Origin of the sequence: Streptomyces zagrosensis (genome assembly GCF_014203645.1) — a bacterium.
In the GTDB taxonomy this organism is placed as follows: Bacteria; Actinomycetota; Actinomycetes; order Streptomycetales; family Streptomycetaceae; genus Streptomyces; species Streptomyces zagrosensis.
The window spans coordinates 633,106-748,448 of the sequence record NZ_JACHJL010000001.1 but is presented as its reverse complement, the minus strand read 5'-3'; the positions used below and the strand labels follow the sequence as shown (position 1 = coordinate 748,448).

Here is a 115,343-nt window from a genome sequence, read left to right as displayed (position 1 = left end):
ACTCGCCGACGAGGTCGCCATCATCGACGGCGGCAAGGTGATCGCCGCCGGCAGCCCGGAAGCCCTGTGCCGGGGCGGCGCGGAGAACTCACTGCGCTTCTCGGGCCGCCCGGCGCTCGATGTGGTCTCGCTGCTCAAGGCCCTACCCGTGGAGTGCACGGCGATCGAGCTCACCCCCGGCTCGTACCGCATCACCGGCAACATCACGCCCCAGTTGCTGGCCACCGTGACCTCCTGGTGCGCACAGCACGGCGTACTGCCCGACCGACTGTCGGTGGAGCGGCACACCCTGGAGGACGTATTCCTGGAGCTGACCGGCAAGGAGCTGCGCGCGTGATCGCTGACCCCACTGACACTGCTGACACTGCTGACACTGCTGACACCACAGGGCCCGCCGACACCACAGGACCCGCCGCTGCGTCGGAGCCCGCTGGGACGTTCACACCCCGACCCGGCGCCGCCCCGCTCGGGCGGATGATTCGGGCCCAGGCCGCCTTGGAGACCCGGCTGCTACTGCGTAACGGCGAACAGCTGCTGCTCGTCATCATCATTCCGACGCTGCTGCTCGCCCTGTTCAGCGCCGTGGACATCGTGGACACCGGCGACGGTGACGCGGTGGACTTCCTTGCGCCCGGCGTACTGGCGCTGGCCGTGCTGTCCACCGCGTTCACCGGGCAGGCCATCGCCACCGGCTTCGAACGGCGGTACGGGGTGCTCAAGCGGCTCGGCGCCTCGCCCTTGCCGCGCTGGGGGCTGCTGACGGCCAAGACGTGCGCGGTGCTGGTGACCGAGGTGCTCCAGGTCGCGCTGCTCACGGCGGTCGCCCTCGCCCTTGGTTGGTCACCGCACGGCAACCCGGCCACGGTCGCCCTGCTGCTCCTGCTCGGCACCGCCGCGTTCTCCGGCCTCGGACTGCTGATGGCCGGCACGCTTCGGGCGGAGGCCACGCTGGCCGCGGCCAACCTGGTCTTCTTGCTGCTGCTCTTTGGCGGCGGGGTGGTCGTGCCGCTGGACAACTTCCCCGGCGGCGTGGAGTCGGTGCTGAGTTTCCTGCCCGTCTCCGCGCTCTCCGATGGGCTACGCGACGTGCTACGGGACGGCGCCGGAGTTCCCTGGGCCAACCTCGGCGTATTGGCCGCGTGGGCCGTGCTCGGCCTCGGCGCGGCGGGGCGCTTCTTCCGCTGGGAATGACACCCACGCTGCACTGCCAGACAGCCGCCGATCCCCCGTGAGACAGCCGTCAGCCCATCGTCGGGCAGCCGGCAGCCCGACGTCGGACAGCACAGTCCTTGGCCGCGGGGCCGGGCGCGCGGGCTCCGTGTCCACCCCCCTCGTGAATGCATGCACAAGGTGCGCCCTACCATGAACCCGTGCCGAATTCGTGGAATCCTTTTGAGCTGATCGCCCGCCGCTGGACGCCGTCAGCGCGGGTCGTACGGCTGACTGCGCTGATCACCGTGGTGATGGCCGTGGTCATCGTCGTGACCGGTGGCGCCGTGCGGCTGACCCAGTCCGGGCTTGGCTGTGAGACCTGGCCCAAGTGCACGGACAACAGCCTCACGCCCACCTCTGACATGGGCATTCACGGGGTTATCGAGTTCGGCAACCGCATGCTGACGTACGTGTTGTGTGGCGTGATCGGGCTGTTCATCATTGCCGCCCGCTCCTATAAGCCGACGCGGCGCTCCCTGACTCGGCTGGGCTGGGTTCAGTTCTGGATCGTGATGGGCAACGCCGTGGTCGGCGGCATCACGGTGCTGACCGGGCTCAACCCGTACATCGTCAGCTCGCACTTCCTGATCTCCATGGCACTGCTCACGGTGGCGATGGTCACCTGGCAGCGCACCCGCGAGGGTGACGCGGCTCCCCGCGGGCTGGTGGCGACCCCCGTACGGCAGCTCTCCTGGCTTCTGGTGGGAGCCGCCGGCGTACTGATCGTCATCGGCGCGGTGGTCACCGGCTCAGGCCCACATGCGGGCGACGCCACAAAGGTGCACCGCATTCCGCTGGACTGGCAGGAAATCACCCAGTTGCATGTGGACTTCGTCTACATCGTGTTCGGTCTGACCGTCGCGCTGTGGTTCACGCTGCGCGCGGTCGCAGCCCCCAAGGTCATCTCGCGCACGGTGGTCGAACTTTTCGCTGTGCTGCTCTCGCAGGGCTTGATCGGCTACATCCAGTATTTCACCCATTTGCCGGAGTTCGTCGTCGGGATGCACATGCTCGGCTCCTGCCTGGTGTGGATCGCGGTGCTGCGAGTCTTCCTCGCGCTACGGGAGCGGGGCGAGGCACCGGCCGCCGTCCCCGCGCCCACCGGTGAGCACGAGGCGCTTCAGCCCGCCGAAGAAGACCCGGCCCCCGCCGCCAGCCGATAGACCCGGCGCGCGGTACCCGCCGCCACCAGCGAGGCGATCCGCCACGCCTCGGGCTCCGTGCACACCCCCTCGGCGGCCCACTCCCGAGCCAGCTGCGCCATGCGTTCCGCGAAGAGACACGCGGCCACCACGTACAACTCCGGCAGCGCCCGCGCGCCAGTTGAAAACAGCAACTTTCCAAACGGTGCCTGCCGCAGCGTCTCCTGCGGCGCGGGCCCCACGTCCGCGTAGACATGCGGAAAGACGGCCGCAAACCGCGCCGCACGCTCATGCCCGCCGTGGCCTGGCAGCAGCACCAGGTCAGTACCGAGCCCTGCCGTCGCGGCGAGGAAGGTGGCGATCTGCTCCGGTTGCGGGCAGTGCAGTTGGACGGGCAGGCCGGTAGCGACGGCGTTCCACATCAGATGGCGCAGCAGCACCGGGTCGTCCAACCCCGCCCCACGGGTGCGCGTGCCCAGCCAGCGATCGGCGGCCCGCCGCACGGTGGGGGCATCCGGTGGCTGCGCATCGCCAAGGCCCGGTGCGCAGGCGAAGGCCACGGCGTACCGCGCTGCGGTGTACAGCGCCTCCGCCGTGTTGCCAAGGAAGTCGCCGACAGTGCCCGAGGTGTCGGCGACCTGTTCCGCGAGGGGTTCGAGCCGGACGATCTCGTGGGCGGGCGCGTCCGCGGCCGAGGCCAGCTCGTGGGCTGAGGTCAGCTCGGCGGCCGTGCCGGTCTCCAGTAGGTACGCACCGATGCCGCAGCCGCGCAGCAGCAGTCGGGTGGCGCGGTAGGCGCCCAGCTCACGTCGTGCGGCGAGATAGCGCACGGGCGTGCAGTGCGCTTCGAGGCCAAGCAGTGGCGGGCACCAGCGGCGTACGGCGAGCCCGGTCCAGGTGTCGAAGAAGGTGGTGCCGGGCGGGGCGGCGCCGTGGGAGCCGCCCGCGGTGGCCAAAAGTGACTCAAAGGAGCCGAGTCCGAGTTCACCATGCGAGACGCCGAGGCCGTGCTGGTCCACCAGTGGGGGAAGCGCGAAGCCTCGGTCCTCGGCCGCGATGGGGCCGGGCTCACAGCCAGGCTCACCCCACGGTGCTTCACCGGCCCCGCCACCTTGGGCCCAGCCCGCTGGCCGAGGGCCTGGCGGGCTGGGTCGCCGCCGCTCGGGGCCGTCCAGCAGCATCCGCGTCTCCCTGCCCGTGCGGGTCCCCCGGCGGTCTAACGCGTGCGGACACGTGAGGTGTCGGTGCGGGGAAGGCTACGGGTTGCTGGGGCCGCCGAGCTGGATACCGGCCATCCGAGACCACTCGTAGGGACCGGTGCGGACCTTGGCTGCGAACTCGCCCGAAAAGTCCTCGTGCACGGTCAGCCCGGACAGCTCGACGGCGCGCTGAGCGCTCTCATGCGAGGGGGCCACCAGGGTGCCCCACTCGCCGTTGGCGCCTACCAAGGCGATGCGTACGGAGCCGCGTCCAATATGGGCGAGTTGGCCCTCGGCGCTGCCGCCGTGGCTGCGGGCGAAGGCGTTGATCTGCTTGGCCAGCCGGGCTGCGCGGCGCTCCGCCCTGGCGTCGCGGACGGCCTCGGTGGCCGGGGGCGGCGTGCTCTCTTCGGCCTGCTCGGTGTCTGCCATGGGCACGATGCTACCGAGCGGTAAATGACCTTGGCGACGGGCCGTGCGCGTGGCCTGCGCCACCCACGCGGGGTGGGCGGGCGCCGGATCAGCACGAGCCGGCGCCGCACAAACCGCCCAAACGAGCTAAGGAGAGTGGCGCGCTGCGCGTTCAGCGCAGGAACGGGTCCACGGCCACCGCCACGAAGAGCAGCGAGACATAGGTGATGGACCAGTGGAAGAGCCGCATCTCGTTGAGCTTGGCGCCCGTTACTCCGGCCTTGGCGCGCGAGTAGAGCCCGTGCGCTTCCTTGAGCCAGAGCGCGCCAAGCGCGGCGGCGACCACCGGGTAGAACCAACCGGTGAAGCCGAGCGGCCACAGCGCCAGCGACACCAGCACCATCATCCAGCTGTAGAGCACGATCTGCCGGGCCACGGCCTTGTTGCCGGCGACGACCGGCAGCATGGGCACGCCCGCGCGCTCGTAGTCGTCCTTGACCTTCATCGACAGCGGCCAGTAGTGCGGCGGCGTCCAGAAGAACATGACCGCGAAGAGGACTACCGAGGCCCAGGAGACGGAGTTGGTGACGGCCGACCAGCCGACGAAGACCGGCATGCAGCCAGCGATGCCGCCCCAGACGATGTTCTGCGCGGTGCGCCGCTTGAGCAGCATCGTGTAGCCGATGACGTAGAACAGCAGCGCGCCCAGTGCGAGCATCGACGACAGCGGGTTGACCAGGAACCACAACCAGGCCGTGGAGACCACGGTGAGGGCGTAAGCGAAGATCAGGCACTCGCGTGGCGAGACCATGCCGGTCACCAGGGGCCGCTGAGAAGTGCGGTCCATCAGGGCGTCGATGTCCCGATCGATATACATGTTGAATGCACCGGCGCCACCGGCGGACATGAATCCGCCTAGGCAGGTAGCAAGCACAAGCCATAGGTCGGGAACACCCTCGGCGGCCAAGAACATCACCGGAACGGTCGTCATCAGCAACAGCTCGATGACGCGCGGCTTCGTCAATGCGAGAAACGCCTTGGCACGGGCCCCGAACGGCCGGTGACTGTGGCTCTGGGTAGAGAGCGACCCCGCAGGACGGGATTCGACGGCCGTCACGCACACCCCTGGTTTAGTGACATCAGCGGCAGGAAGCCGCAGGCAGACCAGCAAGCACCGGATATGAAGCCCCGGTTAAGACTTGCGCGTACCACGCCACTCTAGACGTTGCCGCTACGCCGCCCGTCGCCGGGGTGGGGTCGTGTTGGGGGTCGGTCCGCACCGTGATGGGCATCGACAACCCATCGAAAACTCATCGAAAATCGACCGACAACCCATCGGCGAGCCATCGATAAACCACCGCATCCCGCGGTTCCGACGCGCGCGCTCATGCCCGTGCGGGCAAGGTGGAAAGGTGCCACGACAACGGCCGATGACTCAGCCGATGACTAAGGGACGACACCCCGGGGAACCCGCGTGGCCAGCAGGTCATGGCGGTGTCCACAGGGCGCAGCGGTCGAAAGAATGAGCGCTGTCGCGGGGGTAGGCTCGGCCCTGCCCGGCGTGAAGAACCCGCACCGGATTCGACCTTGTGGAGAGGAGCCCTGACTCAGGGTGAGCACCAAGCCGACCACCACAGATCTTCAGTGGACCGAACTGGACCAGCGGGCCGTGGACACCGTCCGCGTCCTGGCCATGGATGCCGTGCAGAAGGTCGGTAACGGCCACCCTGGCACGGCCATGAGCCTGGCTCCGGCCGCGTACCTTCTCTTTCAGAAGTTGATGCGGCACGATCCCACGGACGCGAACTGGACCGGCCGTGACCGGTTCGTTCTCTCCCCCGGACATACCAGCCTCACGCTCTACATTCAGCTCTTCCTTTCCGGTTACGGACTGGAGCTGGAGGATCTCAAGGCGTTCCGCACCTGGGGCAGCAAGACCCCCGGACACCCCGAGGTCGGTCACACCACCGGTGTGGAGACCACCACGGGACCGCTCGGTCAGGGCATCGCGAACGCGGTGGGCATGGCCATGGCCGCCCGCTACGAGCGCGGGCTGTTCGACCCTGACGCGCCCAAGGGCAGCTCCCCCTTCGACCACACCATCTGGGCGATCGTCTCCGATGGTGACCTGGAAGAGGGCATCTCCGCCGAGGCGTCGTCGCTGGCCGGGCACCAAAAGCTGGGCAACCTGGTCGCGCTCTACGACGACAACCACATCTCCATCGAGGGCGACACAGCCACCGCCCTTTCGGAGGACGTGCTCAAGCGGTACGAGGCGTACGGCTGGCACGTCCAGCGCATTGACCAGGCGGCCAGCGGCGACTTCGACATCGAGGCGCTGCACGCGGCGTTGCAGGCCGCGCAGGCCGAGACGGAGCGGCCGTCGATCATCGCGGCCCGCACGATCATCGCCTGGCCCGCGCCGAACGCGCAGAACACCGAGGCCTCACACGGCTCCGCGCTTGGCGCCGACGAGGTCGCGGCCACCAAGGAGGTGCTCGGCTTCGACCCGGAGCAGCACTTCGACGTAGAAGAGGCGGTGCTCGCGCACGCCCGTAAGGTCATTGACCGCGGCCGACAGGTCCACAGCGACTGGGACAAGCAGTTGCTGGCCTGGCGCGAGGCCAACCCGGAGCGGGCCGCCGAGTTCGACCGGATCAGCTCGGGCGAGCTGCCCGCGGGCTGGGAGAAGTCCCTGCCGTCCTTCCCCGTGGGCAAGGACGTGGCCACCCGCAAGGCATCCGGCGAGGCCCTCAAGGCGCTCGGCGCGGTCATTCCCGAGCTGTGGGGCGGCTCCGCCGACCTCGCGGGCTCGAACAACACCACGATCGACGCGTCGTCGTCCTTCCTCCCGGCGGACAACCCGCTGCCAGAGGCGAGCCCCTACGGCCGCACGGTGCACTTCGGCATCCGCGAGCACGCCATGGGCTCGACCATGAACGGCATCGCGCTGCACGGCAACACCCGCGTCTACGGCGGCACCTTCTTGGTGTTCTCCGACTACATGCGCCCGGCGGTGCGGCTCGCCGCTTTGATGAAGCTGCCGGTCACCTATGTGTGGACGCACGACTCCATCGGCCTCGGTGAGGACGGGCCGACCCACCAGCCGGTCGAGCACATGGCCGCGCTGCGCGCGATCCCCGGCCTGAACATGGTGCGCCCGGCCGACGCCAACGAGACGGCGATCGCCTGGCGCGAGATCCTGCGCCGGCACCGGGACAAGCCCGCCCCGCACGGCCTGGCCCTGACCCGGCAGAACGTGCCCACCTACGAGGCCAACGAGAACACGGCCAAGGGTGGCTACGTACTGCGCGACGCCGAGGGCGGCCAGGCGAAGGTGATCCTGATCGCCACCGGTTCCGAGGTGCACCTCGCTGTCGAGGCGCGCGAGCAGCTTCAGGCTGCCGGGGTGCCCACTCGCGTGGTGTCGATGCCCTCGGTCGAGTGGTTCGAGGAGCAGGACCAGGCTTACCGGGACAGCGTGCTGACCCCGACCGTGAAGGCGCGCGTCGCGGTCGAGGCGGGCATCGGCCTGACCTGGTACCGCTTCGTTGGTGACCACGGCCGAATCGTCTCGCTTGAGCACTACGGCGCGTCCGCGGACTACAAGGTGCTGTTCCACGAGTTCGGCATCACCGCCGACGCGGTGGTCCAGGCCGCGCGGGAATCGATCGACGCCGCCGGGCGCTGACGCTCGTATACGACTAGTAGGAGTTGCAATTCCCATGACAGACGCACTCAAGCGCCTCTCGGACGAAGGCGTCGCGATCTGGCTGGACGACCTGTCCCGTAAGCGGATCACCTCCGGCAACCTCGCCGAGCTGATCGACCAGCAGCACGTCGTCGGCGTCACGACCAACCCGTCGATCTTCCAGAAGGCCATCTCCCAGGGTGACGGCTACGACCAGCAGCTCGCGGACCTCGCGGTGCGCGGGGTGACCGTCGAAGAGGCCGTTCGCATGATCACCACAGCGGACGTCCGCGACGCCGCCGACATCCTGCGCCCGGTCTTCGACGCGACCGATGGCCAGGACGGCCGGGTCTCCATCGAGGTTGACCCGCGCCTTGCGCACCGTACGGATGCCACCGTGGCCGAGGCCAAGCAACTGGCCTGGCTGGTGGACCGGCCGAACACGCTGATCAAGATCCCGGCCACCGAGGCGGGACTGCCGGCGATCACCGAGACCATCGGCCGCGGCATCAGCGTCAACGTCACGTTGATCTTCTCGCTTGAGCGCTACCGCAAGGTGATGGAGGCTTACGTGGCGGGCCTGGAGAAGGCCAAGGCCGCCGGAATCGACCTCTCCACGATCTACTCGGTGGCGTCGTTCTTCGTCTCCCGAGTGGACACCGAGATCGACAAGCGCCTTGACGGCCTGGGCACTGACGAGGCCAAGCAGCTCAAGGGCAAGGCCGCGCTCGCCAACGCCAGGCTCGCCTACCAGGCGTACGAAGAGGTCTTCGGCTCCGCTGACGGCTCGGTCGCCCCCTCCGAGCGGTTCGCCGCACTGGACAAGGCGCAGGCCAACCGGCAGCGCCCGCTGTGGGCATCGACCGGTGTGAAGGACCCCGCGTACAAGGACACGCTGTACGTGGACGACCTGGTCGCGCCCGGCACGGTCAACACGATGCCGGAGGCCACGCTGGAGGCCACCGCCGCGCGCGGTCAGATCACCGGTGACACCGTGCGAGCCACTTACGCCCAGGCCCAGGCCGACCTCGATGCCCTCGCCGCTATCGGCATCAGCTATGACGATGTCGTACGGCTGCTCGAAGAGGAGGGCGTGAGTAAGTTCGAGGCGTCCTGGACCGATCTGCTGAAGTCCACCGAGGCCGAGCTCAAGCGCCTCACTCCGGCAAAGGACTGACCTTGTCTGAACCCGCACGCGGCGACAATCCGCTGCGTGACGCTCAGGACCGACGGCTCCCGCGTATCGCGGGACCGTCGGGCCTGGTGATCTTCGGCGTCACGGGCGATTTGTCACGTAAAAAGCTGATGCCAGCCGTTTATGACCTGGCTAACCGTGGGCTGCTGCCTCCGGGCTTCTCCCTCATCGGATTCGCCCGCCGCGACTGGGAAGACGAGGACTTCTCCCAGGTCGTGCACGACGCAGTCAAGGAACACGCCAGGACCCCCTTTCGCGAGGAGGTCTGGCAACAACTCGCCGAGGGATTTCGCTTCGTTCCCGGCGAGTTCTCCGACGACGAGGCGTTCAAGCTACTCAAAAGCACCATAGAGGAGCTGGACGGGACCCGCGGCACGGGCGGCAACTTCGCCTTCTATCTGTCCGTACCGCCGAAGTTCTTCCCCACCGTCGTCCAGCAGCTCAAGCGACACGGCCTGTCCGAGGGCCAGGGCGACTCCTGGCGACGGGCCGTCATCGAAAAGCCCTTCGGTCACGACCTGGCCAGCGCGCAAGAGCTCAACCAGGTCGTCCACCAGGTCTTCAGGCCCAGCGATGTCTTCCGCATCGATCACTACCTGGGCAAGGAGACGGTCCAAAACATCCTGGCGCTGCGCTTCGCCAACACCATGTTCGAGCCGCTGTGGAACCGCTCGTACGTGGACCACGTGCAGATCACCATGGCCGAGGACATCGGCATCGGCGGCCGGGCAGGCTACTACGACGGCATCGGCTCCGCCCGTGACGTCATCCAAAACCACCTGCTCCAACTCCTCGCGCTGACCGCCATGGAGGAGCCCGCCTCCTTCGACGCCAAGGCCCTGGTCACCGAGAAGCTGAAGGCGCTCACCGCCGTCAAGCTCCCCAACGACCTGGGCAGGCACACCGTGCGCGGCCAGTACACGCACGGCTGGCAGGGCGGTACCGAGGTCTGCGGCTACCTCGAAGAAGAGGGCATCGATCCGGCGTCGAAGACCGACACCTACGCCGCCATCAAGCTGGAGATCGACAACCGCCGCTGGGCGGGCGTCCCCTTCTATCTGCGCACCGGCAAGCGGCTCGGGCGCCGGGTGACGGAGATCGCCGTGGTCTTCCAGCGCGCCCCGTACTCCCCGTTCGACACCACCGACACCCAGGAACTGGGGCAAAACGCCCTGGTGATCCGGGTACAGCCGGACGAGGGCGTGACCATCAGGTTCGGCTCCAAGGTGCCCGGCACCTCGATGGAGATCCGGGACGTGACCATGGACTTCGCGTACGGCGAGTCCTTCACCGAGTCCAGCCCAGAGGCGTACGAGCGGCTGCTCCTTGACGTGCTGCTCGGCGACGCGAACCTCTTCCCGCGACACCAGGAAGTCGAAGAGTCCTGGCGCATCCTCGACCCGATCGAGACGTACTGGGACAAGCACGGCAAGCCCGAGGAGTACACCGCCGGGACCTGGGGTCCCAAGGCTGCGGACCAGATGCTTGCACGAGACGGACGGAGTTGGCGGCGGCCATGAACATCGATCTCACGGACACCACGTCCAGCCGGATCAACTCCGCCTTGGTTCAGGCGCGCCGGGCAACCGGCACGCCTGCCGTCGGGATGGTCCTCACCTTGGTCATCGTGACCGACGAGGGCAACCACTACGACGCGCTCAAGGCCGCGAGCGAGGCATCGAAGGAACATCCCTCGCGGACGCTGGTCGTCATCCGACGCCCAGGGCGATCACCTCGCGACCGTAAGATCGCCCGACTCGACGCCGAGGTGCGGGTCGGTGGGGACAGCGGGACCGGCGAGACGGTGCTGCTGCGGCTGCATGGCGAGTTGTCCAGTCACGCGCACTCGGTGGTGTTGCCGCTGCTGCTGCCGGACGCCCCCGTCGTGGTGTGGTGGCCGGAGGACGCGCCGGATCACCCGGGGGACGATCTGCTCGGTCAGCTCGCCGCGCGCCGTATCACCGACGCCCAGGCCACCGAGGACCCGGTCGCCACGCTCGGGCTGCGGGCCGACACCTACACCCCGGGCGACACCGACCTGGCCTGGACCCGGATCACCCCGTGGCGCAGCGTGCTGGCCGCGGCCCTGGACCAAAAGCACGCGACGGTCACCTCGGCCTCGGTCGAAGGGGAGGCGTACAACCCCAGCAGCGAGTTGCTGGGACTGTGGCTCGCCGAGCGGCTGGGCGTACCGGTCGAGCGGCAGGTCTCGGAGGGCCCCGGGCTCACTGCGGTGCGTCTGGAGACCGCCGATGGCACGATCTGCTTGGACCGGGCGGACGGCTCGCTGGCGGAGTTGGCCATGCCGGGCCAGCCCGACCGGCACGTTGCGCTGCATCGGCGGGAGACCTCCGAGCTGATCGCCGAGGAGCTGCGCCGCCTCGACCCGGACGAGACGTACGCCTCCGCGGTGAAGTACGGCGTGGCACGACTGGGCAGCAAGGCTCCGGCAGCGAGGACTAAGGCCCCGGCAACAGGAGGCAAGGCCCCGGCCGCAGGAAATAAGGCCAAGGCCGACAGCGTACGGATCGACCAGGCCGGCACCGCCGCCCCAGCCGCGGGAACGGAGCCCGCGCCGGACGGCAACAGCGGTGCGGATGGCGGCAGCGGTGGCGGGAGTGGCAAGAAGAAGTCCGCCCCGCAGGCGGTCAAGAGGGCGGCGTCGAAGTGACCGCGCCGCAGGTCGTCGTCCACCGCGACAAGGAGCTGATGGCCCGGGCCGCCGCCGCCCGGCTGATCACGCGCATCGTCGATGCGCAGGCCGCCCGCGGCTCTGCGTCGGTCGTCCTCACCGGGGGCCGCAACGGCAACGGGCTGCTGGCGGCGCTCGCCGAGTCCCCTGCGCGGGACGCGGTGGACTGGTCGCGGCTGGATCTGTGGTGGGGCGACGAGCGGTTCTTGCCGACCGGCGACCCGGAGCGCAACGCCACCCAGGCCCGGGAGGCGTTGCTCGACGCGGTGCCGCTGGACCCGGCTCGGGTGCACCCGATGCCCGCGTCGGACGGCACGTACACCGGCGATGCCGACGCGGCGGCTGCCGCCTACGCCACGGAGTTGGCCACCGCAGCCGCCCAGGAGACCGCCTCGCCGCCGGCCGGTGCCGGCGGCGGTGGCGTGCCCGCGTTCGACGTGCTTCTCCTTGGGGTCGGCCCGGACACGCATGTGGCCTCGCTCTTTCCGGAGCTGCCCGCGGTACGCGAGACGGAGCGAACCGTGGTCGGCGTGCACGGCGCGCCCAAGCCGCCGCCCACGCGTATCTCGCTGACCCTGCCCGCGATTCGCGCGGCCCGCGAGGTGTGGCTGCTCGCGGCGGGCGAGGACAAGGCCAGGGCCGTGGCCATCGCACTCTCGGGCGCCGGTGAGGTGCAGACCCCGGCCGCCGGTGCCCGCGGCCAAAGCCGCACCCTGTGGCTCCTGGACCGGGCAGCCGCCGCCGAACTCCCGCGCGACCTGTATCCGCCGTCGTCGCCCTGACGATGCCAGGCCCGCGCTGACGGCGCCGTACGGTCGCCTTGGGGGTGGCGGTCGCCTAGGCCGGCAGCGGCTACCCGGGTCGGTGCCGGTCACCTTCGGCCGGTGCAGGTCACTTCGGCCGGTGCTGGTCGCCTGCTCGGGCCGGGTGCGGCGCGGTGGACTTCCGCCGCGCCGCGCCCGGCGAGCGCAGGGGCTGTGTCAACTGTGTCAACGCCCCCGCAGCGTGCGGTACCGCTCCACCAGGGCCGCCGTGGAGCTGTCCAGCCCCGGCACCTCCTCGTCGGCGAGCAGCGCGGGCTCCACCTCCTTGGCGAGCACCTTGCCCAGTTCCACACCCCACTGGTCGAAGGAGTCGATGTTCCAGATCGCGCCCTGCACAAACACCTTGTGCTCGTAGAGCGCGATCAACTGGCCGAGCACCGAAGGCGTCAACTCGTTGGCGAGGATGGTGCTGGTCGGCCGGTTGCCGGGGAACGTCTTGTGCGGCACCAACTCCTCCGCCACGCCCTCCGCCCTGACCTCGTCCGCCGTCTTACCGAACGCGAGCGCCTGGCCCTGCGCGAACAGGTTGGCCATCAACAGGTCGTGCTGCCGGGCGAGTCCAGGCGACAGGTCGTTCACCGGCTTGGCAAATCCGATCAGATCGGCCGGGATGAGCTTCGTCCCCTGATGCAGCAACTGATAGTAGGCGTGCTGGCCGTTGGTGCCGGGCGTGCCCCACACCACGGGGCCGGTCTGCCACGTGACGGGCCTGCCCTGGCGGTCCACCGACTTGCCGTTGGACTCCATGTCGAGCTGTTGGAGGTACGCGGTGAACTTGGCCAGGTAGTGGCTGTAAGGCAGTACGGCATGGGCCTGGGCGTCGTGGAAGTCGCCGTACCAGACGCCGAGTAGGCCAAGGAGCAGCGGCACGTTCTCCTCGGGCGGGGCGCTGAGGAAATGCTCATCGATCAGGTGGAAGCCCGCGAGCATCTCTCGAAAGCGGTCATGGCCGATGGCGATCATGAGCGAGAGCCCGATCGCGGAGTCGTACGAGTAACGACCGCCGACCCAGTCCCAGAACTCGAACATATTGGTCGGATCGATGCCGAACTCGGCGACCTTCTCCGCATTGGTGGACAGCGCCACGAAGTGCTTGGCGACCGCGTCCTGATCCGCCCTCAGCTCGGACAGCAGCCAGTCGCGGGCCGACTTCGCATTGGTGATGGTCTCGATGGTGGTAAAGGTCTTGGAGGCCACGATGAACAGCGTCTCGGCCGCGTCGAGATCGCGGATCGCCTCGTGCAGGTCGGCGCCGTCCACATTGGATACGAAGCGAAAATCCAGGTGGCGTGCGCTGTAGGCGCGTAGCGCCTCATAGGCCATGGCAGGGCCCAGGTCGGAGCCGCCAATACCAATATTGACGACCGTCTTGATCGGCTTACCGGTGTGCCCGGTCCAGTGGCCCGACCTGATGCGGTCGGCGAAAGTGGCCATCTTGGTGAGTACCGCGTGCACGGCGGGCATCACGTTCTCGCCGTTGGCCTCGATGACCTTTGACAGCGGGGCCCGCAGCGCCGTGTGCAGTACGGAGCGCCCCTCGGTGGTGTTGATTGCGTCGCCGCGGAACATGGCGTCCCGCAACTCGGCGACGCCGCTCGCCGCTGCCAGGTTTCGCAGCAGTCGCAGCGTCTCGTCGGTGACCAGGTGCTTGGAATAGTCCAGATAAAGATCGCCGACCCGCAGGGTGTAGCGCTTACCGCGCTCCGGGTCGGCCGCAAACACCTCACGCAGTCGCACCTGCCCCAGTTGCTCGCGGTGCTCTTCCAGCGCGATCCACTCCGGCATCTGGTCGAGCCGGGTTCGGCCTTCAGCGTTCATCTCGGACATCAGCCCTATTCTTCTCGTCAGTGCGCCAGCGCCGCCCAACCTAGTTGATCAGGGCCGCAGCTACGCCGCAATCGCGGGCTGGGGCGCCGCCCACGAAAAGAGCCCGGCAGCCTTCCGTAACGGAAGCGCTAGCCGGGCCCTGCCCGTGTCGGAAAGGCGCGACGCGGGCCGCGTGGCCCGCTGCCGGTCGGTGCCTGCGGTGGTGTCGGCCCCGCAGGCAATCGCGGTCGTGCGTCAGATTTCGCCGCGGAGCTTGGCGAGCGCCTCGGCCAAAATTGCCTCGCCGTCCGCGTCACTGCGCCGCTCCCGTACGTACGCGAGGTGCGTCTTGTACGGCTCGGTACGCGGCGCGGCCGGCGGGCTCTCCCGGTCTTTTCCAGCGGGGAGGCCGCAGCGCGGACAGTCCCATGTGTCGGGAATCTGCGCGTCGCTGGCGAAACTCGGCTGTGTCTCGTGCCTGTTCGAGCACCAGAAGGAGATACGCAGGCGGGGCGCTGACTCGCCTCGCTCGGCCTCTCCCATCGGCCCCGCTCCGACCCGACTTCCTCGGATCGCGTTGCCACTTGCCACGGTTGTAACTCCCTGCGTGATGGTGCCGCGAAGCATCCGATAGGCGGCTCCGCTGCCGGGCGCCCCAGTCTATGTAGGCCCAACGCGCGTCCAGTGACAGGAGTTACACCCGTCCCCGGGGACGCAAGCCCAATAATAGGCTGCGTTTACGACGGTACGTCAGTTAATCCAGCTTCATCATCACGCCCAGCACGACAATGCATACGAACCACAGCACACCGACCACAACGGTGATCCGGTCAAGGTTACGCTCGGCGACAGAAGACCCGCCGACTGAGGACTGCATTCCGCCACCGAACATGTCGGACAGGCCGCCACCCTTTCCCTTGTGCATGAGCACGAGCATCATCATCAGCGCGCTGAAGACGATGAGGGCGATTGAGAACCCAGTTTCCACGGCTGGACCAACTCTCTCGGACGCAAGAATTCTGAAAACGATCTGATGAAACGCATGTAACCGTTGAACGTTGTCGGGGCCGGACAGCGCGTTAGCGCCCGTCCCGGCCCCGACAGGGTACGACGGGGTAGCCCCGTCGTCATAGCTGCTACTGGTCGCGGAAACGGACGATCTTGACGAACTCGTCCGCATCGAGCGCCGCCCCGCCGATCAGCGCGCCGTCTACGTCCGGCTTGGCCATGATCGCCGCGATGTTGGCCGCCTTGACGGAGCCGCCGTACTGGATGCGCACCGCGTCGGCCAGCTCCCTGCTGTACAGCGCGACCAGGCGCTTACGGATCGCCCCGCAGACCTCCTGCGCGTCCTCGGGCGTGGCAACCTCGCCGGTGCCGATCGCCCAGACCGGCTCGTAGGCGATGACGATCGACGCGGCCTGCTCGGCCGGGAGGTCCTGTAGCCCGCCGTCCACCTGGGCGAGGGTATGCGCCACGTGGTTGCCTGCCTTGCGGACCTTCAGACCCTCGCCGACACACAGGATGGGCGTGATGCCGTGCTGGTAGGCGGCCTTGACCTTGGCGTTGCAGGTCTCGTCCGTCTCTGCGTGGTACTGGCGGCGCTCGGAGTGCCCGACTGTCACATAGCTGCACTTGAGCTTGGACAGCATGGGTCCGGAGATCTCACCGGTGTACGCACCGGAGCTGTGCACCGAGATGTCCTGAGCGCCGTACTTGATCTTCAGTTTGTCGCCGTCCACCAGCGTCTGCACCGACCGCAGGTCGGTGAACGGCGGCAGGACTGCGACCTCGACGGTTTCGTAGTCCTTGTCGGCGAGCGCGAAGGCGAGCTTCTGGACGTGCGCGATGGCCTCAAGGTGGTTGAGGTTCATCTTCCAGTTGCCCGCCATCAGCGGGGTGCGGTCACTCACGGTGTTCAGTCCTCCAGTGCGGCGAGGCCGGGGAGCGTCTTGCCTTCGAGATATTCGAGGCTGGCGCCGCCACCGGTCGAGATGTGGCCGAAAGCGTTTTCGTCGAAGCCCAGGATGCGTACGGCCGCGGCCGAGTCCCCGCCACCGACCACCGAAAAGGCGGGGCTGTCGAGAAGTGCCTGGGCGACGGCCCTGGTGCCATCGGCGTAGTCGGGGTGTTCGAAGACGCCCATCGGCCCGTTCCAAAAGACGGTGGCCGCGTCGGCGAGCTTCGATGCGTACAGCTTGCAGGTCTTGGGACCGATATCCAGCCCCCCCTGGTCGGCCGGCATGGCGTCCGCAGCGACGGTCTGCGGATGGGTGGGGGCCTTGGCCTCAAGGTCGGGGAACCCGGTCGAGACCAGCACATCCACCGGCAGCACGAACTCCACGCCGCGCTCCTCTCCGCGCGCCAGGTACTCGCGGACCGCGGGCAACTGGTCCTCCTGGAGCAGCGACGTGCCGACCTCGTGGCCCTGTGCCTTGAGGAAGGTGTACGCCATGCCGCCGCCGATCAGGATGCGGTCGGCCTTCTCCATCAGGTGGTCGATGACGGCGAGCTTGTCGGAGACCTTGGCGCCGCCGAGCACCACGGCGTACGGCCGCTTGACGTCCTCGGTGAGCTTCTTCAACACGGCGACCTCAGCGGCGATCAGATCGCCGGCGGCGTGCGGCAGCCGCGCCGGAAGGTCGTAGACGGAGGCGTGCTTGCGGTGCACGGCACCAAAGCCGTCACCGACGTAGACGTCCGCGAGCGTGGCGAGCTGGTCGGCGAAGGCGGCTCGCTCGGCATCGTCCTTGCTGGTCTCGCCTGCGTTGAACCGGAGGTTTTCCAGCAGCGTGACCTCGCCATCGCCCAAAGCGGCGACGGTGGCCTTCGCGCTGTCCCCCACGGTGTCGTTTGCGAACGCGACATTTTTGCCGAGTAGTTCACCGAGCCGGCTCGCGACGGGGGCGAGCGAGTACCGCTCCTCCGGCGCGCCCTTGGGGCGGCCGAGATGGGAGGCGACGACCACCTTGGCGCCGGCTTCGGCGAGCCGTGCGATGGTCGGCACGACGGCCCGGATGCGACCGTCGTCGGTGATGGTGGCGCCCTCAAGCGGCACATTGAGGTCGGCACGGACGAACACGCGCTTGCCCGCCAGACCGTCCTTGCTGAGGTCGTCGATCGTCTTCATGCTTCCTGGACTCCTTGAGTCTCCACGGTGGGCCTGCACGGAACGGGGCCCGGACGACGCACCGTCGCGTCACCCGGGCCCCGTCCGCTACACATCTGGGTGACCCGGTGGCTGGGGACACCACCCCGGACTACGCGCCCGGGGCCACTCCCGGCCGCAGCCGGAAGGAAGCGAGCCGGGCGATGCGGCTGCGGAATGTTAGAGCTGGCCGCCAACGAACGTGGTCAGGTCCACCAGGCGGTTGGAGTAGCCCCACTCGTTGTCGTACCAGCCGATGACCTTGACCTGCTTGCCCTGGGCCATGGTCAGAGAGGAGTCGAAGGTGCAGGAGGCGGGCCAGTTGACGATGTCCGAGGAGACGATCGGGTCCTCGGTGTAGTCCAAGATGCCCTTGAGCTCGCCCTCGGCGGCCTTCAGGAACGCGGCGTTGACCTCTTCCTTGGTGACCTCGCGGTCCAGCTCAAGAACGAGGTCGGTCACCGAGCCGGTGGGCACCGGCACGCGCATGGCGATGCCGTCCAGCTTGCCCTTGAGCTGCGGAAGGACCAGGGCGGTGGCCTTGGCGGCGCCCGTGGAGGTCGGGATGATGTTCTCGGCTGCGGCGCGGGCGCGGCGCAGGTCCTTGTGCGGGAAGTCCAGGATGCGCTGATCGTTGGTGTACGCGTGCACCGTGGTCATCATGCCCTTGACGATGCCGAAGCTCTCGTCGAGGACCTTCGCCATCGGCGCCACACAGTTGGTGGTACAGGAGGCGTTGGAAACGACGTGGTGGTTGGCCGCGTCGTACTTGTTCTCGTTGACGCCCATCACGATCGTGATGTCCTCGTCCTTGGCGGGCGCGGAGATCAGGACCTTCTTGGCGCCTGCCGTGAGGTGCTTGGCAGCCTCGTCACGCTTGGTGAAGATGCCGGTGGACTCGATGACGATGTCGGCGCCGAGCTCGCCCCAGGGAAGGGCGGCCGGGTCACGCTCAGCCATCGTCTTGAAGGTCTGGTTGCCCACCGTGATGGTGTCCTCGGTGTGGCTGACGTCCTGCTTGAGACGGCCCAGGATGGAGTCGTACTTCAGCAGATGAACCAGGGTGGCGTTGTCGGTCAGGTCGTTGACACCGACGATCTCGATGTCCGCACCCTGCTCAAGGAGCGCGCGGAAGTAATTGCGACCGATACGGCCAAAGCCGTTGATGCCTACGCGGATCGTCACGAACCGATCTCCTCGTTGGTGTGCCGGTCTGGACGCCGGCGAGCTGTATGGGATGTCCCCGACCGCCTTTGACCCTACCTCGTACGCGAGACGTACGTGACATTGACAGAAGGCCGGGAAAGCGCTGGGCGAGGGCGATCGACGGGGCCTGTGCCCAGGGCAACGCGGCCGGGCCGTCCCGTCGTACGACACCGGGAGAACGAACCTCGGGGCTCGTCGATACGCGAGCGGGACCACCGAGTCACCACCGGTTCGGGACCGCTTTGGCGCCAGTCGTGGGCTGTTTCAGCAGGGTTCAGCAAGGTTCAGCAGGGTTCGGCGAAGTTCAGCAGGGTGGTGACGGTCCGCCTCGACCGATCCGCGCCTGGTCAGCCCCCGCTCCGCCTTGGTCAGCCTCTGACCCAGCCAGGCCCACCTCAGCCCGTCCCGACCCTGCCCCAGTCCGTCCCGGTCTGCTCGCAATCCGGTCACGGTCCGGTCAGCCCGCCTGCTCTCGCACGGCTCAGCCGGCCAGTCAGCCGACGACGCCCTCGGCCATCTCCTCGCCGAGGTCGGCCAGGTTACATTCGGTTCCCGGGATGCCCAGGTCCTGGGCGCGCTTGTCGGCCATGGCGAGGAGTCGTCTGATCCGGCCGGCCACGGCGTCCTTGGTCAGCGGCGGATCGGCCAGCGCGCCCAATTCCTCAAGGGACGCCTGCTTGTGCTCCATGCGCAGCCGGCCCGCGGCGGCCAGGTGCTCGGGCACCTCTTCGGCCAAGATCTCCAGCGCGCGCTGCACCCTCGCGCCCGCCGCGACGGCAGCTCGGGCGGAGCGGCGCAGGTTGGCGTCGTCGAAGTTGGCCAGCCGGTTGGCGGTGGCCCGCACCTCGCGCCGCATCCGGCGCTCCTCCCAGGCAAGCACCGACTCATGGGCGCCCAGCCGCGTCAACAGCGCGCCGATCGCGTCCCCGTCCCGGACGACGACCCGGTCAACACCGCGCACCTCCCGGGCCTTCGCCGCGATCTGCAACCTGCGGGCCGCACCGACGAGCGCGAGGGCCGCCTCTGGCCCGGGGCATGTCACCTCAAGGGATGACGAGCGGCCGGGCTCGGTGAGTGACCCGTGTGCGAGGAATGCGCCACGCCAGGCCGCCTCCGCGTCGCAGGTCGCCCCGGAGACCACCTGCGGGGGCAGGCCACGGATCGGCCGGCCGCGGCCATCGACCAGGCCGGTCTGCCGCGCGAGCTGATCGCCGCCGGCCACCACCCGCACCACATACCTGCTGCCTCTGCGCAGCCCGCCGGGGGCCATCACCACCAGGTCGGAGGCGTGCCCGAAGATCTCCAGGATGTCCTTGCGCAGCCGCCGCGCGGCGATGCCGGTGTCGAGCTCGGCCTCGATCACGATGCGCCCGCTGACCAGGTGCAGCCCGCCCGCGAACCGCAGGATCGCCGAGACCTCCGCTTTCCGGCAGCAGGTCCGGGTGACGGGAAGCCGGGAAATTTCGTCCTTCACCGCAGCCGTCATCGCCATGGGCCGATCCTTCCATGCATACGAAAAATACGGTCATACGCGGCGGCCAACAGCTCGGGGTCGTGCCTGGCAGAAGCCCCCCCGTCAGCCGGCTGGGAGCTGCTGTCAGGCGCAGCCACCGGCGCCAGCTCGACCGTGCCGCCGAGCCGCGCTGCGGCCTCCCGGAGGATGTCTCGATCGGGCACGGCGGCCTCGTCGGCCAGCACCACGTCCAGGGTGAGTTTAGGGGCGTGTCGGGCCAAAACCTCCAAATGACGCTGCGGAGAGAAGCCGTCTGTTTCACCGGGTTGCGGAGCGAGGTTCAGCGCGAGCACCCGCCGGGCCTTCGTCTCGATCAGCGCCTCAAGCAACTCGGGGACCAAAAGATGCGGTATTACCGAGGAGAACCACGAGCCGGGACCGAGGACCACCCAGTCCGCGTCGAGCACCGCGGCGACCGCCTCCGGCACGGCGGGCGGGTCGTGCGGCACCAGGTGCACCGACTGCACCTCGCCGGGCGTGAGCGCTACCGTGGCCTGCCCTCGTACGGTGCTGATCTCCTCCGGCAGCGCCGGATCATGGCCGCGTACCAGCGCTTGGAGCTCCAGCGGGACGGCCGACATGGGCAGCACCCGGCCGTGCGCGCCGAGCAGCCTGCCGACCCACTCCAGGGCCTTGACATGATCGCCGAGCTGCTCCCACAGGGCGACGATCAGCAAATTGCCCACGGCGTGGCCGTGCAGCTCGCCCTCGCTGGCGAAGCGGTGCTGGATCACCCGGGCCCAGGTCTGCCCCCAGTCGTCGTCGCCGCACAGCGCCGCCAGCGCCTTGCGGAGATCGCCGGGGGGCAACACGCCGAGCTCGTCGCGCAGCCGACCGCTGGAGCCGCCGTCGTCGGCGACGGTGACGACGGCGGTGAGGTCCCCAGTGATGCGACGCAGCGCCGCGAGCGAGGCCGAAAGACCCCGGCCGCCGCCGAGCGCGACGACCTTGGGCTGGGCACCTCGGTTGGTACGGGCTCCGACCAGCCGCCGGAACCGTCGCGAGCGGATGGTCACTCGCGCCCCATGTCCCGGTGCACGATCACGGTCTCCACTCCCTCGGCGGCCAGCCTGGCCGCCAGCTTCTCCGACATGGCCACGCTGCGATGCTTGCCGCCCGTGCAGCCCACCGCGATGGTCACATAGCGCTTGCCCTCGCGCCGGTACCCGGCGGCGATCAACTGGAGCAGCTCCGTGTACCGGTCAAGGAACTCCTTGGCGCCCGGCTGATGGAAGACGTAGCTGGAGACCTCGTCGTTGAGGCCCGTGAAGGGCCGCAGCTCGGGAACCCAGTGCGGGTTGGGCAGGAAGCGGCAGTCCACCACCAGATCGGCATCGACCGGCAGACCGTACTTGTAGCCGAAGGACATCACCGTGGCCCGCAGCTCCGGCTCCTCGTCGCCAGCGAACTGGGCGTCCATCTTGGCGCGCAACTCGTGCACGTTGAGGCTGGAGGTGTCGATCACCAGGTCGGCGTCACCGCGCAGCTCACGCAGCAGGTCGCGCTCGGCCGCGATGCCGTCCACGATCCGGCCGTCGCCCTGGAGCGGGTGCGGGCGGCGGACCGATTCGAAGCGCCGCACCAAAGCGTCGTCGGATGACTCCAGGAACAGCACGCGGCGCTTGACGTGCTTCGCTTCCAGGTCGGCCAGCGACTCGCGGAGGTTGTCGAAGAAGCGCCGGCCACGAACGTCAACGACCACGGCGATCCGGGCGACATTGCCCTGCGAGCGCGCCCCGAGATCCACCATGGTGGGGATCAGGGCGGGCGGCAGGTTGTCCACCACAAACCAGCCGAGGTCCTCCAGACACTTGGCTGCGGTGCTGCGGCCCGCGCCCGACATGCCGGAGATGATCACCAGTTCGGGAATGGCTACCGCGTCGGTGGCCTCGCCCGTCGTGCCCGTACTCACCTGTGTTTCGTCTCCATCGATCTCGTTCACGGTGTCTGCCCCCGTTCCGATGATGGCGCCGTGGTCGCGACGTCATCCTCAATAATCTCTCCTGTGGCGGTATTCACCGCCGGAGCGGCCGGAGCCGCCTGTGCCAGGGCCACGGCGACGGTTTCAGCCGTCTTACGGCCGATGCCGGGGACCTCGCAGAGCTGGTCGATCGTCGCGGCGCGCAGCCGCTTGAGTGAACCGAAGTGCTTGAGCAGGGCCCGCTTACGGGTGTCCCCCAGCCCGGCCACCGAGTCCAGCGGCCCGGCCTTGAAGCTCGATGCACGCTTGGTGCGCTGGTACGCGATGGCGAACCGGTGCGCCTCATCGCGCACCCGCTGCAACAAGTACAGCCCCTCACTGCTGCGGGGCAGCACGACCGGATCGTCCTCGCCGGGCAGCCAGACCTCTTCCAGCCGCTTGGCGAGCCCGCAGACGGCGACGTCGTCTATGCCCAACTCCTCCAGGGCCCGCTGAGCCGCGGCGACCTGCGGCTGCCCACCGTCCACCACCACGAGCTGCGGCGGATAGGCGAAGCGGCGGGGCCTGCCGTCCTCATCACGGATGGAATCGCCGGGGCCGCCCGCGGGATCGCCACCCGAGCTTCCCGAGCTGCCGGGCTGGCCAGCGCCCTCGGGACGGTCTGGGCTGCCGGGACTGTCTGGGCTGTCTGGACTGCCGGGGCCGCTAGGGCTCGCAGAGCCGGTCGTGACGCTTGCGCCAATGGAGCTGCCGAGCCCATCAGGGCCGCTACCGGAAGCGTCACTGCTGCCAGTGCCGTCTGCGTCGTTGTTGCTGCCAGTGTCGTCTGCGTCCCCAGTGGTGCCGGTGCCGTAAGAGCCGTCAGGGTCGCTGGTGAGGCCATCGAGGTCGCTGGTGTCATCAGGGTCGCTGGGGCCGTCGATGGAGCGCACCGACCGCTCGACGCCCGCACCCTCGGCGACGTCCCACTCGCCGGTCTGCTGTTTCTCCTGGACATAACGCCGAAAGCGGCGGCCGATTACCTCGTGCATCGAACGGACATCGTCCTGTCCGGCGAAGGACTTGATCTGGAAGCGGCGGTACTCGCTCTTGCGCGGCAGGCCGTCCTCGAAGACCACCATCGAGGCGACCACATCGTCGCCCTGGAGGTGGGAGATGTCGAAGCACTCGACTCGCAGCGGCGCGGTTTCCAGGCCGAGCGCCTCGGCGATCTCCTCCAGGGCCCGGGAGCGCGTGGTCAGATCCGAGGCCCGCTTGGTCTTGTGCAGCACCAGCGCCTGCTGGGCATTTCTGGCGACGGTCGCCATCAGGTCCTTTTTGTCGCCGCGCTGGGGTATCCGCAAGGACACGTTCGAGCCGCGGCGATCGGTAAGCCACTGATTGACGGTGGCAGGGTCCTCGGGCAGGACCGGGACCAGCACCTCCTTGGGAACGGCGTCGCCCTTCTCCTCGCCGTACAACTGCTGGAGCGCGTGCTCGACCAGCCCGGCGGTGTCCACGGCCTCGACCTTGTCGGTGACCCAGCCGCGCTGGCCGCGCACGCGCCCACCGCGCACGTGGAAGATCTGCACGGCGGCTTCCAACTCGTCCTCCGCGACCGCGATCAGATCGGCGTCGGTAGCGTCGTTGAAGACGACGGCGTTCTTCTCCATGGCGCGCTTGAGCGCCTCGATGTCGTCCCGCAGCCGGGCCGCCTTCTCGTACTCCAGCTCCGTCGCCGCCTCCCGCATCTGCCTCTCAAGGCGGCGGATGTACGCGCCGGTGCGGCCGGCCATGAAGTCGCAGAACTCCTCGGCCAGTGCCCGGTGTTCATCGGGGCTCACGCGGCCGACGCAGGGCGCGGAGCACTTGCCGATATAACCGAGCAAGCAGGGGCGGCCAATCTGGGCGGAGCGCTTGAACACCCCGGCAGAGCAGGTCCGTACGGGAAAGACGCGCAACATCAGGTCAACGGTCTCGCGGATCGCCCACGCGTGTCCGTACGGGCCGAAGTAGCGAACGCCCTTGCGCTTGGGCCCGCGCATCACCTGAACCCGAGGGAACTCCTCGTTCAGCGTGACGGCCAGGGAGGGGTAGCTCTTGTCATCGCGGTACTTGACGTTGAACCGGGGATCGAATTCCTTGATCCACGCGTACTCCAGTTGGAGCGCCTCGACCTCGGTGGACACGACAGTCCACTCGACGGAGGCAGCCGTGGTGACCATGGTCCGGGTACGCGGGTGGAGATGTGCGAGATCCTGGAAGTACGAGGAGAGCCGCGGGCGCAGACTCTTCGCCTTGCCGACGTAGATCACGCGCGCGTGTTGATCCCGGAACTTGTAGACCCCGGGCGAGTCGGGGATCTGTCCCGGCTTGGGTCGGTAACTGCTGGGGTCGGCCATGCTCACCACCCTACTGGCGGGCAGTGACAGTCCGGCCGTGGTGCGACGCCACGGCCGCTGCCACATATGGCGCGCCCCGGCCATAGGTCCACGCCCGCCGGGCGACCCCGGCCAGCCGTCGCGCATCGCTGGCCCATGCCGATGGCGGTCGGCCCCGCCGCCGCGGGGCCGACCGCCATTTTCGGCTCCGTACCCCACCGGTCACACTCGACAGGTGAGGCACGGTCCGTGTTGTTCGCTGCACGCTTCGCGTGCTTTTACGTGCTTTTACATGCTCTTGCGTGCTCTCGTGTGCTCTTGCGTGCTCTCGTGTGCTAGCGACGCCGTAGCCGCAGCGCCACCGCGCCGGACAGACCGAGCGCCACGAGCGCCGCCAGCGCGGTGAGTGCGGACGTCGCGGTCAGCAGGTCCTCGCCGCCCGTAGCCGCGGAAGCGTTCTGCCGCACCGTGCTCTTCGCGTCGCTCCCCCGGTGGGAGTTGTCCGCGCCGTTCGGGCTCTTGGCGTCACGCGCCTCGCCCATGGCTTCCGTAGCACCGGATGCGGCCGGAGCGGAGCCCGGGCCCTGCTCGTAGCCGCCCGCCTTGCCCTTGTCCGCGTACGCGGAGCCGGGGAGCTTGTCCGCGTACGCCGTGTGGACTCGCTTCCGATACGCGTCCACGGTCATTCCGCCCGCGCCGATGGCCTGCACGGCATCGGTGTCCAGCGGGAGCACCTGGGCGCCACGCTGTACGTACCAGGCATCGATCTGCGGCTCGCGGAAGACGGTGCCGCCGCCGAGCTTCTTGGCGCCCTTGGCGGCGTAATACGTCTCATCGCCGCCGGTGGCGATGTTGACGACCTTCCAGGAACCGCCGGTGTGCGCGGTCCACACGGATGCGACCTGCCCATCCGCGGAAACGGCCTTGCTGGCCAGGAAGTCCATCGTGGCGATGGGCTGGTGGCCCGCACCGGATGCGTCGGCGACGAAGCCCGGCGAAAGGGTGTAGACGGGCACCGTCGCGCCCTCGACGCGCGGCTGTGCCTTCGCCTTGGCGACGGCTCCGTCACGAGCGAAGAAACGCGCGAGGCTGTCGAGGGTGCCAGGCGCGGTGACCGCGTCGTGCGCCGCGCTGACGGTGCTGGCGGCCGGGGCCTTGGGCGAGGCGGGGGCCTCGGTGGCCGCGGCCTGCGGGGCACCGGCGAGCAGCGCGGCGAGAACGGTCGCGAGGGTGGCCGCGCCCGCCGCGGACCGCGCGATGACCGGCTTGGACGGCTGGGGAGTGTGCTCGGCGCTCATGACCTCACGCTCCGATCCGGTAGAGCGAGTGGGTCCAGGAGAACTCGTTGTTGTTCACGTACCAGTTGTGCGAGGCCCAGTTGTAGCGGTTGTTGGAGCGCCACGGGTCGCCCCAGTAGACGAAGCTGTTGGAGTTGTCGTAGCCGTAGATCACGTGCATGTGGCCTCCGCCAGAGGACCACTGGATGCGGGTCTCAACGGGGCGCTTTGCGTTGATCTCGGTCTGTATCGCGCCGTACTGCAACCAGTCATCGATGTACGAGCCGGGCCTGATGCCCGTCCAACGCAGCGCTGTCTGCACGTTACCGAGGGTAGCCTGGTTGTTGGGGCACTCGGTGTTCTGTTGCCGGTTGAAGGCAGCGTTGCAGAACTGGTTTTGGCTGTAGTTCTTGCCCATCCAGGTGGCGATGGTGTTACCAGCAGCGGACCAGCACCAGTTGGTCTTCTCCTGCGCCTGCATGGTGATGTCCAACCGGTTCGCGGCGCGGGTGCTCGGCGCGTCGTCCGGCGCGGCGGTGGCCGAAGCCGTGGGGACGGCGAACAGGGCGGCCAAGGCGAACGCGACAACGGACAGCTGTCTGGTGCCAGACCGGCTTGGACGCCGTGTACGGCGTAGTCGAGAGGTGAGGGGCATGGCGTTCCTCCCAAGAAAGGGGGGTGGGGTGGAGGAGCGCGTCCGGACGCTGCCTGGAGCATCGGGTGTTGTCTGGTCACGGTCAACACGCTTCAATGCGAGGTGAAAACCGACGTGAACAGTCAGCGCATCATGTGAACGCCCGGTGCCCCGCTAGCTGGATCACGGCGTACGAGGCGCCGAAGTGGCGAATTCCGGTCGTGAACATTCACTTACGGCACCGGTGTGTGAATATCCGTTCCTGACCTGCTCACGAGAGGCATGCGATGCGACAGACCGCCGCGCAGTCGGACGTGGCCGAGGCGGAGCTGGCCCAGGCACTGCGGGCTGGGCCGTTCCACCTCGCCCTACGCGCCGCACTCGCCGCGCGCGGCCTGGCCCTGCACCGGGTGCAGCACCGGCTGGCGCAGCGCGGTGTCAAGGTCGGCATCACCAGCCTCAGCTACTGGCAGCAGGGCGCGAGAACCCCGCGCCGGGCCGAATCGCTGAGAGCGGTCCGAGCGCTTGAGGACGTCCTCGAACTGCCCGTCCACGCCCTGACCCGGCTCCTTGAACCTGCCCTACGCCCCGGGACCGACCGCCCCGCCGCCCGCTCCTACCGCACGCTGCACGAGCAGTCCACATCGTTGGCCCGGCTGATCGCCGACCTCGGCTCGCCGATCGACGGCGGATTGCACACCGTCTGCCATCTGGAGCGCATCCAGATCGGCGCACGACAGGAGCTGTACGCACGCGAGTCGCAGCACGTGGTGCGCGCCCACCGGGACGGCGTGGACCGCTATCTCGCCATCCACCAGGGCGATCACGGCTGCGACCCCAGCCAGATACGGGTGCGCGCCACGGACAACTGCCGGGTGGGCCGCATCCGTTGGCAGGCGAGCACCGGCGTCCTGGTCGCCGAACTGCTCTTCGACACCCGGCTGAGCGCCGGGGATACGCATGTGTTCAGCTACGTCGTCGAAGACGGCACGGGAGGGCAGAGCACGGAGTATTTCCGCGTCATCCCGTTCGCGGGTGGTCAGTATGTGCTGCAAGTACGTTTCGACCCCACCGCACTGCCCGTACGCTGCCACCGCTTCACGCAGGGCTCCGCCGGTGCGGCCCGCAGCGGTCAAAAGGAACTCACCCTGAGCGGCCACCGCACCGTCCACCTGGCCGAACAGGGCGTCCGCCCCGGCATCCTGGGCGTCGCCTGGGACTGGTCCTAGCGTGTCGGGTCCAGCGGGACGCCGGGCCGCACACATCACCCAGACCCGTCGGATCTCCCGACCTGCTGGCCTGGCGCACTACGCGAAACCGGCGACGAAGCGGCGCTGCCAAGGCGTCTCCACGGCCCGCGGCGCGTAGTGCTCCCGTACGTATGTCACGGCCTCGCCCTTGGGCACCCCGTCCAGCACGGCGAGGCAGGCCAACGCGGTACCCGTACGCCCGACCCCACCACCGCAGGCGATTTCGACGCGTTCGGTCTCGGCCCGCGTCCACGCCTCACGCATCGCTGCGCTGGCGGCGGTACGGTCGGACGGCAGCCAAAAGTCCGGCCAGCGAAGCCAACGAGCCTCCCAGGCGACGGGCGGTGGCGTGCGGCCACGCAGATACAGCGCGAAGTCAGGTACCGGCCCAACTGGCAGGGCACGCCGCAGCCCTCGCCCCCGGATCAGTCGCCCCGATGGCAGTCGTAACACGCCCGGCGCCGCGGGCTCCCAGGTAGCGATCACTCGGTGAGCGTAACTCGCTTGTTATCCCCAGTGGCGCATCGGACCAGCGGCGTTCAGCTACGCCGATGGTCCCGCCACCAACTTGCCGCCCTCAAGTCGCACCGGTACGGACAGCAACGGCTCTCCAGCCGGTCCATCCAAAACCTCGCCCGTGGCCGGGTCGAACATGCTGCCATGGCAAGCGCACTTGGCCTCGCCGTCCTCGATCTTGCGAAGGACGCACCCCTTGTGCGTACACACCGCGCTGTACGCCTTGAACTCCCCCTTCACGGGCTGCGCGACCAGCAACCTGTCGTTGCGGTAGAGCTTCGCCTCCCCCACAGGAACCTCGTCCGCAGAGCCCAAGTGCACCGGCGCGGTCGGGGTCACCGGTCCGCGGGCGGACTCGCCGGGCGAGCAGGCGGCCACGCCGAGCCCCGCAGCGCCGGCCAGCGCCGCCCCTCGCAGCACGGTCCGACGGCTGGCGGGCTGGCAACTCATGGCGAACTCCACGGGGGCACTGTGAAACTGGTTCAGGGAAAGAGCGTTCCGACAATACCTGGCCAATTGAGCACGCCATCGTTTGCACAAGCGTTTACGCCGTGTGATCACATGCGATAGCTTCCTGCCCGTCCGCCAAGCCCATCGGCCTCCTCATCAGCAAAGCAACGGCCCACGGCGACCCGGGCCGCTGCCGGCAGCGGCAGCCGAGAACTAGCGCGGCTGGGAGGCGGTAGCGGGTGGCCATGCAGCGAGGGGCACGAACCAGGCCGGCTGCCCGGCCAGCTGCCCGCCCGCACCAAGGAGAGGATTTCCGCTCGTGATCGTCGTCGCCGGAGAAGCCCTGATCGACCTCGTCCCCAGCGCGTCGGCGACGCCCGAGGCAGCCGGCGGACTCCTTCCGCTGATCCCCCGCCGCGGCGGGGGCCCCTACAACACCGCCCTGGCCCTCGGACGGCTCGGCTCCCCCACCGCGTTTTGCTCACGGGTCTCCGAGGACAGCTACGGTGCGGCCCTCCTCGATGGGCTGCACGCCGCCGGCGTGGATACCACCCCGGTGCAGCGCGGCCCGGAGCCGACCACCCTGGCCGTGGCCGAGGTCAGCATCAACGGATCGGCCGGCTATGTCTTCTACGTCGAGGGCACCGCGGACCGGTTCTTCCAGCTCCCGGCCGCGCTACCTGCCGGGACCACCGCGCTGTCCCTGGGGACGTGCTCGCTCGTCCTGGAGCCGGGCGCCACGGCATATGAGGAGCTGTTGCGGCGGGAGGCTCAGCGTGGGGTCTTCACCACGCTCGACCCCAACATCCGGTCAGGTCTGATCCCGGACCCCGCCGCGTACCGGGCCCGCTTCCTCAACTGGCTGCCACACATCAACCTCCTGAAACTGTCGGTCGAGGACGCGACGTGGCTGGCCGATTCCTCCGACATCACCGACACCGTGCAGACGTGGCTGGCGGCAGGCCCATCGGCCGTCGTCCTCACGCACGGCGCGGACGGTCTCAGCGTCCACTTGGGCAACGGCGCTGAACTGCGGGTGCCGAGCGTGGAGGTCGCTGTCGTGGACACCATCGGAGCCGGTGACACCGTCAACGCCGCACTGCTGCACCGGCTCGCCTCGCACGGTGCACTGTCCGGAGCGGCCCTCACCGAACTGGCCCCCGACATCTGGCGTGACACGTTGACCTTCGCTGCTCGTGCGTCGGCCCTCACCTGCTCCCGCCCCGGCGCGGAGCCCCCTTTCGCTGCGGAACTCGCCTGACTTCTCCCCGCCTATCCCGCCTATCCAACCGGCCTCCCCGGCCGTGAACGATCGGCCGTGAACGATCGGCCGGGCATTGCGGTGAGACATGAAGACCTCCGGCGCAGTGGGGCCCTGGACAGCTCCACCACACCGGAGGTCTCCGCCATGAACCGGCCCAGCCAGTAGCAACAGCGCACGCGATCAGCGCACCTAGCGTGCGGCCCGCTTCGCAACGGTCTTCTTAGGCGCGCTCTGAGTGGTGCTCTTCGCCGTACTCTTCTTCGCCACGCTCTTCTTCGCCGTACCTGCCTTGGTGGCTGCGGCGGAGGCCGCTGCGACCGTGGCGGCCGTCTTCTTGACCGTTGCAGCCTTTTTTGCGGCTCGCTTACGGGTGGGAGGCAACCCGACGTCGCTCACCCGGTCACCCAACAGGTCCCGGAGGAACTTTCCGGTGTGACTGGTCGAGACGGAGGCCACCTGCTCCGGGGTGCCCTCGGCGACGACGAGGCCACCGCCACTGCCGCCTTCGGGCCCCATGTCCACAACCCAGTCCGCCGTCTTGATCACATCGAGATTGTGCTCGATGACGATCACCGTATTGCCCTTGTCCACCAGCCCCGACAGCACCTTGATCAGCTTGCTGATGTCTTCGAAGTGCAGACCGGTGGTCGGCTCGTCAAGGACGTAGACCGTGCGTCCCGTTGACCGCTTCTGCAGCTCGCTGGAGAGCTTGACGCGCTGGGCCTCGCCGCCGGACAGCGTCGGCGCGGACTGGCCGAGCCGCACATACCCGAGGCCGACCTCGTTGAGCGTCCGCAGGTGCCGGGAGATGGCAGGCACCGCCTCGAAGAAGTCCAGAGCCTCCTCGATCGGCATGTCCAAGACCTCGGCGATGGACTTGCCCTTGAAGTGCACTTCCAGCGTCTCGCGGTTGTACCGCGCGCCGTGGCAGACCTCGCACGGCACGTACACGTCCGGCAGGAAGTTCATCTCGATCTTGATCGTTCCGTCGCCGGAGCAGTTCTCGCACCGGCCGCCCTTGACGTTGAACGAGAACCGGCCCGGCAGATACCCGCGGACCTTGGCCTCCATGGTCTCCGCGAACAGCCTGCGAACGTGGTCGAAGACGCCGGTGTAGGTCGCCGGGTTGGAGCGCGGGGTCCGGCCGATCGGGGACTGATCCACGTGTACGACCTTGTCAACCAGGTCGTCACCCTCCACCCGGGTGTGCCGACCCGGCACCGAACGCGCCCCGTTCAGCTCCCGCGCCAGGTGGGTGTACAGGATGTCGTTGACCAGGGTTGACTTCCCCGATCCCGAGACGCCGGTGACCGCTGTGAGAACGCCCAGCGGGAACGACACGTCGATGTCTTGCAGGTTGTTCTCCCGCGCACCGTGCACGGTCAACTGGCGTTCTCGATCCACCGGGCGGCGCTGCTCCGGGGTCGCGATGACCCTCTTGCCCGCAAGATACTGGCCGGTCACCGATGCCTCGTTGCTCAGCATTTCCGCCAGTGGGCCGCTGTGCACCACGTTGCCACCGTGTTCCCCCGCACCCGGGCCGATATCCACCACCCAGTCCGAGGCATTGATGGTGTCCTCATCGTGCTCCACGACGATCAGCGTGTTACCGAGGTCGCGCAGTCGCACCAGGGTCTCGATGAGCCGGTGGTTGTCGCGCTGGTGCAGACCGATGGACGGCTCATCGAGCACGTAGAGCACGCCGACCAGGCCCGAGCCGATCTGGGTGGCCAGCCGGATGCGCTGGGCCTCGCCACCGGAGAGGGTGCCAGCCGCCCGGTTCAGCGAGAGGTAGTCGAGGCCCACATCCACGAGGAAGCGCAGGCGCTCGTTCACCTCCTTGAGGACCCGCTCCGCGATGGCCTTGTCGCGCGCGGTCAGCTTGAGCGCCCGCAGGAATTCGGCGCACTCGCTGATCGACATCGCCGCGATATCGGCGATCGACCGGTCTTGCACCGTGACCGCCAGCACGATGGGCTTGAGCCGCGTACCGTCACACGTCGGGCAGGGCACCTCACGCATATAGCCCTCGAAGCGCTCACGGCTTGAGTCGCTCTCCGCTTCGGAATGCCGCCGCTTGACGAACGGCACCACGCCCTCGAAAGCGGTGGTGTAGGCGCGCTCGCGCCCGTACCGGTTGCGGTAGCGCACCTCGATCTGCGTCTTGTGCCCGTTGAGCAGAGCCTTCTTTGCCCGCTGCGGCAGCCCTGCCCACGGGAGATCGGTGCGAAAGCCCAGCGCATCCGACAGCGCGCCCACGAGTCGCGCGAAGTAGTCCTTGGTGTGGCCGTGCGACCAGGGGTGAATGGCCCCTTCGTCCAGCGACTTGTCCTCATCCGGGATGATGAGCTCCGGATCGACCTCCATGCGAGTGCCGATGCCGGAGCAGTCCGGGCAGGCGCCGAAGGGCGAGTTGAAGGAGAAGGAGCGCGGCTCAAGCTCCTCGAAGGACAGGTCGTCGTACGGGCAGTACAGGTGCTCGGAGAACATCCGCTCGCGCTGCGGGTCGTCCTCGTCAAGGTCCACGAAGTCGAGGATGACCATGCCACCGGAGAGCCCGAGCGCGGTCTCCACCGAGTCGGTCAGCCGCCGCTTGGCGCTGTTCTTGACGGTGAGGCGGTCCACGACCACCTCGATGGTGTGCTTCTCCTGCTTCTTGAGCGTGGGTGGCTCAGCGAGCTGGATCGTGTCCCCGTCCACGCGGGCCCTGCTGTAGCCCTTGGTCTGGAGATCGGCGAAGAGATCGACGAACTCACCCTTGCGTTCGCGCGCCAGCGGTGACAGGACCTGAAAGCGGCTGCCCTCCGGTAGCTCCAGGACTCGGTCCACGATCGCCTGCGGCGACTGGCGGGCGATGGGACGGCTGCACTCCGGGCAGTGCGGCTTGCCGATCCTGGCGAAGAGCAGTCGAAGGTAGTCGTAGACCTCGGTGATCGTGCCGACCGTCGAGCGCGGGTTGCGCGAGGTGGACTTCTGGTCGATGGAGACAGCCGGCGAGAGACCTTCGATGAAGTCCACATCCGGCTTGTCCATCTGGCCAAGGAACTGTCGTGCGTAAGAGGAGAGCGACTCGACGTACCGGCGCTGCCCCTCGGCGAAGATCGTGTCGAACGCGAGAGACGACTTGCCCGACCCCGAGAGCCCGGTGAAAACGATGAGGGAGTCACGCGGGAGGTCGAGCGAGACATTCTTGAGATTGTGCTCGCGAGCGCCACGGACGATGAGACGGTCGGCCACGCCGGTCGGCACCTTTCTTGAGGAAGGCGGAGGAAGCGATGCCCCGAAACCCAGGGTATGGGGGCGCCCCTATGAGGTCGTTATTCGATGCCACAGACGAGCTTATAGCACGCACATTCGAATTACGGAGGAAGGCAGCGACCTTCACCCGATCGAGTGGCGAGCACTACCTTTGGATCATGACTGACTTCGCGCACGACGCGGCTGCCGTACAAGCGGCCACCGACCGTCTGCTTACCGCGGTGACCTCGCTGGACGACGCGGCGGCCACCCGCCCGTCGCTGCTGCCGGGCTGGACGCGCGGCCATATCCTGGCCCACCTCGCCCGCAATGCCGACGCCATCGTGAACCTCCTCACCTGGGCGCGCACCGGCGAGGAGACGCCGATGTACGCCAACGACGATGCGCGCAACGCCGACATCGCCCGCGACGCCGACCGCCCACTGCCCGTCCACCTGGACGACCTTCGCACCAGCGCGTTCCGCTTCAATTCGGCAGCCGCCGCCCTCACCCATGATCGGTGGGAGTTCGTGGTCGCCATGCGCAACGGTGTGACCGAACGCGCCGCCCGGCTGCCCTTCCGCCGTCTGATCGAGGTCGAGTTGCACCACGTCGATCTGGACATCGGCTACCAGCTCACCGACCTCCCCGACGACTTCGTCGAACGGGAGGTGGAATTCCTCACGAGCGGCAAGTTCGCCGGGCATGCCGACGTGCCTGCGCTGACACTCACGACCCCCGCGGGTCGCGCCTGGCACACGGGACGATCCGAGGGGAAGCCCATCACCATAGAGGGTACGCCCGTCGCGCTGCTTGGTTGGCTCACCGGCCGCGCAGACGGCTCCGAGCTGGTCTCACCGGTCGCCCCGCTGCCGACCCTGCCGCCGCTAGGCTGAGGCCATGACGTACAGCGGAGCGGTGGAGGTCGGCGGTCCCGCCGACGTGCACGAACTAAGCGACCTCGTGATCTCGAAGATCGCCGTGGGCCCGATGAACAACAACGCCTACCTGCTGCGCTGCCGGGCCACGGACGAGCAACTACTCATCGACGCGGCCAATGACTCTGCTCGCTTGCTCAGCCTCATCGGCGACGACAGCATCGCCTCGGTCGTGACGACGCACCAACACGGCGACCACTGGCAGGCTCTCGACGAGGTAGTCCGGGTGACCGGAGCGCGCACCTACGCCGGACGGCATGACGCCGAGGGCATCCCGGTCCCGACCGACGTGCTGGTGGACGACGGCGACACGATTCGAGTAGGGCGTGTGGAGATGACCGCGCGCCACCTCGTCGGCCACACGCCCGGCAGTATTGCCCTGATCTACGACGACCCGCATGGCCATCCCCATGTCTTCACCGGCGACTGCCTCTTCCCCGGCGGCGTCGGCAACACCTGGGGCGAGGAACGGTCATTCGCCAGCCTCATCAACGACGTCGAGACCAAGTTCTTTCACGCCCTGCCGGACGAGACCTGGGTTTACCCGGGCCACGGCACCGACACCACGCTGGGCGCTGAGCGCCCCCACCTGGCCGAATGGCGAGAGCGCGGCTGGTAGCGGGGCCGCGGCCCCACGCACGGCAAGCCCAAGTGCCCCCGGCGTCACTCGACGCTGGGGGCACCGTACGTGGTGGGGCCATGCCACGGAGTTGCACGCCCGACAAGCTGTGGCGCACCGGAGGGGCGCTACCGGGGACCTCACACCCCGGCGCGCCCCTCCGGACCAACCCATCAGACGTCGAGGCTGTCCTTGGTCTCGGCGTCCGCCTGGGCCTGCTTCTTCGTCGCGCGCAGGCTTGTGATGGTGGTGATGACGAGCACTGCGCAGATCACGCCGAGCGAGACCGGAATGCTGATCTCGGGAACATGCACGCCGGACTCGTGCAGCGCGTGCAGCACCAGCTTCACGCCGATGAAGCCGAGGATGACCGACAGCCCGTAGGAGAGGTGGACCAGCTTCTTCAGCAGCCCACCGATCAGGAAGTAGAGCTGCCGCAGTCCCATCAGGGCGAAGGCGTTCGCAGTGAACACGATGTACGGGTCCTGCGTGAGGCCGAAGATCGCGGGAATGGAGTCCAGCGCGAACAGGATGTCCGTAGTACCGATCGCCAGCATGACGACGAGCATCGGCGTCATCAACCGCTTGCCGTTCTCCATGACGAACAGCTTGGTGCCGTGGTACTTGTCGGTTGAGGGAATGCGTCGCTCCACCAGCTTCAGGAAGCGATTCTCCTCGAATTCCTCGTCCTCATCGTCGGCCCGTGCCTCCTGGATGAGCTTCCAGGCGGTCCAGATGAGGAAGGCGCCGAAGATGTAGAAGACCCAGGCGAAGTTGGCGATGATCGCCGCGCCCGCGCCGATGAACCCGGCCCGCAGCACCAGCGCGATGAGTACGCCCACCAGCAGCACACGCTGCTGGTAGATGGACGGCACCGCGAACTTCGACATGATCAAGACGAAGACGAAGAGGTTATCGACGCTCAGGGACTTCTCGGTGATGAAGCCCGCGAAGAACTCACCGGACGGCTGGCCGCCCCCGAATATCAGCAAGCCGAGCCCGAATAGCACGGCGAGGGCGATCCATACCACGGTCCATATTCCGGCCTCCTTGATGGAGACGTCGTGCGGTTTGCGGCCGCCGATAAAGAAGTCGATGGCGATTAGGGCACACAGACCAACGATGGTCAGCACCCACATGGTCAAGGAAACGTCCACTGCTCCTCCGGCAGATTGCGTACGGCAACTATCAGCGTCGTCGCTGCCGGAGGTCTCTTCCGCCCAAGACGGCCATACGTGTCAGCCGTCCAGGCCGACGCCCCGGGACCCTAGGGTCCGTGTTGACGGGAACGCCGCAGCAGGAGTACTCCCCTCCGTGTAAAGAAGAGTACAGGGGAGACCAAGGAATAGTAAAGAGGGTAAAGAGCGAGCTAAAAGCGCAGAACGAACGTGCCCCGCAGGCCGCCGAGAGGCAACCGCGCCAACCGGGCACCCGCCCGTCAGCCGGCCACGTCGTGCCCTCCGTAGGACTCCCGGGCCCGGGCCACCTGACGGAGCACCCGCAACACGACGTCACTGCCGGGGGGCGCCAGCGATGGTTCAAACGTCCAGGCGTGCCCGACCCAGGGATCGGCCAAGTGGTCATCGGGGACGGGGGTGACACGCAGCAGCGCACGCCACAGCGGGTCGAGCACCGGCCCGTAGGCCCGCGCGTCCTCCCGGTCGGCCACCATCATCAGATGTACGCCGACGGAGGGGCCCTCATCCGCCAGGTAACGCAACTGGGTGACCGCCCGGTCATCGAACCCGTGCGGGAAGTCGTTCACGATCAGCAGTTGTTGAGCGGTGTCCAGGTCAGGCGGCAGCGCATCGACGGCATCGCTACGGATGGCCATCTGCACCAGATCAACCCGCTGAGTCAACTTCGCCAGCACCGCCGACACGCCCTGCGCCCCGGCCGCTGGCGGCGCAGGCAGCGCCCCGGTGCTGGTCAACGGGGTGAGCGCAGACGCGCCCGCCCCCGCCGGGTCGATCACATGGACGGTGAACTCACCCACCGGGTAGACCGCGATCAACCGGGCCGCGTGCGCGACGGCGCTCTCCATCGCCAGCCGCCGCAGTTCGGTGGAGTCCACCAGGGCCGCGTCCGGGGAACCGCCCCGACCGCTGTCCACCCATAGCCCGCGCTCCAAAGGCAACCGGACCATCATGGGGATGCGCAGATCCGTGCGCTCGGGCAGGTGCAGGTCACCGACGCGCAACGCCATCGGCAACTCCATCGGCACCTCGTACGCCTGCCAAGCAGAGCTCTCCCAGCGGGCGTAAGCGGGCGGCAGCGCGGGCTCGACCACCTGTGCCTCGGCAACGAGTTGAGCCAGGTCGCGATCGAGTACGGCGCGGGCCTGCTCCACGAGCTGGGTGTGCCGGGTCCGCGCCTCGGTGCGCGCGGCATCGGCGAGCGGCCCCACCCGCGTACGCGGGTCGGAGAGGACCGAGTCGAGCTCCTTCTCCATCCGCGAGTCCGCGAAATCGACGGCACTGCGGTAAGCCGCCGTCGTCCTGGCCAGGTCCTCGAACATGCCCCAGACCTGGTTGTACAGCCGCTCCTCCATCGTCCAGCCGGAGGCATCACCCGCAATCGGCTGCGGCGGCTGCCCCGGCGGGCCGGGCTGTGAAGCCGCCGGAGGCGGGGTCGGCGTGGCGGTGTGACGGCCGGGGTGCCGGTAGTTCACTGGGCTGCCCGACGGCGAGGCCGAGGCGTCCGCACCCCCGGAGGCCGGCGTTCCGATCGGGGCGGTTGCCGCCCCCGCGCCGGTTGTGCCACTGCCACCCGTAGGGCCGTGTTGCACCGGGGCCGTGTCGCCGCCTGCCGCGGCCGTACGCACCCGTCCCCCGCCCTCGCTCGCCCGCACCGCCGGTGGCTTGAGTGATGTGGCCATGCCGCGCACCACCGCGTCATTGATCTCCCCGGCCAGCGTGACCGCCTCGGGCAGCCCCTGGTCCTGGAGCATGGCCGCGAGCCCGCCCGCGTACCCCTGGCCGACAGCTCGCACCTTCCACACACCGACCCTGCGGTATAGCTCCAGGGCCGTCACCGCCGACTCCGCGTCCAGGTCGGTGATCGTGTACGTGGCGATCTCGACCCCGTCGAGATCCGTCACCGCTATGAACGGGGCCGCCAGGCCACCGAATCGCACTGGCCCGCCCACTCCGGTCGGCAGGGCGAGCAGCACCGTGACCCGATGTACCGCCTCCGGCAACGCACTGAGATCAACCGCGAGGCGGTGGTTGACCGCGGCCTGCCGGGACACCTCAAGTCCGGAAATCTGCGGGGCAGCGGGATGCGCGACCCAGTCGGCGCCCCGCACCTTCCCCTGGTCGTCTCCGAGTGTCGCTCCGGCGACGACGGGCTTGCCCGCCGAAATCCGGACCTCCAAACGGGTCTCAGGCAGCGGGTGGTTCTGCCCCCGGACCAGCTCGGCCGTCATCACTGCGCCCTCTCGTCGTGGTGTGCGTGGTGTGCGTGCGTACTGCGGCGGAGGCGGTGATCTGAGTTGGCAGCGGACAACCGGTGGCCCCGTCAGCCGCCCCGAGCGGGCCGGCACGCACGCCCCACGCGACCTGGCCACAGACGCCCGCCATGACGGGCCAAGCGACGTTCCGCTTTGGGGCGGTCTGGCGGTGTGTTCGGCCCTGCTCCGCGGCCAAAGGTGCGGCATCGGCACCGCGGTGCCGAGCGGGGGTACACCGACCACTGTCCGTTCGACCACAGCGCCGGCTCCAGGGCGGGTCAGACCAGGTGACAGCTGGCGCCCGCCTGGTGCCAGAGGTGCTTAAAGGTGCGGGACGATCGACGGCATCAGGTCCTGGAAGGTGCGGCCATTGGCTGGGCTGCCGAGGGCCGTCATCTGCCAGCCGTTGCCCGCACGGTGCACCTTCGCCATGATCTGGGCCGTGTACTGCCCGCCGCCCGTGAGCGTGTAGCGCGCCATCTCCTCACCGTTGGTCTCATCCACCAAGCGGCAGAAGGCGTTGGTGACCTCGGCGAAGGTCTGCCCGGTGAAGGAGTTGACGGTGAACACGATCTGGTCCACGTGCACCGGGACCCGCTGTAGGTCAACGAGGATCGCCTCGTCGTCACCACCCTGCCCCGCACCTCCGACGAGGTTGTCACCGGTGTGCCGGACCGAGCCGTCGTCGCTCGTCAGGTGGCGGAAGAACACGACATCCACCGGCTGGTTGTCCGCGAACAAAACGGCCGACGCGTCGAGATCGACCTCCTTGGTCCGCTTTCCGAACAGGCCGCGGCGGGGCGCGGACTGCCAGCCCAGACCCATCCGCACGGCAGTCAGGGTGCCACCATCCGCCTTTTGAAGGCTGATGGCCTGTCCCTTGGACATATTGACCGTCACGCGCTGTCCCTCTCTCGAATTTTCCCCGGTCGCCCGTCTGTACGACCTGCTTAAACCCTATGCACTGCCCCCGCCGGTGCGGCTACCCGCATCGGGCTTTGTGTCGCTCTTGCAACACACCAGGCGGCATGCCAGGCCCCAGCACTCCGAACAACGCGTGGCCCACCCTTCCGTCAGGACTGTCCCGCTTCGCGCATCTGCCGCAGTTCCTTCTTCAACTCACCCACCTCATCGCGCAACCGCGCCGCGATCTCGAACTGCAAGTCTGCCGCCGCGCCCCGCATCCGCTCGGTCATCTCCTCGATCAGAGCGGCGAGTTCGGCGGCCGGACGGTCCGTGAGCGCTCCGTCCTTGGCTCCCACCGCGCCCTTACCTCCGCCCTTCTGCTTCGCCAGCGCGGGCACCGGGGCCTTGCCCTTGGTCTTGTCCGTTTGCCGGTATCCGCTGCCGAGCAGTTGCTGGGTATCGACTTCCTCGCGGGCGATGGTCGCAACGATGTCGTTGATCTTCTTACGAAGCGGCTGGGGGTCGATGCCGCGCTCGGTGTTGTAGGCAACCTGCTTTTCCCGGCGTCGGTTCGTCTCGTCGATCGCCGTCGCCATCGCTGGTGTGATCCTGTCGGCGTACATGTGTACCTGGCCCGATACGTTGCGCGCCGCGCGGCCGATGGTCTGGATCAGCGACGTCCCGGAGCGGAGGAAGCCCTCCTTGTCGGCGTCGAGGATGGCCACCAGCGACACCTCCGGCAGGTCGAGCCCCTCGCGGAGGAGGTTGATGCCGACCAGCACGTCGTACTCACCGGCGCGCAGCTCACGCAGCAGTTCGACGCGCCGCAGCGTATCGACGTCGCTGTGCAGGTATCGGACTTGGATGCCCAGCTCGACCATGTAGTCGGTGAGGTCCTCGGACATCTTCTTGGTGAGCGTGGTGACCAGGACGCGCTCGTCCTTCTCAGTGCGGGTGCGGATTTCGTGGATCAGGTCGTCGATCTGCCCATCGGTGGGCTTGACGATGACCTCGGGGTCCACCAAGCCGGTGGGCCGGATGATCTGCTCCACATAGCCGTCGCCGCGCGCGAGTTCGTATTTTCCGGGGGTCGCGGAGAGGTAGACGGTCTGTCCGATGCGCTGTTGGAACTCCTCCCACTTCAGTGGGCGGTTGTCCATCGCGGACGGCAGCCGGAAACCGTGCTCGACCAGAGTGCGCTTGCGGGACGCGTCGCCCTCGTACATGGCGCCGATCTGCGGAACGGTGACATGCGACTCGTCGATGACCAGGAGGAAGTCCTCCGGGAAGTAGTCAAGGAGCGTGTGCGGGGCGGTGCCGGGGTCACGACCGTCGATGTGCAGCGAGTAGTTCTCGATGCCCGAGCAGGTGCCGATCTGCCGCATCATCTCGATGTCATAGGTGGTGCGCATCCGCAGCCGCTGGGCCTCCAGCAGCTTGCCCTGCGTCTCCATCCGGGCCAACGTGTCGGTGAGCTCCGCCTCGATGCGGGCGACGGCCTTCTCCATGCGCTCGGGACCTGCCACATAGTGGCTGGCGGGGAAGACGTACAGCTCCTGGTCGTCGGAGATCACCTCACCGGTCAGCGGGTGCAGCGTGGACAGCGCCTCGACCTCGTCGCCGAACATCTCGATCCGGACGGCGAGCTCCTCGTAGACCGGGAAGATCTCGATGGTGTCACCCCGCACCCGGAAGGTGCCGCGTGTGAACGCCACGTCGTTGCGCGTGTACTGGATGTCCACGAAGCGCCGCAGAAGCTGGTCACGATCGATTTCGTCGCCGAGCTTGAGGTGCACCATGCGATCGACGTATTCCTGCGGCGTGCCCAGGCCATAGATGCAGGAAACGGAGGCGACGACCACCACGTCCCGCCGGGTGAGCAGCGAGTTGGTTGCCGAGTGGCGCAGCCGCTCAACCTCCTCGTTGATCGAGGAGTCCTTTTCGATGTACGTGTCCGACTGCGGCACGTACGCCTCGGGCTGGAAGTAGTCGTAGTACGAGACGAAATACTCGACGGCATTGTTCGGCAGCAGTTCGCGGAACTCGTTGGCGAGCTGGGCCGCCAGGGTCTTGTTCGGCGCCATGACCAAAGTCGGCCGCTGCAACTTCTCGATCATCCACGCGGTGGTGGCGGACTTGCCCGTACCGGTCGCACCGAGCAGGACGACGTGCTCCTCACCTGCTCGGACGCGCCGTTCGAGCTCGATGATCGCCGCTGGCTGGTCACCGCTCGGCTGGTAGGGGCTGACGACCTCGAAAGGCGCCACAGTGCGTTGGATGTGAGATACGGGCCGCATGGAACCACCGTACGACTCGCCACTGACAACGGCCGGCCGCTCGACCCGTAGCCTGACCCCCACCGATCCAAGATTGACAGCGAAACGCTACCGATCGATCACGCTTCGAAACCATACGCTCCCATACGAACAGATCCATCGTCTCAGTCCACCCATACGCTGCACGGGCGCAACGAAAGGTCATCGGCCATGTACGAATACAAGGTGATCCAAATTCGCGAAAAGCTGATCGGCGGAAAGATGTCGCCGGACAAGGTCGAAGATGTGCTGAACAAGTACGCGGCCGAGGGCTGGCAGGTCAAGGCCATAACCGCCGCCGATGTGAAGGGGCGCGTGGGCCCCGGCGGCGTGGAAGGGCTGCTGGTCACCTTCGAGCGCCCGCGCCGCTGACCCACCACCCACGGTCGGCCCGAGCCCTGGCGGGCAGGTCGCAAGCGTGTACGCCGCTGTGCCATCGGGTGCCAGCGCCCGGTTGCTGACCCGACTGTCATTCGGTCCGATGCTGATCCCGCACGGCGCGCGTGTAGCGGCACCGCTCGCATCCCGCACGGCGCGCGCGTGAGCGGCACCGCTCGTATCGTTCGCGTGGGAGGCGGCCAACTCCGCACTGCGGTGTAACCGGAGCGCGCCGTCGCCCCCGCACATCCCCCGCAATCGCCCCCAGCCGTAGGACGACTACTCGAAGCTCATCCGGAAGCGGAGCCTCGAAGAACAGCGCGGAACGCCTCTCGTTCAATTTCTGTCCATCCCACACCTGTCTTCCGGTACGGAATGACTGGGACTCTCTGCCCGTCGTGTCCATCCCTGAGTCTCTTGACGCGAGGAGCCCGTATGCACATCCGCCCTGTCGCCGCAGCCACCGGCGTGTTGCTGGGAATGTCCGCGCTCTTCCTCCCCGCAACGTCGGCCCAAGCCGCCGACCCCTCCCCCGCACCTGTGACCGTCGCCCATCGGGGAGCGTCCGCGTACGCCCCGGAAAACACGCTCGCCGCCATCGACGCAGCGGCCGAGCTGGACATCGACTGGGTGGAGAACGATGTCCAGCGCACGAAGGACGGCAAGCTGGTCATCGTCCACGACACCACGCTGAACCGGACCACCGACGTCGAGCAGGTCTTTCCCCACCGCGCGCCGTGGAACGTCGCCGACTTCACGCTCAAGGAGATCAAGCGCCTGGATGCGGGAAGCTGGTTCGGCCCCAAGTTCGCCGGTGAGCGGGTGCCGACGCTGGAGCAGTACATGAACCAGGTCAGCAGCAACCGGCAGAGCCTGCTGATGGAGATCAAGGCGCCCGAGCTCTACCCCGGCATCGAGCGGCAGACGCTGGACGTGCTGCGCCGCCAGGGCTGGCTCGACGGTCATCATGTGAAGCGCCGGCTGATCATCCAGAGCTTCAGCGCCGACTCCGTCAAGATCACACACGAGCTACGGCCGGAGGTGAAGACGGGCTTCCTCGGCACCCCCGCGGTGGCCGACCTGCCGAAGTACGCGAAGTTTTCGGACCAGATCAACCCGAGCTACAAGACTGTCAACGCCGACTACGTCGCCGCGATCCAGGCAGTACGGGGCGCGCACGGCAGGCCGTTGGAGGTCTACACCTGGACGGTGAACGACGCCCCGAACGCGGTCAAGGTGGCCGACATGGGAGTGGACGGCATCATCACGAACACCCCTGACGTCGTGCGCGACGCGGTGGAGCCTGCAACGAAGTCCGACGACGGCGACGCGGCTCGGACAGCGGCTGCGGTGGCGTAACACCACTCGCCGTACGCGGCCAGCCCGCCCGGCGTGGGGTGGCGCCTGCGACGCCGGTTCGGGCCTCAAGTCTCGCGCCCCGCACCACGGCGCCACAGCATGGGGCCCGTACGGCCCCATGCCCCGTGTGGCAGGCATCCAGCGGGTATTCATGCTGTTGGACGCCTGCCGCACAGCCGGCCCTCTGCCCTGGTCTCCGCGTCCGCCACCGCCGGGCGCCCTCCCGCCCCTCGCCACCGTACGGCCCGCGTTCACGCAGGTCAGCGATGATTGTCAGAGGGTGGTTCTACGCTGAAGGCGTGAACATCTCAGAGCAGGTGGATCAGGGGGCGTACGCGGGGGAGCAGCGCCCGACGCGTGAGCAGAGCTCGGCGCATGAGCGGGGCCAGCGGCGGGGCTCGGCGCACCGGGAAAGGCCAGCAGTCCAGCTTGCCAGTCGGTCCTGGGCATGGCAGGTGACCGACTCGACCATAGGTCCCCTCCTTCTCGTCGCGACGGACCAGGGGTTGGTCCAAGTCGTCTTTCACGCCGACGAGAAGAGGGTTGCCAATTCCCTCGACGGTCTGGGCCGCCGTCTTGGGGCCGCCGGATCTCCCTCCTGCGACCACCCGGTGATCGCGGAGGCGGTCCGTCAGCTCGACGCGTATTTCGCCGGTGAGTTGCGCGACTTCACCCTGCCGCTGGACTGGTGCCTGACATCTGGCTTCAACCGCCAGGTACTGCGGGAACTGGTGGCCCACGTTTCCTATGGCGCCGTCGTCGGCTATCAGGACCTCGCGATCCGCGTGGGTGAGCCGGGGGCTGCTCGCGCAGTCGGCGTGGCCATGGGGGCGAATCCCCTTCCGGTCGTTGTCCCCTGCCATCGCGTCGTCGAGAGCGACGGAGGGATAGGCGGCTTCGGGGGCGGATTGGAGACCAAGCGCAGTCTGCTCGCGCTGGAGGGCGTTTTGCCGCAGCCGTTGTTCTAGGTCGCTTCTCGTTCTTCCGGCTCCGCGAGGCGGGCGCTTATCGCTCCGCGCGCCCGTCTGCCACGCAAGCCTGATCACGCACTGTCGGCGCCGTTCCACGCCGGGTGGCGAAGGTCGTCCACGCGCACGACAACGTCCGCATGGTCGGCGGGGTGCACCTCTGCCTCGTACCGGGCGAAGGCGGGCAGTGTCCACCGCTCGCTTTCCTGCGCACGCCGTGCGAGGGCAGCTGGTGACAGCCGCAGATGGACGCAGACATCGAAGGGAAACCCATGGCCAAGCAGCAACGGCCCGTGCAGCACCAGCACGCCGCCGGGCGGCAGCCGCACATAGGGCGATCGTGTCGCACGGTCGGTGGCGGGGTCCCAGAGGTCAGGCAGTACGTGCCCGCCGCCGCCGGGGTCGAGAGGGTTGAACACCTCACGCCACAGGGCGCCCGTATCGGTCCATCCGTCGTAGTACGCCTCGACGTCCTGCCGGCCGTACTCGTAGCGCAGCGACGCGGGGCGCAGGAATCCTTCCGTGCTCACCACCAGCACCGACCGCCCACGCAGGCGCAGGCCATCGGCGAGCCGCTCCGCGAGTTGTCCGGCCTGGGCGGCCGGCGCGCCGTCGATCCCCACCCGCAGCCAGGTGCCGTCGTCCGCAGCCCGCGTACGCGTCACGCGGTCGGCAAGCGCATCGGTCAGCCGTTCCCAGGAGATCGCTTCGAGCCGCACTCCCCCATCATGCCCCGCGGGTTCGACACCCTCATCGAGGCCCCCGTTCCCGAGCGCCGACGCAGCACCGACGCAGCACCGAGGCAACACCGACCGAGCAGACGTCCTGGCGGCAGCCATCCCTACGCTGCGGAACCGAGCCAGGGCGGTCCCTTGCCTACGCCCATGCGCCTCTTGCGCTCGCACGGTACTGCTGGGCTGCAGCGACGTCCGCCATCGCGTGCGGCGACGCTGCCGCCCGGGCCGTCAGGTCCAGCCGTATCGCTGCCGCAGCCGGGCCACGACACGATCGAAGCACGGGCGATCGAGCGCGCACGCCTCCCGGCGCATGCCGCGAGGGTGCACGCGCAGCACCCGATCCAGGTCCACCCACGACTCCCGCCCAGCGGCGTCCCATGGGCCCGACCCGATGGGCACCCACTCTCGGTCCGCGTCGTGCCGCTTGCTCGTCAGTTGCACCGCAAGCAGGGTCCCGGCCGCCTGCCGCGCGACGACCAACACCGGCCGGTCCTTGCCCCGGCCATCGTTCTCCTCATAGGGCACCCAGGTCCAGACGATCTCGCCGGGGTCGGGCTCTCCGTCCGGGTCGGGCGCGTACTCGGTCCGCACGGGGCCGACCTGCCGAGGATGGGCCTGTGCGGTGGCTGAAGGACCGCTGCGGCCCGGGACCACAGGGGCGTCCTGCGGGTCGTTGATCGCTGACGTCATGCGAACACGCTAGCTCGCGCGCCACCGGCCGATGGCCGCGGGCGCGGGCACACGGTGCAGCGTGCCAGAGCACGGCAAGACGACGAGAACGGAGAGGCCGATCATGCCCACCGCAGGCTCAGCGCAGCGTCAGCCCGTATGCGGCCAGCACCGGCACGATCGGCTGGTAGTACGTGGTGCCGCCACTCGCGCAGCCCTGTGCCGCAACGATGAACCCGAGCGCGGTTCCCCCGGAGAACGCGGGACCACCGGCGTCCCTCGGCTCCGCACACGCGCTGGAGGTGAACAGCCCGAAGACCGTGCCGCCGGGGAAGGCCACCGAGACGTTCACGGCGCGAACGGTGCCGCAGTGGTAGCCGGTCACCCAGCCGAGATGGCACAGCGGCTGTCCGACCCGCGGGCTTGCGGCGCCGGTGATGTCGATCGTGCCACCGGTGCCGAGCCTGACCTCACCGGGATAGGACACGGCCGTGTTGGTGTAGCGGATCACGCCGTAGTCGGCGCTGGGAAAGCTGGCTCCCGCGGTCGTGCCGATGGGGATCTTCCTCGCCTGATCCGCATACCAGGTGGTGCCCGCCTGTGAGCAGTGCCCCGGCATGATGCCGTAGGCGTCGCCGCCCTTTTCGGCGTTGAAGCCCACGGTGCAGGGGCCGCCGACGCTGTAGACCACATCACCGCCCATGACGACCGTCTGCTGACCAGCGGATGCGGCGGACGGCTGGGCTCCGGCGATGAGTATGGCGAACACCGTGGGCAGCACACCGGCCCACATCTGGCGCAAGGTACGAGCGGTGAAGCGGCAACGTCTCATGGTTCCTCCCAGGTCGGGCGAGCAGGCCAGGTCGGGCGAGCAGGGACGATCTTCGGCCGCGCTGAACTGGTGGAGGTTCGCCACCGAGGTGGCGCCGACAGCGGACAGTATGGTGCGGCGCACGGCCAACGAGGCACCCTTGTGCGCCGAGTCCGCTCTATGACCACCGCGCCGAGTCCGCTCGTGTGGTCACCGGCCGCCGCACCAGCAGCGCGGCAGGCCCGCCACCGAAGACGGTCACCCTGGCATGGCCGCTGCCCGCACCGCGCGCCACTCGCTCGCCCCGGGTATGCGGGCAGGCGGGCAGAAAACCACCGCTGTCGAGCGGCATTTCCGCGCGGGCCGCGAGGCGGGCTCACCTAGATGCAGGAGTACGTTGGAACTGGGAGATGCGTTGCGATGCTACGTACCGGAGATGAGCCACTGCACGCGCGCAGCCCACTGCGGTTGCGCCTGGGCCTGGCCCTGTGGGGCCTGGCCTGGTCTATCGCGGGCGCGGTGGCCTTTGCCGTTGTCAGCAGACCCGGCTGGGCAGCGGCCTGTGCGGTGATCGTCGTGGTGACAGCCACCGACCTGGTGTTCGTCATACGGCGGCTACGCCAGGGAGCCCACTACCAGCCCGGTAGAGAGGTGCCTCCATACGAGCCCAGCAACGGCGATGCCTCCGGGCCCGCACCCGTGCACGGGAACGGCGGCGGTCGCCAGGACCGCCGCCGTTCGAGAGCGCCCTAAGGTCCCCAGCTGAGCGCATGTGCTGAGCCCAGCGCTACGCGGTGACCTACGGGTTCCGCTGGAGGCATCGCCACCGGAACTCCGCACCTGACCACCCGGGGCCGCGGCGTCCCGCGGAAAGCCCATCGGCCACGCAACGCGGTTGCGCTCCGTGGTCCTAGCCTTCGTCGCCGAACCGGGCCGCTGCCATGAAGTCCGGGCGGGGGTCGAGGGCCGCGGCCAGCCGGAAGTGGCGCTTGGCCTCGTCGGGACGGCTGGCGCGCTCCAGGGTGCGTCCCAACGCAAAGTGAGCGAAGGCGTTGTCGGGCTCGCGCTCCAGGACGAGTTGAAACTCCAGTTCCGCGGCGCGAAGCTGGGCGCCCAAGAAGAACGCACGGGCACGCAGCAGGCGAACAGCGGTGTTGTCCGGGTGCGCGGATATGACGGAATCCAGCAGTTTGACGGCGCCGCGCGGGTCACGCGCTGCGAGCAACTGCTCCGCCGCGCGGTAGTCGATCACATGCGTCTCGGGCGTGTGCTGCCTGGTCACTGCCGTCTCCTCTCCCGGTTTCCCGGTCACTGGTCGCCGGCTCAGGGGCAGTTGAGCCGCGCTGATGTCCCCGTACCACCAGCCGTGCGCCCCCACCGCCGGCGGCGCGCGTCGCGCCACGGGGATCGCCACTAGCTCGACCGTACGGTGTGACGCCAGTGAGCAGCACAACGATCGGTCCCGCATCGGTATTCCCATGGCGCCGGTCGCTCACTCGCCCATCGGCCTCTCGTGACCACTTCGTTGGTCACCTCGCTCGCGTCACGCTGGTCGCGAGGCGAATGCGTCACGTTGGCCGTCGCGAGCGCATGCGGGACATCCGAGTAGCTACGAGGTAGTCGCCACCCGCTCCTTGAGCTGCGCCCAGGCTGCCCTGACTTGCGGCTCCAGCGCTTCCAACGGGCCGTCGTTGTCGATGACCAGATCGGCTACCGCCAGCCGTTGTTCCCGCGTCGCCTGCGCCGCCATACGTGAGCGCGCGTCCTCCTCGGACATGCCACGCAGCCGCACTAGTCGCTCAAGCTGCGTCTGCGGAGCAGCATCCACGACCAACACCAGGTCGAAGAGCGGGGCGAGTCCGTTCTCGGTGAGCAGCGGTACGTCGTGTACGACGATCGCTTCGGCTCCTGCCGCGCGTTCCAGTTCGGCGGAGCGCTCCCCTACCAACGGATGGACGATCGCATTCAGGGCTGCCAGCCGCTGCGGATCGGCGAACACGATAGAGCCCAGCCGCGGCCGGTCGAGCCGCCCCTCCCCATCCAGCATCTGTGGTCCGAACTCGGCCACCACGGCAGCGAGGCCGGGAGTTCCCGGCTCCACCACCTCGCGCGCGATCTTGTCGGCGTCGATCACCACTGCCCCGTACGAGGCGAGCAGCCGCGACACCTCGCTCTTGCCCGCACCGATTCCGCCCGTGAGCCCAAGCTTCAGCATGAACTCACCCTATGCGGCCGTGTGTCGATGGCCGGGCATGCCCCGAGGCACTCCCGCCGGGAGCCTGCCCCGTCCCGTACGCCTGCGCCCTACCACAGCCCCGTTGCTTCTGCCCCCACCACTCGCAGGGCGACGGGCACGGGCACTCGCCTCGCCATGCGAGACGGTGGTGCTCTCAGACGTCACCGTCGCGCTCTGCTCGTTCGGCGAGGAACTGCTCCAGCTCCGCACCGAGTTCCTCCGCCGAGGGCAACTCCGTAGGCTCGGCCACCAGGCTGCCGCGCGTTTCGGCGCCAGCTATGGCGTCGTACTGGTGCTCAAGGCCTCGAACCAAAGACACCAACTCCTCATCCCCTTCGGAGATCTGCCGCTCGATCTCCTCCTGGGTCCGCAGCGCGGCCGTGCGCAGCGTGTGCGCGACGCCGGGGAGAACCAGTCCTGTGGCGGCGGTGACCGCCTCAAGCGCCGTCAGCGCTGCGTCCGGATACGCCGACCTGGCCACATAGTGCGGCACATGGGCGGCCACCCCGAGCACATCGTGTCCGGCTTCGCTGAGCCGGAACTCGATCAGCGCCTCGGCGCTGCCCGGCACCTGTGCCTCGTCAAACAGGCCATGGTGGCCCGGCGACAGGTCGATGCGGTTGCCATGCGGGGTCAAGCCCACCGGCCGGGTATGCGGCACGCCCATGGGGATGCCGTGGAAGTTCACCGTGAGTCGCACGCCAAGCCGCTCCACGAGCTGTCGCACCGCCGCCGAGAAGCGTTCCCACTCCACATCCGGCTCCGGCCCCGCGAGCAACAAGAAGGGCGCGCCGGTGGCATCGCGCACGAGATGGAGCTCGATCACGGGCGTGTCGTAGGCCGTCCAGTGATCGCGCTCGAACGTCAGCAACGGGCGCCTGGCCCGATAGTCCACGAGTCGATCGTGGTCAAAGCGGGCGACCACCTGATGGGGCAGGCCAGTCAGCAGCCTGTCCACAATCTGCGCGCCCGTCTCGCCCGCGTCGATGTAGCCGTCGAAGTGGTAGAGCAGCACCAACCCGGCCGAATCGCGAGACGTTATCGCGTCCACCGCCGCAAGTCCGCTCGGCTCCCATGCGTACAAGTCCTGGGGTTCCAACACCGTTAGCGCTCCTCCTCATTCTCGTTGAGGCCAACGCCGATGCCCACCCGAGCATTCCCGATGATCGATCTTCGTTGCGCAGCGGGAGGGCGCCGGCGCTTCGATGCGCTCCACCGGGCATCGATACGCGGCTTGCACACCAGGATTCGCGCGGTCCTGTGACGCCTCTAGCTTCCGCACTCCGTGTTCACGCGGCAACCCCTCGTCATCGATGAGAACGGGAGTACCCCAAGAGCCACACCGCTGCCCGGTCACGGTGACGAGCGGCAGCACCGAATCAGGCGGAAAGGGCTTGACCAACCCCGACGTCGCCGTAAGCAACGGACTATATTCCGCTTTTCTCGTGGCGGCTCCCGCGGGCAGCAATACGGCGAAGGCCCACCCCCCGCCAGGGGGTGGGCCTTCGCCGTCAGCTAACGCCTAGCAGTGAGGCAGAGCTCAGCTCTGTCCACCCGCCAGCTTCTCGCGGAGCGCGGCCAGCGCCTCATCCGACGCCAGGGCGCCGGAGGTGTCGTCCGACTCCGAGGAGTACGAGCCGCCGGAGACATTGCCTCCGCCGCCTCCGCCGCCCGTGCCGCCACCACCGGCCGCCGGGGCAGCAGTGCCCTCGGCAGCGGCCTGCTCGTCGGCCTCGCGGGACTTGATGACCTGCGCCTGGTGCTGCTCGAAGCGGGTCTGGGCCGTGGCGTACTGGCCCTCCCACTCCTCGCGCTGCTTCTCGTAGCCCGGGAGCCAGTCGTTGGCCTCGGGGTCGAAGCCCTCGGGGTAGATGTAGTTCCCCTGGTCGTCGTACGACGCGGCCATGCCGTACAGCGTCGGGTCGAACTCGACCGAGGCCGGGTCGGCGCCGAAGGACTCGTTGGCCTGCTTCAGCGAGAGGCTGATGCGACGGCGCTCCAGGTCGATGTCGATGACCTTGACGAAGATCTCGTCGTTGACCTGGACGACCTGCTCCGGGATCTCCACGTGGCGCTCGGCCAGCTCGGAGATGTGCACCAGGCCCTCGATGCCCTCATCGACGCGGACGAACGCGCCGAACGGGACGAGCTTGGTGACCTTACCGGGGACAACCTGCCCGATCTGGTGGGTCCGGGCGAACTGCTGCCACGGGTCTTCCTGCGTCGCCTTGAGCGACAGGGAGACGCGCTCGCGGTCCATGTCCACGTCGAGGACCTCGACCGTGACCTCCTGGCCAACCTCGACAACCTCGGAGGGGTGGTCGATGTGCTTCCAGGAGAGCTCGGAGACGTGCACGAGGCCGTCCACGCCACCCAGGTCCACGAAGGCACCGAAGTTGACGATGGAGGAGACGACGCCCGAGCGCACCTGACCCTTTTGCAGGGTGGTGAGGAAGGTCTGGCGGACCTCGCTCTGGGTCTGCTCCAGCCAGGCACGGCGGGACAGGACCACGTTGTTGCGGTTCTTGTCCAGCTCGATGATCTTGGCCTCAAGCTCCTTGCCCACGTAGGGCTGGAGGTCGCGGACACGACGCATCTCGACCAAGGAGGCCGGCAGGAAGCCACGGAGGCCGATGTCAAGGATGAGACCACCCTTGACGACCTCGATGACGGTACCGGTGACGATGCCGTCCTCTTCCTTGATCTTCTCGATGGTGCCCCAAGCACGCTCGTACTGGGCGCGCTTCTTCGAGAGGATCAGGCGGCCTTCTTTGTCCTCCTTCTGGAGGACCAGGGCCTCAATCTCGTCACCAACGGCGACAACCTCGTTGGGGTCAACGTCGTGCTTGATCGAGAGCTCTCGGCTCGGGATAACACCTTCGGTCTTATAACCGATGTCGAGCAGGACCTCGTCCCGGTCGACCTTCACGATGACGCCGTCGACGATGTCGCCGTCGTTGAAGTACTTGATCGTCTCGTCGATCGCGGCGAGGAAGGCTTCCTCGTTACCGATGTCGTTGACCGCTACCTGCGGGGTGGTGGCGGTGGTCTCGGTGCTGCTCGTCATGTGGGAAAGGGCTCCGGTACGGACAGTGAGTCGTAGGTACTGCTACGCCGAGAGCCCGTATCGCACTGCCGAAGCCGGCCAGCCTTGAGGCGTGAACTTGACGGACTTTCCGCAAGGAAAGCCGCAAGCGCCTCGACGACCGAGGGGACATACAACAGATGCAAGCGCAACCTGCTCCGTCTGAGGTACGCAGGCTCGCAGCGCAACTTGTAGCATACGGGGGCAGCCGGGCAGGGTCAATGCGCGAAGGGCGCACGGGGAAACAAGCGCCATACACCCGGCACACGCGTGGTCCGGGCCGCTATCGGGGGGTCACTCACGGTGTTCGCGGCCGCAGGTCGATTCAGAGAGTACGACGACACCGACGATGAGCCAAGACCGCCAGCCAGCCGACGCGCCCGACTCTCTCGCGGCGCTCCGCAGCAGCCTCCTCTCCTCCTCTCACGCCCCGGCGCACGCCCCTGGCGCGACGGGGGACGGCGCCGGCACCCATGCGCTGGCCGACAGCGATGAAGATGACGCCACGGCGACCCGGCGCCTTGCCGGGGAGGAAGAAAGCAGCCGGGCCAGCCGGGGCTGGTGGGACTGCAATGCCGATGAGTACCAGGACGAACACGGCGCGTTTCTTGGCGACGACCGGTTCATCTGGGGGCCTGAGGGCCTTGACGAGGTAGAGGCCGGGCTGCTTGGGCCGGTAGAAGACCTCAAGGGGTTGCGCGTGCTGGAGATCGGGGCGGGTGCCGCACAGTGCTCGCGCTGGCTGGCGGCGCAGGGCGCCCATCCTGTCGCGCTGGACCTCTCCCACCGGCAATTGCAGCACGCGCTGCGGATCGGCGGTGAGCTCCCCACGGCCGCCGCGGTGCCGCTGGTGCAGGCCGAGGCGGGCGCACTGCCCTTCGCTGACGGCAGCTTCGACCTGGCATGTTCGGCCTATGGAGCAGTCCCCTTCGTGGCCGACCCAACACGGGTGATGCGCGAGGTGCGGCGCGTGCTGCGACCCGGCGGTCGTTGGGTGTTCTCGGTGACCCACCCCATTCGCTGGGCGTTCCCCGATGAGCCGGGCCCGCAGGGGCTCTCGGTTGCCGCCTCGTACTTCGACCGCACGCCCTACGTCGAGCAGGACGCGGCCGGCCACGCCAGCTACGTCGAACACCACAGGACGCTCGGCGACCGGGTCAGGGACGTGGTGGGCGGCGGCTTCCGGCTGGTCAATCTCGTCGAGCCCGAGTGGCCGCACTGGAACACCCAGGAATGGGGCGGCTGGTCTCCGCTGCGCGGGCGGCTGATACCGGGCACGGCGATCTTCGTGTGCGAACGGGACTGAACTGCTGCGACAAGGCGTCCACGCAGCGCCGCGTGGACGCCCGCTGCTACGGAAGGGTCAACGAGGGGTCGGCGGGCCCGCGCACCACGCCGTCACGGTGCGTCACCCACACCGGCGGCATGGTGATGACGCCGGGCGCCACGCCCCGAAAGCACTCGGCGGGCTCGTGAGCTGGGCTCATGGGTGGGCCGTGCGGCGATGTCAGTGGTCGCTGCGAGGATAGGCACCGTGACGATCCGTACTGATGCGCTCGACCAATTGCCCGTGCGTACCGCCGTGCCCGAACTCCGGCGCGCGCTGGAGACGCACGGGGCAGCCGTGCTGTGCGCGCCGCCCGGCACGGGGAAGACGACGCTCGTTCCGCTGGCGCTGGCCGGGCTGCTGCGCGCCGGCGACCGCCCACGCAGGGTGCTCGTGGCCGAGCCGCGGCGGATCGCGGCGCGGGCGGCGGCTCGTCGGATGGCCTGGCTGCTGGGTGAGGAGGCCGGCGATCGGGTCGGGTTTACGGTGCGCGGCGAACGACGAGTCGGACGGCAGACCCTGATCGAGGTCGTCACCACTGGCGTGCTGTTGCAAAGACTGCAACGAGATCAGGAATTGGCGGAGGTCGATGCCGTCATGCTCGACGAGTGCCACGAACGGCACCTCGACGCGGACACCGCCGCCGCGTTCCTCCTTGACATACGGGCGACACTGCGGCCCGAGCTGTGGCTGCTGGCGGCGTCGGCCACCACGGACGCCGCAGGCTGGGCGAAGCTGCTCGGCAGGGCCGGCACCACTGACACTCCGCACGCCGAACGCCCCGCTGATACGCGGGGCGGGCCGGGCAGTGGACGCATGGCGGCGGACGATTCCATGGCCGACGAGCCAGCCAAAGCAAGGGGCAGGGGCGCGGTGGCCGGCGTTGCCATGGGGAACGACGACTCCCCCGGCGATGCCTCCTCGGCGGCGGCACCGGGCACCATCGACACCAGCCCGCCCTCGGCGGATGGTGCGGCGCCCATCGTGACGGCAGCCGGCATCTCGTACACCGTGGACGTCGTGTGGGCGCCGCCGGCGCGGGCGGTGCGGCCGGCCCACGGCATGCGGGTCGACCCGGTGCTCCTCGACCATGTTGCGGCAGTCGTCCGGCGCGCCCTGCGAGAGCGAGACGGCGATGTGCTGTGTTTCCTCCCGGGTGTCGGGGAGATCGGCCGGGTGGCCGGGCAGCTGGGGGATGCGCAGGCGCTGGGGGCCGAGGTGCTGCGGGTGCACGGGCGGGCGCCCGCCGCCGTACAAGATGCGGTCCTGGCGGGCGGGGCCGGCCAGCGCCGGGTGGTGCTGGCCACGTCCGTCGCCGAGTCGAGCCTGACGGTGCCGGGGGTGCGGGTGGTCGTGGACGCGGGGCTGGCACGCGAGCCGCGTACCGATCACGCGCGAGGTCTCAGCGCGCTCGCGACAGTGCGGGCCTCGCGGGCTGCGACTCGGCAGCGGGCCGGGCGCGCGGGCCGCGAGGCGCCCGGCACCGTCTACCGCTGCTGGTCCGAGGCGGATGACGCACGGTTGCCGCGCTGGCCTTCGCCGGAGATCACCGTGGCCGATCTAGCCGCATTCGCCTTGCAGTGCGCGTGTTGGGGCGATCCGGACGCAACGGGTCTCGCGCTCCTCGATCCGCCGCCGAGCGGTGCGATGGCCGCGGCGCGGGAGGTGCTGACGGCGATCGGCGCGGTCGGCGAGGAGGGCAGAGTGACGGGCCGCGGCACACGCATGGCCCGGCTCGGCCTGCATCCCCGCTTGGCGCGGGCACTCATCGACGGAGCACGCGAGTTCGGCCCGCGCCGGGCGGCGGAGGTGGTGGCCCTGCTGAGCGAGGAACCGCCTCGGGAGTACGGGGACGATCTCGCCGCGGCCTGGCGGGCCGTGCGGCGGGGCGGTGACGCGTACGCCGGGCGCTGGCGCCAGGAAGCGCGCCGGTTGGCGGGGGCCTTGCAGTCCGTGGAAGCGTCCGCCCCGGACGCAGACGATAGGAGGCCGTCGCCCCCGCCGCTGGCGGCGCCAGCAGGCAGCGGCATGGTGGGCGCGGCCGTTGCCAAGAGGCACGCACAGCGTGCCGCCGATTCCAGCGCACCACGGGAGGCAGGCTCCGATGACGCGGTCGTCGGTCTGATCGCCGCGCTGGCCTTCCCCGAGCGGGTGGCGCGGGCGCGTGGTGGCAACACGTTGCTGATGGCGTCGGGCACAGGAGCAGAGTTGGCTGCCGGGTCCACGTTGGGCGAGGCGGCATGGCTGGCGATCGCCGTCGCCGATCGGCCGGTCACCGCGGCATCGGCGCGCGTGCGGCTCGCCGCCGTGATCGACGAGGACACCGCGCGCACCGCGGCGTCCGCGCTCCACTCCACCACCGATGAGATCGGCTGGGCCGCCGAGCGTCGCGACGTGGTGGCCCGCAGGGTGGAGCGACTCGGGCGCATCGAGCTGCGGGCCACACCACTGACTGCACCCGATCCAGCGCGGATACGGGCGGGACTGCTGGAGGGGCTGCGGCGGGAAGGGCTTGAGCTGCTGCGCTGGTCGGCGGATGCCCGGACGCTACGGCAGCGGATGGCGTTCGCGCACCGCGCGCTGGGCGAACCGTGGCCCGATGTCTCGAACACCGGGTTGCTGGAGCGTGCGGAGGAGTGGCTGGCCGGTGCGCTGGGGCGAGCCCGCGGCAGGACGGATTTGGAGCGGGTCGATGCGGGGCAGGCGCTGGCCAGGCTGCTGCCGTGGGCTTCGGGGGATGCCGCGCGCTTTGACGAGCTGGTGCCGGAGCGGATCGAAGTGCCGAGCGGCTCGCGCATACGCGTGGACTATGCACAGCAGGAGCCGGTGCTCGCCGTGAAGCTGCAAGAGCTGTTCGGCTGGCAGGAGACACCGCGCATTGCGGGCGGCCGGGTGCCGGTGGTCGTTCATCTGCTGTCGCCCGCCGGGCGCCCGGCGGCCGTCACAGCGGACCTGGCGTCGTTCTGGCGCGAGGGCTACCGCTCCGTACGGGCCGAGTTGCGTGGCCGCTATCCCAAGCACCCTTGGCCGGAGGACCCCACGGCTGCTGCACCGACCCGGCATACCTCAGCGCGTTCACGGCGGAGTTGATGACCAGCGCGGGCGACGACGCGGCGTGGTGCACGGCGCACCAGAGGTGAGCGAGGCCCATGTCCGCTCTCGTCCGGTGCGCCCGACCGAGTTCGCGCTGGGCCCTGTCCCCGGAGCGGACCGGTATGGCCGCGGGGGCAGCACGGGCGATATGCCGCCTGGACCTGGCTGGCGTCTGGCCGGACCTAGCCAGGGCCTGGCCTGCGGTCGGAGCGCAGTTGGTGCCTGGCTGGGGCCGGGGCCTAGTTGGTGCCTGGCCGGGGCCGGGGCCCAGGGCTCTGACCAGCGACGATCACCGGATTCGTGCCGACTGACCTTGCACCGATCGAGTGTGAAGACACATCCGAGGGGTGCGTGGAGGCGGAATGGCAGAGACGGTCAGGGTTCGGAGAGTGACTGAGCAGGAGGGGCGGCAGGTGCAGCGGATCGTGCGGTGGGGTACCGCTAGTACGGTGGCGCTTCCGCCGGACGATGATGCTGCTGGCCTCGGCGGGTGGAGACACCGTGCCGGTGATCGCGAACCTGGTGCAGGCGGACGAGGGCACCGTCCGTGAAGTGATCCCGCTTCCACCAGATCGGGCTGACCTGCTTGGACCTTGGTAGGTGGGAGGCCGTACCCGCCTGCTTAGCGATGACGACGAGGAGTGGTCATCCAGACGGCCACCACCCACCCCGCCAAGCTCGGCCGGCCCTTCACGCGCTGGTCGATCCGCAGGCTCGCCGACTACCTGTGGTGCAACGCCGCCCGCCCGATACGCATCGGCCGCGAGGCACTGCGCTGCTTGCTTCGCCGTCGCGGCGTAACGTTCCCGCGGACCAAGACGTGGAAGAAATCCAGCGACCCGGACTTCGACGGGAAGCTGGACCGGACCGAGTACGCGATCAACGAGCGGCCCGATCACCCCTTCGCGTTCGGCGGGTTCGACGGGTTCGGGCCACTGGGCATCCGCCCGATCGGCGGAGCCTGCTGGGCGAAGGAGCGTAGCCCCGACCGGTTGCCGACGACCTTTCACCGCACCCACGAAATCACGTACTTCCATGGCTGTCATTCGGTCGGCGCCGACACGCTCTGGGGTGTCAACCGGCGCCGCAAGGGGATCAATCCGATCTGCGCGGCACTCAGGAGCGTTCGGTCAGCGCATCCCGACTGCGCCCCGAGCTACGTGGTCCTAGACAACCTGACGCCCGCAAGAACGCGCGCATCCTGCGCTGGGCAGCCAGGAGCAGGGTCGAGCCGCGTTTCACACCGAACGCGTCCTGGGCGAACCTGATCGAGGCGCGCTTCGAGCCGCTGCGGAATCCACCCTCGCCAACTGCCACCACCGCAACCACACCATCCGCACTCGCGTTCTGCACGCCTACTTGCGCTGGCGCAACCAGAACGCCCGGCCATCCCGGCGTCCTGGCCGTGCAACGTTGCGAACGCGCCCGCGTCCGCAACCACAAGGGCATCCGCTGGAGAGGCTGCCCCGTCGCTACAGCGGCCTGATCAGCACTGGATCGCTAGGGGATCTCCTTATGGGCGGCTTCAATGTTGTTGCCGTCCAGGTCGCTATGACGACCGAGCCCACGGAACGAATCGACCGACACACTCCGACGTGTGACGCCATCCCGGCGAGCGTTCCCGGTCACAGCACTAGCTGGCTTGGCCCTGGCCGGAAGCTGCCCCGGCGCGTGCTGGGCTTAGCCGACCGTCAGCGTGAGAGTGGAGGTCAGGCCGTTGGCAGTGGTGAGGCGGAGGAGGAAGGTGCCGGTGTTGCCGTCGGTGTAGATCTTCGGGAGGGTGAGCCGACCGTTGGCGTCCGTCGTGAGGTCGCTCAGGAGGCGCAGCGGCTTGCCCTTCGCGTCCTTGAAGTACGGGCCCTTGTCGTTCTGGGTCGCGTTGTCCGCAGCTGAGGTGATCATGGTCGCGGTGATCTTGACGTTCGCCGCGGGCTTGCCCTGGCGGGTGGCCTGGACCACGATCGGCTCCGCGTAGGAGGCGGAGGGTTTGGCGGTGAGCGGCTTCGTCTGCGTAGGGGCCAGGGCATCGGGTGTCGGCGTGGGCACGGGGCGCGCCTTGACGGTCGCGGTGAAGTCGATCGCGCTCTTGCTCTCGCCCACGATCGTGGCCCGCACGGTGAACGCGCCCGCCTGCTTGCCCGCGATCAGCTTCGGGGCCTGGGCCGTGCCGTCCTGCCGCGAGAACACCGTGACCGTGTCGGTGAGGCCGTAGAAACGCGCCTCGGTCTCGCCGTGTATCTCGAAGCGCACCCGCACCCCGGAGAGCGGCTTGCCCTTGGTGTCCTCCACTCGGGCCTGGGGTGACTCCGCGAACGCTTCACCCTCGGTGGCCGTGAGCTGCCGGGCGCCGATGTGCGTGAGGCGCTTGTCCGGTGTGGGCGTGGGCTTGGGGGGCGTCGTCGTCGGGGGAGGCGTCGTCGGAGGGTGCGTGGGAACCTGGGTCGGTGGCGGGGTCCCGGGACCTGGCGTGTCCGGCGTGTGAGGCGGTTTCGGCTGCTGGGGCTGGTTCGGCGGCGCGGGCCGCTGCGTGTGACCGCCCGGCTGCTGCTGGCCGCCCGTGGTCTTGCCCGGCTTGCCCTTGCCGTGCTCCTTGAACGCGTCCGCGCCGTTGTCACGACTCTTGTCACGGTTGCCGCCCGTGCCGGAGCCGCCACCCACTGGCAGCACTCCGGTGCCATCGGGCACCTCGTGCGTGCCGTTCCGATAGAACTCGAACCAGGACAGGACCGTCCGCAGGTACTCCTGGGAGCGGTTATAACCGAGGATCGCCCGGTCCAGGTCGGCCTTGACCGATAGATCGCGGTCGTTGGCGCACAGGTAGTTGGCCGCAGCGAGCGCCGCGTCGTAGATGTTGTTGGGGTTGCGCTCGCCATCCCCGTTGCCGTCCTGGCCGTAGATCGCCCAGGTGGACGGGATGAACTGCATGGGCCCAACGGCCCGGTCGTGCGTTACGTCGTCGTCGTAGGCGCCGCCGTCGGTGTCGGTGATCTTGGCGAAGCCGTTGCCGTTGAGGACCGGGCCAAGGATCGGGCTGAGGGTGGTGCCTTCGCGGTCCACGGCGCCACCGCGGGCCTGCCCTGACTCGACACGGCCGATGGAGGCCAGGAGTTCCCAGGGGAGTTGGCAACCGGGGGTGCTGCCCTCCACGGCCGACTCCGCACGCTGGTAGGCGTCGAGCACCGTGGCGGGGATGCCGGAGTTGGCGTCGCCGCCCATCGCGCCCGGCTTGTTGGCGCCGGGTGGGGCGCTGGGATTCGCCGACTTCGCCGGGTTCTTCAAGGGGGGGAGGTCGGTGTGGTAGGAGGAGTCACCGCTGATCGGACCGCCTGAGGGCGAGAGCGTCTCGCTCGCGGCGTCTGTGTCCTTCTCCTGGTGGCCTCCGGCGAATCCCGGGGCCTGAGAGGCAGTGAGCGCGGCCATCGCAACCGCTGCCACCGCAGTGGTGGTCGCTCCCTGGCGCAGTCGCCGACTGATGTGCGCTGCCATCCGTCCATCCCTCCCATCGACAGTGACGCGCTCCCCCGCGCGACAACGATCGCGACACTACGGCAACTTATGGCCCGCAGCTACCGACGTAAGGCGTTCCTTTTTGAGCGAAAACGACGGGCAGCGCGTCGGTGCTGATCGGGACGGGTCTGGCGGGGTCCGTCTCCTGCAAGGACGTCGCTGACCGGGGCTCCGTTCCCTGCGCCAAGCAATCTTTCGCACAGCGACGGCGGGTTGAGACACCCCGGTGGAGGCCGCATCACGGGGCCGCTGCCCACTGCGATCCCCCACCGCGGGCTGCCCTCACCGCTACCGGCCGCTGCCCCTTCGTACCGCAGTGATGCCCCGACGACCACCAGGCGCAGGGAGCTCCAGGGCTCGCTTCCCGCGGACCATCGCGGGGTGGTCGCCAGGCGCAGGCGGGCGTACCGGGCGTACGACCCGTACCGGGCGTGCGGGGCGTGCGGGGCGTGCGGGGCGTGCGGGGCGTGCGGGGCGTGCGGGGCGTGCGGGGCGTGCGGGGCGTGCGAAGGAAAGCGCCCCGCAGCGCGGGCTCGACGGCCGAGTGCCGGGCCAGCGGGTAACCGGCCCGGCACTCGGGGGCGCACATGAGGGCAGGAGGACGAAGGCGGATAGGTCCGTGGAGGCGCTACGCGAGGCAGCACCTCCACGCCCATGGGCCGCACCCCCATGGGCCGCACGACTCAGCCGGGGCGCTCAGTGCGCCGCCGACTCCCAGTCGTCGCCCGAGCCGACCGAGACATCCAAAGGCGCGCTCAACTCGACCGCGCCGGACATCTCGCGACGGACCAGCGTCTCCACGCGCTCCCGTTCCCCCGCCGCGATCTCCAGGACGATTTCGTCGTGGACCTGAAGGAGCATCCGCGACGCCAACCGCTCCGCGCGCAAGGCACGATCCACCCCCAGCATGGCGACCTTGACGATGTCGGCGGCGGTGCCCTGGATCGGGGCGTTGAGCGCCATCCGCTCCGCCATCTCGCGACGCTGCCGGTTGTCGCTGTTGAGATCCGGGAGATAGCGGCGGCGGCCCAGCATGGTCTGGGTGTAGCCGGTGGCGCGAGCCTCCTCCACCACGCGCTGGAGGTAGTCGCGCACCCCACCGAACCGCTCGAAGAACGTGTCCATCAACTTCCGCGCCTCGTCCGGCGCGATGGACAACTGCTGAGAGAGCCCGAAGGCGGACAGACCATAGGCCAGGCCGTACGACATTGCCTTGATCTTGCGGCGCATCTCCGGATCGACCTCGGACTTGGCTACGCCAAAGACCTGCGAGGCAACCGTGGTGTGCAGGTCCTCACCGGAGGTGAACGCCTCCAGCAGGCCCTCGTCCTCGGAGAGGTGGGCCATGACCCGCAGTTCAATCTGGCTGTAGTCGGCCGTCATCAACGACTCGTACCCCTCGCCGACGATGAAGCCGCGGCGGATGGCACGGCCCTCGTCCGTGCGCACCGGGATGTTCTGTAGGTTCGGATCGGTGGACGACAGCCGCCCGGTGGCCGCCACCGTCTGGTTGAAGGTGGTGTGAATGCGGCCTTCTGGGGCGATCGTCTTGATCAGGCCCTCGACAGTGGAGCGCAGCCGGGCCTGCTCACGGTGGCGCAACATGATCACCGGCAGCTCGTGGTCGGTCTGCGCGGCGAGCCAGGCCAGGGCGTCGGCGTCCGTCGTATAGCCCGTCTTGGTCTTCTTCGTCTTCGGCAGACCCAGCTCGCCGAAAAGCACCTCCTGGAGCTGCTTGGGCGAGCCGAGGTTGAACTCATGGCCAACCGCGGCGTGCGCCTCCTGCACCGCCTGCTGCACGGCAGCGGCGAACTGCTGCTCCATGCGCTCCAGCCAGCCACGGTCAGCGGCGATCCCGGCCCGCTCAAGCCGGGCCAGCAGCTCGGAGGTCGGCAGCTCCACCTCGCGCAGCAAATCGGCGGAGCCGACCTCGGCCAGCCGCCCGCCAAACGCCTCGCCAAGATCGACAATGGCCCGCGCCTGCGTCATGAGCGCATCCTGCTCGGCCTGGTCATCGGCGCCGAAGGCGAGCTGTCCGCTATCGGCCGCCGCTGGGGCCAGCTCACGGCCCAGGTACTCCACGGACAGCGCATCCAACGCGAAGGAGCGCCGCCCCGGCTTGACCAGGTACGCGGCGAGCGCGGTGTCCATGCCCACCCCGGCGACGGTCCAGCCGTGTTCGGCGAAGACCCGCATCACGCCCTTCGCGTCGTGCGTCACCTTCGGCCGCTCAGGATCGGCGATCCACTCGGCGAAGGCCCGCTCGTCCGCCTCGTCCACCTGGGACGGGTCGAACCACACCGCGGGCCCGGCCGCTGTCGCCAGCGCGACCTCGCTGACGCTGCCGCTGCCCAACGCCCAGGCATCGACGGTCGCCAAGCCAAGGAGCGCCCCCGCGTGCTCGGCGAGCCACGGCGCCAGCTCGCCGGCGCCCAGCGCCACCCCGTCCACCTCGACACCGGCCGCCGGCACCACCGTCTCCTCGACCGCGCCCGGGTCGGCGGCCAGCAGCCGCTCGCGGAAGTTCTGGTGCCGAAACTCCAGCGCGTCGAGCACCACCGTCAGCGCCTGCCGGTCGTATGGCGCCCGCAGCAACTCCGCCGGGCCACAGGACAGCTCGACGTCCCGCACCATCTCGGTCAGCCGGCGATTGAGCTTGACGGACTCCAGATGGTCGCGGAAGCTCTGCCCGACCTTGCCCTTGACCTCATCGGCCCGCTCGACCAATGCGTCGAAGGAACCGAACTGGTTGATCCACTTCGCGGCGGTCTTCTCGCCGACGCCCGGAATGCCCGGAAGGTTGTCCGATGGGTCACCGCGCAGCGCCGCGAAGTCCGGATACTGCCGCGGCGAAAGACCGTACTTCTCCTGCACCTTCTCCGGAGTGAACCGCGTCAGCTCAGAGACGCCCTTCGTCGGATACAGCACCGTCACCTGGTCGCTGACCAACTGGAAGGAGTCCCGGTCACCGGTGACGATCGACACCTGGAAACCGTCCGCCTCCGCGCGGGTCGCCAGCGTGGCGATCACATCGTCCGCCTCGAAGCCCTCGATCGCGAAGCGCCGCACGCTCATCGCGTCCAGCATTTCCCCGATCAGTTCCACCTGCCCCTTGAACTCATCCGGGGTCTGCGAACGCGTCGCCTTGTACTCAGGGAACTCCTCGGAGCGCCAGGTCTTACGGGACACATCGAAGGCGACCGCCAAATGCGTCGGCTGCTCGTCACGCAACGTGTTCGCGAGCATCGAGGCGAAGCCGTAGATGGCATTGGTCGTCTGGCCCGTGCTCGTGCTGAAGTTCTCCGCGGGCAGGGCGAAGAACGCCCGATAGGCCAGGGAATGCCCATCCAGCAGGAGCAGACGGGGATGCTCGCCTGACTCGCCGGAGGGCTGCGCTGCTGTCGTCTTCGATGCTTTCTCTGCCACGCCCCCGATCCTGCCACGGCCCACTGACAATCCAGCGCCACCGGTGGTACGGCCCGGCCGCCGACCCCAAACAGCCCGGCCGGGCCGTACCAGAAGCCAGCGGCACAGCCCCGGCCCGGCGGCAGCCACCTCAGCCCGCCAGCAGCCACCCCAACCCCGGCGGCAGCCACCCAACCCCGGCGGCAGCCACCTCGATCCGCCAGCAGCCACCCCGACCCGGCAGGCGGGCGGGCGGGCGCCCAGTCCGGCGAGAAAGGCACGGCCCCAGCCGGCAGCGGGGGCCCCAGCCACTGTCAGTGCCTCGTGACAGGATTTACCTGTACCGGTCTTGGTACCGGGACAGCCGGCCCAATCACGTACGGGCCGGGCACCGACGGCCACCGTCGGCGACGGACCGCACACCATCGGCCCGCCCCGCGGCGACCCGCAGACATGTCAGCGACGACCGATCGATCAAAGGGGAGCGCCATGGCAGCCAAGCCGCCCACAGGTGACCCGGTGCAGGACGCGCCCGAGGTGAGCCCGCCACAGCAGTCCGCGGCCGGACTGCCCGGCGTCGCCCACTCCCTGCTCGCCGCGCAGCGCCAGATGGGTGTGCGCCGCACCGCGCTCACCCTCCTCAAGGTCAACCAAAAGGACGGCTTCGACTGCCCCGGTTGCGCCTGGCCCGAGCCGGACAAGCGGCATGCGGCGGAATTCTGCGAGAACGGCGCGAAGGCCGTCGCGGAGGAAGCCACGCTGCGCCGCGTCACACCCGACTTCTTCACCGCGCACCCGATCGCCGACCTCGCCACCCGCAGCGGGTACTGGCTCGGTCAACAGGGCCGTCTCACCCAGCCGATGTTCCTCGACGAGGGCGCCGAGCGGTACGAACCGATTGCTTGGGACCGCGCGTTCGCCCTGATCGCCGAAGAGCTTCAGGCCCTCGGCTCACCAGATGAGGCGGTGTTCTACACCTCGGGCCGTACGAGCAACGAGGCCGCCTTCCTCTACCAGCTCTTCGCCCGCGAGTTCGGCACCAACAACCTGCCCGACTGCTCCAACATGTGCCACGAGTCATCCGGTTCCGCGCTGACCGAGACGCTCGGCATCGGCAAGGGCAGCGTGCTGCTCGACGACCTCTACCAGGCCGATCTGATCATCGTCGCCGGTCAGAACCCGGGCACCAACCATCCCCGCATGCTCACCGCACTGGAGAAGGCCAAGGCCAACGGGGCGCGCATCATCACCGTCAACCCGCTGCCCGAGGCGGGCATGGAGCGGTTCAAGAACCCACAGACCGCGCGCGGCCTCACCCGCGGCGGCACCCCGCTCACCGATCTGTTCCTCCAGGTCAGACTAGGCGGTGACCAGGCCCTCTTCCGGGTACTGAACCGGCTGATCCTGGAGAACGACGGGGCCGTTGACGAAGAGTTCGTCCGCGAACACACGCACGGCTTCGAAGAGTTCGCTGCCACCGCCCGCGCGGCCGACTGGGACGAGACGCTGCGCGCCACCGGGCTCGCACGGGCCGACATCGAACGAGCGCTGGAGATGGTCCTCGCCTCCCGCCGCACCATCGTGTGCTGGGCCATGGGGCTCACCCAGCACAAGCACTCGGTGCCCACCATCAGGGAGGTCGTCAACTTCCTGTTGCTGCGCGGCAATGTCGGCCGCCCCGGGGCCGGCGTGTGCCCCGTGCGTGGCCACAGCAACGTGCAGGGCGACCGCACGATGGGCATCTTCGAGCGACCCGCACCCGAGTTCTTGGACGCGCTGGAAAAGGAGTTCGGCTTCGCACCGCCGCGCGCGCACGGCCTCGACGTCGTACGGGCCATCCGCGCCCTACGAGACGGGCACGTCAAGGTCTTCTTCGCGATGGGCGGCAACTTCGTGGCCGCTTCGCCGGACACCGACGTCACCGAGGCCGCCATGCGCCGCGCCCGGCTCACCGTCCATGTGTCCACCAAGCTCAACCGCTCGCACACGGTCACCGGCGCGCGGGCATTGATCCTGCCCACCCTCGGCCGCACCGAGCGCGACACCCAAGCCGGCGGCGACCAGTTCGTCACCGTCGAGGACTCGATGGGCATGGTGCACGCCTCGCGAGGCCGACTAGAGCCAGCCCACGCCGAGCTGCTCTCCGAGCCCGCCATCGTCTGCCGGCTGGCCCGACACGTACTCGGCGAGCAAAGCCGCACCCCCTGGGAGGAGTTCGAAGGGGACTACGGGCACGTCCGGGACCGGATCGCACGCGTCATCCCCGGTTTTGAGGATTTCGACGCACGGGTACGCAAGTCCGGCGGATTCGCGCTACCGCACGCCCCACGCGATGAGCGCCGCTTCCCCACCGCCACCGGGAAGGCCAACTTCACCGCCGCCCCCGTCGAGTACCCCAAGGTTCCCGAGGGGCGACTGCTCTTGCAGACGCTGCGCTCGCACGACCAGTACAACACCACGATCTACGGCCTAGACGACCGCTACCGAGGCATCAAAAACGGCCGCCGAGTAGTCCTCATCCACCCCGAGGACGCACGCGAACGAGGCCTTGCAGACGGTGCGTACGCCGACTTGGTCAGCGAATGGCGAGACGGCATCGAGCGGCGCGCACCCGGCTTCCGCGTCGTGCACTACCCGACAGCACGCGGCTGCGCCGCCGCGTACTACCCGGAGACCAATGTCCTGGTCCCGCTGGATGCGACGGCGGACACCAGCAACACGCCTGCCAGCAAGTCCGTGGTGATCCGGTTGGAACAGACAGCCCCCGTATAAGCGCTCGCTCAGGGAGCTGATAGGTAAGACGGTGCACACACCACTGAACGAGAGCCGCTGATCGGAGCCGGACGCCATGGGCGAGCAGAGCACCACCACGTTCCCGCAGGAGATCATCGACCAGTACGCGGGACGCGGGATCGACCTCCCCGCCCTCTTCTCCGCCGGGCACCTCGGTGAACGCATGGGGCTACGCGTTCTGGAGGCCGCACCCGACCGCGTGGTGGGCACCCTCCCGGTGGAGGGCAACACGCAGCCGTACGGGCTCCTGCACGGCGGGGCTTCGGCGGTCCTCGCCGAAACGCTGGGCTCGGTGGGCTCGATGCTGCACGGCGGACCACACAAGATCGCCGTTGGCGTTGACCTCAACTGCACCCACCACCGGGGCGCCCGATCCGGTCTGGTCACCGGCGTCGCCACTCCCATCCACCGAGGTCGCACCACCGCCACTTACGAGATCGTCATCACCGACGAACAGGACAAGCGCCTGTGCACCGCCCGGCTGACCTGCCTGTTGCGCGCGGTCGATGACATCGCCAGCACGGGGGCTCCGACCGCAAACTAAGCACCCGGACCGCCTGACCACCATCGAAGGGGCGCGACCCAGTGTCGCGCCCCTTCGGCGTGCCCGAGCTGTCATGAGTACGGGGCGAACACGCGGGAATGCGCCACCGCCCACTGAGCACACCGGCGGCCCAGCAACCCAGCAACTCGACGCCCCAGTGATCTAGCGGCCCGGCACTCGGCAGCCCGGTCCGATCAAGCTCACCGCCATATGACTCATCGACACATCACCCACACACCCATACCACCCGCGTCACATCTGCCTGCCCCGCCCGGGCCACCCCCTCCCGCCTGCGGCAAGGCCCTCACGCGACAGCAGCGACCCCGAGCGAATCGCCCCTACTCAGGCCGCACCAGACCCCGGAGGCGACAGCGTTGCCGTAACACAAAGTAGCGAGCGTACACCTCTCGCTGTGACTGCCGTCACCATGCCATCAGCGGGCTTGTGACCCAAAGCACAAACTTTTTAGTGATCTAAACCATGGCTCAACCGAGCCGCACCTCAACCCCTTAGCGGAACTGCGAGTTCTCACTATCCGGACGACAGTTTCGGGGCGATATGCGGCATTTATATGATCCACAGCGCTACATAATCGAGCACGTCATAACAAGAGCGTCACATCCTGCCCAGGACCTCTGCCCCAGGCACGCACACCGGCTTAGAGTCACCGCCAGTCACCGCGCTGCCGGGCGCCCGACTCAGCACGGACTCGGTACGGCCCCCGTACGGCCCGGCGCGCGACACGGCCACTTACGCCAAAGAGGCCGCGCCAGGGAAAGGACTGATTGTGCGTCACCGTTCCTTGCTTGTACTCACCGCCGCTCTCACCACCGGGGCCCTGACCCTGAGCGCATGCGGCTCTCGCGACGACGACAAGGAGAAGAGCGACGGCGGCAAGACCACCGTCGTCATCGGCCTCGACGCGCCCATCACCGGAGACCTATCCGCCCTCGGCCAAGGACTGAAAAACTCCGGCGACCTCGCCGTCAAAACCGCCAACAAGGTCGGCGAGGTCTCGGGGGTGAAGTTCGAACTCAAGGCCCTGGACGACCAAGCCCAGCCCTCCGCCGGGCAACAGAACATCACCAAGCTCGGCGGCGACGACGACGTCATCGGCGTCGTCGGACCGCTCAACTCCGGTGTCGCCCAATCGATGCAGACCGTCGCCGAGAGCAACGGGCTGGCCCTGATATCCCCGGCCAACACCACCCCCGACCTCTCCCAGGGCAAGGACTGGAAGAAGGACGTACGCAAACGCCAGTTCAGCACCTACTTCCGCACCGCCACCACCGACGAGGTGCAGGGCGCGTTCGGCGGCGCGTACGCCTGGGAGAAGATCAAAGCCAAGCGGGTATACGTCATCGACGACCAGAAGACCTACGGCATCGGGCTCGCCTCGGCCTTCCAGGACAAGTTCACCGCTCTCGGCGGCAAGGTCGTCGGCACCGAACACGTGAACCCCGAAGACCGAGACTTCAAGGCCATCGTCTCCAAGGCCCGCCAAGCCAAGCCGGACCTGATCTTCTACGGCGGCGAATACCCGGTCTCCGCGCCCCTGAGCCAACAACTCAAGGACGGCGGCGTCCGCGTCCCCCTGATGGGCGGAGACGGCATGTACAGCGCCGACTTCATCAACCTCAACAAAAAGGCCGAAGGCGACTTCGCCACCGCCGTCGGCAAGCCCGTCGAAGAGCTGGAATCCGCCAAGAAGTTCATCGCCGACTACAAGGCCGCCGGCTACAAAGACGCCTACGAGGCCTACGGCGGCTCCGCCTACGACGCCACCTGGGCCATCATCCAAGCCGTCAAGGCCATCGTCGCCGAAAACGACGGCAAGCTCCCCGACAAACCCCGCGAAAAGGTCATCAAGGCACTCAGTTCCGTCAAATTCGAAGGCGTCACAGGACCCGTCTCCTTCGATGAATACGGCGACACCACCAACACGATGATCACCGCATACAAGGTCGAAAACAAAGCCTGGAAATCCCAGTACAGCGCGATCTACAAGGACTGACCCGCGCTCCCCGAACGCACCACCGGCCGGCCGCGCGGACGTCACCACCCACGCCGCCGCGCGGCCCAACGGCAGCCCTTGCACGCCCTTCCCACCTCACGGAGGCCCTGCGGTGCACGAACTGCCGCAACAGCTGGCCAACGGACTCATCCTCGGCGCGATGTACGGCCTCATCGCGATCGGCTACACGATGGTCTATGGCATCGTCCAGCTCATCAACTTCGCCCACGGCGAAATCTTCATGGTCGGCGGCTTCGGCGCACTGACCGTCTACCTGGCCCTCCCCGGGGGCACCGCGCTCATGCTCGCGCTGCCCCTGATGCTCATCGGCGGAATCGCCACCTCCGTCCTCGTCGGCGTCGCCGCCGAACGCTTCGCCTACCGCCCACTGCGCGAAGCACCCCGCCTCGCCCCACTCATCACCGCCATCGGCCTCTCCATCGCGCTCCAACAAGCGGTGTGGAAGTGGTACCCCGACGCCAAAAAAGCCCGCACCTTCCCCCAATTCAAGAGCGACGCCTACGAGTTCTGGAACATGACCATCCAGCGCGGCGACCTCTTCGTCCTCATCGCAGCCCCGCTGTGCATGCTCGGCCTCGGCCTGTTCGTCTCCAAAACCCGCACCGGACGCGGCATGCAAGCCACCGCCCAAGACCCCGACACCGCCAAACTCATGGGCATCAACACCGACCGCATCATCGTCATGGCCTTCGCCATCGGCGCCGCCTTCGCCGGCGTCGCCGCCGTCGCCTACGGGCTACGTACCGGCGAAGTCCAGTTCCGCATGGGCTTCATCCTCGGCCTCAAAGCCTTCACCGCGGCAGTCCTCGGCGGCATCGGCAACATCTACGGCGCCATGCTCGGCGGCGTCGTACTCGGCCTCGCCGAAGCCCTAGCCACCGGATACATCGAGGAGATACCCGGCATGACCCAGTTCGGCGGCGGCTCCTGGAAGGACGTCTGGGCCTTCGTCCTCCTCATCCTCGTTCTGCTGCTGCGCCCCCAAGGGCTGCTGGGCGAACGCGTCGCGGATCGGGCGTGATTGCCATGACCATCCACACCACGACACTGGACGGCACCAGCCCGCCCCTGCCGCTCTCCCCCACCCTCGCCCGCGCCCTCACCGCCATCGGCACCATCGGCGCCCTCATCTCTACCTTCGTCGCCTGGACCTGGACCACATCCTTCCCCGGCAACCTCACCGTCACCGGATACCCCGGCGGTCTCCAACTCATCACCCTCACCGGCGCCGTCCTCACCACCGTGTACCTCATCGTCGGCTACGGCATCCGCGGCCTACGCTGGCTCGCCCCCGCCGGAACCAGCGGCCCCGTGCTCTACCTAGCACTCGGCACCCTCGGCACCACCTGGTACACCCTGCTCGCCATCACCGTTGACCTCGGCGGGCTCGCCAACCTGGAACCCGGCGGCTACATCGCCGCCGCCACCACACTCATCGCCGTCATCGGCGCCCTCGGCCTCCCCACCGACAGCGCCACCGACCCCAGGCCAAGCCCCAACGCCCCAGGCCCACCCAGCTGGTACCGACTACGGCGCGCACTCGCCTCCGTACCGCCCCAGCGCGCCAAACCACTGCCCGTCTGGGCCGAAATCCTCGCCATAGCCATCGCCTTCGGCATCGGGCTCTACCTGTTCACGTACGGCATCGACACCGAGTACGCCGAACTCTTCCTCGGCTACCTCATCCTCACCAGCTTCGGCTTCGCCGCACTCAACAGCGCCGGACTGATCGCCCGGCTCACCGCCCTCACCACCAAGCACCACAACATCGCCCTCGCCGCCGCCTTCGTCGCCGCCGCCTGCTTCCCCTTCACCCAAGACAACGACACCTACACCTCGGTCGGCGCCTACATCCTGATCTTCGCCACCGTCGCCCTCGGCCTCAACGTCGTCGTCGGCCTCGCCGGACTACTCGACCTCGGATACGTCGCCTTCCTCGGCGTCGGCGCCTACGCAGCAGCCCTCGTCTCCGGATCACCCGAATCATCCATCGGCGTGCACTTCCCCTTCTGGGCCGCCATGCTCACCGGGGCCGCCGCCTCGCTCGTCTTCGGCGTCCTCATCGGCGCTCCCACCCTGCGGCTACGCGGCGACTACCTGGCCATCGTCACCCTCGGCTTCGGCGAGATCTTCCGCATCAGCATGCTCAACCTCAACGGCACCACAGGCCCCGACGTCACCAACGGCTCCATGGGCATCCCCAACGTGCCCAGCCTCAAAATCTTCGGCTTCGACTTCGGCGAAAACCACAACATCCTCGGTTACCCCATCGGCCCCTTCGGCAACTACTACCTCCTCATGCTCCTCGTCACCGCCTTCGTCGTCCTCGTCTTCCGCCGCGCCGCCGAATCCCGCATCGGCCGCGCCTGGGTCGCCATCCGCGAAGACGAAACCGCCGCCACCGCCATGGGCATCAACGGCTTCCGCCTCAAACTGCTCGCCTTCGCCCTCGGCGCCACCCTGGCCGGCCTCGCCGGAACCGTACAAGCCCACGTCACCACCACCGTCACACCCGAGCAATACCAGTTCGCCGGGCCCGTACCACCCAACTCCGCATTCCTCCTCGCCGCCGTCATCCTCGGCGGCATGGGCACCCTCAGCGGACCCATCATCGGCGCCGCTCTGCTCTACCTCATCCCAGCCAAACTGGACTTCATGGCCGACTACCAACTCCTCCTCTTCGGCCTCGCACTCATCCTCCTCATGCGCTTCCGCCCCGAAGGACTGGTCGCCGACCGCAGAAAACAACTCGAATTCCATGAGACCGGACAACTCGACGTACCGGACCAGGACCGCCTGCCAGGCCAAGGCATCGGCATCACCAAGGCGGAGGCGTAACCGATGACGACCACCAGCCTCACCAAGACCGACGACCACAGCACCCCCATCCTCGCCGCGACCGGAGTCACCATGCGGTTCGGCGGCCTCACCGCCGTACGCGCCGTAGACCTCACCGTGCGCCCGGGAGAAATCGTCGGCCTCATCGGCCCCAACGGCGCGGGCAAAACCACCTTCTTCAACTGCCTCACCGGCCTCTACGTCCCCACCGAAGGCCGCGTCGCCTACCAAGGCACCGTCCTGCCACCCAAACCACACCTCGTCACCCAAGCCGGCATCGCCCGCACCTTCCAAAACATCCGGCTCTTCGCCAACATGACCGTCCTGGAAAACGTGCTCGTCGGCCGACACACCCGCACCAAAGAAGGACTCGCGTCGGCGCTCCTACGCCTCCCCTCCTTCCGCCGCGCCGAACAAGCCTCCAAAGAACGCTCCATGGAACTCCTGGAGTTCACCGGCCTCGCCACCAAGTGCGACCACCTCGCACGCAACCTCCCCTACGGCGAACAACGCAAGCTAGAAATCGCCCGCGCCCTAGCCAGCGAACCAGGTCTTCTCCTCCTCGACGAACCCACCGCAGGCATGAACCCGCAAGAGACCCGCGCCACCGAAGAACTGGTCCTGGCCGTACGCGACCAAGGCACCGCCGTCCTGGTCATCGAGCACGACATGCGGTTCATCTTCCGTCTGTGCGACCGCGTCGCCGTCCTCGTCCAAGGCGAAAAACTCATCGAAGGCACATCAGAGACCGTCCAGGCAGACGAACGCGTCATCGCCGCCTACCTCGGCACCCCCTTCGAAGGCGCACCGGGCAGCGACGAAGTCGCCGAGGTCGAAGCCGCCGAAGCGCACCAGCACACCGCACAGACGGAGGACGGACAGTGACGGCACTCCTTGAAGTCGAGGACCTACGCGTCGCCTACGGCAAGATCGAGGCCGTCAAAGGCATCTCATTCAGCGTGGAAGCGGGCCAGGTCGTCACGCTCATCGGCACCAACGGCGCAGGCAAAACGACCACCCTACGCACCCTGTCCGGACTGCTCAAGCCGCTGGCCGGCACCGTACGGTTCGAGGGCGAAACACTGACCGGCACCCCAGCACACAAGATCGTCAAACTCGGCCTGGCGCACTCCCCCGAGGGCCGACACATCTTCCCCCGACTGACGATCACGGAGAACCTCCAGCTCGGAGCCTTCCTCCGAAAAGACGCCGCAGGCATCGACAAGGACATCCAGCGGGCCTACGACCTGTTCCCCATCCTCGGCGAGCGCCGCGGCCAAGCCGCGGGCACGCTCTCCGGCGGCGAACAACAGATGCTGGCCATGGGCAGGGCGCTGATGTCCCGACCCAAACTGCTGATGCTGGACGAGCCGTCCATGGGCCTCTCGCCGATCATGATGCAAAAGATCATGCACACGATCCGCGAGCTGAAGTCCAACGGCACCACGATCCTGCTGGTCGAGCAGAACGCACAGGCAGCCCTGTCCCTCGCGGATTGCGGCCACGTGATGGAGATCGGCAAGATCGTCCTATCCGGCACCGGACAGGACCTGCTCCACGACGAGTCGGTACGCAAGGCCTACCTGGGCGAGGACTGACCGAGGGCAAAAAGGGGGGCCGGACCGGGCACGCACAAGGACATCCGGCGGCGAAAGAAAGCGGGGCCCGTCCAACCGGACGGGCCCAGAACTCGTGCCGATCGGACGCCACCGGCCAAGCCCGAGCCTCCTGCTCACACCGGGACTCCACCCAAGCCACGGTTCCCAGCAGACCAAGGCTCGCGACAGGTCAGGACTCCTTGACGCCCCTAGCCGCCTTCTTCTCCGCCGCGTCCTCGATGACCGCCTCGGCCACCTGCTGCATGGACATCCGCCGGTCCATCGACGTCTTTTGAATCCACCGGAACGCGGCTGGCTCGGTCAGCCCGTACTGCGTCTGTAGCGCGCTCTTCGCTCGGTCCACCAGCTTGCGCGTCTCCAGCCGCTGCGAGAGGTCAGCGACCTCAGTCTCCAGCGCCTTCAGCTCGGCGAAACGAGAGACAGCCATCTCAATGGCGGGCACCACATCGCTCTTGCTGAACGGCTTGACGAGGTACGCCATCGCCCCCGCGTCCCGGGCCCGCTCCACCAAATCCCGCTGCGAAAAGGCGGTCAGCATCAACACCGGCGCGATACTGTCCGCCGCGATCTGCTCAGCGGCGGAGATACCGTCCAAGACCGGCATTTTCACATCGAGGATGACGAGGTCGGGCCGGTGCTCCCGGGCCAACTCGACGGCCCGCTGCCCATCCCCGGCCTCACCGACGACGGAGTACCCCTCTTCTTCGAGCATCTCCTTCAGATCGAGGCGGATCAGCGCCTCATCCTCGGCGATGACGACGCGTGTGGTCAGCGGGGGGACGTGCGACTGCTGCGCATCGACGGACTCAGGCTCGACGTCGCTCACGGGACTCCTCGGATCAGGCAGGTGGTGCTCCATGAGCCTACCGGTGGGACCTCCGCGCGCCAGAGAGGGTAAGCTGTGGGCGTCCCACCTAGCCGGGTTGGCGGAATAGGCATACGCGAATGTCTCAAACACATTTGTCCGAAAGGGCGTGCGGGTTCGAGTCCCGCACCCGGCACCCAAAATAAGCGGAAGCGCTCCTTCTCGTGAAGCTTTCGCCTTCATAACACCGTGTCGTCATGTATCACGCACAGTGGAAACATGAATGCGCATGGTACGCACGTACGACACTCAGCTCTTGTTCGACTCCGCGCCGGCATGAAGAACGCGGATGTCGCACGAGAGCTGAATGTCCCCGTAGGCACCGTTGGCTACTGGCTCCACGTCGAACGGGCGAAGCACGACGCTCTCCCGGGTCGGCCGAAGCGGCCGTGTCCTCGCTGCGACAACGCACCTTTGGACGAGTCGGCATACGCCTATCTCTTAGGTCTCTACCTAGGGGACGGGCACATCATCCGTTATTCGCGACATCGCGCCCCAAGCCTCATGGTCACGTGTGCCGAAGCCTGGCCCGGCCTCATGACGGAATGCGAGGAAGCCATGGCGGCGGTTTTCCCGCACAACTCTGTCTCCCGGATGCGGAGGACAGGGTGCAGCAACGTGAAGGTCTATTCCAACCATCTATGGTGCCTCTTCCCCCAGCACGGCCGAGGTAAGAAGCACGAGCGGTTGATCGAGCTGAGCGACTGGCAGCAACGCATCGTGGACGCATACCCGTGGCGGTTCCTGCGCGGACTCTTCCACTCCGACGGGTGCCGCGTCACCAATTGGACAACGCGGCTCGTGGGTGGCGAACGTAAGCGATACGAGTATCCCCGCTACCTCTTCACCAACAAGTCCGACGACATCCGCAAGCTGTGCTCGGACACCTTGACGCAGGTCGGAGTGGCATGGACGACGTTGGCACGCGGTAGCGATCCTTTCCATATCTCCGTCGCCCGCCGCGCGTCCGTCGCGCTCATGGATGCGCACATCGGGCCGAAGTGCTGACGTGTCGCGCCCGGCCCGCTGTGCGCGTGGTGCTCTGCGGTGTGGGTCACTGCCCCGGGTCGTCGCCGATGTGGTGGACGCGGACCAGGTTGGTGGAGCCGGCTACGCCGGGGGGCGAGCCGGCGGTGATGACGACAATGTCGCCCTTTTGACAGCGGCCGATGCGCAGCAGTTCCTCGTCTACCTGGGCGACCATCGCGTCCGTGGACTCGACGTGTGGGCCGAGGAAGGTTTCCACGCCCCAGGTGAGGTTGAGCTGGGAGTAGGTGTCGGGGTCGGGGGTGAAGGCGAGGACCGGGATTGGGGAGCGGTAGCGGGAGAGGCGGCGGACGGTGTCGCCGGACTGGGTGAAGGCGACGAGGAACTTGGCGCCGAGGAAGTCGCCCATTTCTGCTGCCGCTCGGGCGACCGCGCCGGCCTGGGTGCGCGGCTTGCTGCGTTCGGTCAGCGTCGGCAGGCCCTTGGCCAGCATGTCTTCCTCGGCTGCTGTGACGATGCGGCCCATGGTTTTGACGGTCTCGATGGGGTATTTGCCGACGCTGGTCTCGCCGGAGAGCATCACGGCGTCGGTGCCGTCCATGACGGCGTTGGCGACGTCGGATGCCTCGGCGCGGGTGGGGCGGGAGGCGTCGATCATCGAGTCGAGCATCTGGGTCGCGACGATCACTGGTTTGGCGTTGCGCTTGGAGAGTTTGATGGCGCGTTTTTGTACCATCGGCACGGCTTCCAGGGGCATTTCGACGCCGAGGTCGCCGCGGGCGACCATGATTCCGTCGAAGGCGTCCACGATGGCTTCGAGGTTGTCTACTGCCTGTGGTTTCTCGACCTTGGCGATGACCGGGAGGCGGCGGCCTTCCTCGGTCATGATGCGGTGTACGTCGATGACGTCTTCGGCGTTGCGGACGAAGGACAGGGCGATGATGTCGGCGCCGATGCGCAGGGCCCAGCGCAGGTCTTCGATGTCCTTGACGGAGAGGGCGGGGACCGAGACGGCGACGCCGGGGAGGTTGAGGCCCTTGTTGTCGGAGACCATGCCTCCCTCGATGACCGTGGTGTGGACGCGTGGGCCGTCTACGGAGGTGACCTCTAGGGTGACGCGGCCGTCGTCGATGAGGATGCGCTCACCGCGCGTGACGTCGGCGGCCAGACCTTCGTAGGTGGTGCCGCAGCAGTGGCGGTCGCCTTCCATCTCCTCGACGGTGATGGTGAACTCGTCTCCGCGTTCAAGGAGTACAGGCCCTTCGCGGAATCGGCCGAGGCGAATCTTCGGGCCTTGAAGGTCGGCGAGGATGCCGACGCTGCGGCCGGTGTCCTTGGAAGCTTGGCGCACCCTTTGGTACCGCTCCTCGTGTTCCACGTACGTGCCGTGGCTGAGGTTGAAGCGGGCGACGTCCATGCCGGCCTCGACAAGCCTCTTGATCTGCTCATACGAGTCGGTGGCGGGGCCCAGGGTGCAGACGATTTTTGCTCGGCGCATGCGTCGAGCCTACGACTTACCAGCGGGTAGAGGACTGTGGACTGTCTACAGCCCAACGACCTTTACATGAAAGGCTCTTGACATCTAATGAAACGTGCGCGGGGGCGCTCCGATGAGCGCTTTCGGCGCCCTGCGCACGTTCTTCTCATAGTGCGGGGCGCGTCATCGTAAAGCGGGCGTTGACGTGCGCGTATACGGTCTGTTGCTGTGGTTCGAGGTCGAGGGCGGGGGCCGATTCGGCGGAGCCGCCGTATCCGGCGGCTGCGGCTCGGTGCATGCCGGGGGCGGGTAGGGGGGCGTTTTCGGCGCCGATGTCGGCGAGTTCGACGATGGCGGAGAGTTGTGCGCCTAGTGCCTCGGCGTATTCCCGGGCGCGTTTGACCGCTTCGCGTACGGCTTGTTGGCGGGCTTCGCGGTGGGCGGGCGAGTCGGGGCGTAGGCCCCACCAGGGGCCGTCCACGCTGGTGAGTTCGAGGTCGGCGAGGCGGGTGGTGAGTTCGCCGAGTGCGCTGAAGTCGGCGAGGGTGGCGGTGAGGTAGACCCGGCCGTGGTAGGCGCGGATGCGTTCGTGGCGGCCTTTGTCGGTGAGTTGGGGGGTGATGCTGAAGGCGCCGGTCTCCAGTTTTTCTACGGCTTCGCCGTAGGTCTTGACGAGGTCGAGGACGTGGTTGTTGCGGCGGGTGAGGTGGTCGATGGCGCCGCGGCGGTCGGTGCCTCGGGCGCTGACGGCGATGCCGATACGGGCGATCTCGGGATCGACCTGGAGGTTGGCTTCGCCGCGTACCGCGACGCGTGGGGTGTCGGGGGTTCCGTAGGACAGTGGTGTCGGTGTGGTCATGGGCTCACTCTCGCAGTCGGTCCGCGCATCAGGTAGTCATGTGATCGAAACCTGTGCTGGGTGTCGTTTGGGCCTGCATGGGTGGAGAATCCTCGCGCGTTACGCGGTGTGCGTGCGCGCTACGTATCGCTGTTGGGAGAGATGGCATGCCGTTGGATCGCAGGAAGTTTGTGGGACGTGTCGCTGGGACGGGCGCTGTGGTGGCTCTTGCGGGGACGACGGTCGGTGCGGCGGCTGAGGGGCGTGCTGTGGGCGGGCGGGGTCGGCGGTATGCGTTTACCGTCATGGGGACGACGGATCTGCATGGCAATGTGTTCAATTGGGATTATTTCACTGGTGCGGAGTTTGACGATAAGGATCACAACGACGTTGGCCTCGCGAAGATTTCGACGTTGGTGCGTCAGGTGCGTGCGGACAGGGGGCGCGGGAACACGCTGTTGATTGATGCGGGTGACACTATTCAGGGCACTCAGCTGTCGTATTACTACGCGAAGGTCGATCCGATAACGGGGCCTCGGGGTCCAGTGCATCCGATGGCGCGGGCGATGAATGCGATCGGGTATGACGCGGCGGCGCTCGGTAACCATGAGTTCGACTATGGCATTCCGTTGTTGCGGAAGTTTGCGGAGCAGTGTGATTTCCCGCTGTTGGCGGCGAATGCGTTGGATGCGAAAACGGCGCGGCCGGCGTTTGCGCCGTACTGGATGACGCAGTTGCGCACGCCGTTCGGCCGTCCGGTGCGGGTGGCGGTGTTGGGGCTGACCAATCCGGGGATCGCGATCTGGGATAAGGTGCATGTGCGGGGGAAGATGACATTTCCTGGCTTGGTGGAGCAGGCGGCGAAGTATGTGCCGCGGTTGCGGTCGATGGGTGCGGATGTGGTGCTTGTTTCGGCGCATTCGGGGACCAGTGGTACGTCCTCTTATGGTGATCAGTTGCCGCATGTGGAGAATGCGGCGGCGTTGGTGGCGCGGCAGGTGCCGGGGATTGATGCGATTTTGGTGGGGCATGCGCACGCCGAGATTGCCGAGTATCGGGTGAAGAATGAGAAGACGGGGCGGGAGGTTGTGTTGTCGGAGCCGCTGAAGTGGGGGCAGCGGTTGACGTTGTTCGACTTTGATCTGGTGTGGGAGCGGGGGCGTTGGCAGGTGGAGTCGGTGGGGGCGAAGGTGTTGAACTCAAATGTGGCTGCGGAGGATCGGGAGATTGTTGCGTTGCTCGGGGGTGAGCACCGGAAGGTTATGGCGTATGTGGGTGAGGTGATCGGTACTTCGGTGCGGCGGATGATGGCGGACGAGGCGCCGTACAAGGATGTGCCAATTATTGATTTCATTAATCATGTGCAGGCGCAGACGGTGCGTGCGGGGTTGGTGGGGACGGAGTACGCGGGGTTGCCGGTGTTGTCGCAGGCGTCGTGTTTTTCGCGTACGGCGGTGGTGCCGGTGGGTGACGTCACGATCCGCGAGGTGGCTGGTCTGTATCCGTTTGATAATACGTTGGAGGCGCGGGTGTTGACTGGCGCGCAGTTGCGGGCCTATTTGGAGTTTTCGGCGCGTTATTACGTGCGGACGGCGCCGGGTGGTGGGGTTGAGTTGGCGAAGTTGACGAATGCGGATGGCACGCCGGATTACAACTATGACGCGGTCAGTGGTGTGACGTACGAGATTGACATAGCTAAGGCGCCGGGTGGGCGGATTACGAAGCTGTGTTGGGAGGGGAAGCCGGTGGTGGACGATGCGCGTTTTGTGTTGGCGGTGAATAATTATCGGGCGAGTGGCGGCGGTAATTTTCCGCATGTTGCGTCGGCACCGCAGGTGTGGTCGGCCTCGGAGGAGATCCGGAACACGATTATTGCGTGGGTGCGGGAGAAGGGCACGATTGATCCGGCGCAGTTTGCTTCGGAGGGTTGGATTTTGACGCGGGAGGGCGCTCCCGTGTTTTATTCGCCGCTTGAGCACCGGCCGTATAAGCAGTGCTTCTGCTGTCGTTGATGCGGGCTCGCCGGGCTCGGGGCGGTTTTGGGGTGCTGGACGCGGTTGGGGTGGGGATGGCTGTGGGGCGGGGGTGACTGGTGTGTGCAGTGTGGTTTGGATGTTGAGTTGGGGCGAGTGTTACGGGAGTGCTGTGGGGTGCGGCTATATGTGGGGTGGCAGTGCGGGGGCGCGGAGGTGGTGCGGGAATGCGCCATGGCGCGATGTTGTGGTGTAGCGGGGCGTTGGCGTGCTCCGGCGTGCGGCGAGGTCGTTCAGGACGCGTTAAAGGGCGTCAATAACCGTTAAAGGGTGCCCACTAAACGGTCACTAAAGGGCCGTTCCTCAGCACAATGAAAGGATGGATGAGGAGTTCGCCGTTGCGTTCGAAGCCGTACGCCGGGATCTATCTGCTTCGTGCGCCGTACGGGCACATTTTGCCGAAGATGCTTGGGCGCGGGAACTCGCCGGCGTGGGCGGTATCGCCGGGGTGATGCTGTACGAGCCGGACGGCTCCGGGATGGGCATCTCCACGATGCTCGGGCAACCGCGGGCGCAGCAGGTCGCGGAGCTTGCCGATCAGGTGCAGGAGTGGGCCGTGGAGGCGCTGTGCGCGGCGATGAGGCCTGCGGTGTGGCCCGAGTGTCCGCTCCATCCGAATGCGCATCCGCTGGCACCGGTGGTACGCCATGGTCAGGCGGTGTGGTCATGTCCGCGCAGCGGTGTGACGATCGCGCTGATCGGGGAGCTTGCCGTCACGGTGGCCGGTGTTTCGGGGGGCGGGGGTTGTGTCGAGGCCGAAGGTGGTGAACGCGGTTCGGCGCGGAAGCGGAAACGCCGTGCGGCCCGTGACTGAGTTGAGGATGACCGCGCCGCGCCAGGCTGCGAGTCCGAGGTCGGGTGCGCCGACGCCGTGGGTGTGGCGTTCGGCGTTTTGGACGTAGACGGAGCCTTCGATGGCGGGGTCGAAGACGAGGCGTTGGTGTTCATCGACCACAGGGCGGTCCGCGCTGTCGCGGCAGAGTTGCGGGTGCAGGTCTGCGAGGAGGGTTTCGATGCGGCGTTCTCGGTAGCCGGTGGCCAGGACCACGGCGTTGGTGGTCAGGCGTTGGCGGGCGTGTTGGTGTTCGTGCTCGACGTGCAGTTCGATGTGGGTGGTGCCGACGCGGCCGGCGGTGCGGACGCGGACGCCGGGGCTGAGGATGGCGTCGGGCCAACCGCCGTTGAGGGTGCGGTCGTACAGCTCGTCGTGGATGGCCGCGATGGTGGCCTGGTCGATGCCCTTGTAGAGCTGCCATTGGCCGGGGATGAGCGCGTCGCGGGTGTTTTCGGTCAGCGCGTGGAAGTAGCGGGTGTAGTCGGGGGTGAACTGTTCGAGGCCGAGCTTGCTGTATTCCATGGGGGCGAAGGCGGGGCTGCGGGTCAGCCAGTGCAGGCCCTCGCGGCCGGGTGGGCGGCGGCGTAGTAGGTCGAGGAAGACTTCGGCGCCGGATTGGCCGGAGCCGACGACGGTGATGTGGTCGGCGGCCAGGAGTTTGGCCCGGTGGTCGAGGTAGTCGGCGGAGTGCAGGACGGGCACGCTGGGTGCGGCGGTGAGCGGGCGCAGTGGTTCGGGCACGTGAGGTGCGGTGCCGACGCCGAGGGCGAGGTGGCGGGCGTAGGTGCGGCCGAGTGCTGTTGCTTCGCCTTCGGTGTCGAGTCGGGCGAAGTCCACTTCGAACAGTGCGCGTTCGGGGTTCCAGCGGACGGCGTCGATGTGGTGGCGAAAGTGCAGGCCGGGGAGGCGTTCGCTGACCCAGCGGCAGTACGCGTCGTATTCGGCGCGTTGGATGTGGAAGCGCTCGGCGAAGTAGAAGGGGAAGAGCCGTTCGCTGTAGTGGAGGTAGTTGAGGAATGTCCAGGGGCTGGTGGGGTCGGCGAGGGTGACGAGGTCGGCGAGGAAGGGGACTTGGAGGGTGGTGCCCTCGATGAGGAGGCCGGGGTGCCAGCGGAAGGTGGGGCGTTGTTCGTAGAAGGCGGTGCGGATGCCGGGTACGCCGTGGGCGAGGGCGGCGAGGGAGAGGTTGAACGGGCCGATGCCGATGCCCAGGAGGTCGTATGGCTGCTCCGGGCTGGTGGTGGGGTTGTGGTGGTCGGTGGCTGGCTGCGGTCTTGGGGTGTTGGTGCTCATCCGGTGCGGTGGCCTTCCACGAGTTTCACCAGCGTTTGTAGGTCGCTGGGTTGGATGTGCGGGTGCAGCAGGGTGGCCTTGAGCCATAGGCCGTCGGGGCGGGTGGCACGGCCGAGGACGGCGCGCCCTTCGGTGAGGAGTTGGCGGCGGATGTGGGCGATGGTGGATGCGTCTGTTTCGGTGGGTCGGAAGAGGACCGTGCTGATGGTGGGCCGGGAGTGGAGTTCGAGTCCGGGGGTTTCCTCGATGAGGTCGGCGAGGTGTTGGGCGGCTGCGCAGGTGCGGTTGATGAGGTCGGCGAGTCCGTTGCGACCGAGCGCGCGCAGGGTGACGGCGATTTTGAGGATGTCGGGGCGGCGGGTGGTGCGGGGGGAGCGGCCGAGGAGGTCGGGGAATCCGGCTTCGGTGTCGTCGTCGGCGCTCAGGTACTCGGCGCGGTGGCCAAGTGGTGCGAGGTCGGTCGTGTGGGGGACGGCCAACAGGCCGGCTGCGACGGGTTGCCAGCCTAGTTTGTGCAGGTCGAGGGTGACGGTGTGGGCGCGCTCGATGCCGCGGAGCTTGTGTCGGTGGATGTCGCTGAACAGGAGCGGTCCGCCGTACGCGGCGTCGATGTGCAGCCGGGCGCCGTGGGCTGCGGCGACGTCGGCGAGTTGGGGCAGTGGGTCGATGGCGCCGCAGTCGGTGGTTCCCGCGGTGGCCACGACCAGCCGCGGCCCGGTGTCGGGGAGTTCGGCCAGGTGGGTGGCGACGGCGGCGGGGTCGAGGATGCCGCGCGGGGCGGGGATCACGATCGGTGTGGGCAGTCCCAGCAGCCAGGCGGCGCGGAGCACGCTGTGATGTGCGTTGTCTCCGCAGATGACCCGTAGGGCCGGTGCCCCGTGCGGTTGCCGGTGGGGCGGCCGGTGCAGGTGGGTGCAGGTGTGGTGGGACGGTGCGTACGGGAGCGGGGGGTGGTGGCCCGGTCCTGGTGGCGGTGCTGCGGGGTGGCCGATGGTGGATGTGAGGGGTGCGTGCGGTGCCAGTTGCGCGGGGATGGGCGTGCGCATGGCCGGCTGGTCTGCTAGGTGGGCTGCGGGGATCGCCGCTGGTTTGGCGGGCCGTGCGGGGGTGGCTTCGCGGGCGAGTAGCAGGGCGAGTTGGTTGGATTCGGTGCCGCCGGTGGTGACCAGGGCTTCGGGGGTGCGGGCCGTCGCGTACACCAAGGCGGCGAGTTCTCGGGTGGTGAGGGCCTCCATCTCGGAGGCGGCGGGTGCCTGGTCCCAGGAGTCGAGCGAGGGGTTGAGTGCGCTGGCGGCGAGGTCGGCCGCGACGGCGACGGCCAGCGGCGGGCAGTGCAGATGGGCGACGCAGTGGGGGTGGGCGGGGTCGGCGGCACCGGTGGTGACGGCGTGCACCAGGGCGCGTAGGGCCTCGTGAGCGCCGGTGCCTTCCATGGGGATGGCGCGGCCGACCGTTTCTCGTACGGCCCGTGCGACGGCCTCGGGTCCGCCGGGCGGAAGGGGTCCGGCCCGGTCGCGGGCGCCGGTGGCGAGTGCGTCAAGGACGGTGTCGAGCAGCGGGCGCAGCGCGCGGGGACCTGCGGCTTCGCCTGCGAGGTGCGGGAGGAGTGGTTCGGCGGCGGCAACGGGCACAGGCACGGATGTGCCCTCCATACGGAGTCGCGGGGATGAGGTCGGCCTAAGCTACTTGTGGCACTACCGGCGGCGACGGCGCTTGGAAGGACACCACCCTTACGAGGGAGGGACGTGCCCTTACGAGGGGGGACTGGGCCTACGTCGGAGGCAGATCTGGTAGGGCCGCCGGCGGCTGCGGGGTGCGGGGCCGTGCTGAGGTTGCAACGCTGCGGGGCCAGGCGGGGCCACGAGGCCGGGCGGGGCCGCGGGCGGCTGGGCAACCCGCTCAGCGGAGCGCGGGCCAAACCGGGCGCCAGCCGGGCGCAGTGGCCTCGTGCCGGGCCGGTCGGGGAGGCCGCGAGCGGGCCGGGGCCAGGGCCAGGGCCCGCTTGGGGGTCAGGCGGTGGGGCGTTGGAAGTCGGCGACGTGGTCCGCTGCCCAGTGGGCGAAGGTCAGGGCGGGGCGGCCGGTGACCTGGCCCACCGTGGTGGTGACCTCCGTCTCGGCGGTGACCGCCGCGGCGAACGCGTCCAAGATCGTCTCCAGCATCTGCGGCGGGACGTGCGGGAAGAGGTCTGCCCCGACGTCTTCGCGTGGGACCTCGTCGAAGCGCAGTTCGCGGCCGAGTGCGGTGCCGATGGCCTGTATTTGTTCGGCCGTGGTGAGGATGTCGGGGCCGGTGAGTCGGTAGATCGCCGTGTGGTGTCCGTCGTCCACGAGGGCGCGTGCGGCGACGGCGGCGATGTCGGCCTCGTGGATCGGCGCGGTACGGGCCCCGGCGAACGGGCCGCGTACGACGTCTCCGCTGCGGATTTGCGGCGCCCACTGGAGGGAGTTGGTGGCGAACGCGTTGGGCCTCAGCAGGGTCCACTGGGCGCCGCTCGCTTGGACCGCGCGCTCTGGCGCGAGGTGGTGGGCGACGATCGGGCTGTTTTCGTCAGCGCCGTCCTCGACTGCGCCGCTGGAGAGCAGCACTACGCGCCGTACGCCTGCGGGGATGGCCGCGGCGAGCAGGGCGGGGGTGTGGTCGCCGACCGCGCTGAGGTTGATGAACAGGCTGGTGGCGCCGGTGAAGAGGGCGGGTAGGCCGGTGGTGTCGGCGAGGTCGGCCCGTACCGCTTCGGCGCCTGCTGGCAGCGCGGCCCGGCTCGGGTCACGGGTGAGGGCTCGTAGGGGATGGCCATCGGCGACGAGTTGGGACACGAGCGCGCGTCCTACGTTTCCGGTGGCGCCGGTCACGACGATCACGTTTTTCTCTTTCTGTTGGCCGCACGCCCCGGCGGACCAGCAGAGGTTGCCCAACCAGGGCGAACTACGAGGGTGGAGCGAGGTGTTCGGGGCGGGTCCGGCGGGTTGTGGGGCTTGGCTTGGGGTTTGACGATGCCAGCCTAACTAACCGGACCCTGCCTCCGAATCGCCTTCTTGACCCAGTGCGCATACGACCGCAGACCTACGACGGCGGCCCCACCTGCGCCATCGTCGGCCCGCACCACGGCCCCCTATCCGCGAGGTCCGGGCCCTTCCGCGGGCACCACGGGCTCCGCGGGACCGCAGGTGGGCCCCACGGCCCTAACCCTGGGCTCCCCCGTGCCCGGCGGTGGCGCCCTCCCGTACGCGCAGCGCGCGGCGCAGGTCGTCCAGTTCGTCCGCAAAACGGCGCCGCAGCGCGGGGATGGGGTTGGCGTCGCGCAGGCACTCCTCGCCGAGCCGCAGCGTTGACGCGTCTACCGCGTACTGCGGGAAGCCGAAGCGACCCACGGCCTGGGCAATGGCGGGGCCGCGTCGGGCGGCCACCTCGGCGACGGCGGGGAAGTAGCGCGGCAGGTAGGCACGGAGGAGTTCGTGCTGCTCGGGCTGCCAAAAGCCCTCGGCGGTGGCGGTGGCCAGGTAGGTGGAGAGGTCGTCCTTGTCGAACAGTTCCGTCCAGGCGGCTTCCTTGGCTGCCGGGTCGGGCAGCGCGGCCCGGCAGCGGGCAGCGCCCTCCTGGCCGGTGGCGCTGGAGTCGCGGGCGAGTTCCGCTTCGATGTCGGCAGGCGTGGCGGCGCCGAGGACGGCGCGCCGCAACAGCAGTCGCCAGCGCAGTTCCGGGTCGAGCACGGGGCCACCGGGCACGGTGCCTGCGGCGAGCCACTCGTCCAGTTCGGCCGGGTTGGTGGCGCTGTCGGCGAGGGTGCGTACGGCCGCGAGCCGCAGCCCGGGCGCCGAGCCGTCGTGGGTGCGGCGGAGCAGGTCACGGCAGGTGTCGGTGAGGGTGGCCAGGGCCGCGGGGCGCTGCTTGGCAGTGAGGTAGCGGTCGGCGATCTGGGTGCGGGCGAAGGCGAGGACGCCCTGCACGATGGCGACGTCGCTCTCTTGCGGAAGGTGGGCGCGCAGCGCGTCGAGGTAGGCGGTGGGCGGCAGCTTTCCGTCGCGTACCAGGTCCCGGGCGGCGTTCCAGATCACGGCGCGGGAGAGCGCGTTGGGCAGCCCTGCCAGGGCCGCGGCGATGGTCGCCCAGGACCGGTCGTCGAAGCCGATCTTGGCGTAGGTGAGGTCGGCGTCATTGACGAGGACGAGGTCGGGGCGGCGGCCATCGGCGGTGTGCACGACGTCGTCGGGCACGTTCCAGTGCAGCGGTGTGCGGGGGACGAGGCGGCTCGTCGCCTGGTCGAGGTCGTACAGGCCGATGGTGAGCTGGTGTGGGCGGCTGCCCTCGTGGGTCAGTCGTAGCTCCCAGCCGTTGGGGGTGTCGCTGACGGTGGGCGTGAGCGTGTCCACGCCCGTGGTGCGTAGCCAGGTGTCGGCCCAGGCGTGGACGTCACGGCCGGAGGCACGGGCGAGGGAGTCGATGAAGTCGGCGAGCGTCGCGTTGGCGAAGCGGTGCAGCGTGAAGTGGTCGTTGATGCCCGCGAAGAAGTGCCGCTCGCCCAGCCAGGCGACGAGTTGCCGCAGCGCGGACGCGCCCTTGGCGTAGGAGATGCCGTCGAAGTTGAGGCGGGCTGCGGCCGTGTCGGGTACGCCGTCTGGCTCGGGTGCTACGGGGTGCGTGGAGGGCCGCTGGTCGGCGTCGTAGCCCCAGTTCTTGCGGCGGACGCCGAAGTCGGCCCAGGTGTCGGTGTAATGGGTGGCCTCGGTGAGGATGTGGAAGCCCATGTACTCGGCGAACGACTCGTTCAGCCAGATGTCGTCCCACCAGCGCATGGTGACCAGGTCGCCGAACCACATGTGGGCCATCTCGTGGGCGATGACCATGGCGCGGCTTTGTCGTTCGGCCTCGGTGACGGCGGAGCGGAAGACGAATTCGTCGCGGAAGGTGACGAGCCCGGGGTTCTCCATGGCGCCGGAGTTGAATTCGGGGACGAATGCCTGGTCGTAGGAGTCGAAGGGGTAGGGCTCGTCGAAGATCTCGTGGTAGCGGTCGAAGCAGCGGCGGGTGATGTCAAAGATCTCGTCGGCGTCCGTGTCGAGGTGGGCCGCGAGCGAGCGGCGCACGTGCAGTCCGAACGGTAGCCCGGCGTGTCGGGTACGCACCGAGTGCCAGGGCCCGGCGGCGAGCGCCATCAAATAGGTGCTGATGGGTTTGGTGGCGGTGAGCCGCCAGCGGCCATCGGCGGTGTCGCCGACGCGTTCGGCGATGCCGTTGCCCAGGACGGTCCACTCGGGCGGCGCGGTGACGGTGACCTCGAAGACGCCTTTGAGGTCAGGTTGGTCGAAGCAACCGAAGACCTTGGGTGCGTCGGCCATGCAACACATGGTGTACAAATACGTTTCGCCATCGGTTGGGTCGGTGAAGCGGTGCATGCCCTCGCCGGTGTGCGAATAGCGCATGTCGGCGTCGAGCAGCAGCTCGTGCTCGCCCTGACCGAGCCCGGTGAGCGGGTAGCGGCCATCGACGTACAGCGCGGGGTCGAGTGTGGTGCCGTCGAGGACGACCCGGTGCAGTGCGGCTGCCTCCAGTTGAATGAAGGTGTCGGTGCCCGCCTCGCGCACGCAAAAGCGCACAGACGTGATGGAGCCGAACACTTCGACCCCTCGTGTCAGGTCGAGGTCGATGGTGTAGCGGCGAAGGCCGATGAGGGCGGCGCGGGTCTGCGCTTCATCATGTGTGAGTACGGACATGGGGACATGCTGCCGTACGGCTTCGCCGCCGTGCAGGCGGCGGGGGGTGCCAGGCGTCACTCCGGGCGGTGGCCCGCGGGCTGCGGCCTTCGTGTACCGGCCTTTGGGCCCCGACCTTCGCGTCCCTGGTTCCGGCCGAAGGGTGCGGCTGGGTCAGGGGACAAAAGCGGCGTAACCGCGCGCCTCGGGTGGCGGGCGCCTTGGCATCTGCCGGGCGGATGACAGTGCGGAAGGGCGGGAGGCGGGAAGGCGGCAGGTGGGAGGCGGGAGGCGGGAGGTGGGAGGTGAAAGGCGGAAGGGCGGGAGGTGGGAGGGTGGGAAGCATGACGATCGCTGTACGTCCCACGCGCTTTCTGCGGCCTCGGCGCCTTCCAGGGCAATGCCGCGCCACCGCCACCGCCACCATCGCCGTACGCGCCGGGGGCCCGCGATGACGCGGCCGGGGCACGGGCCGGCGGCAGCGGAAAGCGCGGGGGCCCGGCATGCGCGGACCGATGCGGCCACGGAAGCCGACCCAGGCACGGACGCCAGCAGTGACCAGGGGGCGGGCCAAGGCGCCGGCCAGGAGGCACACGGGGTCAGTGGCTCCCGCGGCGGCGAAGCCGCGGCGCGGCGGCGGGCGTTGGAGCGGATCGACGCGGTCGCCGGACGGCTGAGCGAGCTGAGCCGGAAGCTGCACGCCGACCCCGAGTTGTCGTTCGCCGAGCACCGGGCCGCCGACCGGTTGGCGGAGCTGATGGAGGAGGCCGGATTCACGGTACGCCGCGGCCCCTGCGACCTGCCGACCGCGCTGATCGCCTCCTACGGCAGTGGACCGCTGACGATCGGGGTGTGCGCGGAGTACGACGCGCTGCCGGGCATCGGGCACGCCTGCGGGCACAACATCATCTGTGCGGCGAGCGCGGGCGCGGCCATCGGTTTGGCGGCGGTCGCCGATGAACTCGGCTTCACCGTTAACCTCTTGGGCACCCCGGCCGAGGAGGCGGGTGGCGGCAAGGTATTGATGCTGGAACGCGGTGGGTTCGACGGCGTGACGGTGGCCATGATGGCGCACCCGGGGCCGGCGGACGACGTCGATCCGCGCTCGTCCACCACGACAGTGGCCCGCTTCGCGGTGACCTTCACCGGGCGGGCCTCGCACGCGGCGCTGGCCCCGCACCTCGGAGTCAACGCGGCCGATGCGGCGGTGGTGGCACAGGTGGCGGTGGGGCAGCTTCGACAGCAACTGCCGGACGGATACCGGGTGTCGGGCATCGTCCGCGACGGCGGTGAGCGGTCGAACATCATCCCGGAGCGCACAGTGCTCGAATGGGAGGTGCGCACGCCCACGGCCGAGGAGCTCACGACGTTCCGCGAGCGGGTGACCGCCTGCTTTCGGGGCGCGGCGCTCGCCACGGGTTGCGCCGTGGCCATCGAGCCCACCCAGCCTGACTACCTCGACGTACGCAACGACGCCTGGTTGATGGCGCGTTACGCGGACGGGCTACGCGAAGCGGCGGGCCGCTCGGTGCCGGAGCCGGCAGGCGAGCCCCGCCGACTCGGTGCATCGACGGACATGGGGAACGTGTCCCATGCGCTGCCCGCGATCCATCCCCACCTGGGCATCATCGGCTCGCACGGCACCCCGCACACCCGGGAGTTCGCGGACTGGACGGGGGGCGAGGCAGCCGACGACGCGGTGCTCGCGGCGGCCCGCGCGATGGCCTGGGCGGGCATCGCCCTGGCCACCGACGAGGAACGACGGGCCCACTATCTGGCCCTGCGCGCCACCGGCCCGCACGGCTGAGCCCGCGGCGATGGCGGCGTACGGGTGATCGGGGGCACGGGGCAGCGTGCGAGCGACGCGGCGGCGTGGTGCGGTGAGGCTGCCTCGTGCGGTAAGGCTGCGGTACGCGGTAAGACGGCGGTACGCAGTAAGACGGCGGTACGCGGTAAGGCTGCGGTACGCGATGGGGCGGCGAGCCGGCCGGGGAGGCGGTAGGGCCGGGGTGCCGACCGATGCCGGCTGGTACTGACCGGTGCCGGTCAGCGTTCGACCGCTCCGCTACCGGTCACCGCGTCGCCGGCGAGCTGCTCGTGGTGCCTGATCACCTCGGCGATGATGAAGTTCAGCAGCTTCTCGGCGAACGCCGGGTCGAGCTTGGCGTTCTCGGCGAGTTCCCTCAGCCGGGCGATCTGCCGGGCCTCGCGTGCGGGGTCGGCTGGGGGCAGCTTGTGGTGGGCCTTGAGCCGGCCGACCTGCTGGGTGCATTTGAACCGCTCGGCGAGCATATGGACGACGGCCGCGTCGATGTTGTCGATGCTGTCGCGAAGCCGCACCAGTTCGGAGCGTACGGCCGCCTCGTCCAAGGCGGTGGTATCCGCACCCTGGCTCAGCGGCGCGGGCAGGGTCGGCTGGGTGGGGTGTGCGGGCAGGTCAGGCTGGTCGTTCATCGCGTGGATCTCCCGATGCGATCACGGGCGGCAAAGTGGCGCCACGCTAACAGGGCTTACGAGGTGGCGCCCGACCGGCCACCCACAGTGCCGGTGCGCAAGCGCTGTAGGTGGCGTACGCGTGCCGCGTGCCGCGTGTCGCATATCGCGGGAGAGCGCTCGGTGCCCCGCGCGCCGTGTTACGCCGTGGCCGTGGGGGTGATGGTCGGCGGGTGCTCGGGGTCCGGGACCTGGTCGCTCCAGCCGCCGGGTGCGGCGCGCCCTTGTTGTTCGCGGAAGCGGCCGGGGGCGATGCCGACGCGGCGGGTGAACAGCCGGCTGAAGTACGCGGGGTCGGCGTAGCCGACTCGGCGGGCCACGGCCGCGACGGGGAGGTCGGTGCCGACGAGGAGTTCCTTGGCGCGGCCGAGCCGGATGCCGAGCAGATAGTCCTTGGGGCTGGAGCCTGCCGCGCGGCGCACCGCAATCCGTAGCTCCGCGGCCGTCATGCCGTGCCGCGCGGCGTGTTCGAGGACCGACAGCGGCTGGAAGGCGTCGCGGGCCAGCGCGCGCAACACCGGGTCGGTGTCCCCACCCGCGTCGGCGCGCGCCCGGCGCAGTGCGACCAGGAGTTCATGGACGGCGGCGGACGTCTCGACTTCGAGCAGCGGGTTGCCGCGCCGGGCCGCGCGGGTGATGCGGCCGATGGCGGCGCGGGCAGTGGCGGTGTCGGTCAGGGGCACCACGGGCCGGTCGCCGTCGATGTAGCCAAGTTCCGTGTACGCGGCGACGGCTGGCCCGGTGAAATCGACGAAGCTCTCGTCCCAACCGGTGGTCGCGTTGGCGCCGTAGTGGTGGAGCACGCCGGGGGTGAGCCAGATCAGCGCGGGCGCGGTGACCGGCCGACGACGCCCGTCCGTGCCGCGAAACCAACCGCTGCCCGCGCCGATCACCACCGCGACATGGTGGTCAAGGGTGCGCGGGCCGACCGTGGGCAGCGCGCCATGCTGAAGACCGACGCCGAGGCAGACCAGGCCGAGCCGGTGATGGGCAGGGCTGGGCGTGAAGTACCGCATCCAGGTCTGGTACGCGCTCTCGCCCATGAGTGGCCTCCCCGCCTCGCTCGCCGCGCCGTGGTCTGTGCGCACCACGCGGCTGCTCTCCCCTGCCCCGTGCAGGCTTGCCCCGTGCAGGCTTCCCGCCCCGCGCAGAAACCGTAACCCGGCAGTCCGCCGCGCCGCCCCCTCGGCGGCCATGGAGCGCATCCCCGTCCCACCAGTCCCACCAGCCCCTGCCATCCGTCCCACCAATCCGTCCCATCCGTCCCACGAGTGCCACCCGTCCAAGTAGCGCCGACCTTTGTCCATGGACCGGCCGCCTGCCGCGCGGTCAGGGTGAGGGGGATCTGTGGTGAGTAAAGGGAGAGACGGGGCGGGGCTGTGGCGGAGTTCGTGATCACGGACGAGCGGTTCGAGCTGGATGGGCAGCCGGTGCGGCTGCTTTCGGGAGCCCTGCACTACTTCCGGGTGCACGAGGGGCACTGGGAACATCGGCTGGCCATGCTGCGTGCGATGGGCCTGAACTGCGTGGAGACCTACGTACCGTGGAACGCGCACGAGCCGCGGCCCGGGGAGTTCCGCGATGTGGCGGCCCTAGGCCGCTTTTTGGACGCGGCGCAGGCGGCCGGGCTGTGGGCGATCGTTCGCCCGGGCCCGTATATCTGTGCCGAGTGGGAGAACGGCGGTCTTCCGCACTGGCTGACCGGGCCGCTGGGCTCCCGGGTGCGCACCAGGGACCCCGAGTTCTTGCGGCCGGTGAGCGCCTGGTTCGAGCGGGTGCTCGCGGAGGTGGTGCCCCGGCAGGTGGACCGCGGGGGTCCGGTGCTCATGGTGCAGGCGGAGAACGAGTACGGCTCGTACGGCAGCGATCGGGTCTATCTGCGGCACGTGGCCGAACTGCTGCGGCGCTTTGGGGTGAGCGTGCCGCTGTTCACCTCGGACGGCCCCGATGATCACATGCTCACCGGTGGTTCGCTGCCCGGTGTGCTGGCGATGGTCAACTTCGGGTCGGGGGCGCGGGAGGCGTTCGCCGCGCTGCGCCGCCATCAGCCGCGTGGGCCGCTGATGTGCATGGAGTTTTGGTGCGGCTGGTTTACGCACTGGGGCGCCGATGCGGTGCGGCGTGATGCGGCGGATGCCGCGGGGGCGCTGCGCGAGATCTTGGAGTGCGGTGCGTCCGTCAACCTCTACATGGCGCACGGCGGGACGAACTTCGGCGGCTGGGCGGGGGCCAACCGCGCCGGCGATCTGCATGACGGCACACTGCGGCCCACGACCACCTCGTACGACTACGACGCCCCGATCGATGAACGCGGCGCTCCGACCCCGAAGTTCTGGCGCTTTCGCGAGGTGCTCGTCGATTACGCGGTGGGGCCGCTGCCGCCGGTGCCGCCCGCTCCCCCGGCGCTGGCCGCTCCCGTGCACGCCACCTTCGACCGGTGGGCGCCGCTGACCGGGGTGCTCGATGCGCTCGGTGGCGCACAGACGCACACCGCGACGCCGCCCACCTTCGAGGAGGTCGGGGTCGATCGCGGGCTGGTCCGTTATCGGGTTGAGGTGCCGGGGCCGCGTCGGGCCTATCCGCTGCGGGTAACGGGGCTGCGGGACCTGGCGCTGGTGTACGTGGACGGGGTGCGTACCGCCGTGCTCGACAGCGAGGACGCGGTGGTCGGCGAGGTCGGCGGGCCCGCGTCCGTGGAGCTGTGGGTGGAGTCGCTTGGGCGGGTCAACTACGGGCCACGGCTGGCCGAGTCGAAGGGCATCACCGGCGGTGTGCTGCATGAGCGGCAGTATCTGCACGGTGTACGGGCCAGGGGCCTGCGGCTCGACGCCCTGGAGGAGGCGGGCGCGGTGGAGCGGGTCGCGTTCGGGCCGGTGCCGGATGCGGCGGGGCCCGGTCTGTTCACCGGCTCCTTCGAGGTGGCGGCGCCCGGGGATGCGGCCTTGGAGTTGCCCGGCTGGGTACGCGGCTTCGTCTGGGTCAACGGCTGCTGCCTGGGCCGCTACTGGGAGGTCGGCCCGCAGCTCACCCTGTACGTGCCGGGGCCCGTGCTGCGGGCCGGCCGCAATGAACTGCTGCTCTTGGAGGTTGCGGGGCCGGCCGGCGGGCCCGTACTGCTGAGTTGAGCAGCACGGGCCCAACGTCAGTCCAGTTCACGCACCGTGAACGCGTCCAGCACGAACTCCGCCGTGCCGTCGCCCCCCGCCTTCCGCAGGCCGACCCAGGCCGCGCCGTTGGCCGGTGCGGTGAAGGTGTACGTCCACTGCGCCGGGGCCGTCGCGACGGGTAGCGCCGTGCGGCTCAGCTCGCGCGTCGCTGGCTCGTCCACGCCGGTGATCCACGCGTACTGGCCTGCCTTCTCGTTCTCGTAGCGGAAGGACACCTCGTAGCGGCGCCCGGCCAAGAAGCGCACGGTGTGCGGGAGGGTGCGGTAGACGAGCCCGGTGTTTTCGCCGCGGGACTTGAGGGACTGGCCGCCGTCGATCACATCGTCGATGGCCTTGCCGTTCCAGCCGCGCTGGGTGTACGGGGCGTGCCGTTGCGCGATGTGGGTGCGCGGATCGTTGGACTTGCCCGCATCGCCCTTGACGAACGGCCCCCACCCCTGGGGTACGTTTTCGAAGTCCTCGTGGACGAACGCGCCCGGGGTGGCCGGGACGGTCGGGCGCTGAGCCGGGACGATGCGGACGTTGTCGAAGCGCACTCGGGCCTGGCCCGCCGCCGCGCGTAGCGTCAGGTGCGCGGCGCCGCCGCCGTCAGGGACGGTGAAGTAGGTGAACATGCGCTGGAAGCGGGTGTCCTTCTTGCGGTCGGACGCCACGTAGTTGACGGCCGTCGAGCTGTCGGTCCAGTTGCTTGCGGTGACGCCATCGGCGGTGCGTACTTCAAGGGCGGCCCTGCGGGTTTCGCCCGCCGCTGCGCCCACCTCGACCTGCACCGATGCTGCGTATTCGCCGGGGGCGAGCCGGCGCAGCCGCTGCCCGACCGCGGCGGCTTGGCCTGAGCCGACGACCAGTTCGTAGTCGCCTCGCTCGCTGCGCACGACCTGTGCGGGGCCGCTGACGCTCCACGCTGCCAGGGCTCCGGAGGCGAAACTCGGGTCGCGTAGGGCCGTGTGTGCGCCCCAGTCGGGTGCGGGCTGGTGTGGGGCGCTGCCGCGGTAGAGCACGTAGGGCTGTCCGGCCTCGGCGACCACGGTGATCTTGCCGGAGCGCACGGGGAGCGTGTGGATGCGCTCGCGCCCCTGGTCGGTGAGCCGGTAGACGGTGACCTGGGAGGCTCGGGACCAGCCGCGCGGCAGTTGCCAGGTGGTGCTGCCGCCGCCCGGGCTGTAGTGGTACAGCTTGGCCGGGTTGGTGGCCTTTCGTGGCTCCCAGGGCAGCAGATAGGTGCCGCCCGCGTAGACGACCCGCCCATCGGTGGTGATCGTCCGCTGGCCGGCTGCGTCGGATACGACGGTTCCACTCGGCCCGAAGAAGGTGATCTCGTGCTCGCCCCAGGTCTTGATCGGGTACGCCTGGAGGTACTTGGCGGGCAGGCTGTCGGTCCAGATCTGTCGGTAGAAGGTGTTCCAGTCGGTCTTGCCCACCCAGCCCTCGAAGTTGCCGGTACGGGGGATGCCGAGCAGCGGCCACTTGTCGGCGAAGACGTCCTTTTGGTGGTTGCGGATGAAGCGGATCAGCTGGGAGTTGATGCCGCGCGAGGTGTCCGGGCCGTAGTCGGTCTCGGTGGCCCAGTGCGACCACAGCGAGGAGCGTTCTAGGCCATGGCCCCATTCGGTGGTGATGTGCCAGCCCTGGGCGCGCAGCTCGCGTTGCAGCCGGTCGGAGTTCCAGCCGGACTCCCGGAAGACGTCGATGTAGAGGGTGTTGAGGCCGGCGTCGGTCTCGTTGCGCAGTTGCTCGAAGCGGCGAGCGATGTCACCGGAGGCCAGGTCGCGGCGGGCGTCGATGCGGTACGACTGGTCGAGCCAGTCCCACTGCTCGTCGGCCTTGTTGACCAGCGTCTCGGAGAACGCGTTGGCCACCGGATAGGACTCGGTGGCGTTGACGTGCACAGCGAAGTCGCTGTTCCACTTCTTGCCCTCGCGCAGCAGCGTGTTGAGGTCCGTCAGCCCGCCCGCGCGCTGGTTGTAGTTGCCGCCGTAGTCGGGGTGCGCGGAGTCATGGCCCTCGGACGCGTACCCCTTGAGCAGCGTGTATTGCCGCAGTCCGTCCGTGGCCAGCGCGATGCGCTTGACGTTGTCGAGGGTGGCCAGAAACGGGTTGGTGGCCTGGCTCGCGAAGTTGAACGGGATGTGCGGCACCACTCGCAGGTGCTGTGTGTCGGCGCCCAGCGGGCTGACCATGATGTCCCGCATCGCGATGGCCGCGTCCTGCCAGTCGGCCCGGCCGTCGCCGTTGCGGTCGCGGGTGACGATGACGGTGGCGTACGGCAGGGGCTCGGTCATCTGCACCGGTGCGGTCGCCGCCCGGTGGGTCCACTGCCCGCATGCGATGCGCGCCGCTGTGTGGCCGTCCTTCGTGACCGTCTGCCGCCACAGTCTGCCGTTGTCCCAGGTGGCGCCAGGCGTCTCGGACGGCTTGTCGAAGACGGTGTTGGTCTCGATGGCGGCGGCGAGCGTGCCGGCGGCCACGACGGCGTAGGCGCAGCCGAGTGGGGCGGGGTCGGCCGGGGTCGTGCCGGTGAGCTTGACCAGCGTGTCGCCGCTCTTGGCCTTGTCGAGGTCGATGCGGGCGGCGAGCAGCGTGGCGTGGTCCTGGTCGCTGCGCACGCTGAGCAGGGCGAGCGCGGGGATGCGCAGGGTGCCAACGCGCAGGGTCGCGGTGTCGAAGATGCGGGTGATCCGCCAGTCCACCTGCCAGCCGGTGACCTGGATCTGCACGTCGATCTCGGTGCCGCCGGCGAAGGCGAGCGTGTAGGTGGCGCGGTTCGCGCGGACGTTGCTGCGCACCTCGGGCGTGTGCGTGGTGCCATCGATGACGACGGAGGTGACGGGCTCCTGCTGGCCGTGCAGGAGGGCGCCGGTGCGCCGGTCGGTGTACGACACGATGCGCGGGAAGGCCCTGGCTACCCGTACGTCGAGGTCGGCGGAGCGCAGGAGTGCCTCCCCGCGCGCCCGCCCCGGTGCTGCCTGTGCGGCGTAAGCGGTGCCGCCGTGCAGCGCGAGCGCGGTGCCGGCGAGGGCGGTACTGGCGACAAGCGTGCGTCTCGTTGGCCGTCCCGTCACGTTCTCCTGTGCGCTCTCCGACTCCACGATGCTGCTCCTTAACGCTGTCGGTGTCCTGGTGTGGGACACCCTGAGCCGGGGGCGCCTGGCGCGCCTATGGACAAAGCCGGGGCGGCTATTGGACTAATGGGCCGGGCGTGGGCACCCTGCCGTCATGATCGCGACATTGCAGTGCACCGTCATCGACTGCCCCGACCCGGCCGCGCTGGCCGCGTTCTACGAGCGCGTCCTGGGGTGGCGGCTGAACGCCGCCGACCCCACGTGGGTCACCCTGACCTCGCCGCAAGGCCAACAGTTCGCCTTCCAGCAGGTCGCCAACTACCAGCCACCTCGCTGGCCCGACCCGGCCCACCCGCAGCAGTTCCATCTGGACTTCGAGGTGGGGACGCGCCAGGACGTGGAACAGGCGCAGCGCGAGGTGGAGGCCCTGGGCGCCACGTTCCTGCACGACAGCGGGGGCGCCCGCGCGGGCTTTCGGGTCTTTACGGACCCTGCGGGGCACCCGTTCTGCTTGTGCTACGGGCAGGGGTGACGGGGCGGAGGTGACCGGGCGTGCGGGGCGGGGAGCTGCGGTACGGCACGCGGGCAGCGCGGCCGGGCGCGCCCGCGGGAGCGGTCCCGCCCGACCGCCGTTACTCCAGCCGCTCCGCCACCGCGCGCAGCGTCGCCGCCGCGCCGCTGGTCAGCGGGTCACCGTGACCGAAGCAGGCGACCTCCACGTTCAGTGCCGCCTGTCGGTGGAAGGAGGAGATGGCCAGGGCCCGATCGATGTTGAAGACGCCGAGCATCACGCCGTCCGCTCCGTTGGCGACCGTGTCGCCGGTGAACAGCACGCCCGAGGAGGGCAGATGGAGCGCGATGCTGCCTGGAGTGTGCCCGGGAACGGCCACGATGGCGGCCGGTTCGCCCCAGTTGGCCTGTGGTTCGCCGTCGGCGGTGTCGTGTGGTGTGTGCAGGTCGTCGCCGTCGCCGAGTTCGCGGTGGACGGGGGCGGGCGGGGCCGGGGGCACGGGTGCGGCGTAGGTCTCGAACAGTGGGCGTTCCCAGTCGAGCAGCACGGGCGGTGGTTGGGGCGCCTCGCCCCGGATGATCGCGGCGTCGGCGGCCCCGGCGAGGATGGGGGCGCGGGTGATCGAGGCAAGGGCGGCGGCCGAACCGGTGTGGTCGGGGTGGGAGTGGGTGAGCAGGATGGCGCGCAGCTCGTCCGGGTGCGCGCCCAGTCGGCGGAGGGAGCCGAGTATCTCCTGGGCATGGCCGGTCGGACCGGTGTCGATGAGTGCCCAGCCTTCGGCGAGTTCGACGGCGTACGCCTGCCCGACGTCGAAGCGCAGCATCCATACGCGGTCCGCTACCTGTGAGGTCTCCATGCGCTGACGCTAACGACACGGTGACCGCGACCGCTTGGGATTGCGCCCGCCGCGTAGGCGTTGGGCCATGGGCGAACACGGCGGCCCGCTGCGGGCCGGCCACAGCCGGTCGGCCCGGCCCAGCCGCCGCGCCCTCCTCGACTGCCTGCGGCCCCACCGGCCCCCGGGCGGCCTCCGCGGGGGCAAGGGGCCGCGCGGGGGCAGGGGCCGCGCGGGGCCCGGCGTACGCGGCGTAAGTGGGTCACGGAAGGGGCGCGCCCGGTGCACGCGGCATGGGCGGCCTGAGTGGTCGTTCGCGCCCCGTGGCACGATGCGGTCATGGGTGAGCAACTGCCGTTCGGCAACGAGCTACGGGAAAGGTGGGGCCGGCCGCACCGCTCTGAGCGGCTCGGTAGCAGCCCGCGCTCTCGGGTGTGGCGTGTTGAGTTGGACCGCGGACCGGTGGTGGTCAAGCAGATCGTGGGCGGGGTTGACGTCGAGGAGCGGTACGCACGCGAGGTGACGGCGCTGCGTCTCGCTGGCCGCGTTCAACCGCCGGTGGTACCGGCCGTGTTGGGCACTGACGACCGCAAGCGGGTCATCGTCTTGGAGCACCTGGTCGGCCAACGGCCGCCCCTGGACTGGATCGTCGGCTATGCCCAGGCGCTGGCCCGGCTGCATGCCGCCGGCGGGCCGGACATCACCGAGGTGCTGCCTCGGTGGTCGGGGCCTGGCGAGGCCGACGTCGAGGCGTTCCTCGCGTTGGCCGAGGCGCTGGGGGCCCGGGTGGCACCCGAGGTGGCGGCCGAGCTCCACGCCCTGATCCACCGGCTCGATCAGGCCCCTGGAACCGCACTTCTGCACGGTGACCCCTGCCCCGGCAACGATCTGCACACCGCCGCCGGCGTCACCTTCATCGACCTTGAACAGGCGTCCTGGGGCAGCGGCCTGGTGGAACTCGCCTATCTGCGCATCGGCTTCCCGACCTGCTGGTGCGTCACCACCGCAGCGCATTCGCTGGTGAGCCGGGCGGAGAGCGCGTACGCCACGGTGTGGCGCGCGATGACGGGAACCGAGCTTCACCTTGACCTTGCCGACGCGTGCGCCGGCTGGTTGATCCGAGGTGACGCACTGGTCGAACGGGCACTGCGCGGCACCGCGGATCAGCTGGCCCACCTCATCGACCGGGACTGGGAGTGGGGCACCGTGACGGCCCGGCAGCGGCTCGCGTACCGCCTCGCCGTCGTCGGTCAACTGACGGCCGACCGCGGCGATCTGCGCGGATTGGGCGCGCTGTGCTCGGACCTGCGCCACCGCATGCTCACCCGGTGGCCCACGCTCGCCCAGGTCCCCTCGCAGCGCCCGTACCCATAGGAAGCACGCCACCTGCCCCGAGCGGGCGCCCGCTCGGTCGGCGCGTGGGCGCCTTCGCGTCGGCGCGCTGCCGGCCCGGCCCCCAGGCCGCGGCCGGACCTAACAGCATGCACGGGCCGCGCCCTGGGGCGCGGCCCGTGCGATGGTGCGATCTGCCCGGCTGGGTTCGCCGCGCCGTGCCGTGTCAGATGGTCCGGACTGCCCGGTTCGCACGCTGAGCGTGCCCGGGGTCTTGGGAGCGCGGCCGGACGGGCGGCGGATGCCGCTCAGTGGCGGCGAGAAGGTGCGCCGGAAGGAGTTAGCGGAGCTGGCCAGCGGCGGTCTGGATGGCCGTCGCGAAGTGGCTCACCTGCGTGTAGACGCCGGGCTTACCGGCACGCGCGCAGCCCTCGCCCCAGCTCACGATGCCGACCTGAATCCAGGCACCGGCGTTGTCCTTGCGGAACATCGGACCACCGGAGTCACCCTGGCAGGTGTCCACGCCGCCCTGCCTGACGCCGGCGCAGAGCTCTTCGGCGGCTATCAGACCGCCGTACGAGCCACCGGACGCCTTGCACGTGGCGTCGTCGATGAACGGCACCTTGGCCTTGAGGAGGTAGCGCTGCTGGCTACCGCCCTCGCGGTTGGCGCCCCAACCCGCGATGTCGAAGGTGCCGTTGTCGTACGCCGAGGTCGTGGCGATCTTCAGCGTCGGCAGGTCGATCGGCTTGGCCAGCTTGATCAGGGCCCAGTCCTTGCCCGTGCCGTTGTAGCCGGGTGCCTGGAGCACACGGGTGGACTTGACCTTGATTGCACTGGTGCTTTGCAGGTCAACGTTGCCCGCGGTGGCGGTGATGCTGGTGTTGGGGCCGCTGCCGTCCACACAGTGGGCGGCGGTCAGCACGATGTCCTTGGTGTACAGGGCGCCACCGCAGCCCATCGACAGCCGGACCATGAACGGGAATTCGCCCTGGGTGGCCCGGGTGCCGCCAACGACCTTGGTGCTGGGGCCGGTCGGATCGCTCTGCGCCATCGCGGTGCCGGGGCTCATGCTGATGGCAGCCAGAGCGACGGCGCTTGCCGCAATACATCTCTTCAGGTGCTTGATGAGCTTCAACGGATGTCCTCTCGTGGGCGGTTGACGCACAATTGGCAGAATCATGACAACCAGAATCCGGACGCCGCCGCCTTAGAACATCCATTGAACACAGGCAGCAGACCGCACAACATCCGGACTCAATGGAACAAGACCGTGAAAGTGCCGCTCGAATTATGTGGAGCCTATGGACGCGGTGGCAAGGGCCGCGTTCCGGACAGCGCACACAATTTTCCGGACAGTCTACGAACGTGATGTTCGACTCCACCGAATAGCGGGGCATATTGACCGGTCAGCGAACGCCGAGATCTCCGATAAACGGACACCACGCCGCGCATTGGGTCATCGGGGTCACTCGCGCACCGCCCCGACGTGCACCAACGCGCCGCTACGGGTTCGTGGGAGCAAGCGAGTAAGAGCGGGCTGCGAACGGCGCACGCGCCAGGGCGCCGCAGTCGCGGCAGCGCGCGGGAGATCCAGGAACTCGGGCCGGAAAGGCAGCGCGCGAACAGCGGCGGAGAAAGCTCCCACGAAAAGCGGCGGCGGCGGCCCATCGCCGAACCAGGCCTGCTCGTAAACGGCGCCAAAAGCACCACGGAAGCACTCACGAGCAAAGGTATCGAGGCGTAAGAGGGCATACCAAAGTCGCGTACACGAAATGCGCGTACGCGAAATAGACCGGGCGCAAAGAGGGCATCGCCCAGCCTCAAACGGGCATTGCGAGCACCGCAGGCACGACCCCCGACCACCCATCAGCCACCAGCCACCAGCCACCAGCCACCAGCCACAGCGTGAGCCGCGGCCGAGCGTGCCGTACGAGCGCGGCGCGGGCGCCGGCCCATACGGCCGCTCAGTCGTTCACCTCAGCCGTGCGTCACTCCCACTCGGGGGCGTGGCGCGCTAGAAGAGGCGCGGTAGAGGTTGCGCGGCAGAAGAGGCGCGGTAGAAGAGGCGTACGGGGCCTGCCGGTTGCTCAGCCGCCGAGTTGGCCAGCGGCGGTCTTGATGTCCGCGGCGAAGTGGCTCACCTCGGTGTACACGCCGGGCTTACCGGGCCGGGCGCAGCCCTCGCCCCAGCTCACGATGCCGACCTGGAGCCATTCCCCGGCGTCGTCCTTGCGGAACATCGGGCCACCGGAGTCACCCTGGCAGGTGTCCACGCCACCTGGCTCAAGACCGGCGCACAGTTCCTCGTCCTCCACCAGATTGCCGTACGAGCCGCCCGCTGCCTTGCAGGTGGCGTCGTCGATGAACGGCACCTTGGCCTTCAGCAACTGCTGCTGCTGGCTGCCGCCCTCCTGGTCGGCGCCCCAGCCGGCGATGTCGAACTCGCCGTTGTCGTACGCGTTCGTCTCGGCGATCTTCAAGGTGGGCTGGTCGATCGGCTTGTCCAGCTTGATCAGGGCCCAGTCCTTGCCCGTGCCGTCGTAACCCGGAGCCTGAAGCACCTCGGTGGACGTGGCCTTCTGTGCGGCCGGATCATCGAGGTCCACGACGCCGCCGGTGACCTGGATGTCGGTGTTCGGTCCGCTGCCGTCCACACAGTGCGCGGCGGTCAGCACGATGTCCTGGGCATACAGAGCGCCGCCACAGCCCATCGATAGCCGGACCATGAACGGGAATTCGCCCTGTTCGGCCGGGGTGCCCCCGACGATCTTCGTGCTGGGGCCACTCGGGTCGCCCTGCGCGAAGGCAGTGCCGGGGGTGAGGCTGAAGGCAGCGAGGGTAACGGCACCGACCGCGGCGCCTCTCTTAACGGTCCTCAGGATGGACAACGGTGTTCCTTTCGTGGGGGGTTGACCACGTTCGGCAAGCCCGTACCACAAAGGAATCCGGAGCCCTTCGCCACAGAAAATTGGTGCAGACCAGGCGACGAGCCGTAAAGCGTCCGGACCCCGTGGGGTGAGCCCGCAAAGCGCACTGTGATTATGTGTAAAGAGTGAACCGGGTGACAAGGCCTTCCTACTGGCTAGTTGAGGCCGTACTACCCGCGGTTCGCCCGGTGCCGCTGACGGCATCGGTCCTCGTCCGTAGAGTTGAGCCAGGTCAGCGGTCCAGACGGCGCGGGGGTGGGACGTGGCGGCGACGGGCAGCGAAATCCAGCACGGCTATCCGCACGTGGAGACGGTACGAGCCGCCATCACCGCGCTCTACAAGCGTCTCTCGCACGACACCGTGCGCACCTTCGCCCTGAGCGTGCCGCCCGTCGATGTGGCCTTCCCCGACGATGACGATCTCTACCTCGGGGTGCAGCGCATCGCCCGCGTCATGGTCAGGCATCTGCGGCTCCCCGACGCGCGCATGATCATCAGCTTCCGCGACATGGAGCACGCAGGGAACGTCGAACTCACGGCAGGCCCCGAGTATTTCATCGAGCTCAACGCCCGGTTCAAAAACCACCGCCGCGACATCGGCGCCGCCCTGGCGCACGAGGTGATGCACGTCTATCTGCACCGCCTGGACCTGTCGTTCCCCGGCACCCGGGACAACGAGATCCTCACGGACACCGCAGCCGCCTACCTCGGCGCGGGTTGGCTGCTGCTCGACGCGTACCGGGAGAGTTCGGTCTCCAGCCAAAAGCTCGGCTATCTGACGCCGGAGGAGTTCGGCTACGTACTCGCCAAGCGGGGGCAGGCGTTCGGCGAGGACATCGCGCCGTGGTTCACCAGCCCCCAGGGGTACGACGCGTACGCCAAGGGCCTGGCGCGGGCCCGCCGTGACGAGCGGCAACCGCCGCTGGCCGCCAGCAGCTGGCCCGGCCGCCGCCGTTACGCCAAGGACCGCCGGCACGCCCAGGACCTACTCCGTACCCGGGCCCCGGCCGCTCGCCCCACTGCGAGTGCCGCGCCGGAGGCCGGTTACGCCTTCGATGGGCAGTCTCCGCTCCAGGTTCGTTTCCCCTGCCCGGTCTGCAACCAGCGCATCCGAGTGCCGGTCCGGGGCAGGCTGCGGGCCCGGTGCGGGCTGTGCGGCACGGTGTTGGAGTGCGAGACGTAGCTGCCGCCAGGGGCGGTAGTCCCGGTACGACACGACCCGGCCGTACGACACGACCCGGCCGTACGACACGACCCGGCCGTACGCCGTACGGCACGACCCGGCCGGAACGGCCGAAGCGGCCGAACCGGCCCCGGAGGCAACGGGGCAACGGGGCAACGGGGCAAGGGAAGCAGCCGAGGCGGTACGGCCCGCCCCGGGCGTCGCTCACCCGGGGCCCACCGGCGCCTCGCCTCGTATCTCGCCTCGTACCCAGCCCAAGACCGACTCCATGAACCCATCGAAGTCGTCCCGGTGGATGGAATGCCCCGCCTTCTTCAGCGTGTGTACGGCGAAACCCTGCTCGCTGAGGCGGTCCTTGAGCTCGCCCGATAGCAGGCGGCTGGGGTCGGCCGCCTGCACCAGGGACGGCACGAGGGGCCGCTCCGGAATCCAGTCGATCGCGTTCTCGCCGCTCACCGAGTACGCCGTCGCCGGGTCCCAGGCGGCGATGCCGGCGAGTTCCGCGTCCACGTCGCCCTCATCCCACAGCGGGTTGAAGTACGCGATCACGCTCCGGGTCGCCTCCCGCAGCCTGACGAACATGTCGGCGTCCACGGGGCGTTTCCCACTGCGCAAAGCCCAGGCGGGGTCGCTGTAGATGGCGCGCTGGGGGCGCAACCGGTCCACCGCGAGGGAGAGCGAAAGGCCGCCGAGCGAGTGCCCGATGGCCAGTTCGGCTCCGACCGGCAGGTTCTCCACCAGGTCAGCGGCGAACAGCGGCACGGTGTACTCATCGGCGCGCTCGCTCATACCGTGCCCGCGCAGATCGACCGCGATGACGCGGTATCCGCTGTCGGCCAGCGCCGGGCCGACCCGCCGCCAGGTGCGGTGGTCCGACATCATCCCGTGGATGAGCAGCGCGAGTCGATCGCCCGTGCCCCATTCCCGCGTGTGCAGCCGCATGGTGGTGCTCCTCCCCGTTCGTACGCCCGGCGATGCCGCATCGCACCATCCCCGGTGGCCTCGTCCAGCTCCGCCCGCAGCGGTATATCCCCCGTGCGCGCCACGCCGCTGCCCCATGGGCCTTGCGGCCCAACACAGCACTCCGCCAGCGGCCAAGGTGCGCGATGCAGGGACTGCTGGCCGTATCAACGTACCGGTGCGGGCCTGGTCAGTGCCGCCGACCGGCTGCGCTGCGGGCCGCGTCATCTCAGCGCCACCGCCCGTGAACCGGGCCGTCTACCGCTGTCAAGACATCGTGCCGACGCGTGGCGCCCACCCCGCCCAGGGATGGCCGCCACGCGCCAGCTTCGTCCGATCGGCGGCGGCCCGCAGGGGGGCACCGGCTCAACGCGTCATGTGCGACCCGCCGTTGACGTTGAGCACCTGGCCCGTGATGTGCCGCGCGGCGGGTGAGCACAGAAAAGCGACCGCGCCGGCCACATCGTCGGGCACCCCGGCGCGGCCCACGGCGGTGGCGGCCACGAGCTGCTCCCGGCGCTCCGCGGTCAGCACATCGCGAAAGAACTCGGTGTCGGCGATATAACCGGGCGAGACGACGTTGGCGGTGATGTCCCTGGCCCCGAGCTCCCCCGCAAGGTCGAGGTTCCAGGCGGCCAGGCCCGCCTTGGCCGCCCCGTACGAGCCGGCCCCCTGGTCGGCCGCGATGGAGCCGATGTGCACCACGGCCCCGCCGCCCGCCAGCCGGTCGGCGACGGCGTAAGTGGTCAGCGCCGCACTGACCAAGTTGGCGTCGAGGTTGGCCCGGAACCGGGTGGCATAGGCGGTGAGCGCGGCGGTGGCGTCCAGGCCGTCCGGCTCCTGATCGGCGCCGATGTCCGTGTTCCCGCCCGCGTTGTTGATCAGCACGTCGATACGGCCTGGCAACGCGGCGAGCAGCGCCGCCAGGTGTGAGGGGTCCGTGTGATCGCAGACCAGTGGCTTGGCGCCGGTCTCGTCGGCAGTCGCGGTCAGTGGGGCGAGGCGGCGGCCGGTGAGGAAGACGGTGTCGCCTTGGTGGGCGAAGTGCCGGACGACGGCGCGGCCGATGCCGGTTCCGCCCCCGGTCACCAGGATGGTGCGGGACATAGAGTGACCTCCGAACGTTTCGTTAAGACCTAAATCTAACCTACGTTTAGATCTAAACGTACTCTGCACCGAAGGACAACCATGGCCGCCGCCCGCCGCCCAGCAGCCCGGAAGAACCGAGGGAAGGACACCGCGGCCGACCACGTCACCGATCCGATCACCGCGGCTGACCCGGCCGCTTTGACCGACTCGACCAGCGCCACCGCCCCGACCGCTGACCATCCGGTCGCCGAGATCGCCGCGGCCTGGCAGCGGGAGCGTCCCGGCACCCCGGTGTCCTCGATCGGGATCGTGACGCCGATCTGGCGGCTTGCGAAGCTTCTCGGCGATGACCGGCGGCGGGTGCTCGCCCGGGCCGCGGTCGATGCCGCCACGCTGGATCTGCTGAGCGTGCTGCGTCGCAGCGGCCCGCCGTACACGCTCAGCACCCGCGAGCTCAGCGGGCGTTCCCTGGTCACGGCGGGTGCGATCTCGCAGCGCGTCACCCGCGCCGAACGCGACGGACTGGTGACCCGCCGCCCCGGCGCAGGCCGCCCGCGTACGGTCCTGGTCCACCTCACCGACGCCGGGCACGCACTGGTCGAAGCCACGGTGGATCAGGTACTGACCAGGGAGGCGGACCTGCTGACGGGGCTGTCGGCCGAACAGCAGCGGCAGTTGACGGAGTTGCTGGAGGTCTTGCTGCGCGATGTCCAGCAACGCCTCGGAGACGACCGGATCACCCATGTGGGGCACGACTGATCGGGCCGTAACGCCATCCGGGGTGGGCAAACCCGTACACCCCCGACCCGGCCCCATCGAACCGGGAGCGCGGTCAGCGAACCGTTAGCCCCTTGAGTGCGGCCACCTCACGGGCTCGCCCCGCTAGGTGGCGCACCGCGCGCACGCGGGAGTGGGCGAGCAGATGGTGGCGCAGGGAGGCGAAGTGCTCATCCCCGCGGGCCGTGGACAGCACCAGGTAGTCATCGAGGAACGCCGACCACGTGGCGCAGCCCGCGTCGAGGTGCCCCAGGGCGAACTGACGCTCGGCCAGCATGGCGTGGGCGTGCAATCGGCCTTGCCGCTGCTGTTCCGGCTGGGCGCGTAGCGAGGCTTGGAGCGCGGCGATGGAGCCGGGCAGATCGCCGAACTCGGCGCGTACGTGGGCCACATGGAACTCATACGCGGCCCGGTCGTAGCCGCCGACCGCGTCGCGCCGCGAGTCCGCCTTCGACAGGGCCGACTCCGCCTCCGTGAGCCGAACCGATGCCTGGCGCCGGTCGCCGACCATGGCGGCGCCGTGCGCCTGCTGACCACGGAGGAACGCGACAAGACGGGGCCCGGCTTGCGGTGCCGCCTCGGCGGCCGAGTCCGCGAGTTCGTGCGCCTTCTTCCCGTAACCGAGATGCGACGCTTGCAGGCTCATGCCGCGCAGCGTGCGGCAGTAGGTGAGGTGGTCCCCGGCCGCACGCGCCAGATCCAGAGCCTTGACGTAATACTGCTGGCCAAGGCCCTGGCGGCGCTCGTACATCGCCATCCAGCCGGTGAGATACGTAAGGTCGGAGGCGGCGGACAGCATGTCCTTTCGTACGGCCTCGGTAGCCGATGCCCGCAGGTACGGCGCCACCGTGTTGACCAGGAAGGCCGCCGCCATCGGGCGGGCATGGCCGCCGCCGAGATCGTCCAAGATGTCGGCGATACGGTCCGTCATGGTGCGCACCGTCGCCACTTCGCCCGGGCCGATACGACCCGTGGCCCGGGCTTCGCTCGTGCGGCCCTCGGCTCGGGCCGTGCCGGCGAACTGGGGCGCGGCGAGGGTCGCCGAGTACAGCCCGGCGGCGAGCACGCCGCGACGGGCGGGGTTCATGTCCGCGCCCCGCGGTCGATGAGCTCCCCCACCGCGTCCCGGCTGCCCTTCGCTTCGGGAATGGGCCTTGTGTTCGTCACCGGTACCGCCACTCGTCCTCAACTCCTCGCGCTGGGAAGCGGTTCACCGCGTCACCGTCCGAGCTCCCTCACACGGTACCGCCGGGTAGCCGACCAGTCGCGGTACGCGAGGGAATCGGCCGCTGCCGAGTGCGGAGCAGCCCACGGAAGGCGCCCGTTGCGGCCACGCCCCGGCCTGAAAAAACAAAGGCGGCGCCTGCCATCCGGTCGGGGACGGGCAGACGCCGCGTGTTCCGTACCGCGCTGTACGGGACACCTTCCGGCACAGGCCGGTAGTTCGGGCGGTCGCGGCAGGGCCGGCGACGGGTCGGGCGGTCAGGCGGTCGGGGCTGCGCGGCTGCGCGGCCGTACTCCGACAGGTTACGCGGTCAGCGCGCGGTCCGTGGGGCGGATCGGTGCGGGTAGGGCGCTGGCGCCGGTCAGATAGCTGTCCACCGCGCGGGCGGCGGAGCGGCCTTCGGCGATGGCCCAGACGATGAGCGACTGGCCGCGGCCCGCGTCACCCGCGACGTAGACGCCCTCCACGTTGGTGGCGAAGTCCGCGTCCCTGGCGACGTTGCCGCGCGCGTCTAGCTCAAGACCGAATTGTTCGACGAGGCCGTTGCTCTGGTCGGTGCCGGTGAAGCCCATGGCGAGGGTGACCAGTTCGGCCGGGATCTTACGCTCGGTGCCCGGCTGCTTCTCGAACGTGCCGTCCTTGAATTCGACCTCGACCAGGTGCAGGAACTTCACGTTCCCGTCCTCGTCGCCCTCGAAGTGGGTGGTGTTGACCGAGTAGATCCGCTCGCCGCCCTCCTCGTGGGCCGAGGTGACCTTGTACAGCATGGGGAACGTCGGCCATGGCTGGTGTCCGGGGCGGTCGTCTCCCGGCTGGGGCATGATCTCCAGCTGGGTGACGGACGCGGCGCCTTGGCGGTGTGCGGTGCCCACGCAGTCGGCGCCGGTGTCGCCGCCGCCGATGACCACGACGTGCTTGCCCGCGGCGGTCAGGGGCGGCGCCACGAAGTCGCCTTCTTGCACCTTGTTGGCCAGCGGCAGGTACTCCATCGCGGCGTGGATGCCCTTGAGCTCGCGCCCTGGCACCGGCAGATCGCGCGAGACCGTGGCGCCGGCGGCGATGACCACCGCGTCGTAGCGCCTGCGGAGCTTCGCCGCGTCAATGTCGCGGCCGACCTCCACCTCGGTACGGAACTTGGTGCCCTCCGCGCGCATCTGCTCGATGCGGCGGTTGATGTGCCGCTTTTCCATCTTGAACTCGGGAATGCCGTAGCGCAGCAGTCCGCCGATGCGGTCGGCCCGCTCGTAGACGGCGACCGTGTGGCCGGCGCGGGTGAGCTGCTGGGCGGCGGCGAGCCCGGCCGGGCCCGAGCCGATCACGGCGACGGTCTTGCCGGACAGCCGCTCCGGCGGCTGCGGGGTGACATCGCCCGACTCCCACGCCTTGTCGCTGATGGTGACCTCGACGTTCTTGATGGTCACCGCCGGCTGGTTGATGCCAAGGACGCACGCCGACTCGCACGGCGCGGGGCACAGCCGCCCGGTGAACTCCGGGAAGTTGTTCGTCGCGTGCAGCCGCTCGCTGGCCTCGCTCCAGTCCTCGCGGTAGGCGTAGTCGTTCCACTCGGGGATGAGGTTCCCTAGCGGACAGCCGTTGTGACAAAACGGAATGCCGCAGTCCATGCAGCGGCCCGCCTGCTTGCTGATGATCGGCAGCAGTGAGCCGGGGACGTAGACCTCGTTCCAGTCCTTGACGCGCTCGCCGACGGGACGGGTCGTGGCGACCTCACGGCCGGTGGTCAAAAAGCCCTTGGGGTCAGCCATGCGTCGCCGCCTCCATCATCTTTTCGGTGGTCTCGGACTCAGAGAGTCCAGCTCGCTCGGCGGCGTCCTTGGCGGCGAGCACGGCCTTGTAGGTGTGCGGGAGGACCTTGCTGAAGCGGGTCTTCGCTTGGTCCCAGTCGGCGAGGAGGGTGGCGGCGACCGTGGAGCCGGTCTCCTCCTGATGGCGGCGCACGACGTCGTGCAGCAACTGGGTGTCGGCGTCGTCAACGGGTTCGACCGCCGCGACCAACTCCCGGTTGACCTGGCGCAGATCGAGGTCGATGACGTACGCGACGCCGCCGGACATGCCCGCCGCGAAGTTGCGCCCGGTCTCGCCGAGCACGACGGCCAGGCCGCCGGTCATGTACTCACAGCCGTGGTCACCGACGCCTTCGGACACGACGGTGGCGCCTGAGTTACGCACGCAGAACCGCTCGCCGACCCGGCCGCGCAGGAACATCTCGCCGCCGGTCGCCCCGTAGGCGAGGGTGTTGCCCGCGATGGTGGAGAACTCGGCCAGATGGTCGGCGCCGCGGTCCGGGCGCACGATGATCCGGCCACCGGACAGGCCCTTGCCGACATAGTCGTTGGCGTCGCCCTCAAGCCGCAGGGTGATGCCGCGCGGCACGAAGGCGCCGAAGGACTGGCCGGCGGAGCCGGTGAAGGTGATGTCGATGGTGTCGGCGGGCAGTCCCGCGCCGCCGAACTTCTTCGTCACCTCGTGGCCGAGCATGGTGCCGACGGTGCGGTTGATGTTACGAATCGCGATCTGGGCGCGTACCGGCTGGGCGGACTCGGCATCGGGCGCGGCCAGCGCGTCGGCCGCCAGCTTGATCAGCTCGTTGTCCAGCGCCTTCGCCAGGCCGTGGTCCTGCGCGGCGACCTGGTGCCGTACGGCGCCGTCCGGCAGCGCCGGGACGTGCAGCAGCGGCTCCAGGTCGAGGCCGCTGGCCTTCCAGTGCTCCACGGCCCGCGAGATGTCCAGCAGTTCGGCGTGCCCAACCGCCTCTTCCAGGGTGCGAAAGCCCAGCTCGGCCAGTATTTCGCGGACCTCTTCGGCGATGAACTGGAAGAAGTTGACGATGTATTCGGCCTTGCCGTTGAACCTCTCGCGCAGCACCGGGTTTTGGGTGGCGATGCCGACCGGGCAGGTGTCCAGGTGGCAGACGCGCATCATGACGCAGCCCGAGACCACCAGCGGCGCGGTCGCGAACCCGAACTCCTCGGCGCCGAGCAGCGCCGCGATGATCACGTCACGGCCGGTCTTGAGCTGGCCATCGGTCTGGACGACGATGCGGTCGCGCAACCCGTTGAGCAGCAGCGTCTGCTGAGTCTCGGCGAGGCCGAGCTCCCAGGGTCCGCCCGCGTGCTTGAGGGAGGTCAGCGGGGAGGCGCCGGTGCCACCGTCGTGTCCTGAGATCAGCACGACGTCCGCATGTGCCTTGGAGACGCCGGCCGCGACCGTGCCGACGCCGACCTCGCTGACCAGCTTGACGTGGATACGCGCCAGGGGGTTGGCGTTCTTCAGGTCGTGGATGAGCTGGGCGAGGTCTTCGATGGAGTAGATGTCGTGATGCGGCGGGGGCGAGATGAGGCCGACGCCTGGCGTGGAGTGGCGGGTCTTGGCGACCCACGGGTAGACCTTGTGGCCGGGCAGTTGGCCACCCTCGCCTGGCTTGGCGCCCTGCGCCATCTTGATCTGGATGTCGTCGGCGTTGACCAGGTATTCGCTGGTCACGCCGAACCGGCCGGAGGCGACCTGCTTGATGGACGAGCGCCGCTTCGGGTCGTACAACCGCTCCGGGTCCTCACCGCCCTCACCGGTGTTGGACTTGGCCCCGAGCTGGTTCATGGCGATCGCCAGGGTTTCGTGCGCCTCGCGGGAGATGGAACCGTACGACATGGCGCCGGTCGAGAAGCGCCGCACGATCTCGCTCACCGGCTCGACCTCCTCGATGGGGATCGAGGGATGGTCGCTCTTGAGGCCGAACAGGCCCCGCAGCGTCATCAGCCGCTCGGACTGCTCGTTCACCCGCTCCGTGTACTGCTTGAAGATGTCGTAGCGGCGCGTACGTGTGGAGTGCTGGAGCCGGAAGACGGTGTCCGGGTCGAAGAGGTGCGGCTCGCCCTCGCGGCGCCACTGGTACTCGCCGCCGATGTCCAGGGCACGGTGCGCGGAGGGTACGCCGCTGGCCGGGTACGCCTTGGCGTGTCGGGCGGCGACCTCCTTGGCGATGACGTCGAGCCCAGCCCCGCCGATCTTGGTTGCTGTGCCGTGGAAGTACGTGTCCACGAACCCCTGGTTGAGGCCGACTGCCTCGAAGACCTGGGCACCACGGTAGGAGGCGACGGTGGAGATGCCCATCTTGGACATCACCTTGAGCACGCCCTTGCCGAGCGCCTTGATGAGGTTACGGATCGCGGCCTCGGCCTCGATGCCGGGCAGGAAGGTCCCCGCGCGCACCAGGTCCTCGACCGACTCCATGGCGAGATAGGGGTTGACGGCGGCGGCGCCGTAGCTGATGAGCAGCGCGACGTGGTGCACCTCGCGCACATCACCGGCCTCCACGAGCAGCCCCACCTGGGTGCGCTGCTTGGTGCGGATGAGGTGGTGGTGCACGGCCGAGGTGAGCAGCAGTGAGGGGATGGGGGCGTGCTCGGCGTCGGAGTGCCGGTCCGACAGGACGATCAGCCGGGCGCCATCGGCGATGGCGGAGTCGGCCTCGGCGCAGATTTCGGCGATCCTGGCGGCCAGCGCCTCACCCCCGTCGCCCACCCGGTACAGGCCGGACAGGGTGGCGGCCTTGAGGCCAGGCAGGTCGCCATCGGCGTTGATGTGGATGAGCTTGGCCAGCTCGTCGTTGTCGATCACCGGGAAGGGCAGCGTGACGCTGCGGCAGGAGGCCGCGGTCGGCTCAAGGAGGTTGCCCTGCGGGCCGAGCGAGGAGATCAGCGAGGTGACCAGTTCCTCGCGGATGGCGTCCAGTGGCGGGTTGGTGACCTGCGCGAAGAGCTGGGTGAAGTAGTCGAAGAGCAGCCGGGGCCGGTCGGAGAGCGCGGCGATGGGCGAGTCGGTGCCCATCGAACCGATCGGTTCCGCAGCGGCCTTGGCCATCGGCGCGATGATGAGCCGTAGCTCTTCCTCGGTGTAGCCGAAGGTCTGCTGGCGGCGGGTGACCGAGGCGTGGGTGTGCACGATGTGCTCGCGCTCGGGCAGGTCCTCCAGCTCGATCTCGCCCGCCTCAAGCCACTCCTGGTACGGCTGCTCGGTGGCGAGGGCGCTCTTGATCTCGTCGTCCTCGACGATGCGGTGCTCGGCGGTGTCCACGAGGAACATCCGGCCGGGCTGGAGACGGCCCTTGCGTACGACGCGGGCCGGGTCGATCTCCAGGACGCCGACCTCGGAGGACAGCACGACCAGGCCATCGTCGGTGACCCAGTAACGGCCCGGACGCAGCCCGTTGCGGTCCAGGACGGCGCCGACCTGGGTGCCATCGGTGAAGGTGACACAGGCCGGGCCGTCCCAGGGCTCCATCATCGTGGAGTGGTACTGGTAGAAGGCGCGCCGGGCGGGGCCCATCGATGCGCTGTTTTCCCACGCCTCGGGGATCATCATCAGCACGCTGTGCGGCAGTGACCGGCCGCCCAGGTGGAGCAGTTCGAGCACCTCGTCGAAGGAGGCGGAGTCGGAGGCGTCGGGGGTACAGACGGGGAAGATCCGGTCGATTGCCCCGGCCTCACCGCCCGGCCGGCCCGCACCGTCGAGCAGCTCGCTGGCGAGCTGCGACTCGCGGGCCCGCATCCAGTTGCGGTTGCCCTGGACCGTGTTGATCTCGCCGTTGTGCGCGACGAAGCGGTACGGGTGTGCCAGCGGCCAGGACGGAAAAGTGTTGGTGGAGAACCGGGAGTGCACCAGCGCGATGGCGGTGGCGAACCTGCGGTCGGACAGGTCGGGGAAGAAGGGCTCCAACTGTCCGGTGGTGAGCATGCCCTTGTAGACGAGGGTCCGCGCGGAGAGCGAGGGGAAGTACACCCCGGCCTCCCGCTCGGCGCGCTTGCGCAGCACGAATGCCTTACGGTCCAAGTCGATGCCGCTGCGGGAGCCTTCGGCGTCTTGGACGAAGAGCTGCGAGAAGGCGGGCATGGTGGCCCGGGCCCCGCTGCCGAGCAGGTCGGGGGCGACGGGGACGACTCGCCAGCCAAGGACGGTCAGGCCTTCTTCGACGGCGATGGTCTCGGTCCGGGAGACCGCGGCTGCGGCCTCTTCGCCGGCGCTGGGCAAGAAGGCGATGCCGACCGCGTAGGCGCCGGGCGCCGGCAGCGGAAAGCTGACGCAGTCGCGCAGGAAGGCGTCCGGCACCTGGAGCAAGATGCCCGCGCCGTCGCCCGAGTCGGGGTCGGAGCCGGTGGCGCCGCGGTGTTCGAGGTTACGCAGGACGGTGAGGGCCTGCTCGACCAGCGTGTGGCTGGCTTCGCCGGTGAGCGTCGCGACAAAACCGACGCCGCAGGCGTCGTGCTCGTTACGGGGGTCGTACATCCCCTGTCGGGCAGGTCGCCCCTGCAACGGTGACCAGGCGATGGCGTCGCCGCTGGGCACGGAAGGCACGGGCCGGGGGTGCGCGGAACGCATCGGCTCTCCCGTCGTCGTCGGTGGCAAGTGCTGGTGCCGAGGGACGACGTTGGCCCTCTGCGAATTTCGTGCAGGTTACATGATGGCCCGCTTACCAAGAAGCGGATACTTCATTCCAGCATGCGGACACCGCGAGAGTGCGGTGGCGGGGGTGTGGGGGGCTGAACTGGGCGCGCCTGCACGGTCAGCGAAGCGAGCGACGTTGCCCGCGGCGCCTGGGCCTTATGCCCGCTCGTGAGCGAACCGAAACCGCAAGGTAATATGCATATTATTCAGAGCGCCGTATGAATCGTCATCGGCGGTCACCCTATGGCCGTGCCGAACAGGGTGCCCAGGGCGTACGTCACACCGGCCGCCGCGCCACCGAGCGCCAGTTGTCGCAGCCCGCTGAACCACCACGACCTGGCCGTCACCCGGGCCACTACAGCACCGCACCCAAACAGCCCCACCAGCGAGAGCAGCACCGCGGGCCACAGCACCGACGCGCCCAGGAGGTAGGGCAACACCGGCAGCAGCGCGCCCAGCGCGAAGGCACCGAACGAGGAGACGGCCGCCGTCAGCGGGGACGGCAGATCATCCGGGTCCACCCCCAGTTCCTCGCGGGCATGCACCTCAAGGGCCCGCTCCGGGTCCAGCGAAAGCTGGCGGGCCACCTCACGGGCCAGCTCCGGCTCCACACCCCGCGACTCGTACAGGGCGGCCAGTTCCAATAGCTCGTCCTTGGGGTGCTTACGCAGCTCACGGCGCTCCACCTCCAACTCGGCAAGGACCAGCTCGCGCTGCGAGGCCACTGAGGTGTACTCCCCCGCCGCCATCGAGAACGCCCCGGCCGCGAGCCCGGACAAACCGGTGATGACGATCGTCTGCTGCGACACGGCACCGCCCGCGACACCGGCCATCAGGGCCAGGTTGGAGACCAGGCCGTCCATGGCGCCGAACACTGCGGGCCGCAGCCAGCCGCCGTTGACATCGCGGTGGGTGTGGTTGTCGCGGTGGGCGACGTGGGGCGGTTCCGTGGCGCTGATGACGGACATCGGGTAGAGCTCTCCCTCTTCGGGGCGACGGACGTAGCACCGCCGCCAACGCCTCGAAGGTACGCTCGAATTCCCCGCCTCCGCCAGCAAGGAAGGCCAAACTTACCTCGCTGACCTGCGCAAACAATAGATGGTTGGCTAACCTAACTTCTCGGGGAACTGGGCTGCCCCGCCCACCCCGCACGGCCGCCGGGCCACCCCCCGAGGAGCGCAGACGGCTGGCACAACGGCCGGAGGCCGCAGGACCTCTTCGGTCCTGCGGCCTCCGGCCTTGGCTGTGCGGCGCCTGCCCGGCGCTCAGGTCTTGTTCGACGCCTCGGCGCCCGCGGCCTCGCCGGCCTCGGCCTCACCATCTCGCGGCGTACCGTCGTGCGCCTCGCCATCTCGCGGCGCCTCGCCATCTCGCCCCGACTTTTGGGGCTCGCGCGGCTTCTTCACCGTGGAGACGGAGCCCGCAGACTGCGCCGCCTTCGGCGCATCGTCGTCCGCGCCGTCATCCGCGCCATCGATCGGTCCCTCAACTGGCCCAACGACCGCGGCCGGCTCGACCACCAGCTCTCGGCCCGGGTTACGCCGCGCCGAGAGGACGAAGTAGGCCACGGCCGCCAGGAAGACAACGATCGCGGTCCAGTTGTTCAGCCGCAGGCCCAGCACCTCGTGCGCCTCATCGACGCGCAGGTACTCGATCCAAAACCGGCCCACCGTGTACGCCGCGACGTACAGCGCAAAGACCCGGCCGTGCCCGAGGTTGAACCGCCGGTCCGCCCAGATCACCAGCAGCGCCACGCCCAGGCACCACAGCGACTCGTACAAGAACGTCGGGTGGTAGGTGCCGGCGAGCGTGGCGGTGCCGGGGTCGGCGTCGATCTTCAGCGCCCACGGCACATCGGTCGCCTTGCCGAACAGCTCCTGGTTGAACCAGTTGCCCCAGCGGCCGATCGCCTGCGCGAAGGCGATGCCCGGGGCGAGCGCGTCCGCGTACGCCGGCAGCGGGATGCCTCGGCGGCGGCAGGCGATCCAGGCGCCCACCGCGCCGAGCGCGATGGCGCCCCAGATCCCGAGGCCGCCCTGCCAGATCTTGAAGGCATCGACCCAGTTCTCACCGTCACTGAAGTACAGCTGGTAGTCGGTGATCACGTGGTACAGCCGGCCACCGATCAGGCCGAAGGGCACCGCCCATACGGCGATGTCGGCCACCGTGCCGACCTGGCCACCACGGGCGACCCAGCGCCGCCCGCCGTACCAGACCGCGACGAAGACGCCGATGATGATGCAGAACGCGTAGCCGCGCAGCGGGATCGGACCGAGATCGATCACGCCGGATGAGGGGCTGGGGATATAAGCGAGGTCCATGACAGGGTTGACGCTACCCTGCCGGGCGGGAAGCACGGCAACCCACCCGGCACAACGGCTGCATAACGAGACCGGCGCCCACGCCCGCCCGATGCCAGCGGCTAGCCCTTCTTTCGAGCCGCCTGCGTCACCTCCTTCTTCAGCTTTTCCGGGGTCAGCGGGTCGCTCTGGTCCCCGTAGACGTTGTCTCCGTTGAGCAGCACGGTCGGCGTGGCACTGTGGCCCGAGGTACCGAAGGCCGAGTTGACCTTCTTCACCCAGCTCTCGTGCGTCCCCTTGTTCACACAGGCACGGAAGTCCGGCGTGTCCAGGCCCGGCACCTTTCCGGCTAGGTCGATCAGATACCCCCGGTCCGCGAAGGCGTCGTCCGATTCCTTCGGCTGGTTCTCGAAAAGCATGT

The 115,343-nt window shown here is 68.8% G+C and carries 86 protein-coding genes, 1 tRNA gene and 1 pseudogene (2 of these 88 only partly in view); 35 read left to right on the top strand and 53 right to left on the bottom strand.

The window, feature by feature from the left end; translation table 11 throughout:
- From FHS42_RS03120 to FHS42_RS03110, 3 genes are all read left to right on the top strand, one after another.
- On the top strand, positions 1–337 hold the 3' end of the coding sequence (locus FHS42_RS03120; RefSeq protein WP_184568896.1) for an ABC transporter ATP-binding protein. The gene continues 644 nt to the left of window position 1, outside the view; the window shows 337 of its 981 coding nt (coding positions 645–981); the start codon falls outside the window, past its left edge; it ends in the stop codon at positions 335–337.
- 137 nt (positions 338–474) lie between these two features.
- Positions 475–1,191, top strand: a complete 717-nt coding sequence (locus tag FHS42_RS03115; RefSeq protein ID WP_184569075.1) for an ABC transporter permease — start codon at positions 475–477, stop codon at positions 1,189–1,191.
- A 179-nt stretch (positions 1,192–1,370) separates the two neighbouring features.
- Entirely contained in the window at positions 1,371–2,375 is a 1,005-nt protein-coding gene (locus FHS42_RS03110) for a COX15/CtaA family protein (protein WP_184568895.1), read from the top strand.
- Here FHS42_RS03110 and FHS42_RS03105 read toward each other — a convergent pair.
- The 3 genes from FHS42_RS03105 to FHS42_RS03095 form a co-directional block, all read right to left on the bottom strand.
- On the bottom strand, positions 2,333–3,535 hold the full coding sequence (locus FHS42_RS03105) for an amidohydrolase family protein (RefSeq protein WP_246494115.1): 1,203 nt from the start codon (positions 3,533–3,535) through the stop codon (positions 2,333–2,335). The genes FHS42_RS03110 and FHS42_RS03105 overlap by 43 nt on opposite strands.
- Positions 3,536–3,610: 75 nt before the next feature.
- Positions 3,611–3,985 (bottom strand): hypothetical protein, encoded by a 375-nt coding sequence (locus FHS42_RS03100; RefSeq protein WP_184568894.1) that lies wholly within the window; start codon positions 3,983–3,985, stop codon positions 3,611–3,613.
- 151 nt (positions 3,986–4,136) lie between these two features.
- Positions 4,137–5,081 carry a heme o synthase gene (locus FHS42_RS03095; RefSeq protein WP_184568893.1) on the bottom strand — a complete coding sequence of 315 codons (945 nt, stop codon included), beginning with the start codon at positions 5,079–5,081 and terminating at the stop codon, positions 4,137–4,139.
- Positions 5,082–5,576: 495 nt separating this feature from the next.
- Between FHS42_RS03095 and tkt the strand changes: the two genes are divergently transcribed.
- The 5 genes from tkt to pgl are packed head-to-tail and all read left to right on the top strand — an operon-like array spanning position 5,577 to position 12,324.
- Positions 5,577–7,655 (top strand): transketolase, encoded by a 2,079-nt coding sequence (tkt, locus tag FHS42_RS03090; RefSeq protein ID WP_184568892.1) that lies wholly within the window; start codon positions 5,577–5,579, stop codon positions 7,653–7,655.
- Positions 7,656–7,689: 34 nt separating this feature from the next.
- Positions 7,690–8,832 (top strand): transaldolase, encoded by a 1,143-nt coding sequence (gene tal / locus FHS42_RS03085; RefSeq protein ID WP_184568891.1) that lies wholly within the window; start codon positions 7,690–7,692, stop codon positions 8,830–8,832.
- Positions 8,829–10,370, top strand: a complete 1,542-nt coding sequence (gene zwf, locus FHS42_RS03080) for a glucose-6-phosphate dehydrogenase (RefSeq protein ID WP_246494173.1) — start codon at positions 8,829–8,831, stop codon at positions 10,368–10,370. Before tal ends, zwf begins: the two co-directional genes overlap by 4 nt.
- On the top strand, positions 10,367–11,521 hold the full coding sequence (opcA, locus tag FHS42_RS03075) for a glucose-6-phosphate dehydrogenase assembly protein OpcA (protein WP_184568889.1): 1,155 nt from the start codon (positions 10,367–10,369) through the stop codon (positions 11,519–11,521). Before zwf ends, opcA begins: the two co-directional genes overlap by 4 nt.
- The gene (gene pgl / locus FHS42_RS03070) at positions 11,518–12,324 is read left to right on the top strand and encodes a 6-phosphogluconolactonase (protein WP_184568888.1); all 807 of its coding nucleotides are present in this window, start codon (positions 11,518–11,520) and stop codon (positions 12,322–12,324) included. The genes opcA and pgl overlap by 4 nt, the downstream gene beginning before the upstream one ends.
- Positions 12,325–12,531: 207 nt before the next feature.
- Here the strand turns inward: pgl and pgi are convergent, their stop codons facing one another.
- From pgi to FHS42_RS03010, 12 genes are all read right to left on the bottom strand, one after another.
- Positions 12,532–14,184, bottom strand: coding sequence for a glucose-6-phosphate isomerase (gene pgi / locus FHS42_RS03065; protein WP_184569073.1), 1,653 nt, complete (start codon positions 14,182–14,184; stop codon positions 12,532–12,534).
- Between the two features lie 243 nt (positions 14,185–14,427).
- Positions 14,428–14,763 carry an RNA polymerase-binding protein RbpA gene (locus tag FHS42_RS03060; protein ID WP_184568887.1) on the bottom strand — a complete coding sequence of 112 codons (336 nt, stop codon included), beginning with the start codon at positions 14,761–14,763 and terminating at the stop codon, positions 14,428–14,430.
- A gap of 163 nt (positions 14,764–14,926) precedes the next feature.
- Positions 14,927–15,160, bottom strand: coding sequence for a preprotein translocase subunit SecG (gene secG / locus FHS42_RS03055; protein ID WP_184568886.1), 234 nt, complete (start codon positions 15,158–15,160; stop codon positions 14,927–14,929).
- A gap of 148 nt (positions 15,161–15,308) precedes the next feature.
- Positions 15,309–16,085, bottom strand: a complete 777-nt coding sequence (gene tpiA / locus FHS42_RS03050) for a triose-phosphate isomerase (protein WP_184568885.1) — start codon at positions 16,083–16,085, stop codon at positions 15,309–15,311.
- 5 nt (positions 16,086–16,090) lie between these two features.
- A complete protein-coding gene (locus tag FHS42_RS03045; RefSeq protein WP_184568884.1) occupies positions 16,091–17,302 on the bottom strand; it encodes a phosphoglycerate kinase in 1,212 nt (403 codons plus the stop codon).
- A 198-nt stretch (positions 17,303–17,500) separates the two neighbouring features.
- Entirely contained in the window at positions 17,501–18,505 is a 1,005-nt protein-coding gene (gap, locus tag FHS42_RS03040) for a type I glyceraldehyde-3-phosphate dehydrogenase (protein WP_184568883.1), read from the bottom strand.
- A gap of 514 nt (positions 18,506–19,019) precedes the next feature.
- Positions 19,020–20,018 carry a DNA-binding protein WhiA gene (whiA, locus tag FHS42_RS03035; protein ID WP_184568882.1) on the bottom strand — a complete coding sequence of 333 codons (999 nt, stop codon included), beginning with the start codon at positions 20,016–20,018 and terminating at the stop codon, positions 19,020–19,022.
- Entirely contained in the window at positions 20,009–21,055 is a 1,047-nt protein-coding gene (locus tag FHS42_RS03030; protein ID WP_184568881.1) for a gluconeogenesis factor YvcK family protein, read from the bottom strand. Before FHS42_RS03030 ends, whiA begins: the two co-directional genes overlap by 10 nt.
- Complete coding sequence (rapZ, locus tag FHS42_RS03025) at positions 21,052–21,981, bottom strand: RNase adapter RapZ (protein WP_184568880.1); 930 nt, start codon at positions 21,979–21,981, stop codon at positions 21,052–21,054. The genes FHS42_RS03030 and rapZ overlap by 4 nt, the downstream gene beginning before the upstream one ends.
- On the bottom strand, positions 21,978–24,341 hold the full coding sequence (gene uvrC, locus FHS42_RS03020; protein ID WP_184568879.1) for an excinuclease ABC subunit UvrC: 2,364 nt from the start codon (positions 24,339–24,341) through the stop codon (positions 21,978–21,980). The genes rapZ and uvrC overlap by 4 nt, the downstream gene beginning before the upstream one ends.
- A 314-nt stretch (positions 24,342–24,655) precedes the next feature.
- Positions 24,656–25,618, bottom strand: a complete 963-nt coding sequence (locus FHS42_RS03015; RefSeq protein WP_246494114.1) for a hypothetical protein — start codon at positions 25,616–25,618, stop codon at positions 24,656–24,658.
- Between the two features lie 4 nt (positions 25,619–25,622).
- On the bottom strand, positions 25,623–26,252 hold the full coding sequence (locus FHS42_RS03010; protein ID WP_184568878.1) for a papain-like cysteine protease family protein: 630 nt from the start codon (positions 26,250–26,252) through the stop codon (positions 25,623–25,625).
- A 266-nt stretch (positions 26,253–26,518) separates the two neighbouring features.
- Here FHS42_RS03010 and FHS42_RS03005 point away from each other — a divergent pair, with 266 nt between their 5' ends.
- A complete protein-coding gene (locus FHS42_RS03005) occupies positions 26,519–27,460 on the top strand; it encodes a hypothetical protein (protein WP_184568877.1) in 942 nt (313 codons plus the stop codon).
- Between the two features lie 78 nt (positions 27,461–27,538).
- On the opposite strand, the gene FHS42_RS03000 is transcribed toward FHS42_RS03005, so the two are convergent.
- Together FHS42_RS03000 and FHS42_RS02995 are read right to left on the bottom strand one after the other, a co-directional pair.
- Positions 27,539–27,967, bottom strand: coding sequence for a protein-tyrosine phosphatase family protein (locus tag FHS42_RS03000; protein ID WP_184568876.1), 429 nt, complete (start codon positions 27,965–27,967; stop codon positions 27,539–27,541).
- 57 nt (positions 27,968–28,024) lie between these two features.
- A complete protein-coding gene (locus tag FHS42_RS02995) occupies positions 28,025–28,447 on the bottom strand; it encodes a Rieske (2Fe-2S) protein (RefSeq protein WP_184569071.1) in 423 nt (140 codons plus the stop codon).
- A 319-nt stretch (positions 28,448–28,766) separates the two neighbouring features.
- Here FHS42_RS02995 and FHS42_RS02990 point away from each other — a divergent pair, with 319 nt between their 5' ends.
- Positions 28,767–29,708, top strand: coding sequence for a carbohydrate kinase family protein (locus FHS42_RS02990; RefSeq protein ID WP_184568875.1), 942 nt, complete (start codon positions 28,767–28,769; stop codon positions 29,706–29,708).
- Positions 29,709–29,900: 192 nt separating this feature from the next.
- Here FHS42_RS02990 and uvrA read toward each other — a convergent pair whose 3' ends face one another.
- Positions 29,901–32,948 carry an excinuclease ABC subunit UvrA gene (gene uvrA, locus FHS42_RS02985; RefSeq protein ID WP_312866680.1) on the bottom strand — a complete coding sequence of 1,016 codons (3,048 nt, stop codon included), beginning with the start codon at positions 32,946–32,948 and terminating at the stop codon, positions 29,901–29,903.
- 179 nt (positions 32,949–33,127) lie between these two features.
- Here uvrA and FHS42_RS02980 point away from each other — a divergent pair, with 179 nt between their 5' ends.
- On the top strand, positions 33,128–33,844 hold the full coding sequence (locus FHS42_RS02980; protein WP_184568873.1) for a maleylpyruvate isomerase family mycothiol-dependent enzyme: 717 nt from the start codon (positions 33,128–33,130) through the stop codon (positions 33,842–33,844).
- A 4-nt stretch (positions 33,845–33,848) separates the two neighbouring features.
- On the top strand, positions 33,849–34,505 hold the full coding sequence (locus FHS42_RS02975) for an MBL fold metallo-hydrolase (protein WP_184568872.1): 657 nt from the start codon (positions 33,849–33,851) through the stop codon (positions 34,503–34,505).
- A 173-nt stretch (positions 34,506–34,678) separates the two neighbouring features.
- Here the strand turns inward: FHS42_RS02975 and FHS42_RS02970 are convergent, their stop codons facing one another.
- From FHS42_RS02970 to uvrB, 4 genes are all read right to left on the bottom strand, one after another.
- Positions 34,679–35,662, bottom strand: a complete 984-nt coding sequence (locus FHS42_RS02970) for a TerC family protein (protein WP_184568871.1) — start codon at positions 35,660–35,662, stop codon at positions 34,679–34,681.
- Between the two features lie 281 nt (positions 35,663–35,943).
- A complete protein-coding gene (locus tag FHS42_RS02965) occupies positions 35,944–37,932 on the bottom strand; it encodes a TerD family protein (RefSeq protein WP_184568870.1) in 1,989 nt (662 codons plus the stop codon).
- Positions 37,933–38,277: 345 nt separating this feature from the next.
- On the bottom strand, positions 38,278–38,856 hold the full coding sequence (locus FHS42_RS02960; protein WP_184568869.1) for a TerD family protein: 579 nt from the start codon (positions 38,854–38,856) through the stop codon (positions 38,278–38,280).
- 173 nt (positions 38,857–39,029) lie between these two features.
- The gene (gene uvrB, locus FHS42_RS02955) at positions 39,030–41,159 is read right to left on the bottom strand and encodes an excinuclease ABC subunit UvrB (protein ID WP_184568868.1); all 2,130 of its coding nucleotides are present in this window, start codon (positions 41,157–41,159) and stop codon (positions 39,030–39,032) included.
- Positions 41,160–41,348: 189 nt separating this feature from the next.
- Here uvrB and FHS42_RS02950 point away from each other — a divergent pair, with 189 nt between their 5' ends.
- The 3 genes from FHS42_RS02950 to FHS42_RS02940 all read left to right on the top strand — a co-directional run bounded on the left by FHS42_RS02950 (position 41,349) and on the right by FHS42_RS02940 (position 43,882).
- Positions 41,349–41,549 (top strand): DUF4177 domain-containing protein, encoded by a 201-nt coding sequence (locus FHS42_RS02950; protein WP_184568867.1) that lies wholly within the window; start codon positions 41,349–41,351, stop codon positions 41,547–41,549.
- 441 nt (positions 41,550–41,990) lie between these two features.
- Positions 41,991–42,914, top strand: coding sequence for a glycerophosphodiester phosphodiesterase (locus FHS42_RS02945; protein ID WP_184568866.1), 924 nt, complete (start codon positions 41,991–41,993; stop codon positions 42,912–42,914).
- Between the two features lie 455 nt (positions 42,915–43,369).
- Positions 43,370–43,882 (top strand): methylated-DNA--[protein]-cysteine S-methyltransferase, encoded by a 513-nt coding sequence (locus FHS42_RS02940; protein ID WP_312866705.1) that lies wholly within the window; start codon positions 43,370–43,372, stop codon positions 43,880–43,882.
- A gap of 74 nt (positions 43,883–43,956) precedes the next feature.
- On the opposite strand, the gene FHS42_RS02935 is transcribed toward FHS42_RS02940, so the two are convergent.
- The 3 genes from FHS42_RS02935 to FHS42_RS02925 all read right to left on the bottom strand — a co-directional run bounded on the left by FHS42_RS02935 (position 43,957) and on the right by FHS42_RS02925 (position 46,243).
- A complete protein-coding gene (locus FHS42_RS02935; RefSeq protein ID WP_184568864.1) occupies positions 43,957–44,601 on the bottom strand; it encodes a nucleoside/nucleotide kinase family protein in 645 nt (214 codons plus the stop codon).
- Between the two features lie 246 nt (positions 44,602–44,847).
- On the bottom strand, positions 44,848–45,309 hold the full coding sequence (locus FHS42_RS02930) for a type II toxin-antitoxin system PemK/MazF family toxin (protein WP_184568863.1): 462 nt from the start codon (positions 45,307–45,309) through the stop codon (positions 44,848–44,850).
- A 118-nt stretch (positions 45,310–45,427) separates the two neighbouring features.
- Positions 45,428–46,243, bottom strand: coding sequence for a S1 family peptidase (locus tag FHS42_RS02925; RefSeq protein ID WP_312866679.1), 816 nt, complete (start codon positions 46,241–46,243; stop codon positions 45,428–45,430).
- Positions 46,244–46,519: 276 nt separating this feature from the next.
- On the opposite strand from FHS42_RS02925, the gene FHS42_RS02920 reads away from it, so the two are divergent.
- Complete coding sequence (locus FHS42_RS02920; RefSeq protein ID WP_184568862.1) at positions 46,520–46,852, top strand: DUF6343 family protein; 333 nt, start codon at positions 46,520–46,522, stop codon at positions 46,850–46,852.
- Positions 46,853–47,009: 157 nt separating this feature from the next.
- On the opposite strand, the gene FHS42_RS02915 is transcribed toward FHS42_RS02920, so the two are convergent.
- The 4 genes from FHS42_RS02915 to rpsA all read right to left on the bottom strand — a co-directional run bounded on the left by FHS42_RS02915 (position 47,010) and on the right by rpsA (position 51,402).
- On the bottom strand, positions 47,010–47,381 hold the full coding sequence (locus FHS42_RS02915; RefSeq protein ID WP_184568861.1) for a tetratricopeptide repeat protein: 372 nt from the start codon (positions 47,379–47,381) through the stop codon (positions 47,010–47,012).
- A 327-nt stretch (positions 47,382–47,708) separates the two neighbouring features.
- Positions 47,709–48,314, bottom strand: coding sequence for a dephospho-CoA kinase (gene coaE, locus FHS42_RS02910; protein ID WP_184568860.1), 606 nt, complete (start codon positions 48,312–48,314; stop codon positions 47,709–47,711).
- A gap of 175 nt (positions 48,315–48,489) precedes the next feature.
- The gene (locus FHS42_RS02905) at positions 48,490–49,437 is read right to left on the bottom strand and encodes a PAC2 family protein (protein ID WP_184568859.1); all 948 of its coding nucleotides are present in this window, start codon (positions 49,435–49,437) and stop codon (positions 48,490–48,492) included.
- A gap of 438 nt (positions 49,438–49,875) precedes the next feature.
- Positions 49,876–51,402: a 30S ribosomal protein S1 gene (rpsA, locus tag FHS42_RS02900; protein ID WP_184568858.1), complete on the bottom strand. Its 1,527-nt coding sequence runs from the start codon at positions 51,400–51,402 to the stop codon at positions 49,876–49,878.
- Positions 51,403–51,769: 367 nt separating this feature from the next.
- Between rpsA and FHS42_RS02895 the strand changes: the two genes are divergently transcribed.
- Positions 51,770–52,726, top strand: coding sequence for a class I SAM-dependent methyltransferase (locus FHS42_RS02895; RefSeq protein ID WP_184568857.1), 957 nt, complete (start codon positions 51,770–51,772; stop codon positions 52,724–52,726).
- Between the two features lie 46 nt (positions 52,727–52,772).
- Here FHS42_RS02895 and FHS42_RS38070 read toward each other — a convergent pair whose 3' ends face one another.
- Positions 52,773–52,907 (bottom strand): hypothetical protein, encoded by a 135-nt coding sequence (locus FHS42_RS38070; RefSeq protein WP_281392683.1) that lies wholly within the window; start codon positions 52,905–52,907, stop codon positions 52,773–52,775.
- Between the two features lie 17 nt (positions 52,908–52,924).
- Between FHS42_RS38070 and FHS42_RS02885 the strand changes: the two genes are divergently transcribed.
- Both FHS42_RS02885 and FHS42_RS38475 read left to right on the top strand, forming a co-directional pair.
- On the top strand, positions 52,925–55,837 hold the full coding sequence (locus FHS42_RS02885; RefSeq protein ID WP_376772509.1) for an ATP-dependent RNA helicase: 2,913 nt from the start codon (positions 52,925–52,927) through the stop codon (positions 55,835–55,837).
- A 644-nt stretch (positions 55,838–56,481) separates the two neighbouring features.
- Entirely contained in the window at positions 56,482–57,108 is a 627-nt protein-coding gene (locus FHS42_RS38475) for a hypothetical protein (RefSeq protein WP_312866677.1), read from the top strand.
- A 412-nt stretch (positions 57,109–57,520) separates the two neighbouring features.
- Here the strand turns inward: FHS42_RS38475 and FHS42_RS02875 are convergent, their stop codons facing one another.
- Entirely contained in the window at positions 57,521–59,326 is a 1,806-nt protein-coding gene (locus FHS42_RS02875; protein ID WP_184568856.1) for a lytic murein transglycosylase, read from the bottom strand.
- 717 nt (positions 59,327–60,043) lie between these two features.
- Entirely contained in the window at positions 60,044–62,773 is a 2,730-nt protein-coding gene (gene polA, locus FHS42_RS02870; protein WP_184568855.1) for a DNA polymerase I, read from the bottom strand.
- 468 nt (positions 62,774–63,241) lie between these two features.
- Between polA and FHS42_RS02865 the strand changes: the two genes are divergently transcribed.
- From FHS42_RS02865 to FHS42_RS02835, 7 genes are all read left to right on the top strand, one after another.
- Entirely contained in the window at positions 63,242–65,524 is a 2,283-nt protein-coding gene (locus tag FHS42_RS02865; protein WP_184568854.1) for an FdhF/YdeP family oxidoreductase, read from the top strand.
- A 76-nt stretch (positions 65,525–65,600) separates the two neighbouring features.
- On the top strand, positions 65,601–66,089 hold the full coding sequence (locus tag FHS42_RS02860; protein ID WP_184568853.1) for a PaaI family thioesterase: 489 nt from the start codon (positions 65,601–65,603) through the stop codon (positions 66,087–66,089).
- Between the two features lie 802 nt (positions 66,090–66,891).
- A complete protein-coding gene (locus FHS42_RS02855) occupies positions 66,892–68,103 on the top strand; it encodes a branched-chain amino acid ABC transporter substrate-binding protein (protein WP_184569068.1) in 1,212 nt (403 codons plus the stop codon).
- 112 nt (positions 68,104–68,215) lie between these two features.
- Positions 68,216–69,145: a branched-chain amino acid ABC transporter permease gene (locus FHS42_RS02850; protein ID WP_184568852.1), complete on the top strand. Its 930-nt coding sequence runs from the start codon at positions 68,216–68,218 to the stop codon at positions 69,143–69,145.
- Positions 69,146–69,150: 5 nt separating this feature from the next.
- On the top strand, positions 69,151–70,962 hold the full coding sequence (locus FHS42_RS02845; protein WP_184568851.1) for a branched-chain amino acid ABC transporter permease: 1,812 nt from the start codon (positions 69,151–69,153) through the stop codon (positions 70,960–70,962).
- Between the two features lie 3 nt (positions 70,963–70,965).
- Positions 70,966–71,847, top strand: a complete 882-nt coding sequence (locus FHS42_RS02840) for an ABC transporter ATP-binding protein (protein ID WP_184568850.1) — start codon at positions 70,966–70,968, stop codon at positions 71,845–71,847.
- Complete coding sequence (locus FHS42_RS02835; protein WP_184568849.1) at positions 71,844–72,560, top strand: ABC transporter ATP-binding protein; 717 nt, start codon at positions 71,844–71,846, stop codon at positions 72,558–72,560. The genes FHS42_RS02840 and FHS42_RS02835 overlap by 4 nt, the downstream gene beginning before the upstream one ends.
- Before the next feature lie 190 nt (positions 72,561–72,750).
- On the opposite strand, the gene FHS42_RS02830 is transcribed toward FHS42_RS02835, so the two are convergent.
- Positions 72,751–73,440: an ANTAR domain-containing response regulator gene (locus tag FHS42_RS02830; protein ID WP_376772508.1), complete on the bottom strand. Its 690-nt coding sequence runs from the start codon at positions 73,438–73,440 to the stop codon at positions 72,751–72,753.
- Between the two features lie 58 nt (positions 73,441–73,498).
- Here FHS42_RS02830 and FHS42_RS02825 point away from each other — a divergent pair.
- Together FHS42_RS02825 and FHS42_RS02820 are read left to right on the top strand one after the other, a co-directional pair.
- A tRNA-Leu gene (locus FHS42_RS02825) sits at positions 73,499–73,582 on the top strand.
- Positions 73,583–73,665: 83 nt separating this feature from the next.
- The gene (locus FHS42_RS02820; RefSeq protein ID WP_184568847.1) at positions 73,666–74,454 is read left to right on the top strand and encodes a helix-turn-helix domain-containing protein; all 789 of its coding nucleotides are present in this window, start codon (positions 73,666–73,668) and stop codon (positions 74,452–74,454) included.
- A gap of 46 nt (positions 74,455–74,500) precedes the next feature.
- Here the strand turns inward: FHS42_RS02820 and pyk are convergent, their stop codons facing one another.
- The gene (gene pyk, locus FHS42_RS02815; protein ID WP_184568846.1) at positions 74,501–75,931 is read right to left on the bottom strand and encodes a pyruvate kinase; all 1,431 of its coding nucleotides are present in this window, start codon (positions 75,929–75,931) and stop codon (positions 74,501–74,503) included.
- Between the two features lie 145 nt (positions 75,932–76,076).
- Positions 76,077–76,769 carry an SIMPL domain-containing protein gene (locus tag FHS42_RS02810; RefSeq protein ID WP_184568845.1) on the bottom strand — a complete coding sequence of 231 codons (693 nt, stop codon included), beginning with the start codon at positions 76,767–76,769 and terminating at the stop codon, positions 76,077–76,079.
- A 146-nt stretch (positions 76,770–76,915) separates the two neighbouring features.
- Between FHS42_RS02810 and FHS42_RS02805 the strand changes: the two genes are divergently transcribed.
- Positions 76,916–78,760 (top strand): bifunctional metallophosphatase/5'-nucleotidase, encoded by a 1,845-nt coding sequence (locus FHS42_RS02805; RefSeq protein WP_184568844.1) that lies wholly within the window; start codon positions 76,916–76,918, stop codon positions 78,758–78,760.
- Between the two features lie 685 nt (positions 78,761–79,445).
- On the opposite strand, the gene FHS42_RS02800 is transcribed toward FHS42_RS02805, so the two are convergent.
- The 4 genes from FHS42_RS02800 to pepN form a co-directional block, all read right to left on the bottom strand.
- Positions 79,446–80,909: a lysine N(6)-hydroxylase/L-ornithine N(5)-oxygenase family protein gene (locus FHS42_RS02800; RefSeq protein WP_184568843.1), complete on the bottom strand. Its 1,464-nt coding sequence runs from the start codon at positions 80,907–80,909 to the stop codon at positions 79,446–79,448.
- On the bottom strand, positions 80,906–82,540 hold the full coding sequence (locus tag FHS42_RS02795) for a pyridoxal phosphate-dependent decarboxylase family protein (RefSeq protein ID WP_376772522.1): 1,635 nt from the start codon (positions 82,538–82,540) through the stop codon (positions 80,906–80,908). Before FHS42_RS02795 ends, FHS42_RS02800 begins: the two co-directional genes overlap by 4 nt.
- 378 nt (positions 82,541–82,918) lie before the next feature.
- Positions 82,919–83,770 carry an SDR family oxidoreductase gene (locus FHS42_RS02790; RefSeq protein ID WP_184568841.1) on the bottom strand — a complete coding sequence of 284 codons (852 nt, stop codon included), beginning with the start codon at positions 83,768–83,770 and terminating at the stop codon, positions 82,919–82,921.
- Positions 83,771–84,091: 321 nt separating this feature from the next.
- The gene (gene pepN / locus FHS42_RS02785) at positions 84,092–86,620 is read right to left on the bottom strand and encodes an aminopeptidase N (protein WP_184568840.1); all 2,529 of its coding nucleotides are present in this window, start codon (positions 86,618–86,620) and stop codon (positions 84,092–84,094) included.
- A 430-nt stretch (positions 86,621–87,050) separates the two neighbouring features.
- Between pepN and FHS42_RS02780 the strand changes: the two genes are divergently transcribed.
- Entirely contained in the window at positions 87,051–88,406 is a 1,356-nt protein-coding gene (locus tag FHS42_RS02780) for an amidohydrolase (protein WP_184568839.1), read from the top strand.
- Between the two features lie 239 nt (positions 88,407–88,645).
- Here FHS42_RS02780 and FHS42_RS02775 read toward each other — a convergent pair whose 3' ends face one another.
- Positions 88,646–89,053: a chorismate mutase gene (locus FHS42_RS02775; protein ID WP_246494113.1), complete on the bottom strand. Its 408-nt coding sequence runs from the start codon at positions 89,051–89,053 to the stop codon at positions 88,646–88,648.
- Positions 89,054–89,232: 179 nt separating this feature from the next.
- Positions 89,233–90,135, bottom strand: a complete 903-nt coding sequence (locus FHS42_RS02770; RefSeq protein WP_184569066.1) for a helix-turn-helix domain-containing protein — start codon at positions 90,133–90,135, stop codon at positions 89,233–89,235.
- Between the two features lie 336 nt (positions 90,136–90,471).
- Between FHS42_RS02770 and FHS42_RS02765 the strand changes: the two genes are divergently transcribed.
- The gene (locus FHS42_RS02765) at positions 90,472–92,217 is read left to right on the top strand and encodes a glycoside hydrolase family 35 protein (protein WP_184568838.1); all 1,746 of its coding nucleotides are present in this window, start codon (positions 90,472–90,474) and stop codon (positions 92,215–92,217) included.
- A 17-nt stretch (positions 92,218–92,234) separates the two neighbouring features.
- Here FHS42_RS02765 and FHS42_RS02760 read toward each other — a convergent pair whose 3' ends face one another.
- The gene (locus FHS42_RS02760; RefSeq protein WP_312866675.1) at positions 92,235–95,348 is read right to left on the bottom strand and encodes an endo-alpha-N-acetylgalactosaminidase family protein; all 3,114 of its coding nucleotides are present in this window, start codon (positions 95,346–95,348) and stop codon (positions 92,235–92,237) included.
- Positions 95,349–95,475: 127 nt separating this feature from the next.
- Here FHS42_RS02760 and FHS42_RS02755 point away from each other — a divergent pair, with 127 nt between their 5' ends.
- Entirely contained in the window at positions 95,476–95,853 is a 378-nt protein-coding gene (locus FHS42_RS02755; RefSeq protein ID WP_184568837.1) for a VOC family protein, read from the top strand.
- 100 nt (positions 95,854–95,953) lie between these two features.
- Here FHS42_RS02755 and FHS42_RS02750 read toward each other — a convergent pair whose 3' ends face one another.
- Positions 95,954–96,688: an MBL fold metallo-hydrolase gene (locus FHS42_RS02750; protein ID WP_184568836.1), complete on the bottom strand. Its 735-nt coding sequence runs from the start codon at positions 96,686–96,688 to the stop codon at positions 95,954–95,956.
- Positions 96,689–97,006: 318 nt separating this feature from the next.
- On the opposite strand from FHS42_RS02750, the gene FHS42_RS02745 reads away from it, so the two are divergent.
- On the top strand, positions 97,007–98,041 hold the full coding sequence (locus FHS42_RS02745) for an aminoglycoside phosphotransferase family protein (RefSeq protein ID WP_184568835.1): 1,035 nt from the start codon (positions 97,007–97,009) through the stop codon (positions 98,039–98,041).
- Positions 98,042–98,339: 298 nt separating this feature from the next.
- Here FHS42_RS02745 and FHS42_RS02740 read toward each other — a convergent pair whose 3' ends face one another.
- Positions 98,340–99,182: a S1 family peptidase gene (locus FHS42_RS02740; RefSeq protein ID WP_184568834.1), complete on the bottom strand. Its 843-nt coding sequence runs from the start codon at positions 99,180–99,182 to the stop codon at positions 98,340–98,342.
- A gap of 907 nt (positions 99,183–100,089) precedes the next feature.
- Complete coding sequence (locus tag FHS42_RS02735; RefSeq protein ID WP_246494112.1) at positions 100,090–100,890, bottom strand: S1 family peptidase; 801 nt, start codon at positions 100,888–100,890, stop codon at positions 100,090–100,092.
- A gap of 301 nt (positions 100,891–101,191) precedes the next feature.
- Between FHS42_RS02735 and FHS42_RS02730 the strand changes: the two genes are divergently transcribed.
- On the top strand, positions 101,192–102,112 hold the full coding sequence (locus tag FHS42_RS02730; RefSeq protein ID WP_184568832.1) for a hypothetical protein: 921 nt from the start codon (positions 101,192–101,194) through the stop codon (positions 102,110–102,112).
- Positions 102,113–102,316: 204 nt separating this feature from the next.
- Here FHS42_RS02730 and FHS42_RS02725 read toward each other — a convergent pair whose 3' ends face one another.
- On the bottom strand, positions 102,317–103,054 hold the full coding sequence (locus FHS42_RS02725) for an alpha/beta fold hydrolase (RefSeq protein WP_184568831.1): 738 nt from the start codon (positions 103,052–103,054) through the stop codon (positions 102,317–102,319).
- Between the two features lie 384 nt (positions 103,055–103,438).
- Positions 103,439–104,179 (bottom strand): SDR family NAD(P)-dependent oxidoreductase, encoded by a 741-nt coding sequence (locus FHS42_RS02720; RefSeq protein ID WP_184568830.1) that lies wholly within the window; start codon positions 104,177–104,179, stop codon positions 103,439–103,441.
- Between the two features lie 180 nt (positions 104,180–104,359).
- Between FHS42_RS02720 and FHS42_RS02715 the strand changes: the two genes are divergently transcribed.
- A complete protein-coding gene (locus FHS42_RS02715; RefSeq protein ID WP_376772521.1) occupies positions 104,360–104,920 on the top strand; it encodes a MarR family winged helix-turn-helix transcriptional regulator in 561 nt (186 codons plus the stop codon).
- Positions 104,921–104,993: 73 nt separating this feature from the next.
- On the opposite strand, the pseudogene FHS42_RS02710 reads toward FHS42_RS02715, so the two are convergent.
- The 6 genes and pseudogenes from FHS42_RS02710 to FHS42_RS02685 all read right to left on the bottom strand — a co-directional run.
- A pseudogene (locus FHS42_RS02710) lies at positions 104,994–106,120 on the bottom strand (NsdA family TPR-like regulatory protein); the annotation flags it as partial.
- 345 nt (positions 106,121–106,465) lie between these two features.
- The gene (locus FHS42_RS02705) at positions 106,466–107,926 is read right to left on the bottom strand and encodes a glutamate synthase subunit beta (RefSeq protein WP_184568828.1); all 1,461 of its coding nucleotides are present in this window, start codon (positions 107,924–107,926) and stop codon (positions 106,466–106,468) included.
- Entirely contained in the window at positions 107,919–112,463 is a 4,545-nt protein-coding gene (gene gltB / locus FHS42_RS02700) for a glutamate synthase large subunit (RefSeq protein WP_246494166.1), read from the bottom strand. Before gltB ends, FHS42_RS02705 begins: the two co-directional genes overlap by 8 nt.
- Positions 112,464–112,858: 395 nt before the next feature.
- Positions 112,859–113,590, bottom strand: a complete 732-nt coding sequence (locus FHS42_RS02695; protein WP_184568826.1) for a VIT1/CCC1 transporter family protein — start codon at positions 113,588–113,590, stop codon at positions 112,859–112,861.
- Positions 113,591–113,887: 297 nt separating this feature from the next.
- Positions 113,888–114,943, bottom strand: coding sequence for a prolipoprotein diacylglyceryl transferase (lgt, locus tag FHS42_RS02690; protein WP_184568825.1), 1,056 nt, complete (start codon positions 114,941–114,943; stop codon positions 113,888–113,890).
- A gap of 101 nt (positions 114,944–115,044) precedes the next feature.
- A protein-coding gene (locus FHS42_RS02685; protein ID WP_312866674.1) for a DsbA family protein crosses the window boundary here: on the bottom strand, positions 115,045–115,343 show its end. Its footprint extends 487 nt past the window's final position; the window shows 299 of its 786 coding nt (coding positions 488–786); its start codon lies off the right edge, out of view — the gene reads right to left on this strand; its stop codon occupies positions 115,045–115,047.

Bases quoted from the DNA above. Each gene is read 5' to 3' on its own strand.
- FHS42_RS03115 (WP_184569075.1), top strand. From the start codon at position 475: ATGATTCGGGCCCAGGCCGCCTTGGAGACCCGGCTGCTACTGCGTAAC.
- FHS42_RS03105 (WP_246494115.1), bottom strand. From the start codon at position 3,535: ATGCTGCTGGACGGCCCCGAGCGGCGGCGACCCAGCCCGCCAGGCCCT.
- FHS42_RS03100 (WP_184568894.1), bottom strand. From the start codon at position 3,985: ATGGCAGACACCGAGCAGGCCGAAGAGAGCACGCCGCCCCCGGCCACC.
- tal (WP_184568891.1), top strand. From the start codon at position 7,690: ATGACAGACGCACTCAAGCGCCTCTCGGACGAAGGCGTCGCGATCTGG.
- opcA (WP_184568889.1), top strand. From the start codon at position 10,367: ATGAACATCGATCTCACGGACACCACGTCCAGCCGGATCAACTCCGCC.
- pgi (WP_184569073.1), bottom strand. From the start codon at position 14,184: ATGAACGCTGAAGGCCGAACCCGGCTCGACCAGATGCCGGAGTGGATC.
- FHS42_RS03045 (WP_184568884.1), bottom strand. From the start codon at position 17,302: ATGAAGACGATCGACGACCTCAGCAAGGACGGTCTGGCGGGCAAGCGC.
- whiA (WP_184568882.1), bottom strand. From the start codon at position 20,018: ATGGCGATGACGGCTGCGGTGAAGGACGAAATTTCCCGGCTTCCCGTC.
- uvrC (WP_184568879.1), bottom strand. From the start codon at position 24,341: ATGGCCGACCCCAGCAGTTACCGACCCAAGCCGGGACAGATCCCCGAC.
- FHS42_RS03015 (WP_246494114.1), bottom strand. From the start codon at position 25,618: ATGAGCGCCGAGCACACTCCCCAGCCGTCCAAGCCGGTCATCGCGCGG.
- FHS42_RS03010 (WP_184568878.1), bottom strand. From the start codon at position 26,252: ATGCCCCTCACCTCTCGACTACGCCGTACACGGCGTCCAAGCCGGTCT.
- FHS42_RS03005 (WP_184568877.1), top strand. From the start codon at position 26,519: ATGCGACAGACCGCCGCGCAGTCGGACGTGGCCGAGGCGGAGCTGGCC.
- FHS42_RS02995 (WP_184569071.1), bottom strand. From the start codon at position 28,447: ATGAGTTGCCAGCCCGCCAGCCGTCGGACCGTGCTGCGAGGGGCGGCG.
- FHS42_RS02980 (WP_184568873.1), top strand. From the start codon at position 33,128: ATGACTGACTTCGCGCACGACGCGGCTGCCGTACAAGCGGCCACCGAC.
- FHS42_RS02975 (WP_184568872.1), top strand. From the start codon at position 33,849: ATGACGTACAGCGGAGCGGTGGAGGTCGGCGGTCCCGCCGACGTGCAC.
- FHS42_RS02965 (WP_184568870.1), bottom strand. From the start codon at position 37,932: ATGACGGCCGAGCTGGTCCGGGGGCAGAACCACCCGCTGCCTGAGACC.
- uvrB (WP_184568868.1), bottom strand. From the start codon at position 41,159: ATGCGGCCCGTATCTCACATCCAACGCACTGTGGCGCCTTTCGAGGTC.
- FHS42_RS02950 (WP_184568867.1), top strand. From the start codon at position 41,349: ATGTACGAATACAAGGTGATCCAAATTCGCGAAAAGCTGATCGGCGGA.
- FHS42_RS02945 (WP_184568866.1), top strand. From the start codon at position 41,991: ATGCACATCCGCCCTGTCGCCGCAGCCACCGGCGTGTTGCTGGGAATG.
- FHS42_RS02930 (WP_184568863.1), bottom strand. From the start codon at position 45,309: ATGACGTCAGCGATCAACGACCCGCAGGACGCCCCTGTGGTCCCGGGC.
- FHS42_RS02920 (WP_184568862.1), top strand. From the start codon at position 46,520: ATGCTACGTACCGGAGATGAGCCACTGCACGCGCGCAGCCCACTGCGG.
- coaE (WP_184568860.1), bottom strand. From the start codon at position 48,314: ATGCTGAAGCTTGGGCTCACGGGCGGAATCGGTGCGGGCAAGAGCGAG.
- rpsA (WP_184568858.1), bottom strand. From the start codon at position 51,402: ATGACGAGCAGCACCGAGACCACCGCCACCACCCCGCAGGTAGCGGTC.
- FHS42_RS02895 (WP_184568857.1), top strand. From the start codon at position 51,770: ATGAGCCAAGACCGCCAGCCAGCCGACGCGCCCGACTCTCTCGCGGCG.
- FHS42_RS38070 (WP_281392683.1), bottom strand. From the start codon at position 52,907: ATGAGCCCAGCTCACGAGCCCGCCGAGTGCTTTCGGGGCGTGGCGCCC.
- FHS42_RS02885 (WP_376772509.1), top strand. From the start codon at position 52,925: ATGTCAGTGGTCGCTGCGAGGATAGGCACCGTGACGATCCGTACTGAT.
- FHS42_RS02875 (WP_184568856.1), bottom strand. From the start codon at position 59,326: ATGGCAGCGCACATCAGTCGGCGACTGCGCCAGGGAGCGACCACCACT.
- FHS42_RS02865 (WP_184568854.1), top strand. From the start codon at position 63,242: ATGGCAGCCAAGCCGCCCACAGGTGACCCGGTGCAGGACGCGCCCGAG.
- FHS42_RS02860 (WP_184568853.1), top strand. From the start codon at position 65,601: ATGGGCGAGCAGAGCACCACCACGTTCCCGCAGGAGATCATCGACCAG.
- FHS42_RS02845 (WP_184568851.1), top strand. From the start codon at position 69,151: ATGACCATCCACACCACGACACTGGACGGCACCAGCCCGCCCCTGCCG.
- FHS42_RS02840 (WP_184568850.1), top strand. From the start codon at position 70,966: ATGACGACCACCAGCCTCACCAAGACCGACGACCACAGCACCCCCATC.
- FHS42_RS02830 (WP_376772508.1), bottom strand. From the start codon at position 73,440: ATGGAGCACCACCTGCCTGATCCGAGGAGTCCCGTGAGCGACGTCGAG.
- FHS42_RS02820 (WP_184568847.1), top strand. From the start codon at position 73,666: ATGAATGCGCATGGTACGCACGTACGACACTCAGCTCTTGTTCGACTC.
- pyk (WP_184568846.1), bottom strand. From the start codon at position 75,931: ATGCGCCGAGCAAAAATCGTCTGCACCCTGGGCCCCGCCACCGACTCG.
- FHS42_RS02810 (WP_184568845.1), bottom strand. From the start codon at position 76,769: ATGACCACACCGACACCACTGTCCTACGGAACCCCCGACACCCCACGC.
- FHS42_RS02805 (WP_184568844.1), top strand. From the start codon at position 76,916: ATGCCGTTGGATCGCAGGAAGTTTGTGGGACGTGTCGCTGGGACGGGC.
- FHS42_RS02800 (WP_184568843.1), bottom strand. From the start codon at position 80,909: ATGAGCACCAACACCCCAAGACCGCAGCCAGCCACCGACCACCACAAC.
- pepN (WP_184568840.1), bottom strand. From the start codon at position 86,620: ATGTCCGTACTCACACATGATGAAGCGCAGACCCGCGCCGCCCTCATC.
- FHS42_RS02780 (WP_184568839.1), top strand. From the start codon at position 87,051: ATGACGCGGCCGGGGCACGGGCCGGCGGCAGCGGAAAGCGCGGGGGCC.
- FHS42_RS02775 (WP_246494113.1), bottom strand. From the start codon at position 89,053: ATGAACGACCAGCCTGACCTGCCCGCACACCCCACCCAGCCGACCCTG.
- FHS42_RS02770 (WP_184569066.1), bottom strand. From the start codon at position 90,135: ATGGGCGAGAGCGCGTACCAGACCTGGATGCGGTACTTCACGCCCAGC.
- FHS42_RS02755 (WP_184568837.1), top strand. From the start codon at position 95,476: ATGATCGCGACATTGCAGTGCACCGTCATCGACTGCCCCGACCCGGCC.
- FHS42_RS02750 (WP_184568836.1), bottom strand. From the start codon at position 96,688: ATGGAGACCTCACAGGTAGCGGACCGCGTATGGATGCTGCGCTTCGAC.
- FHS42_RS02745 (WP_184568835.1), top strand. From the start codon at position 97,007: ATGGGTGAGCAACTGCCGTTCGGCAACGAGCTACGGGAAAGGTGGGGC.
- FHS42_RS02740 (WP_184568834.1), bottom strand. From the start codon at position 99,182: ATGATTCTGCCAATTGTGCGTCAACCGCCCACGAGAGGACATCCGTTG.
- FHS42_RS02725 (WP_184568831.1), bottom strand. From the start codon at position 103,054: ATGCGGCTGCACACGCGGGAATGGGGCACGGGCGATCGACTCGCGCTG.
- FHS42_RS02720 (WP_184568830.1), bottom strand. From the start codon at position 104,179: ATGTCCCGCACCATCCTGGTGACCGGGGGCGGAACCGGCATCGGCCGC.
- FHS42_RS02705 (WP_184568828.1), bottom strand. From the start codon at position 107,926: ATGGCTGACCCCAAGGGCTTTTTGACCACCGGCCGTGAGGTCGCCACG.
- gltB (WP_246494166.1), bottom strand. From the start codon at position 112,463: ATGTACGACCCCCGTAACGAGCACGACGCCTGCGGCGTCGGTTTTGTC.
- FHS42_RS02695 (WP_184568826.1), bottom strand. From the start codon at position 113,590: ATGTCCGTCATCAGCGCCACGGAACCGCCCCACGTCGCCCACCGCGAC.
- lgt (WP_184568825.1), bottom strand. From the start codon at position 114,943: ATGGACCTCGCTTATATCCCCAGCCCCTCATCCGGCGTGATCGATCTC.